Consider the following 114,930-nt stretch of genomic DNA (forward strand, 5'->3'; position numbering starts at 1 on the left):
ACTTTACGGGGTCACTTCATTTTTTTATGCTCCTTTTTTATGATCTTCATCTCGTTTTGATTGCTTTTTATTTAAACAACATTAAAATAGTTAGTCTTGCTAACTAAATGCCATTCTTTGATTAGGTGAGTATGCTGAACCAGAATTTAGAAAAGATTGAGCGCTTCGCCTCTAAGATATGGCGCACTCAGGTAAATGAAGATCCTATTTGCCAATTGAGCTTCAATGAATATGACTATTTGAAGGTCATTCAAGCCTCTCCTGAACCGATCCGATTGACAGATCTGGCGATTGAAATGCAAGTAACCAAGCCTTCAGCAACTACTATGGTTCAAAGGTTAGAGAGAAAAGGTCTCGTTGAGCGTAAAGCTTCGCTCGAAGATGCGAGGTCTAAGTTGGTCGTACTGACCAGCAAAGCGGAAGTCGGCTTGGAAGAAGAAAGTAAGATCTATCAGGTCATGGCACAGATACTGGAAAGCCGTTTGTCTGAGCAAGAATCTCAGCAGTTAAACCTATTATTAAATAAAGCTTTAAAGTAAATAATTTAGATATTTAGTTAGCCTTGTTAACTAATTTTTCGAGTCATATCTTGTTGATATGCGACTCACAAATGAAAGTAGAGTAAGAAATGAGTAACTCAATTAGTCGTCAATTTTGGCGATACACAATCCCTACCGTGGCGGCCATGTTGGTTAATGGCCTGTACCAAGTGGTGGATGGCATCTTCATTGGCCGCTATGTGGGGGCTGATGGACTTGCAGGTATCAATGTTGCGTGGCCTGTGATTGGTTCGATTCTTGGTATTGGTATGTTGGTGGGTGTGGGCACAGGTGCGCTTGTCTCGATTCGCCAAGGTGAAAAAGATACTCAAGGCGCTAAGCAGATCTTAGCAACGGGCTTAACCTTGTTGTTAGCGATAACGCCTATTGTCTCTGCATTGCTGTTCTTGTTTGCTGATAACTTCTTGCTTTGGCAGGGCGCTGAAGGGCGAGTGTATGAACTTGGTCTGCAGTACTTACACATTCTGATTGGTGCTAGTGTCTTCACACTAGGTTCGATCGCGATGCCGTTTCTACTGCGTAACGATGACAGCCCTAATTTAGCGACGATATTGATGATCGTTGGTGCTGTGATTAATATCGCACTCGATTACCTGTTTATCGCTCTGTATGGCTGGGAGTTGATGGGTGCAGCATTAGCAACAGCGATTGCCCAGTTTGTAGTAACGGCTCTCGGCTTGGCTTACTTCTTCTCGCGTCGAGCAAACCTACGTTTACGTTGGAATGAGTTGAGATTGAAGCTGGATGTGATTCCACAAATCTTCGCCATTGGTACATCAAGCTTCTTTATGTACGCTTATGGTTCGATGATGGTGGCGTTGCACAATGCGTTGTTCTCTCAATATGGCGACCAGTTGATGATCGGTGCTTACGCGATTTTGGGCTACATCGTGACGGTTTATTATCTCACGGCTGAAGGTATCGCCAACGGCATGCAACCATTGGTGAGCTACAACCATGGTGCGCGTAACCAAGCAAACATCCGCAAGCTACTTAAGATTGCGATGATGAGTTCGGTATTGATTGGTGTGGCGTTCGTGCTGCTTCTCAATGCGTTCCCACGTGAGTTTGTATCAGTATTTAACTCAGACGAACCTCAGTTGGTTGAGTACACCGTGTTGGGTATTCGCCTTCACATGTTTGCACTGGCGCTGGATGGCTTCTTGGTAGTCGCAGCTGCTTACTATCAAGCGGTGAACAAGGGCAGCAAGGCGATGTTTGTGACTATAGGTAATATGCTTATCCAACTACCGTTCTTGTACATTATGCCTAAGTTGTATGGTGTGCCGGGGATCTGGATTGCGTACCCACTGTCTAACATCGCGCTAAGTGTGGTGGTGATGGTGATGCTCTACAAAGATATAAAGAAGCTCGATACCTCACCGATGGAAACCGCGGCGGCATAGGTCGCGTTTCTTAAGTCGAATAAAATAGGTCTAGCGAATGCTAGACCTTTTTTGTATTTGTTACTGGTTAGTCCAATGCGAGGAACTAGATGTTCTTAACGTCTAAACCTGCAAGCTGATGCCAATACCCATTACATTGGCGGCTTTCAATTTTCATCGGTTTTTGACCTTGCTCGTTTGCTCTGAAGTTGTTGATTTCAGAGAAGGTATCGATACCGAGAGGGCTTAAACGAACCACATCAACCAGATCGTGCATGTTCGGTAAATCATTGACTAGGTTGTAGCAGTAGCCTGATTGCGTCTGAATACCGTTAAGGTTGAAGACTGATTGGCCTTCTTGGCTTTCTACTTGCAGCCCTGTTGGGTACTTGATACAGCAGGTTTCGCAATCGTCTTTAGCTTTGTTTTCAGCGCGAGCGGTAAAGCAGCGTGCTGAGTAAGCAAGCGGCAGGTAGCCGTGGCTAAACACTTCAACTTCGAACTTGTTACGAATATTTAGCTCTTCGCACTGTATCATTACGTTGCTTAGCCATTCGCGAGAAAGCTCAACAGGCATACACCAACGCGTCATACCTTGTTTCAAGAACAGGTTCAGGGTGCGTGCGTTGTAGGTGTTTACTGCCGGGCCAACCACGAAAGGTACTTTGCTTTCGCTGGCCAGTTGAATAGCAGACACATCATTGGCTTCGATCGCAAAGTCACCGTTATCGATGTACTTCTTCATGATGTTGACTTCGCTTGGTGCTTCTAGCAATGCCATGGTGGAAAGTACGACTTGCTTACCTGAAGCCGACAGCTCTTTAGCAATGTCCATCCAGTGTTTCGCTTTCATCTCACGACGCTTTGAACACACCGCTTCACCTAGGTAGATGATATCGGCAGAGCTTGATTTCGCTTGCTCATAGAAGCTTTCAACGTCTTGTTTTGGCCAAAAATAAAGTAGAGGGCCTAATGCGTATTTCATTGAGTTCTCCATTTGGCTCTATTGCCATTTACGGTGATAAGCGCCAAGCGTGGTTTGTGTACCTTCCGATACATTCGCCAGTGTCGCATTCCAAGCTTGTTCCACTTGGTATTGTTCTGGGTTCGCTAAGTAGCGATCGATAGCTGCGCGCCACGTGCGAGTGACTTGTTCAACATAAGCCGGGCTGCGTTGGCGACCTTCAATCTTCACTGAGGCAACGTTTGCCGCGAAAAGCTCAGGCAACATGGATAGCGTGTTGAGGCTGGTGGGCTCTTCAAGTGCGTGATAGCGCTTACGTTCACCATCGATCTCGGCTTCAAAGCGGCCTTTACACAGCGTTGGGTAACCTGCGTTCTCACCTGCTTCATACTTATCGATAAGGATTTCGTTCAAGCGAGACTCGAGGCCAGTTTCTGTTTCTTGCCAGCGAACGTATTTTGCGGGAGAACAAGCACCAACGGTATTTGGTGATTCGCCTGTCATGTATGAAGAGAGGTAACAACGGCCTTCTGCCATGATACACAAGCTACCAAAAGCGAATACTTCAAGGTCAACGTCAGAAGTGATATTACGAGAAAGCTGTTTGACCTGATGAATCGACAATACACGCGGCAGTACGACACGCTTAACGTTGAAGTTTTTATGGTAGAAGTCGATAGCTGCTGCATTGGTTGCCGATGCTTGCACTGATAGGTGCAGTTCTAGATCTGGGTACTTATTTGCTGCGTACTCAAGCACCGCGATGTCTGCGATGATCAACGCATCAACACCCAGTGCAGCAGCATTGTCTACGGCATTAGTCCAACGGTCGAAGCCATTTGGGTGAGCAAATGTGTTTAGGGCAACATGAATTTTCTTGTTGTGGTCATGCACATACTGCACAGCACGATCGAGCTTTTTACCCGCAAAGTTTAGGCCTGCAAAGTGTCGGGCATTGGTATCGTCTTTGAATCCGATATAGACAGCATCCGCACCACAATCAATAGCGGTTTTCAAAGCAGGTAAGTTACCCGCTGGGCATAAGAGTTCCATTTGCTCACTACCAGTAGAATTAAGTTGAAGCGAGCATTTTATGAAGAATTGTGAATGACGGAATTGATGTAAGGCAGGTTTAGATGGATAAATCTGCTTTTACTCCGTTTGAGGTACTGACGAGTGGTAGTTTTGTGTGTTGCTTTGGTTTTGAATGAGGTGCGTATTGGAATCGTCTAATCAGTTCTTATGACGGCGGTTTTGAGCAAACAACTCTTCGACATCTTGTTTTGGTTGCGGACGATAGAAGTGGAAGCCTTGAATCGAACTACAGTTGAGGTTAGACAGCAGAGTCGCTTGCTCACTGGTTTCGACACCTTCTGCAACCACGGTCAAATCGAGAGATTTACCTAGGTTGATGATGTTTTCAATTACGGTAATTTGCTTTGGTAGGGTATCGATATCAGAGATGAAAGCACGGTCTATTTTAAGCTCATCAATTGGGAAGCGAGCAAGGTAAGACAGTGAAGAGTAACCTGTACCGAAATCATCAATGGAGAGAGCAAAGCCAAGTTTCTTGATGGCGTTAAGCATTTGGAGTGTGTGTTCACTATCACTCATCACCGCACTTTCCGTTAGCTCGAACGTAATCGCACTTGGATCAAGCTCGGTCGAACGCAGTAGCTTTTCCATGTAATCAATCAGTTTCGGGTTACCAAACTGTTCTGGTGAAAGGTTGATAGCCACTCGACCTGGAAGGATACCTTGCATCTTCCAGCGCTTAACCGTAGCAAATACTTCACGCATTACCACTCGGCCAAGTTGTTCAATAAGCCCTGCTCGTTCCGCCACAGGAATGAACGCGGCCGGACTGATATAACCTTCGACAGGATGCTTCCAACGTACCAGAGCTTCAGCGCCGTTGATGGTGAAATCACGGGCATTCACTTTCGGTTGATACCAAACCTCAAGTCCATTTTGTTGCAGCGCCTTTTGTAGCTCTATCTCAAGCCACAGTCGCATACGCGCTTCTTTGTTCATCTGTTCGTTGAACTTGATCAGACGGTTGCGCCCACGATCTTTGGCTTCATACATTGCTGTGTCTGCATTTTGCAGCAAGATACGAGCATCAGTACCATCTTGAGGAAAACTCACGCTACCAATTGAGCAGGCTAAGCGCTTGCTAAAGTGGTGAAGATCGAAGGGTTGATTGATCAGAGATATGATCTTTTCAGCGAGCATTTCAGGTGTTCGCTGATGTTCAGGTTCTGGCAGGATAATACCAAACTCATCCCCGCCTAAATGTCCAATCACGGCCTTACGAGGCAGTAAGCGTTTAAGACGCGAAGCGACCTCTTTAATCACCTTGTCACCGATGTGATGACCAAGTGAGTCATTGATATTCTTAAAGTTATCAATGTCTAAGTAGAGCATCACCACCGGCGTATCATTGTGAATGAACTGCTCAAGACGCTTAGTAAACCCAACTCGGTTGTAGAGCTTGGTCAGTGCATCGATGTAGGCATCTTCACTGTTTGCCGGTGTGTATTGTTTTGCGGTTTCTTGTGCGTCTTGGATAAGCACCAACTGAGTGTTGCTTCCAAGAACGGTGGTGGAGTCGATGTTGAGCTGAACTTTACGTTCAAAGCCGCATCGCGCACCCGTTAAGCAAACCAAACCAGACTCAGAAATAATAGAGCTGAGGTTATTATTGAAGACTGTTTTGGTTTGTTCATCGATAAATAGGCGTCCCAGCTGTTCGCCAATTAACTCTGTGGTTGAGTTAAAGCCAAGCAGGCGCGCTGCCGCTGGGTTGGATGACAAGATATAGTCACTTTCAACGAGCAGTAATCCGTCAGGGAGTAGTTGAGATAGTTTGTGGAATTTGGCTTCGGATTCTTCTAAAGAACGGACAAGTACTTGGTTTTCTGATGTGTCGAAGGCGTGAAAGACGATGTAGTCGGTTTTGTTGCCATTGGTAAGCGGAGATAGGCTGAAATGAAGGCTGGTATCGAGGTCTGTTTCGTTGAGGGTGACTTCGGCCTCAATCGTTTCGCCACTGAATGCACGCTCATAGTAAGGCTTGAGATGTTGGTAGAACTGTTCGCCCAATGTTTGGCGATCATTCATGCCTGCAAGCTCTGTTTGACTCAAACCAGCAATATCGCAGTAACGCTCATTCACCATAAAATAGTTATGTTGAGCATCAAGTACTGCAAAAAAGAACGGACTATTTGCAGTTAGCTGGGTAAACCAATGTTGTAGTTGTTGGGGAGGCATCAAAGTACTACCAATTCTCCAAGAGCTTGAATATTCACTATCGATAAATATTTATTACTTTTTGTGTGGCTATCGATATTTACCTGTGAGTGCAGCGATCCGCTGTAATTCTCATTACCTGAGTTACTATAACTGTGATTTTCAGGATATTAAAGGTCGAGTATCAAACAGAAGTTAATTTGATACATAACAGTAACTGAGATCTCAACATCATCTATGATGCATTCCATATTATTGACAAAGTTACGGATAAGTCACGTGATAAACAAGATTCGCACTCAACTAGTTCAAAATGCCGCATCAATTTTGCGACCTCCAGTCCAGTTATTGCCTAAAACAGTACAAAAAAGAGCCTTATTGGAGGCGCTTAAGAATGTATTCAAGGAAGCTTTAGAGGACGGTGACTTTGAGTTTTTAGAAGACAAATGGCTGAAAGTCTCAATAAAAGACATGGGGTTAAGTTGGTGTATTAGCTACAAAAATGAGCAACTGGTTGTAGCTGATAAAGAGGTGGTTGAAGATGTAAGCTTTAGCGGCAATCTTAACGATCTTGTGTTGATTGCGGGGCGTAAAGAAGACCCAGATACGCTTTTCTTCCAACGTAGACTGTCTATTGAAGGCGATACCGAGCTCGGTTTAGAAGTTAAAAACTTGATGGATAGCGTAGATTTGGACTTATTGCCGACTCCTATGAAAACTTTGTTAAATCAATTAGCTGATTTTGTGCAGAAGGGAGTACAATCCCCAGATACACAAAGTGAGGTAATGAATGCTTATTCGAACTGAAGCACCGGCAGATATACTTGTCATTGATCGTTTATTGAAATCTGTTTTTGAAACAGATGCAGAAGCTAACTTGGTTATGAGCTTGCGTGAGAATAGCCATTTAACGCTATCGCTGGTGGCTTGTTCTGATGAAGGCGAGGTGGTTGGTCACCTGATGTTTAGCCCTATCACTCTTGATGGCGACGATCATAACTGGCAAGGGCTTGCGCCTCTCGCTGTGAAAGAAGAGTTCCGCAACCAAGGCATTGCCAAATCTCTAGTTGAAGATGCGTTTTCCACTTTGGTTGATTTTGGTTACCCAGCTTGCGTTGTGTTGGGTGACCCTGCTTATTACAGCCGCTTTGGTTTCAAGGCTGCGAGCGAGTTTGGCCTGAGTTGTGTTTGGGATGTGCCTGAAGGTGCTTTCCAAGCGATTGAATTGGTAAACGGTGCGTTTGCTGGACATGCTGGTGAGATTGCTTACAGCCCCGAGTTCAACGACTTATAAGCTGATTTATCACGCAACAAGATACAAACTGATTTAGTCTAAATAAAGGAGCTTGATGCTCCTTTATTTTTTGTTAGTATCAGCCCTGCTCTAATAAGCGCTCTTTCAATAGAGGCAGCTTTCACAAAACTAGTTCTAACAAACTTCTGGTTTCAATAAACTTTGGCTCCAATAAACTTAAGGTTACTACCGCTAGATATGTCACAAACACACGCGCAATACCTACATGAGATGGGCATTAGCCAATGGGAACTAAGTCACCCAGAGCGTTTAGCAGGTTATGAATCTGAATTGACTCCGCTCTCGAGCGATTGCAAGTTACTGTTGGTTTCGCCTGAAAAACCTCAGGAAGATCTCGCCGTGATGTTTGAGCGAGTACTCAAAAGTATCAAGCTCGACTTATCTCAGGCTTTACACCTTCAACCGCAACACTTGTCTACTGTGGATTTAGGTTCGGTTGAGTGGATATGGTTTGCTGGTTGTGAGTCGGCTCAAGAGCTGAAGGCTAAAACACTTCAATCGCCATTACTGTCTGACATTAACGGTAACAACCAACACCGCCGCGACTTATGGCAACAAATTTGTGCTTATGACTAATCAATTTTTACCGACTTCACAACAACACCTAGACGCCATTTGGAAGATAGAGCAGGCCGCGCATTCTCACCCTTGGTCTGAAAATATGATCCGAGATCTTGATAGCCGAGGCGCTTGTCATCATGTCCTTGAAGTTGATGGACAAGTGGTGGGCTATTTCTTCGCGCAAAACATCGTTGGCGAAGTCACATTGCTTAATATCGCGGTAGACCCAAGCCAGCAAGGCAAAGGGTATGGAAAAGCGTTAACGGAACATTTCCTTGATATGTGTGAGCAAGCTGACGCGGAAAGTGCTTGGCTGGAAGTTCGCGAAAGTAATGTGAACGCGTTTAATCTTTACGAAAAGGCAGGCTTCAACGAAGTTGATCGCCGTCGTAATTACTATCCAACTAAACAAGGCAACGAAGATGCCATCATTATGAGCTATCTTTTTATGTCTTTTAGCTAGTCATGTTACGTCTTTTCGCTAACTAGATAGCTAATCACAAAATTAGCCAAAAAATAGGGTGTAAACTGACCCTTTAGAAAGTGATACGCTTTCTGTATAATCCGCACACAGAATTCAAGGGCAAGTATTATCTACTTGCCCTTTTTACGCTTTAGATCAGCAAAGGGCGACTATGTCTTTCCAACAAGAAGTGAGCAAACGTAGAACGTTTGCGATTATCTCTCACCCGGATGCGGGTAAAACCACGATTACTGAAAAAGTTCTTTTATTCGGAAACGCGATTCAAAAAGCGGGTACCGTAAAAGGCCGTGGCTCTAACCAGCACGCTAAATCTGACTGGATGGAGATGGAAAAAGAACGTGGTATCTCGGTAACTACGTCGGTAATGCAATTCCCATACAATGATTGCCTAGTAAACCTACTCGATACTCCAGGACACGAAGATTTCTCGGAAGATACGTACCGTACGCTAACAGCGGTTGATTCTTGTTTGATGGTTATCGATGCTGCTAAAGGTGTCGAAGACCGTACTCGTAAGCTGATGGAAGTAACACGTCTTCGTGATACTCCAATCGTAACGTTTATGAACAAACTTGACCGTGATGTTCGTGACCCGATGGAAGTGCTTGATGAAGTGGAAAGCGAGCTAGGTATGGCCTGTGCTCCAATCTCATGGCCAATCGGTTGTGGTAAAGAGTTTAAAGGTGTTTACCATATTCACCGTGACGAAACGATCTTGTACGAATCTGGCCACGGTCATGAGATTCAAGAAGTTCGCATCATTAAAGGTTTGGACAACCCTGAGCTAGATGAAGCGGTAGGTGCTGATCTTGCGGAAAGCGTACGTGAAGAACTAGAGCTTGTTATTGGTGCTTGTCCGGAGTTTGATCACGAACTGTTCCTTGCTGGTGAGCTAACGCCGGTTTACTTCGGTACTGCATTGGGTAACTTTGGTGTTGACCACATGCTTGATGGTCTAACGAAATGGGCTCCAGCACCTCAAACGCGTCAAGCGAACGAGCGTGATGTTGAAGCGACAGAAGAGAAGTTCTCTGGTTTCGTATTTAAGATCCAAGCAAACATGGACCCTAAACACCGTGACCGTATCGCATTCATGCGTATCGTGTCGGGTACTTACAACCAAGGTATGAAGATGAACCATGTTCGTACTGGTAAGAGTGTAAGTATCTCTGATGCGGTAACCTTCATGGCGGGCGACCGTGCACGTGCTGAAAAAGCATACGCGGGTGATATTATCGGCCTACATAACCACGGTACTATCCAGATTGGTGATACCTTTACTCAAGGTGAGAGCCTTAAGTTCGCTGGTATTCCTAACTTCGCACCTGAGCTATTCCGTCGTATTCGCCTACGCGATCCACTGAAGCAGAAGCAACTTCTAAAAGGATTAGTTCAGCTTTCAGAAGAGGGCGCAGTACAAGTATTCCGTCCTATGCAGAACAACGATCTGATCGTTGGTGCGGTTGGTGTACTTCAGTTCGACGTGGTTGTAGCGCGCTTGAAAGCGGAATACAACGTAGAAGCTATCTACGAAGGTGTTAACGTTGCAACAGCTCGTTGGGTTGAATGTGATGACGCTAAGAAACTAGAAGAATTCAAACGTAAGAACCAATCTAACCTTGCGCTAGATGGCGGTGACAACCTGTCTTACATCGCACCAACTATGGTGAACTTGAACCTAGCTTCTGAACGCTTCCCTGAAGTTCAGTTCAGAGCGACGCGCGAGCACTAATTTCTCCGCGATCTATTCGAGTTAAACAAAAACGTCTATTGTTCTGCAATAGGCGTTTTTTAATGCGTTTTATTTGAGGTTTAAAGGCTGAGGTTAGAGGCAGTTATGTTCGGTTGGATAAAAGCTTGGATTAGGAAATACGATAAGTGGTGTGAAGAGCTTGGGCTAACGCCTGAAAACAAGCGCAGTTGTGTTCCTTATCGTCGAGATCCTCAAGGGCAGCAAGCTGAGAGTGGGAAAGATGACACAGCAAACAAGTGATTTTCCGCTATTTGATACACATTGCCACGCAGACTTTGAGGCGTTTGAGCAAGGTTTTACCCATGAGCTGAGCATTGAGGGATATATCAAAGAGGCAAAACAGGCTCAAGTTGAGAAGTTACTCATCCCTTCTATTGGTCAAAATAACTGGCATAAGCTTGAGAAAATTGCGCAATCTCACCCCAATGTTTACTACGCATTAGGCTTTCATCCTTACTTTTTAGAGCAAGCGGATGAGATGCAATTTGAAGAACTTCACCAACTACTCGCATCAAAAACACGTCAGTGTGTGGCCATTGGTGAGTGTGGGTTGGACTTTTTTGTGGATGTGGAACAGGAGAAACAAGAGCGCTTTTTCATCCAGCAAATGGAACTTGCCAAGGCGTTTGACCTGCCTTTAATCATCCATGAGAGGAAGTCTTACAACCGACTTATCGAGCTAATAAAGCAGCATAAGTTCACCTTAGGTGGTGTGATTCACGGTTTTTCTGGGAGTGAACAGCAAGCTTTGGCGTGGATCAAGCTCGGTTTCTATATTGGCGTCGGTGGAACGATAACTTACCCAAGAGCGCAAAAAACACGCACAACCATCGCAAAATTGCCCCTTGAATGTCTGGTATTGGAAACGGATGCTCCGGACATGCCCATGTATGGAAACCAAGGAAATGTTAATCATTCCAAATATTTAGTTACGATCTTAAATGAACTTTTTTTGCTTAGAAAAGAGCCAAAGCAATCGATTGCAGCGCAAATTTGGCAAAATAGCCATCGCGCATTCGGTATATGTGAATAAAATCGAAGGTTTTTGTTTATCGTTTGCGTAAATCGCACTGAGCTTGTGATTTGGATCACATTTGTGTGTGAATGGTACATGAATCTTCTACGAAAGTGTGAGGACGGCATTACTTTATTAGTGGTCGCATGAGTATAATTGCCTCCGCTTTATAGCCCCATTTTGTAACACGCCAATAAATAACTAATAAGGAAGTCATAAACTATGAGCCTGTTTATGAGCCTAGTCGGAATGGTTGCACTGATCGCAATCGCAGTACTACTATCTGACAACCGCAAAGCTATTAATCTAAGAACAGTGGGTGGCGCTTTCGCTATCCAATTCGCACTTGGTGCATTCGTACTTTACATCCCTTGGGGTCGTGATCTACTTGCAGGTTTCTCTGCTGGTGTAGCAAACGTGATCGACTACGGTAAAGACGGTACTGGTTTCCTATTCGGCAGCCTAGTTAACTTCTCAGTTGACGGTATCGGTTTCATCTTTGCTTTCCAAGTACTACCAACTCTGATTTTCTTCTCTGCACTTATCTCTGTACTTTACTACATTGGTGTTATGCAAATTGTAATCAAAGTTCTTGGTGGTGGTCTTCAGAAAGCTCTAGGTACTTCTCGCGCCGAGTCTATGTCTGCAGCAGCAAACATCTTCGTTGGTCAAACTGAAGCACCTCTAGTTGTTCGTCCATTTGTTCCTAAAATGACTAACTCTGAACTATTCGCAGTAATGTGTGGTGGTTTGGCTTCTGTAGCTGGTGGTGTACTAGCGGGTTACGCATCTATGGGTGTACCTCTAGAGTACCTTGTAGCAGCATCATTCATGGCAGCACCAGGTGGTCTACTATTCGCTAAAATCATCAAGCCTGAAACAGATACGCCAGACGACAACATCGCTGACGAAATGGACGGTGGCGATGACAAACCAGCTAACGTTATCGACGCAGCAGCAGGTGGCGCATCAGTTGGTCTACAACTAGCACTTAACGTTGGTGCAATGCTACTAGCATTCATCGGTCTAATTGCTCTAATCAACGGTATCCTAGGTGGCATCGGTGGTTGGTTCGGTATGGAAAACCTAACTCTAGAACTTCTTCTAGGTTGGATCTTCGCACCGCTAGCATTCATCATTGGTGTTCCATGGGAAGAAGCAACTATCGCTGGTTCTTTCATTGGTCAGAAGACAGTTGTTAACGAATTCGTTGCATACCTAAACTTCGTACCATACGTTGGTGAAAACGCTCAAGTTGTTGCAGCAACTGGTCAAGTGATGTCTGAGAAGACTCAAGCTATCATCGCATTCGCACTATGTGGTTTCGCAAACCTTTCTTCAATTGCGATTCTTCTAGGTGGTCTAGGTGGTATTGCACCAAGCCGTCGCCACGACATCGCACGTATGGGTGTTAAAGCGGTAATTGCTGGTACTCTATCTAACCTGATGGCAGCAACAATTGCTGGCTTCTTCCTGTCTTTCTAATTAGTTAGAAATCGATATATAGACGCCATAATAATATCGCCCCGTAGCAAGAAATTGCTGCGGGGCTTTTTTGTTTTTAGGCCTAGTGATTCTTTGAGATGAGCATAAGCATCAGCTTGAAGTCGATAATGGGTCTAGAATGTTTTTTTGAGATACAAACCGTTTGCGTTCTAAGGAGCACTACAATTTATTGATGGATACCTATAATGTATAAGCTAAAGGGATAGGATGTCTCTGTTGGCAAGAAAGTAACCTCGAAATCAACTCGAACGTTATTCTTCTGGGATTAAGCCAAAATTAGCGATACGCTATAGATGTTAGACACAACATGACTGATTTGTTGTGCCATAGACCAAACTGGTACTGTGCGGTGACAAGGATTGCAATTGGTAGCGAAAGTTATCAAGTCTTCAGGGAACCAAGTCCGTTCATTTGTGGCTACTGAGCATTACTAAAATATCCATCTATACTGGATGGAGGGCGAAGTAGTTAACTATTTGAATATATTGATCGGAGATAGAAATGAGCGATTTAAAAGCAGCAGCTCTACGTGCACTTAAACTTATGGACCTAACTACGCTAAATGACGATGACACTACAGAAAAAGTAGTGGCGCTTTGTCATGACGCGAAGACTGCAGTAGGCAACACCGCTGCAATCTGTATTTACCCTCGCTTTATCCCAGCAGCTAAGAAAGCGTTGCGTGAGCAAGGTACTCCAGAAGTACGCATTGCGACTGTAACTAACTTCCCTCATGGTAATGACGACATCGAAATTGCTGTTGCAGAAACAAAAGCAGCGGTAGCGTACGGCGCAGACGAAGTTGACGTAGTATTCCCATACCGTGCTCTTATTGCTGGCAACGAAGAAGTTGGCTTTGAGCTAGTTAAACAGTGTAAAGCAGCTTGTGGTGACATCACGCTTAAAGTGATCATCGAAACAGGTGAACTGAAAGAAGAAGCACTAATCAAGAAAGCTTCTCAAATCTGTATCGAAGCAGGTGCAGACTTCATCAAAACTTCAACAGGTAAAGTACCAGTAAACGCGACTCCAGAGTACGCGCGCATGATGCTTGAAGTTATTCGTGACATGGGCGTTGCTAAAACAGTTGGTTTCAAACCAGCTGGTGGCGTACGTACTGCTGAAGATGCAGCACTATACCTAGCAATGGCTGATGAGCTACTAGGCGCTGAGTGGGCAGACAACATGCACTACCGTTTTGGTGCTTCAAGCCTACTAACTAACCTTCTTAATACATTAGAAGTGACAGACGAAACTGCTGATCCAGCAGCATACTAATTTACCCGTCATATTTGACGTAGCAGCGTTGTTGCCTGCGCAAGTTCACCGGTTCGCCGGCCGTCCTAATCACATAGAGCTTCTATGCTCATAGGAATGAACTCACTGGTCGCCTAACTGCAACGCCAAATATTTAGAGTATTGAACATAATAAGTCTGTTTGATGGAGTGGCGTCAAGCCACTCCATATTACCTCTTTTCCCTACAAACCATACTCACTAGAGTTTGGGAGGCACTAATGTATCTACCTCAAGAAATTATTCGCAGAAAACGTGACGGTGAAGTCCTAACAGCTGAAGAAATTAACTTCTTCATTCAAGGTGTGGCTAAGAACACGGTTTCTGAAGGCCAAATTGCCGCATTCGCAATGGCTATCTTTTTTAATGAAATGACGATGCCAGAACGTATCGCACTAACGTGTGCAATGCGTGATTCAGGCATGGTGATTGACTGGAGCCACATGAACTTTGATGGCCCAATCGTTGATAAACACTCTACTGGTGGTGTTGGCGACGTTACTTCTCTGATGCTTGGCCCAATGGTGGCAGCATGTGGCGGTTTCGTTCCAATGATCTCTGGTCGTGGTTTAGGCCACACTGGCGGTACGCTAGACAAGCTGGAATCTATTCCGGGTTACAACATTACACCAACCAACGATGTGTTCGGTGAAGTAACGAAAGATGCTGGCGTGGCTATCATCGGTCAAACAGGCGATCTAGCTCCTGCTGACAAGCGTGTTTACGCAACTCGTGATATCACAGCAACAGTCGATAACATCTCGCTGATCACGGCTTCAATCCTATCTAAGAAACTGGCTGCGGGCCTTGATTCTCTAGTGATGGATGTAAAAGTAGGTTCAGGCGCATTCATGCCGACTTACGAAGCATCTGAAGAGCTAGCGAAATCTATCGTTGCAGTAGCAAACGGTGCGGGTACTAAAACAACAGCAATCCTAACGGACATGAACCAAGTGCTGGCTTCTTCAGCGGGTAACGCAGTAGAAGTTCGTGAAGCGGTTCAGTTCCTAACGGGTGAATACCGTAACCCACGCTTGTTAGAGATCACGCTAGCATCGTGTGCTGAAATGTTGGTGCTGGGCAACCTTGCAAAAGATTCAGATGAAGCGCGCGAAAAACTGATGGCAGTACTGGATAACGGTAAAGCAGCAGAGTGCTTCGGTAAAATGGTAGCGGGCCTTGGTGGTCCAGTTGATTTCGTAATGAACTACGATAACTACCTAGAAAAAGCAGACATTATTAAGCCAGTGTACGCGTTAGAAAGCGGTGTGGTATCAGCAATGGATACTCGTGCAATTGGTATGGCTGTGGTTGGTATGGGCGGCGGTCGTCGTGTAGCAACTGACAGCATTGATTACGCAGTCGGTTTTGATCACTTCATTCGCCTAGGTGAAGTAGCAAGTGAAGATAAGCCATTAGCAATGATTCATGCTCGTAACGAACAACAGTGGCAAGAAGCTGCAACAGCATTACAAAATGCAATCACTGTGGGCGGAGAATATACAGCAACGCCAGACGTTTACCGTCAGATTCGTTCTGAAGACGTGTAAATAACAGGTATCGGTATACCTCGCGTATACCGATAAACAGAGTTCTGGTGCAAAGAGCAATAAGTTGGTGAAGAAAATGAAAAGAGCATTTATTTTAGTTTTAGATTCATTCGGTATCGGTGAAACAGCGGATGCAGACAAATTTGGCGATGTAGGTTCTGACACTATGGGCCACATCGCAGATCATTGTGACCAAGGTCTTGCAGACAATGCAGATCGTAAAGGTTCACTGGCACTGCCAAACCTGTCTAAGCTAGGTCTAGCGATGGCTCACAAAGAGTCTACGGGTCGTTTTGCTCCTGGTATGGATGCAGACGCTGAGATCATTGGCGCTTACGGTCACGCTGCTGAGCTGTCTTCTGGTAAAGACACGCCATCAGGTCACTGGGAAATCGCAGGTGTTCCTGTACTGTTTGACTGGGGCTACTTCACCGACAAAGAGAACAGCTTCCCAAAAGAACTGACTGACCGCATCCTTGAGCGTGCAGGCCTGTCTGGTTTCTTGGGTAACTGCCACTCATCTGGTACGGAAATCCTAGATAACCTAGGTGAAGAGCACATGAAGACTGGTCTGCCAATCTTCTATACTTCCGCAGACTCTGTTTTCCAGATCGCTTGTCACGAAGAGACATTCGGCCTGCAAAACCTATTAGATCTTTGTCAGATTGCTCGTGAAGAGCTAGAAGATTACAACATTGGTCGTGTTATCGCTCGTCCGTTCATTGGCCCAGGTAAAGGTCAATTCGAACGTACTGGTAACCGTCGTGACCTTTCTGTTGAGCCACCAGCGGCGACGGTACTTCAGAAGTTGGTTGATGAGAAGGGCGGTAACGTTCACTCAATCGGTAAGATCTCTGATATCTACGCGGGTTGTGGCATCACTCAGAAAACCAAAGCAACAGGTATCCCTGCGCTATTTGAAGCAACCAAAGAAGCGATCAATGAAGCAGGCGACAACACTATCGTGTTCACTAACTTCGTTGATTTCGACTCAGCTTACGGCCACCGCCGTGATGTTGCTGGTTATGCAGCGGCACTTGAGTACTTCGATGGTCGCATCAATGAAATCATCGATATGATGAAAGAAGATGATGTGCTTATCCTAACGGCTGACCACGGTTGTGATCCGACATGGCCAGGTACAGACCATACTCGTGAGCACATCCCTGTGATTGTTTACGGTCAGAAGGTTCCAGCCGGTTCTTTAGGCCGTCGCGATACATTTGCTGATATCGGTCAAAGCTTAGCGTCATACTTTGGTACATCGCCAATGGGACACGGTACAAGCTTTCTATAATAGTTAACGAAGAGAGAGGGAAACTTCTCTCTTCTTTTTTTGTTTTGAGATTAAGGATATTTTCAATGGCTACTCCACATATTAATGCTGAAATGGGTGATTTCGCTGACGTAGTTTTAATGCCAGGCGATCCGCTACGTGCTAAATACATCGCTGAAACCTTCTTAGAAGAAGTGGTTCAAGTGTGCGACGTTCGCAACATGTTTGGTTACACCGGTACTTACAAAGGTCGTAAGGTTTCGGTAATGGGACACGGTATGGGCATTCCATCTTGTTCTATTTACGCGACTGAGCTTATCAAAGACTTTGGTGTGAAGAAGATCATTCGTGTGGGCAGTTGTGGTGCAGTGAGCGAAGATATCAAAGTGCGTGATGTGGTGATCGGCATGGGCGCATGTACTGACTCTAAAGTGAACCGTATTCGCTTTAAAGATCATGACTTTGCGGCGATTGCGGATTACAAAATGGTGCGCGCGGCAGAAGATGCAGCCAAAGCTCTCGGTGTCGGCGTAAAAGTCGGTAACCTGTTCTCGGCTGAGCTGTTCTACACGCCAGATCCAGAGATGTTCGAAGTAATGGACAAATACGGCATTGTTGGCGTAGAGATGGAAGCGGCTGGCATCTATGGTGTATGTGCTGAATACGGCGCAAAAGCTCTAACGATCTGTACTGTTTCTGACCACATCAAGACTGGTGAGCAAACGACATCAGATGAACGTCAAACGACTTTCAACGACATGATGGTTATCGCACTAGACTCAGTGTTGCTTGGTGACCAAGAATAATCTTGATTTGTCTTAGCTTGATAAGTTAACAGATAACAAAAAGCCCCGTTGCTGCCTGAGCGTCGGGGCTTTTTATTGGATTGCTGTACTTATTCTGAGTCTAGTATTTATTGTCAGCCTAGTGTGTTTATGAGCTTACATTTTTCAATAGTAAGTTCTCACCAGACTTAGTTGGTCTTCTGCGAATCAGCATGATGAACAACACGCCACTCACAAACCCCATCAACACCATACCGATCATGTAGCGATCACTTTTGCGGTAGTGGTGATCAGAAATCGCCGTCATCTTACCGGTTTCAAAAGTCACTCGAATAAAGCCGATGATCGTTTTCTCTGGAGAATAAATAGGTTCAACTAACTGTTGTCTGCCGATACTTGCTGTTGAAAGTGGTGTATCTAAGCCAAGAACCTCACGTACCGAGAGGGCTTTTTCGCTCGAAGCCAGTCGAATACCCTCTGCATCATAGATGGTGGTATCGAACACCAGTCGGTCTTGAGATAGCTGGTTAGTCAGATCAAGCAATCGCTCTTGGTCTTGTTGCGTGATCATCTTGCTGGCTGAAAGTGATGCCTGAGAGATAAGCAGCTTGGTAAGAGTTTCCAACTGTTTTGCTTGGATCTTCTCGTTACCTTTACTGATCACGACCGTATTTTTAATCGTTACAACGAACATGGTAGCCAACAAAATGAGGGCTAGCATTCGTAAAGCGTTACGTATTGAGAACAATGATTCATTCATGTTTCACGAAGCCTGAAATAAACAAATGTTATGATTAAGACATATTGAGACTTGCGTTTTCAAATTGCAATAGGTTAACGTTTAGCATAGTTAATTAGGAATCATACACATGGACGCTCAGAAATATCTGCCGATAAAAAGGCATACGACATTATTAACTCGACTCCCCGAGACTCGTTTCGCTTCTCAACTCGCTAAATCCAAGGCCAATTGGATTGTGTTTGGTGAGTACCTATCTCCACAATCTTTCGATGACATCGACTTTTTCACTGGCACTTACAACACCATCCTCGATACGTGGAAGGTTGGGCATTATGAAGTGGCTTTGATGTCAGGCAATCTAACGCCAGCACACGAAGAAATCCTCCAAGCGCTAAAGCTTGATTATGCTTGCCTTAGCGAGGTCCCAGACTTATCTAAGCCAGGTTTGATCGTGATGGATATGGATTCCACAGCGATTCAAATTGAATGCATCGATGAGATTGCCAAGCTAGCTGGAGTGGGAGAGTTAGTCTCTGAAATCACAGAACGAGCAATGCAAGGCGAGCTCGACTTTGAACAGAGCCTACGCCAGCGAGTAGGAGCACTGAAAGGTGCGGATGAATCGATATTAGAGCAAGTGCGTCAGTCATTGCCATTCATGCCAGACTTGGTCGGGCTGGTGAATACTCTAAATAAGCTTGGCTGGAAAACGGCGATTGCATCAGGCGGTTTTACTTACTTCTCTGACTACCTGAAAGATACCCTTGATCTAGACCATGCTCAATCAAACACGCTTGAGATCGTCAACGGTAAGTTGACGGGTGAAGTCTTAGGCGATGTTGTTTCGGCGCAGACCAAAGCGGATATCTTGGTAGAGTTGGCTGAAGAGTACGAATTGGAACTACATAATACCGTTGCCGTTGGTGATGGTGCCAATGACTTGGTGATGATGGGCTCTGCAGGTTTAGGCATTGCCTACCACGCAAAACCAAAAGTAGAGCAGCAAGCTCAAACTGCTGTTCGTTACGCAGGTTTAGGCGGTGTGCTGTGTATCTTGTCGGGTGTATTGGCTAAGCAACAGAAGATCAGCTGGCAAGCGAAACCTTAGGGGCTCTACCTAAGTGCTATTGGCTATGTATCTTATTTAGCAATAGTGGCTCAGACACAAAAAAGCAGGCTATCAGCCTGCTTTTTCAATTTTCATGCTTAAGTTAATACGCCACTCGAGGCTAGCGTGTTAGCTCCAATCGAATCAGCACTTCATCGGTAATGTCCTCTATCTCGCCATAACCGATAAACGCCGTCACCTCATTCTCTAGCTTCTTAGCTTGATGCATACTGATGCGTGAAAGCTCTTCTAAATCCGACTGGAATAAACTCGTTAGCGGATTAAAGATAGGTGCCGTGGTGACTCGCAATACATACACATCACCTAAGTGCTGCGCTTTCTTGATGAATAAGATGCGTTCCTTTGCTGAGGCGAAGTCTTTGACCAACTTGGTGTGTACCGACTGGATTTTGTCGCCAAACTTCACTGCAGCAATGTACACGTCATGATGCTTAGGCTCCGCACCTTCAATTCTTTTTAGTGGCTCAGCCAACAGTGAGTTGGTGTGACCCTTGAAGATTGGCTCGAGTGAGAACTTTTGGTTGTGACCAAGTTTAGCAAGTAACGTTAGATGCTTATTCAGTGGGAAATTCACACCAATGATCTTACAGCGCAGCGTTGAACTTGGCTTATCAATGAATATTGGGTTACTGACCATCTTGCTCAACAAAATGTTGTGCAGTGATTCGAGTAGCGAATGTGTTGGCAGTATCTCTTGCTTCTTAATCAGCTTACTTTGGTTTTGATCGATAAGCCCATTAAGGAAAGCGATGGTACGCATTGTCTTGGCGTTCTCGGCAATAACCAACTGCACGTTGCGACCATTCGGACTCACTCGAATTACGTGGTAAGGCACTGTGCTCAGTGGCAGGTTCTTGTCATAGAGCTGCAGTTCATTGAAGTTCACTAATACCGGATCATTAATCTTGAGTACCATTGGGTGTTCAAGGCTAATGCTCAGTCCACGCTTCGAAATATCTAAGGTGTGTCCGTTCGCCGCTGCGCCATCTTGTGATGTAAGTTGCAACGGTGACTTAAATTGGTATCTCGGCTCTTTACGACGAGTCTGAGAGTCAAAGTAGATGCTTTGAATATTGCCGACGACAGTACGCGGGTGACGGAAGCGGTTCAATTCACTGCTTGGAATGCGTGGCTTTTCACTCAGAAGATAGTCCGCCGCACTTTCGTGATCGCCAATCTCTTGCAAGATTCCGCAATGCGTCAGTTGAGCTGAGCTTTGAGCCAGCGTATCCGAGTGTTTAGCTAATGCTTGTCGCTCAGTGTCTGAAAGTTCGAAAACCGAGAACTTGAACGCCTTCCAACTTTTACGTTTGCCACCGATGTGCCAGAACAGCTGTCTTTGTTCACGAGAGGCTTCAGGCAGCATCATTGAATAGAACAAGGTCTTGTTTTGGTGTTCATGGGTAAAAGAGTAGATAACGTTACTGGTTCCCTTCACTCCTGGTTTCGCCAACAGGTTCATACGTTGCTCGTTGAACAGGGTACCCAGCGCTTGTTGATTTCGTTCGTCGTGCCAATATTGCCATAATGGATGGTTGTTATCCGTCAGTAGGGCAAGCTTTAGTTCGCTGCCGCTGAAAAACAGGGGTAGGTTACAAGTATGCTTTAGATAGGTATGTTCGATTCCTCGAGTACGAGTTCGAATAATCCTATCTTGATTCTCATGGCTGGTTTTCTTACTGGTGCTATTTAAAGACTCATCGAGTAAGCGAGCCACAATATTGTTGTCGCTTACCTTGATGGTTCTTAGAAATTTGACCGCGTTGTTCTCATAAGATTCGTCGATACCCAAAACACGAAATTCAACCGCTTGGTTAACATCGTTTTCTTGGGACTTTTCGATAAGCTCTGAGAACTTAACGCTGATGATCTCGCCGAGGTTGTATCGAAAGGCGCTCGGTACTTTGAACTTTGCACCCGACGGGGAGATATCAACCGTTACACCATGTAGGCTTTGCCCTTTCGATGTGGTGATCTCGACCTGCGAGCTAATCTTGAGTCTGTTCTCTTGGCGTTTTAAGTCGTAACCTAGGTTAATAGCTTCCGCTTCGTACGGGCTATTGGCGCTAGTAATGTCGTGGTTACCTTGAGAAGATGTTTTAACAACGCTCAGAGGCTGAGTTCGCGGAGTCATTACTAACTCCCATGCGCCTTCTGTGTAACCTTTAAACTTTTTCGTACCACGTTGATATGCGTTTAAAGCGATATCATCGAGCCAGTGCTTACGGCCATCGAGAGTGAACTGACGACACTCATTATCAATACGCCCGCGTAAATCAATGCTCTTTGTACACGGAGCCATGATACGATTCAGTTCCATTTTAACGAGCAGCTTCAGAGACGGCGATTCCCCTTCTGTCATTTGAGAAAGAAGGAATTCGAAATCTTCGGCGTGGTAAGCCGGGATTAAACGTTCTGCTACAGATAGAATTTCAGATTGCTGCATATTTTTCTTGTTAGAATGGACGGTGCATTGATGTTATCGGCTAGTTTCAATCGATCTTTAAGTATAAGTGGTATGACTGCAACGTTTATTTTAATGCGTACGGTCAACAAGGTCACAAAATAGTAACATTTACCAGTTACCAAGCAAATTATTGAGGTTTTATGGCGAAGGCAAAGCGAGCTTATGTGTGTAATGACTGTGGTGCCGATTTTCCACGTTGGCAGGGGCAGTGCAATGCATGTGGTGCTTGGAACACGATTACAGAAGTTAGGTTAGCCGCTTCACCTCAGGTCGCACGTAATGAACGATTGAGTGGTTATGCGGGCGGTGCAACTGAATCTTCGGTTCAAACGCTGTCAGAAATCGATCTGCAAGAAGTCCCACGTTTTAGCAGTGGCTTTAAAGAGCTAGACCGCGTACTTGGTGGTGGTGTCGTACCGGGTGCTGCGATCCTGATTGGTGGTAACCCGGGTGCCGGTAAATCAACGCTGCTATTACAAACCATGTGTCAGCTTTCTTCTCAATTACCGACTCTCTATGTAACCGGGGAAGAATCTCTGCAACAAGTCGCGATGCGTGCGTCTCGACTTGGATTGCCAAAAGAGCACCTAAAGATGCTCTCAGAAACGAACGTGGATAAGATTTGTCAGGTTGCAGAAAAAGAACAACCTAAGATCATGGTTATCGACTCGATCCAAGTTATGCACGTTGCGGATGTTCAATCTTCTCCGGGCAGTGTTGCACAGGTTCGTGAATCGGCAACCGCATTAACGCGCTACGCAAAACAGAATAACGTTGCTGTGTTCTTAGTTGGACACGTAACTAAAGACGGCACCTTAGCAGGGCCAAAAGTGCTTGAACACATTATCGATTGTTCTGTACTGCTCGATGGCGGAACAGATAGTCGATTCAGAACTCTGCGTAGTCACAAAAACCGTTTTGGTGCGGTCAATGAGTTGGGTGTGTTTGCAATGACAGGCCAAGGCCTTAAAGAAGTCAGTAATCCATCGGCTATTTTCCTATCTCGAGGCGAAGAAGAAACGTCAGGTAGTTCTGTTATGGTGGTATGGGAAGGGACACGTCCACTTCTTGTTGAAATCCAGGCACTGGTGGATTATTCCCAGCTGGCAAATCCGCGCCGTGTTGCAGTTGGTTTAGAACAAAACAGACTTTCGTTGTTATTAGCGGTGCTGCATAAACACGGGGGCTTACAAATGGCTGACCAAGATGTGTTTGTGAATGTCGTCGGTGGTGTTAAAGTAACCGAAACCAGTGCTGATCTTGCTTTAGTGATGGCATTACTTTCGAGTTTCAGAGACCGCGCATTGCCAAAAGATGTGGTGGTATTTGGCGAGGTAGGCTTAGCGGGTGAGATTCGACCGGTACCAAGTGGGCAAGAACGTCTTAATGAAGCCTTTAAACACGGTTTCAAGAAAGCGATTGTACCGGCAGCGAACATGCCGAAAGGTGGCATTCCAGGAATGCAGATCCACGGTGTGAAAAAATTATCAGAAGCAATTAATGCTTTTGATGAGTTGTAATTGAGCTCACTTCAGCTACTCTATACAGCAGAAATTCAGTCTAACTTAAAACGCCAATTGCGCTTTAGATTAGCACTAAACTAAACAATCATTTAGATTGTTTCTACAGATTGCCTTTTTCTATATGTTAGAAAAAGGCAAAGTTTTTTAGTCCCAAATGCATGCAAAGCTATCAGTCTTCACAGATTGTGATATACTCTGCGCGCATTTTATATCCTATTAACAGAGTAAGACAATGGCAGATTTATCGAAATACAGAAACATTGGTATTTTCGCGCACGTTGATGCGGGTAAAACAACTACCACTGAGCGTATCCTTAAGCTAACTGGTCAAATCCACAAGACTGGTGAAGTACATGATGGCGAATCAACGACTGACTTCATGGAACAGGAAGCTGAGCGCGGTATTACTATCCAATCAGCAGCTGTAAGCTGTTTTTGGAACGATCACCGTCTAAACGTTATCGATACTCCTGGACACGTTGACTTCACAGTTGAAGTATACCGTTCTCTTAAAGTTCTTGATGGCGGTATCGGTGTATTCTGTGGTTCTGGTGGTGTTGAACCTCAATCAGAAACTAACTGGCGCTACGCTAACGAATCAGAAGTATCTCGTCTGATCTTCGTTAACAAACTAGACCGTATGGGTGCAGACTTCTACAACGTTGTTGACCAAGTTAAAAACGTTCTAGGTGCAACTCCTCTAGTAATGGTTCTACCAATCGGCCGTGAAGACGAGTTCGTTGGTGTTGTAGACCTACTAAGCCGTAAAGCATACGTTTGGGATGACACTGGTCTTCCTGAAAACTACGAAATCAAAGATGTTCCAGCGGACATGGTTGATGACGTTGAGCAATACCGTGAAGAGCTAATCGAAACTGCTGTAGAGCAAGACGATGACCTAATGGAAGCTTACATGGAAGGTGAAGAGCCTTCTATTGAAGACGTTAAGCGTTGTATCCGTAAAGGTACTCGTGATATCGCATTCTTCCCAACGTTCTGTGGTTCTGCGTTCAAGAACAAAGGTATGCAACTTATCCTTGATGCTGTAGTAGATTACCTACCAGCACCAACTGAAGTTGACCCTCAGCCTCTAATGGATGAGAACGGTGAAGAAACTGGCGAACACGCTATCGTTTCTACAGATGAGACTTTCAAAGCGCTTGCATTCAAAATCATGGATGACCGCTTCGGTGCTCTAACTTTCGTTCGTATTTACTCTGGTAAACTGAACAAAGGTGACACGATTCTTAACTCATTCACTGGCAAGACTGAACGTGTTGGCCGTATGGTTGAGATGCAAGCTGATGACCGTAACGAACTAACTAGCGCACAAGCTGGTGACATCATTGCGATCGTTGGTATGAAGAACGTGCAAACTGGTCACACTCTATGTGATCCTAAGCACCAAGTAACGCTTGAGCCAATGGTATTCCCAACTCCAGTAATCTCAATCGCTGTATCTCCAAAAGATAAAGGCGGTTCTGAGAAAATGGGTATCGCTATCGGTAAAATGGTTGCAGAAGATCCATCTTTCCAAGTTGAGACTGACGAAGAGACTGGCGAAACTATCCTGAAAGGTATGGGTGAACTTCACCTAGACATCAAGGTAGATATCCTTAAGCGTACATACGGCGTTGACCTAACTGTAGGTGCTCCTCAAGTTGCTTACCGTGAAACTATCACTCAAGCAATTGAAGATAGCTACACGCACAAGAAGCAATCTGGTGGTTCTGGTCAATTCGGTAAGATCGATTACCGTATCAAACCAGGCGAAGCAGGTTCTGGCTTCAAGTTCAACTCTGTAGTTGTGGGCGGTAACGTTCCTAAAGAATTCTGGCCTGCAGTTGAGAAAGGCTTCGCATCTATGATGGAAAACGGCGTACTAGCTGGCTTCCCAACTCTAGACGTTGAAGTTGAACTTTTCGATGGTGGTTTCCACGCAGTCGATTCATCTGCTATCGCATTTGAAATCGCAGCGAAAGGCGCATTCCGTCAATCTATGCCTAAAGCTGGCGCGCAACTTCTTGAGCCAATCATGAACGTTGACGTGTTCACTCCAGACGATCACGTTGGTGATGTTATCGGTGACCTTAACCGTCGTCGTGGCATGATCAAAGATCAACAAGCTGGCGTTACTGGTGTTCGTATTAAAGCTGACGTACCTCTTTCTGAGATGTTCGGCTACATCGGTCACCTACGTACTATCACTTCTGGTCGTGGCCAATTCTCTATGGAATTCGCACAATACGCACCATGTCCAACTAACGTTGCTGACGAAGTGATTGCAAAAGTTAAAGCAGAAAAAGAAGCTGGTAAGTAATTAGCCCTTTTCTCAATTAGCTAAAAAAGCCCCGCAAGTGAAAGCTTGCGGGGCTTTTTATTGCTTGTAACATACTGCGAGAGATGCGAGAGATGCGAGAGATGCGAGAGATGCGAGAGATGCGAGAGATGCGAGAGATGCGAGAGATGCGAGAGATGCGAGATGTGATATTGATATGGCCCCTAAAAAGTAGACACAGGGGTTGTCCCGTATTTAATCAACACGGGACAGATAAAGTAGGGAGAGATTAACGCTTTAAGTCGATGTAAATCTGCTCTACCTTGGTACGAGCCCAATCTGTTTTACGCAAAAATTTTAAGCTCGATTTAATGCTCGGGTCTTTTTTAAAGCAGTTGATGTTCACCATGTAACTCAACTCTTCCCAACCGTAATGTTCAACTAATTCAGTCAGTAGCTTCTGTAGAGTGATACCGTGAAGTGGATTATTGTCTTGTGTCATGAGATGTTCTCGCCATTTATTTGAGCTAAGTATACCAGTTTCGCTTTATGAATTATCCGACCATTTGAGTTCGTAATCGGTGTGGATAATCGAAAGCTCTTCTCTACCTGTATCACCAAATAATTTAACCTGAGCCTGCATCCATTCTTCGAAACGTTTTATCTTCTCTCGATGAAAGTAACCTGGAGGCGCACACAAAAAATAATTGTATTTAGGCTTCAGCGCTATGTTTCCGATCCGCACCAATTTCTTTTCCTGCAAATAGCGATACACCAAGCTGTGCTTAACCAAGGCAACGCCCTGAACGGATAATGCACCCTCTAAAACAAAATGTGAGCCGTCAAATTGCAATGATGAACGTCCTGCCTTCGCCCCAGCAACGTCTAACCATAGATTCCAATCCATATCAGGCCAACGGTCTTCAATTAACTCTGCTTTATGCAGATCGCTGATGTCATAGATTCCATATTTTTCTTGATAGATAGGATGACAGACAGGGTAAACAACTTCGTCCATTAACCAACGTGATTCAATATTTGGGTAGTTACCATGACCATATCGAACACAGACATCGACAGCTGAGTCTTCAAAGGTAACCAGTTTGTTGGTCGGTTCTATTAACATAGATAAATCTGGGTGACGGTCGCGGAAGTCGCCAATTCTAGGCACTAACCAATGTTGTGCAAAAGAGGGTACGGTCGAAATCGATAACTGAGTGGGGTTGGGGTCTTGGTTTATTCGTCTTACTCCATCTTGAATATGAGCAAAGCCTTTCTTCGCTTGTAGATAGAGCACTTCACCTTCATGAGTTAATACTATTTTTCGGTGCTGGCGAATAAACAAGTCTGCACCTAACGACTCTTCAAGTTGGCGAATTTGTTGGCTGACGGCAGCTGCCGTGACAAATAGCTTTTCTGCTGCGAGCTTAAAACTGCCAGTTTCAGCCGCCGTGTAAAAATAGTAGATCCCTTGGAATGGTGGGGCTCGTTCTCTCACATTAGTTTTCCTTAACTGAATGCCAGTATCTATCGTTTGTCGATGTTGCTCTGTTGATTAATTATTGACCATAACAAAACAAAAGATCAACAGGAGAAAGGCTATGAATACGATCACAGCAACAGCAAACACCAACCATTCATTTTTTTCATCATTATCAATTAAGAAATTCTATTCTAAATTAGGCATGTACTTTCAAAATCGTAGAACCAGAAAGCAGCTGTCTGAGCTACCAGAGTATTTGTTGAGAGATGTAGGGATTACACAGGAACAAGTTGATAAGGAACTGAAAAAATCGTTTTGGGAGTGAGTGGGAGTGTTAGGGGAGGGACTGGCTAATCTAAGGTTGAGCGAACTTTGCTGCCAAAAAAGGAGCCATAATGGCTCCCTCTCGATTTTAATTATTCTTCCCAAACCACCAATTTATCTTTCGGCCAGTTATGACCAACTTCATGGTATTTCTGCTCAAGGATATGTCGCTTGATTTTGAGAGTCGGGGTTAACACGCCATTCTCAATGCTCCATGGTTCCTTAATCATCAATACACCTTTGATCTTCTCGTGTGAACCAAGCTGCTCGTTCATTTTCTCGATAACGCGCTTTGTCGTTTTCTCATAGCGAGCTCGATCGAAATTAGGGAAGTCATGCGGTACCACAAGTAGGATTGGACCAGGTAGGCCAAGACCTATCAAACACATCATTTCTACGCGGCTGTACTCAAACAGTTTGTTTTCGATTGGTACAGGGGCAACAAACTTACCTTTAGCGGTTTTAAAGGTATCTTTCTTACGCCCACGAATCGTTAGGTAACCTTCACTATCGATATCACCGATATCACCGGTATGAAGCCAACCATCCGAGTTAAAAGACTCTTGGGTCGCAATATCATTCTTGTAGTAACCAGAGAATAAGCCTTTGCCTCGAACTAGAATCTCTTCATCTTCAGCTATTTTGAGTTCGATCCCTGGACCTGCATTACCAACCGTACCAATTTTATCGGCTCTGAATGGGTAGTTGAGCGTGCTGTAGGCGAAAGACTCTGTCATGCCCCATGCCTCGGTAATGTGCAGGCCAACACTCTCATACCATGCGAGTAGAGCGGGTGATACAGGTGCAGAACCACAGCCGAGAACACGAGCTTGGTCTAACCCTAAACCATCAGCAAGCTTCTTCTTAATGATGTTGTTGATAAACGGAATCTTCAATAAGAAGTTCAGTTTCTTCTGTGGCAACTTGTCTTGGATTCGCTGCTGGAACAGAGTCCATAAACGAGGAACAGAAATAAACAGTGTAGGGCGATGCATTTTCACATCATCAATAAAGGTGTCTAAAGATTCAGGGAAAGCCGTAACCACGCCTCCCATTACTGAAGAACCAAAGATGTAAACGCGTTCTGTAATATGAGCAAGCGGTAGGTAAGAAAACAGGCGGTCACCAGGTTGGATTCCAATATGGTCAATCAACCTTTGAACAGACCAAGTAAACGCGCCGTAGGTGAGCATTGCGCCTTTTGGTAACCCTGATGTACCCGATGTATAAACAAGTGACATCAGCTTATCGTCGTGATGCTGAGGGCGTTTGGTTGATGGTTCATGTGTCTCAATGAGCTGCTCGAAAGTGTGTTGGCACTTCACTGCGCTGTCGTATGGCAGTGAAATACTCACCAAGCTCGGATTGTCATCAAGTACTTTTTGAGTGGCTTTAGGATCGTCAAGCTTACCCGCAATCACAATTTTACTTTCACTATGCTCGATACAGTACTGAATGGTATCTGCACCCGCTGTTGGAAAGATTGGGACGCTGACAAAATCTCCTAACATCATGGCAAGATCGCAGATGAACCACTCTGCACAGTTTTTCGATACGAGAGCGACTCGATCGCCAGGTTGAGCTCCGAGTCCTTCTAATGCTGACGCCAGTTTCAGTGCTTTGTCGGCTACTTCTTTATAAGTAAATTCGACAAATTGGCGGTTAATAATCTGTTTCAAATAGACTTCATCTGGGCGTTCTTCTGCCCATTTTAAAATCATGTCATCGGGTGTAGGGAGAGCTGTTGCTTGTTCTTGGCTAAACTCGTTAGGCTGAATCATTGTCTAACTCCATGTTTTTCGCTAAGTTATTTTTGGTTATTTTTGTTAAAATCATGTTAAATGTACCATGATTTTTTCTTTTAGGGAGTAAAATTAGCGTTTTCTGTTATCTGTGCAGGCACGTCTGTAGCTTGCAGGGGTTACGCCCGTCCTTTTCTTAAAAATTCTTGAAAAATACGACACATCCTTGTAGCCACATTGATAAGAAATTACAGCTATTTTTGATTCGGTATCCGCTACGTGTAAGTCCACGGTTTATTATAAGATATTATCGAAACAACCCTGCCACTGTATTCAATTACCAGAGCTGTTATCAATTCAAATTTTAGGTTAGAAATTTAATGATCGCCATCGCCATATAAGAATATATGCATCAGTTGAGCAAGGCTTGGTATTGCTTGTTTAGTTTGTACACTTTTGCTACGTAAGTTCTTGTTTCTGAAATACGTAATTGTGTTGTTAGCATTGTATATAACTCATCAACTGATAACTTATTGATATTTTTGGAGAATGAACTGATGTCTTTATCACCGAAGGAGTATTTCATTAGATTAGATAAGCCACAGTTATAGGAAGCAATTGCTAGTAGTCTTCTCGCGCTAGAGGAGCGAATGTTGTTGAGATACTTCGTCTCCAAGAGATGCAAATAAGCGGTCCCTACATCAATATTGAATTCAGGGATAAAGAGATCTTGTGCTCTGATAGGTCTATTGCCATAGAGTTCACGTGAAACTTCAGCTGCCCCACCATTAACAAGAATTTGCATTAATCCAATAGCAGAGGCGTGGGAAACAGCATTTGGGTCGAAGAAACTTTCGGCGTGTATCATAGCAACGATTAATGATGATGGAATTTCCCACTTTGTTGCAGAACGCTCAATGTGAGTTTGATATATTGTATATTTATTGCTGACGCTGTCAGTGATTTTATGGGATAGAAGTACGGGTGGATCGGTTTTGGAAGCTCGTATTTCGTGTATTCTTTTGCTTTTCGGAACCACAATTCGCTGCAATCTTTGATTTTCTTGCAGTTCTTCATAAGAGTTTATCGAGTCTCTCATATAAGTCACTTTCGCTGAGATCTCACTATTAAAACTAATTAATATCAATGAAACTGAAAGGCAGAGATACTTCATATTTTAATAGAGTTGTTGTTCATGTTTCATAGGTGATAGGTACTTCTTAGTCTGTTATGAATCCACTGATGATATTTTCCAAATTCACTGTGCAATGGCCAGATCATAGACGCATATATTTGCTTACCAAACAATTGAGTATCACTGGGTATTTTTATTAATTTGTTCATTACTGTTTTGGTTTCAATGATATGCTGTGGAAGAAGGGCTATCCCTTTCCCTGCGCTACAGAGTTCAAGGATAGTACTAATATCATCCAATACCCAAATGTTATGGCTTGAAATGATGGAATAATCAATAATATCTTTATATCCATCAAGCAATAACAATCGATTGTTTTTTGAATTGAATTTTGAGTTTTGAACGACTTCTTTACTCGCCACCCAAATGCAATTAACTAAAAACAATTCTTCTATATTAAAGTTATAGATGGTTTTGTGATAGGGGTTTCCTATCGCGATATCAATTTTCTTACGATTGATATAATCACCTAAAATATAGCTTGGTTTTGTTACAACGTTTATCTCAACTTCTGGAAACTCCTCAGAAAATTCAATAAGAGCATTTCTTACATTTGAATTTAGCATTAGTAGGTCAATACCTACTTTTATTTTTGTTAAATTTGAATTTGATAGATTTTTAGCAATGTTACTTAACTCTTTGTGTTTGCTTATTATTGGTGTGGTTAGCGCATATATTTTTTTTCCTTTATCGGTTAATGATACCGTGTGACCACCTCTATCAAAAAGAAAATATCCTAAATCTTGTTCTAGATTTTTTATCGCTCCACTTATCGTTGATTGCGATTTACCTAGTTTCCTCGCAGCACAACTGAACGAACCTTCAGAGGCAACAGTATGAAATGAGATTAAATTGTCTAAAGTGAGCCTCATATCTCCCTCCTGCAGACTTTGCACCGTAAGTATTAGGCTAATACTAATAATCTGAATTGGCACTATTTGAAATTAAAGTGTGATGTAGATCACACTTTTACTTTGGATGCAATCAACTTAATTTTCAAGAATAAATATTAATTTAGAAGCTAAATCCCTTTAAATTAATTAGATAGATAATATGAATAAATAACCACTTTTAAATAGTGTGTATTTTTAGTTTGGATATCGGGGAAACCGATAGTAACCGAATGTGAGAAAGTGATCTGATTACTAAGATCTAATTGCTTTGCACTAGAAGCATGAAAAAAGGATGGCATCATGATTACTAAACTTTACGTGTATACGACAAATTTTATTGCTGATCTAAGAAAAGACGAGAGAGGTGTGACAGCTATTGAATATGGTTTAATTGCGGTAGCTATGGCAACTATGTTAATTGTTGTTTTTTATACAGATGCGACTAGCTTTGTAGATGATTTAGAAGACGCGTTTGATGAGATTCAAACTGAAATAAGCGGCGTTTAGGTATTTTAATTAACCACTTTATAGGTGATTTTGGCTACCTAATAACACTTACAGATATGTTAGGTAGCCTGTAAGATTATTTGTCACAAATAAAGTATGAGTCAATTATGTTATATATTACGGCATTTATCCTTCTAATGATTTTTAGCGTGATAATATGTGTTAAAGATATAAAAGAAAGGAAAATACCTAATTTTTGTATTGCAATGATTGCGATAGCTTCTTTTACCTTAGGATTTACAATATTCGATTTTGGTAAAATGTTATTTATTTTTGCTCTGGGTATTATTCTGATTGTTTTTTGGTTGATGAATTTAATTGGTGGGGGCGATGTTAAGCTTATTTTAGCCTTCTCTTTAGCGATACCAGCGAACGATATGTTTGTAGCCACTATATTGGTGATTTTGATTGGTGGAGTTATTTCTGTTACTTATCTAATACTTCATTTTTGTGGGAAATATGGTTCCAATATTTGGGATGGATTAAGCACTTTAAAACCGACGAATGAAGGCATTCCATATGGCGTTGCGATCTGTAGTGGTTTTGCACTGGTCATTTTCAAAAATGTTGTAACAGGAGGTTTTGTATGAAAAAAAGTCTCAGTCTGTTTGTTGCTGTAGCAGCTGTTGCAATCGGCGGTTATGGAATATATCAGAACCTAAATAAGACGAGTGAACCTACGGTTGAAAAAACTGAAGAATACGTTCAGGTCTGGCGAGCAAACATCCAACTCGTTAAGGGGAAACCGATCGATGCTTCTTTGGTTAAGAGAGAGCAAATTCTTAAGAGTTTGGCCATTGGGGAAGGGATTAAGGCTGATGTAAATTTAGATTTTTCTCCAGCCACATTACTTAATAGAAATTTATCCCAAGGTGATTTGGTTTTACCCGAATACCAAAATAAAAAAGGTTCTCCTGGGTATATTGATTTGCTTATATCAGAAGGTAAAGAGCCTTACCCACTATTAGTCAGCAGTACTAACCTAATATTAGATTATATAAGACCTGGAATTTATGTTGATGTGTTATCAATAAGCTCGCCGGTGGAAAATCTGTCCGGTGACCTTGATAGACGTATTGGCTTTAATGGTGTTAATGCTAATTTACTTCTTAAGCGAGCTAAGGTGCTCGGTACGTCGAGTGGCAGCAAAGGTGATGATGGTAATCTCGATTCTACGTTTCAGCCGGCGGCATCCGCAGGTGAGGAAACCGGGCAAGCTGTTGTCATTATTGAGATTGATCCGGTAGATATTGCAAAGGTGTCGCTTGCTGAGAAAACGATGCATTTGGAGGTGTACCGCAGCAATAGCTATGAAGTTCCGATTGATGCTGACGTCAGAAATGTTATTGAAAATTATAGTGGAGTGTCGGAGTTAAGAGGTTCAAGACGTCAGACCGTTCAAGGGGGCGAACTGTAATGGGTATAACAGCAAAGATAACGAGATGGGTATTAGTGATGAATCTGCTGTTGATAAACTCAATGGTATTCGCTTCGCAGCGATATATTACTCAATTTGAAGGACAGCATATCTCTCTCAATGAAACGATCACAACAGTGTTTATTAGCGCACCAGATATAGCCGACTATAATGTTATCGATGAAAAAACAATTGTCGTTTTTGCGAAAGAAGTGGGGCAAGCGCGACTCGAAATCTATGGCAAAAGCAATAAATTACTATTGTCCGAGAAAATCATCGTCGATGTGGATCTGAGCCAAGTTCGTCGCCAGATTAAACTCCATTATCCAAAGCTAGACATTAAGCTAGAGTCCGTAGGAATGCAAGTTGCGGTAAGCGGTGTGGTTGATTCAAACCAGCAGCGTGATGATATATATCGGATGGTCGCAACCCTGCTGGGGCGTGAGAAAGTAGCAAGGTATGAAGCCACTCGGTTGCTTGAAATAGAAACCGATCTTATCGATATTCCAGAACCACAAGATATGATTTTTGCTAGGAATATGACTTGGGATGGAATATTAGAGCTACTTGAGGTCGCAACAGCGAAGCAGGTTAATGTCAAAATCTCGGTCGCTCAGGTAACTGAAAATTTTGCGCAGACAGTCGGTGTTGATTGGTCAAGCGTGGGGGCGGGTGTCGGAGAGTTTCTATTCCAACAGTTCGATGCTGCTGACCTTACAACTGTTATTACAGCGTTGGGCAATGAAAATGTCGCGCAAATTTTAGCAGAACCAAATCTGACCGTTATTTCCGGTGAGTCCGCGAGCTTCTTAGTCGGTGGGGAAATTCCCGTAATCGTAACCACGAACAATAATATAAACATTACGTTTAAAGAGTTCGGTGTTCGTTTGAGTTTGACGGCCAATGTGATGAGCGAAGAGCGTATTCGTATGCAGTTGCTTCCCGAAGTGAGCGAAGTCGAGCGGTATATTCGAGCTGCAGGCATTGAGGTTCCACAATTGGCAACGCGTAGAGCCATGACGACGATCGAGTTGGGTGATGGTGACAGTTTCGTACTGGGCGGGCTAATGAGCAGCTCTGACTTGGAAGAGTTACAGAAAACCCCCCTGCTCGGTGATATTCCAATTTTAGGCGCGGCATTTAGAAAATCTTCGACGGATAGAAGAAGAACCGAACTGTTAATTGTTGCGACAGTGAATTTGGTTCAACCAATAAAAAGTAAGCAGGTACAGCTGCCTCAAATGCATAAGACTTCTACATTTCATCGTTGGCTCAATATCGATTCTCCAGCTGAAGTAAACAGTGGTAGTGATCCTACAATTGAACTGCTATCTCAAGGAGGATTTATACAATGAAGAAATTAATTGTAATAGTGGTCATGATGTTTCTTATATCGGGGTGTGCTGAGCGTTACCTGAGCGGCAAAGGTAGTGAATACTTAGTTTATCCAGAGACTCATATCTATAAATTTAGTGTGAAATCTATTCCTGAAACCAAAAAACAGCTAAGTAATCTTATCGCTAAAGTTAACGATATAGATCCCGGAGCTTCTTATAAATTTGAATATAGGAATCGAAATTCAAAAAATTTGATTGACAATGTTGTGAATGAATTTGAAAAGTTACCACTGTCTGCTGAGGCGTTCAGTGTGCATAAAAATATCGAATTAGACAAAGATCTTAAAATTACAGTGATCTACCACTCTCTATTACAGGAAAAGTGTAAGTTTGCTTCTGTAGAAGGTGTTGATGTGAGCAAAAACTGTTTTGTGGAAGCGGCAAGAGTTGGGCAGGTTATTCACAAGGAAAGGCTCGTGGAGGGATTATAATGTTTGATTTAGTTAAAACAATGAAAGAGTCCGCAGCTGCGGAAGATTTATCAGGCATTAATAATAGTCCATCTGATTGCGTATTAGTGTATCAATCGCAGGAGTGTGTTGATCTCGTAAAAGAAATGTTTCAATTTGAAGGTTGGGATGAACCACAATTTATTAAAAACACGGATGTAAATAAAAAGTTCTATGAAGAACAAAAATCAAACATTGTTTTACTGGAGTTATGTAACTCAGAAACAATGGCGGACGATGCTCAAAATTTCGCTAGTCATCTCCCTACCCGAAAAGGGCTGATAATTATAGGACAGCAGGACTCTATAGTTAAGCTTCGTGAATTAAAAGAAATGGGATTTTACTATCTATATTGGCCTATTAATAAATTTGAATTTTCTGACTTTATACTAAATGTTCAAGCAAATTTAGAATCTTTTTCTGGTGTGAGTGAAAAGCGTAAGGCAAAGCGCGTTGCTGTTGTGGGTAGTAAAGGTGGGGTTGGTACTTCTCTGATTTCCACTGAGTTGAGTTCAATGTTATCTACGCAAAGTATTGATACAATATTAGTCGATCACCAATACAGTGACTCAAATATCGATGTGTTAATTGGTTTGGAAAATTTTCAATCTAGATTGATTGATGAATATTCTGTCCCAATTCATGAATTAGATAATGACGGAGCGTTAAGCTATTTAACACAAGTGAGAAAAAATTTTAGACTGCTGTCATTGCAAGGAGAACAAGACCAAAAATTCATTTATGATTATAATCAAACATTATGTGAACTATTAAATAGAAGTGCTAATTTTATTATCGAGGATTTTTCTGGAAGTATCGATTTTAAAATTACCCCGCATGCATTAATAGAAACTTATGATGTAATCATCGTTGTCCTAGAGCCTTCCGTTTCATCAGTAAGAAATGCACGTGCATTGCTATCAGCACTCGAACAAAATCAAGTGTCACAAAGTCGGCGAACTCGAATAATTACTCTGGCCAACCATCATAGACCAGAGAGTACATTCGTTATTGGACAAAGTGATATAACAAAATACCTTGAGTCAAAACTTGATATTGATATGCCTTATTGTAAAAGGCTGTCTCATTTAATCGTAGAAGGTAAGCGAGCACATAAACATGAGAAAAGCATTCGTAAAACGATTGAGGACCTATCAAACTTAATAAATGGTCAATCAGTGCAAAAACATCAGGGTTGGTTAAATAGACTGGTGGCACGATGAGCACAACTAAAGAGCTATATATATCTTTTCGCACTCAGATCTTTGAAGCGCTTGATGTCGAAGCGATTCAAACCATGAATCGCAATGATTTAGAGGGACAAGTTAGAAGTGCTGTTGATGTACTTTCTAGCAATAATGAGCGTCCAGTAACGGCAATGATGCGGTCTAGTATTGTTAAAAGTATGCTAGATGAGCTATTTGGATTAGGACCTATTCAACCGCTTGTTGAAGACTTTTCGATAACTGACATACTCGTTAATGGCCCAAATGAAGTATTTTATGAAAAGTACGGTAAATTGGAACGTTCAGATATTACTTTTGTCAATGAAGACCAACTTCTCAATATTGCTAAACAAATCGCCTCTCGAGTTGGTCGCCGAGTTGATGAGCTATCCCCTACAGTGGATGCCCGACTCGAAGATGGTAGCCGAGTAAATATCGTTATTCCTCCGATTGCTTTAGATGGTACGACGATTTCTATTCGTAAGTTCCGTGAGCAAAATATCACGATGGAATCTTTGGTCGAATTTAATTCTATGTCTCTAGATATGGCAAGGGTGCTATCGATTGCTTCTCGTTGTCGGTTAAATGTTTTGATTTCTGGTGGTACAGGTTCAGGTAAAACAACGTTACTTAATGCTTTATCACATTATATTAGTGATGATGAGAGGGTGATAACAATAGAAGACGCTGCTGAACTTCGGCTTCAACAGCCTAATTTAGTTCGACTTGAAACGCGAACTAAGAGCATTGAAAGTACTGGCCTAGTGACACAGAGAGATTTGGTGATTAATGCGCTTCGTATGCGACCTGATCGCATTATTCTTGGTGAGTGTCGTGGTTCAGAAGCGTTTGAGATGCTGCAGGCGATGAACACCGGTCACGAAGGGTCTATGTCTACCCTACATGCTAATACACCAAGAGATGCTATCAGCCGAGTCGAATCTATGATTATGATGGCAAACTTAAACCAGCCATTGGATGCCATTCGTAAGGCTATTGTCAGTTCAATTGAAATGGTTGTTCAAGTGAATCGCTTGCGCGATGGTTCTCGAAAAGTAACAAGTATCTCAGAAATTGTCGGAATTGAAGGGGATAGTGTTGTCATGGAAGAGATATTTTCCTTCCAATATGATGAAGTCAATTATGGTGAGAATGTAAAAGGCAAGTTTGTTACAGAAGGTATCATGCAGAGATCCCACTTGGTACGAAAAGCCCATTTTTTCGGTTTATATAATGAACTGATGGAATCCTTTAAAGGGGTAGGGACATGATCATTTGGATCTCTTTTATTTTATTTGGAATTGCTATATTTTTACTCTTTGATGATAAAAAATCAAAAGTGGTTGATTATTTTCCAGAATTGAAAAATGCGCAAAAAGAAGATGATATTTCAGTTATTGATATAAGTGGATTGCTCCCTAAGGCGAGTTGGAGAAACATTCGAAGAGATATACATCCAACTATAGGAATATTAGGTTCAAGAGCTAAGTTTATTATATTGCTTTATGTCATTTTTAGTACTGCGATATCTTATTATATTGTGTATCATTTTTTTTACATTCGTTCAGTATTTATTCTGGCAGCTTCAATCTTGTGTTTGTTATTATTCGGTTACTTCAGACTAAAAAATGTGAGGAGAAAAATATTTCAGCGGACATTTCCTGATGCTCTGAACATATTAATGAGTGCGGTGACTGCTGGTGAAAGTTTGATGCAGGCATTTGTATTTGTTGGAGGGAATATGGATGGTGAAGTTGGACGTGAATTTAAGTTAATGGGTGACCGACTTCGTCTAGGTGAAAGCTCTGAGGATGTTTTAAAACGATCTTGTGAGGTTTTTCCCTATCCAGAATACATTTTTTTTACGATTGCAATAAGAGCCAATCTGAATCGTGGAGGCCAACTTAAGGGAGTGTTAGCTAGGCTGATTAGAGTGTTAGTCGATGCACGTGCAATGGAAAGAAAAAAAATGGCGATGACGTCTGAAGCGAGAATATCAGCCAAAATAGTGGCAGCTATACCGTTGTGTTTTGCTATTATGCTAAATTTTGTTAATCCAGATAATATTCAATTTATTCTCCATGACCCAGAAGGACAATGGATACTTTATTATGTGTTAGGTAGTGAGTTGTTAGGCCTATTTATCGTATGGATCCTTGTTAAAAGGGTAAGATTATGAATACTTTTATCCTACTAATTTCGGTGGTTTTAGGTTTGTATCTAATAATGAATATGTTAGTTGGCCTGAAGAAAGAAAAAAGAATAGAGATGCTTTTAAGTACAACACATAAAATACATAGAACCTCTAGGATTAATTCATTCATTGTCAAATTTGGTAAAGAGCACAGAGGTGAACTCGAGCAAAAAATTAGAGATGCTGGTATTCATAGTCACCAGTTAGCTATTTATTACTTTCCATTTAAGGTGTTGTTTTTTTGTGTTCTATTATTTTTTGTTTGGATAATGGATATTGCAATAGAAACAAAATTCATTTTAGCGGTTATTAGTTTGATAACAGCAGTTCTCCTCCCTGACCTGATCTTAAGTTTGAAGCAAAAGGCGGTTGTTAGAAAGATTTCGATAAACCTTCCCTATTTGTTAGATATGATGTCTGTTTGTGTGCAGACAGGTATGACGATAGAGGCATCTTTTGCTTATTTGTCAAAGGAACTTGAAAACTTCGATCGTGATTTATGCTATCAAATAAAAAAGACGTCAGATTTTGGTAAGATTCAAGGTATTGATAAAGCATTGTACAATTTGTCTGAACGTGTTCCTTCCCCTGAAATGTCGAGTTTTGTTTTGACTATTATTCAAAATATTCAATACGGATCTTCTATTTCAATGATCTTATCTGATTTGGCTGAGGATATGCGTAAAATGCAGTTGCTTACCGTTGAGGAAAAGATGGGTAAACTCTCCGCTAAAATGAGTATACCTTTGATTTTACTTATTATGATGCCTATCGTTGTCTTAATTTTAGCACCTGGATTTGTTCAAATGGGTCTTATTTAGGAGCGTATTATGAGGGTTGGATATTTTATTTTTACTCTTTTATTGATGTTGTTAGCCGGTTGCGTTTCAAGTCAACCTGAACTAAGTCTAGACGATAAAGTCGATAGCATGGTGCGAGTGGGTAATTATGATGGTTTAGTTACCTATTATAAAGGTAAGCTTGAAGAATCCCCCAACGATACAGTTTCTATGCAGGAGCTAGCTAAAGTTTATTTTGATAAGGGTGATATTGAATCAGCAAGGTTTTATAGTGATTATCTTTTAGGCTTGAAAGTGGTTAATTGGGAGTTATCTCAATTACGAGGTCAAGTTTATAATGCAGATCATAACGATGCTTTGGCGGTAGAGTCTTATCTACGTTCTATTGAGTTGGGAAATAATACGGCAGAAGTAGATGTTCTATTGGGGATATCTCACTGCATGAATGGAGATTATGAGTTAGCCGAGAAATATTTTAATAATGCCAGAATCAAAGGTTACAATGATACTGCGATAAAGAATAATTTGGCATTGATTAAGTTTGCTGATGGAAGATATCAAGAAGTGATTGATTTATTACTTCCATTGTACTTGTCTGATCCTAAAAATAAAAAAGTTCAGGCAAATTTAGCTATTGCTTTGATTAAGTTAGGTCATGTTAAACAAGCCAGTGATGTTTTAGGTAGTAGTTATTCAATCAATGAAGTTACAACCATGTCTAGACGCCTATCTTCAGGCGCTGGGAGTTCAATATGAGAAGAATAGTCAAGTATGCTAGGGGGTCTCTAACCGTCGAGGTGGCTTTAGGCATCATCATTCTCATCACGGCGACGGTAATGATATTCGAAATGGCGTATCGGATTTACGTCTCAAATTTGGTTGAGTTTGCGCTCAGAGAATCGGTTAGGTCAACGACTGTTTTTCAGGGAGATGATTCATACACCAGTTATAATACCAGCTTTTTCAACGTGATGAATGATGAAAGTAAATTATGGTCTTCACTGACGCCTGTTGATAACTTTTCAATGGCAGGAAAATATTATGTGAGCTATGAGGATCTTTTATCTGATAATTATCTTAATGATGCCGATATGCTGATTGATGATTCGGGATATTCCTTCGCCGAAATATCATTGAGTTATCAATATGAACCTATTTTACCTTTGCTTGGTGGAAATTCTGAAATAATTTCATCTTCAGTGTTACTTACTCTCGAGCACGAGGGTTGGGAGAGTGTTAGATGAACATATCGGAATTAACAAATAATGGAGGCTTTCGAAAAAAACGCAACTCAACACTGCAGCGTGGCGCCTTTACCATTGAGTTAGCACTCATTTTATTTGTCGTTATAGCCATATTTTATTTTATGAGTGACGTGAGTCATAAGTTATTGGTTAGAGCAAAACTCGACCGAGTGAGTTTTGCTCTGGTTAACGTAATGAAAGAGCGCACTCGATATTATGATGAAAATGTCATCTTAACTGGTGATGATAGAGACGAAATGGTCATTATTGCCGCTCGTCTGCTAAACACAGCTCCAGAAAGCGTAGCGCTGAGAGTTGAAGCTATGCACGATGGCTCTGCTGCAAATATTGATTCATTCGAAAGTGACCAGTTCAACAACTTAGGTTGTAATGTACCATTAATTTCATCGAAAGAGGCTTTGGTTCCTGTAGAGAACGGAGTCTCTTTCCCTCTTTACCAAGTGTCATTATGTGAAAGTAATTCATCTTGGTTTGCACGTTTGTTGGGGATTGCTAATTTATCAGAAATAACCATTTCATCGAGTTCGGTGATGGTTGGGAGGTAGATATGATAAACCCAAATACATTTAATCGCGGTCCTCATCGTCAGAGAGGTATTGCCGCAATTTGGCTTGGACTGACGTTAATACCTTTGTTAGGCGTGTCAGTTTTTGCACTCGAGGGAACTCGATATATTCAAGAAACAAGTCGTTTGAGAGATGCTGCACAAGCTGCTGCCCTTGCAATAACAATTGATGATAAATCGAATGAAGCAGATGCTTTAGCGACTCGATATGTTGATGATTATGTGCGTAGTATCGAGCATATAGATATCACGACAGTAAGGACTTATGAGGAGCCAACTGCGGCGAATGATGATACCGAGAAAATTCAATATGAAGTTGCAGCAGTGACTACCCATAATTCGTGGTTTGCGAGTAATTTAATTCCCTCATTCGATGAAAATCAAAAGCTTGCAGGCTCAGCGCTCGCCGCGAAATATCCTTACTATCTAGGTGATAAATTAGTAGACATTGTGCTAGTCACTGACTTTTCAGGATCAATGAATCGGGATTGGAGTGGGGCAAGTGGTGATGTAAATACAAAGATTCAAACTCTCAAACTAGCTGTTTCAGATCTTGCTGATAATATTTTGGTTGTGCGTGAAGGTGATTCTACAGTGCTTAACCGTCTAGCGATTGTTCCTTTTAACCTCAGAGTTCAGGATAAAATTAATAACAATTTATTCTCAGGAAGTCAGTTGAGGTATAGAAGTGATTACCACTCTTCTGTTTCCTCTAAAACGTATGAAAAAGTCAATTGGCGTTTTTGGTCAAAAAGAACATTAAGTGAAGTCGAAGATTGTGCCGATGATATATTTGATTGCCCTTATATTGGGAATAATAATCAGCACAAACAAGCTAAGAGAGTGTTGGATGTTTTAAATATTAAATCTAGACGTCTTGAAATACCAGAGTATATAGATTATCAGAAATCTGTTGATGATATGTTTAACTATAAAAGAGATAATACAGATTTAAAATTTGACTTTAGAGCGGATACTAATGTTATTTACAATAGCTCAATGACGATGACTAATGGCATAGGTCACTATGTGATTCCTCTTACCAGTGATTCTGATTTGATTGAAGAAATGCAGGATATGAATTCAGGAGGCAATACGGCTTCATATCAAGGTATTTTAAGAGGGCTTCAAGTACTTAATGATGGCATGCCAAGTAATTCGGCTAGTCAGCAGGAGATTGATGAATACAGTCAAAGAGTCAAAATTATGATTATTTTGAGTGATGGTCAAGAATATCCATATACGAGTATTTTACCCGACTTAGTTGATGCCAATATGTGCAATGCTGCAAGAGAGCACTTTCAATCTGAGAATGGCAGCCTGTATATAGGTGTTATAGGTGTTGATTTTGATGCGACTAAACAAAATGGATTTCAGAAGTGTGTCTTAAATCCTGATGAAGATATTATCGATGTACGTAGTCGCGAAGAATTGATTGAACGTATTCAAAATTTAATTGAGAAAGGATCTCGAGGTACTGGTGTATCGAGACTATACGGGTGAGTAAAGATGAAAAATACAATGCTAGCACTAGGTATGCTTGTTTCTTTCTCTAGTTATGGGCAGGAGATTAGTGATCAGGTAGTAGAATATTGTGGGAATACTTTTTCAGAGTATTCTCACACCATCGAAATTGGTGAAGTTCAAGGGGTGGCTAGTCATCGTGATGGCTATTGGCAAATTCATGAGGGAAGTCATGATCCAGCTCTCAAGTGGGAGCTTCTTAAGCGCTCACAGTTGATCACTGATCCAAGTGATTGTCTCACTTATATATCAAACCTTGGTATTGCTAGCTTCGATAGTGACAAAGGGCAGCTCGTTGCTCGTGTTAACTTCGCCTTTGATCGTTATTATCTGACCCCTCTTGCTCGTGAAGTGCTTGTTGATGTGGCAAAACATCTCGCAGACAATGACTACTTAGTGACGGTTGAAGGCCATACCGATTGGGTGGGCAGTGAAGCTTACAACCAAGGGTTGGGGCTAGATCGAGCTCAAAGCACTTCTAAACAGCTTTTCACTTACGGTGTTGAAAAAGAGAAAATGACCCTGAAATCATTGGGTGAGTCTGAGCCAATCGCAAGTAACAAAACTTCTCAAGGTAGAGCTCAAAACAGACGTGCTGATGTGTATATTCCCCCAGAGTCTTTTAACCAAGACGATGCCAGTCCAGCCTCTACACAGATAGAAGAATAACCACTATCTCAACGGTCGCATAATCCGAAAATTATAATGCCCACTAATTAGAATTAGTGGGCATTATATTAAATAACTCCGAGTCCAAACCCTATTGCAATAAACAGAGCTACCATCCATACGATTGCCATCTTCATTGTTTTTAGTAGCCACACGCCAACAATGATCAAAGCGAAGTCTAAACCACTGCTCACTGCGCTTGTGAAGATCGGTTGATATAGCGCTGCCAACAATAAACCGACAACCGCCGCATTCACACCAGTAAGAGCGCCAGCCACCAAAGGTTTACTCGCAATTGCTTGCCAGTTTTTCAACACACCTAATAGTAATAAGAAGCCCGGTAAGAACACAGCAATCGTTGCGAGTAGTGCGCCTGTGATCGGTGCCGATGGCATCAATACATAACCTAAGTAAGTCGCAAGTGTAAACATAGGCCCTGGTACTGCCTGTGCTGCTGCATAACCTGTTAAGAAGGCATCTTGAGACAGTTGGTCACCAATACCATTTTGTAGCAACGGAAGTACTACGTGGCCGCCACCGAATACTAAGCTACCTGCTTGGTAGAATAGGCCAAATACTTCAATACCTTGAGAGTAAGCACTGAATAGAGGCAGACCAACCAGCAAAGCAACAAAAATCACGAGAGGCGTTACCGATATTTTTTGCGTTGAAGGTATCGTTTTGAGCTCTTGAGACGTCAAGAACTTACTGCCAACCATCGCTGCAAATAGAAGCACTAAAACTTGAGGCCAGATGCCTGGAATCAGTAGCAGAACAATCGCGGTAATCACACATAATGCGGTTGCTATCTTCGATTGGCAAAAGTTCTTGTACATACCAAAGGTTGCATCAGCCACAACCACTACTGCTAATAACTTAAGCCCGTGAATGATTGAATTGAAAAGTGGTGCTTCCAATAGTTGGTTGCTGACTAACGCCAATATCAGCATCAGAATCACAGATGGGGAAGTGAAGCCGACAAATGCAGCAATAGCACCTGTTAGTCCACCTTTCTTGTAGCCAACCGCAAAGCCAACCTGACTTGAACCTGGGCCCGGTAGAAATTGGCTAAGAGCGACAATCTGCCCGTACTCTTCGTCGGACAACCAATTCAGTTTCTCAACAAAGGTTTTACGGAAGTAGCCAATGTGTGCTGCTGGTCCACCAAAGCTAATCCAGCCAAGCCAGAAAAAGGTTTTAAAAATTGAAAGCATGCTCGATTCCAGATAAATGTTTAGCGTAATTTAGGTGGAGTTAGACTATGATTCAAATTAATTGTTTTAATTATAACTATGAATGAAATGGGTTTGCTGGCATGGCTGATTTTAATTGGAAAGGGATCGACCTTAACTTGTTGATTGCACTGCAGGCTTTGTATAAAACGAATAGCGTGAGTAAGGCTGCTGAGCGTTGTTATGTCAGCCAATCTGCGATGAGCCATAGCTTACAACGGCTACGAAAGTTGTTTGATGACCCTTTGTTTGAGCGCGTGGGCAGCAAGATGGAGGCAACCGACCGAGCCATTGAACTATCAAGTACCGTGGACGCGCTACTGAATACCATCCAGTCTGAAGTTCTGTTATCTAAATCGTTTGATGCAGAGACTTATAAAGGGACTTGGAAGATTGGTCTCACTGATTATGCCGAGCAGATGTTCGCTCCAATATTGTTTGACCTGATTAAGCAATCCTCTCCTTATTCCCAAGTAGCGTTGTTCAATGTAAACCTGAGTAACTACCAGCAAGTCTTTGACGATGCCAAGCTTGATATGACGATAGGTAGCTTTGGTGAGGTACCAAAGCAATATCGAACAAAGCATTTGTATACGGAGCAACATGTTTGTTTACTTGATCAATTGGTTCTATCTATTGAGGAGCCGATGTCGCTAGAACAATTTGTTGCTGTCGAGCACGCGCTCGTTTCTCCGGCAGCGGCTTTAAAGACGGGAGTGGACACTCGTTTAGGTGAACTAGGTTTAAGCCGGAAAGTCGCGATATCTTCCAGTAACTTTTTAACTGTTAAGCGGCTCATTCGTGGCAGAGAACTATTGTGTATTGTCCCCAAGCTAGTCGCGCGCAAGGATATGGATAGTGAAGAAACCTTACTAGCTGTGAAGCCACCAATTGATGTTCCAGATTTTGATATCCAGCTTGTTTATCGAAAGGCAAAGCATTTAGATGATAAAAATAAACTACTTAGAAAGCTGATTACTAATGCGATCTCATCTGTGATTTCCGAATAGTTTATTGTGTCGGTTAATCGTCAAATTCATATGAATTAATTTTAGAAAAATCCGGTTTATTATAAGAACCCGACTATACTTAATTTACGGCTCAAAGCAGTCGTAAAGAATAGGCTTTTTGATTTACCTAAGTAAAAAAATTGGTTATATCCTTATGATATAGCTTAAAAATCTACCAGGCTAAACGGACTTAGTTGGTCTTAAAAGCGCTAGCTCCCCCTAGCGCTTTTTTCTTTTGGTCGAGATAAATTTCGACGTATCAACAACAACCTAAAAAGAGAATCGAGTCCATTTCTTAGCTCGCCAGCGATAGGCCATGATGATTCCACGGAACCACTCGTCCATCGCGATTGCCATCCAAGCACCCAATACGCCATAACCCCAATGCACGCCAAGCAAATAGCTCATGGCAACCCCAATGCCCCACATGCTGAGAATGCCCATTTTGATCGGGAATTTAATGTCGCCAGCAGCCTTTAGACAAGAGATAAAGATAAGGTTAAATACTCGTCCAGCTTCAAGAATGATGGAACCTGCAATCAGTGCCGCCGTTAGCGCAATGATCTCTGGATCTTGCGTGAACAGATCGAGAATTTCGAAACGGAACACATACACCATGCAGGTGATCGCGGTTGACGCGATAAAGCCAACCACAAAGTAACGCTGCACGCGCTTGGTAATCTCGTCGATCCAACCCTTACCAATGTAATAGCCTGTTTGGATTTGGCTGCCTTGACCAATTGCCAGTGCAAACGCAAAAGAGAGGCGAGCGATGTTTTGTGCGTAAGTAAACGCAGCCAGTGAAGACGTACCCATCTGCACTACAAAGAAGGTAATGCTGATCTGAGCCATGTTATAAGAGAGCACTTCTCCAGCGTTCATCGAGCCGATCTTCATGATTTGTTGATAGATGGCTTTCGGCACAGATTTAAACTGCTTCACTGGTAGATAAATCCCTTTGCTTCTGACCACACCAATCAAGATCAACATTCCGATTACTTGGCTAATGACGGTCGCGGTCGCAACCCCTTGCACGCCGTATACAGGCAAACCAAAAGGTTGATATAAGGCACAGTAGTTACCGAATACGTTGATGACACCTGCAATCATATTGATCACCATCGGTGACTTTGAATAGCCATGACTGCGCAAAATAGTGGTGAGAACCACACCTATGGTTACATTGAAGGTGAGAGCACCACTGATGAACAGGTATTCTTGCGCGTACTGTTCGACTTGAGGTTCGAGTTGATAAAGCGGGATAAAATATTCAGCAACAAGAACGGCAATCACACTCAGTAGCACACCGGCAATAATGGCCAGAATGATACTTGCTACACCCACGTGAGCGCTCTCTTGAGTGCGGGAAGCACCATTGTATTGCGCGATTAGAATACCCGTACCACTGCTGACCATGGTCGAGACAATGATCAGGAAAAAGGATATCTGAGAAATAACACCAACGGCAGACACGGCTTTGTCCGAGTATCCCGATAACATGAATACATCACTGGTGTTGAGTGCGGTTCTTAAAAGAACTTCGATAAAAATTGGCCAGGTGAGCGCAACGATTCCCATACGTTTGTTTAGGGTGGAATCAGCATTAGGCATTTAGGTTTTCTCAAAAAAGGGGTAGGCGACGCTATAGTTTAGCTATTATTTAGTAAACGACTAGCTGCGTACAGTTAGTATCAAGCCATCAATCACACTGTGATGGTGATCGGAAACCCCAGCAAGGTTGCCGTATTTAGGCTGGTGGCGATCATTTTCTAATGGGTGATGCCAACCTTGTGTGTGTTTAACGAAGTGCGCCGCAAAGCTTTCAGACACCTCTAAACATCCTGCTAATACAGTATCGACGTAGGTTTGAACGATAGGGCTGTTTTCGCAAGGTGCTTCAATCTCGTCTTTGATGTAAACCCAGATCGGTTGATCCTGTTTGAATTCATCTTGGCTTTCTATCTGAGAGGCCTTTAATTCGATACGGTGATAACCACGCTCACGGCGATCAAACTCAGCCAGTGCAATATCATCCACCTCAAGCAACACACCATTCACTTGTCCTTCGCCGAGATTGACGATCAAAGGGGATAAGACATAGCTGTCATCGATCTTGCTCCAATGGCGAATCAAGCCATGAACAATCGCAGGGATCGCTTGCCCTGTCTGACCGGTAAGCTGACGTGAAGATGAGTTGATTAAACTGCCATAACCAAAAATATACATCGCATTCCTTGTCTGAGTTGTTCCATTTAAGTCTAGTCTTACTATATGTGGCGAGATACAAAAAGTCAGTAAGTTTATATTTATACATGCATGTGTCTTTATGACTCTTTTGGTTGTGTTTTTTTGACTTATTTATTGGCTATTGAATCTCGTGAGTCGCTGTTTTTACTGGTTTTATCTAATTGGCGCGTTTCATGCAATGTGATCTGCATATTGCATCGGATTTGATGCACACAAAATTTGGTTTAGGTAATACCTTGGCCGCTTATCTGAGAATTAGGAGCGAGTTTGTTAAATATCACAGATAAAAGTGTAGAAGACGCGATTCCAGCCTACCTGCGTTTAGGCTTTCGACCTTTCTTCTTTTTAGGCAGTCTCTATGCAGTGATCGCGATTGTCGCTTGGGTCATCATGTTCCAAAACGGTCAGCCTGAGATTTTAAAAGTTCCCGCACTGTGGTGGCACGTGCATGAGATGCTGTTTGGTTTTTCGATGGCGATAGTGGTCGGTTTTGTGTTAACGGCAGTACAAACGTGGACGGGTGTCAATGGCACCAAGCATTATCGATTAGCTGCGCTAGTCGGTTTGTGGCTCGCACCTCGTATTCTGTTTTGGACACCCGCTCCGTTATGGCTGATCTCGTCGGTTGAGGCGCTGTTCTTAATCTTCGCCGCCTACGAAATTGGTTTCCGAGTCGTGAAGTCGAAAGGCTGGAAGAATCTATTCTTTGTGCCACTGTTTATATTGGCTATCGTGGCGAACTTTGCTAGTTACGCGACCATTAAGGGGATGCCTCCATTCCCATCGTCTGCAGTTTGGCAGGCTATGTTGTGGTGGTTTACCTTGCTGTTATCAGTGATGGGTGGGCGAGTGCTCCCATTCTTTACAGCGCGTCGTTTTGATTTCGAAAAAGCGCAGCCCTTGGTTTGGTTGGAATGGTTAGCCAATCTACCTTTGGTTGGCTTATTTGTGTTGAGCTTCTTCCCATTGACCTTTGCTCAAGTCGGCAATGAGTTGATGGTATTTGCAGGTGTGACACAGTTGGTGCGCTTTATCCGCTGGAAGCCTTGGACAACACTATCAGAACCCTTGGTGTGGTCGCTGCATGCGGCTTACCTATGTATCCCTCTCAGCTTGCTGTTACGCGGTTTGCTAGATAACCCGTTCGCGAGCCATAACATGCTGCACCTGTTTGCGATTGGCGGTTTGAGTGGGTTAATTCTGGCGATGATCACGCGCGTGACAATGGGACATACTGGCCGTGCTATCTATAAAGGGCCAAGTATGGCTTTGGCGTTCTCGGCTATATTTATCGCGGCACTCATTCGTAGTTTAGGTGTGACATTCTTCCCGGCGTATTTATTTGAGATGGTCAACATCAGCGCGGGTTTATGGACGTTAGCGTTCGGTCTATTTATCTGGAAATTTGGGATGATGCTGTTAACGCCAAGAGTGGATGGTCACCCGGGCTAAGCCAATTAGTTATCTATTGATATAGATAGGGAAGCTCAGAGCTTCCCTTTTTGATCTTGATAACTCATTAAGTACTCGCAGCAAGGTATTGGCGTACCTGTGTGATGAGATCTTCCTTGGCGTGAGGCGAGATAAAACTGGCTTCGATGGCATTAATACTGAACTGCGCCAATTCGTTTTTGGTCACTGGGTGAGCATTGGCGACGGCGAGGAAGTTATCATTCATATAGCCGCCGAAGTAAGCCGGATCATCGGAATTGATGGTGACGCACAGCCCTTTTCTCAGCAACTCGACGATGTTGTGATCTTGCATGGTCTCAAACACCTTGAGCTTGGTATTCGACAGCGGGCAGACGGTCAGTGGTGTACGTTTTGCTATTAGCTGTTCCATCAACTCTTCATCTTCTACACAGCGAACGCCATGATCAATTCGGGTAATGCCTAGCAAGCTCAGTGCGTCGCTAATATTTTGTGCTGGGCCTTCTTCTCCGGCGTGCGCGACAGTCAGAAAGCCTTGGTTGATCGCTTCTTGGAATACATGTTTAAACTTCTCTGGTGGATTGCCCTGTTCTGATGAATCTAACCCAACGGCAATGATCTTATCTTTATAAGGAAGGGCTTGTTTGAGTGTTTCAAAAGCGCTGTCTTCATCGAGATGACGCAGAAAGCACATGATCAGTTGGCTGCTGATACCAAGCTCTTGCTCCACTTGATTCAAAGCTCGAGTAATCCCGCCAACGATGACTTCAAAGTCAATGCCGCGTTCAGTGTGAGTCTGAGGGTCGAAGAAGATCTCAGTATGAACCACATTATCTTGCTGACACTTCAACAGATAAGCCCACGTCAGGTCGTAGAAATCTTGTTCATGAATCAGTACGTTTGCACCTTGGTAATAGATATCGAGAAAGGATTGAAGATTGTGGAACTGGTACGCGTCTCGAACTTGGTCTGGGGTCTCAAAGGGAATCGACAGGTTATTACGCTTGGCGAGTTGGAACATCAGCTCTGGCTCTAATGTGCCTTCTATATGTAAGTGCAGCTCAACTTTGGGTAAATTTTTGATGAAGCTATCCATAGCAACTCCTTAGCTATTTTAATTATGAGCGGAGTAGGTGAGACAGTAGAGTCTATAAACCTGAGCAAGCAGGTATCTCTTTCATTTATCTCTGTTTGAGCATAGTTCATTTCATTGTTATCGATAAAATAGGATAGAAGTTGATGGTGAACCGAGAGTTATGAACCGATTGAAATTAGGCGCAAACGATTTGCAGCATTGGAGTGTGATCCGCTGCAAATATTTGCAGCAATATTCATTGATTTGTGCTCTAATACCGCGCTTACCAAGGGATGGTGTTAAAAGATGCTCACTTAGATGGAGTTATCAAAGTTGACCGATCCCTTAATGATCTCCCTTAGGAAAAAATAGAACATGTCTAAGAACAAAAAATTTGATATCCGCCTTACAGAAAAACGCAACGGTTGGTGTGCAGAGATTACTCGTCAAGTAACGTCTCGCAGCACTACAGTATCTAAGCGTGAGTCTGGTTTCGAAACTGAAGCTCTAGCACAAGAGTGGGCAGAGAAAGAGCTAGCATCTTTCATCGCTAACCAAGCTGAACGTAACGAGCGTAAATCAGAGCAACGTAAAGAGCGTGACGAACTACGTCACACTAAAGAGCTTAAAGCTGAGCAAGCACGTGAAGCGCGCGCTAAAGCTCGTGCAGAAGAGCAACAAGACGCTGAATAATTCAGTGCATGACTAATTTATAGATCCCTTAATTTTAAGATAAGGGATTTGTGAAAAAAAAGCCCCGATACAACTTTTTTCTTTCGAGTTAAAAGTGTTTTGGGGCTTTTTAGTTTGTGGAGTTCTGTTTTATTGTGTTTAAGAGCTCGGTTTGGCTTCTCGCTTTTAACGTCGAGCTCTTAAACTGTTAAGCATTGTCTGATCAGTTATTCAGTGCAGTTAGCCAATCGTCTTCTGCCACTTCTTCAATGTAGCTTTCTACTGATTGTCCTACTTCTTCATCGTCTTGCTTGAAGTAAGCGATGTGGAACACAGCATCACCTTCGTTGACCAAAGGCAGAGTTTGCTGACCAATCACGATACCGCCTTTGGTTGTGATCACTTGGCCTTCTTGGTGACCCAATGGAGAGCTGATGTAAGCAAGGGTTTGTCCTGCTTCAACCTGTTCGCCAAGTCTTACCATGTTACGCAAAATACCGTCTGATTCAGCGCGGATCCAGCTGGTGGATTTACTCAATACAGGCTTTGGCAACTTTTTGCGGTTAGGGCGCAGCATGCCGATTTCTTTCATCACTTGATGCACGCCAAGGTAACCCGCACGAATCGCGAGGTGATCAAAACGCAGCGCTTCACCACCTTCGTAAGTTAATACAGGAATACCCAGTTTTTCCGCTTCGCTACGCAGTGAACCGTCGCGCAGTGGAGAATCAATAATCACGGGTGTTGCGAACGCTTTTGCGATGCGCAGTGTCTCAGGGTTCGATAGGTTTGCACGAATCTGTGGCAGATTGGTACGGTGAATCGCGCCCGTGTGTAGATCCAGAATGTAATCACAGTGCTTTGCCACGTTCTCAAAGAAGGTGTAAGCGATACGTGATGTTAACGATCCTTTCTCACTGCCAGGGAAGCAACGGTTTAGGTCACGACGGTCTGGTAGGTAACGAGATTTATGGATAAAGCCAAATACGTTAACGATAGGCACAACAATTAATGTCCCTTTCAGTTTCTTTGGATCAATCGCATTGGTCAGTTGTCGTGCAATCTCAACACCGTTTAGCTCATCGCCGTGGATAGCCGCATTTACCATCAGTGTTGGGCCTGCTTGGCGACCGTGAATAATTTCAATCGGGATCGAAAGTGGAGAATGCGTGTAAAGCTGAGCCGCTTGCAGTTCAATCTCCATTCGCTGTCCTGGCTGAACAGTATAACCAAGTAATTCGAATGGTTGATTAGGTTTTAGTCTTGCCATTTAGGTTGTTCTCAACATGGTGATAATTCGTTAACACGGAATGTAGCAATCGTTGATTTTTAGTACGAATCAATCTCTTTACGGTGACGACAAAAGTTTTTTATGAAGGGGCTTCTGAATTGGTTTCAGTTTTTTATCTGGCTAATTGAAGGGTGTTTAAAATTTTGAATTTTCTGACAATACATTAACTTAGAGCTGATATTTGTCATTCAGTTCGTTGGTATTATCCACCGCCATTTTTTGGCGGCCAAATTAAAATATTGAGATCAAAATGAAAAAAACAATTTCAAAAGTTGTAGCACTAGCGGTGGTATCTGTTGCTTTATCTGGCTGTGTTGGTAGCAACGCAGTAACGGGTTACCTAATGAAGTTCAACATCAAGGCTGTTGATAACCGTTACGCTCGTGGTGGTTTGAACATGCTACTTGCACCTGCATACGGTCTAACAGTTGCTGCCGATTACCTAGTATTCAACTCACTAGAGTTCTGGACTGGTAGCAACCCACTAACAGGTGCTCCGCACATCTTTGATACTAAGACTGATACTTACCTAGACATCAACCACCAACTTGATCCGTCTCTAACGGAAGCGCCAGTGGGTCCTATCACGAGCGCAGATGTGATCGAAAAAGGTCAAATGCAGCAGATTGATGAAAACACGATCCAAATGGACATTACTTACCAGTCTGGTGAGCGTGCGACGTTAATCGGTGTTCGTGATGGCGAGATGGTGACGTACTTCATCGATGGCGAAGTTGTGGCACAAACTTCAATTGATGAGCTAGAAAGCTACGCGGCTTCACGCGCTTAATTGTTTATTTAGTCACAAGTAGTAGCTACAAAGATTAGATACAAAAACAGGTACTCATTGAGTACCTGTTTTATTTTGTCTCAGATAAACGGTGTTTACTGTAAAACACCATTTACTGAACAAACATAGCTTATCGAATTAAGCTTTTTCTGGGATCGCTTCAAGCAATGCAACCATTTGGTTCCAGAATAGCTCAACGGTGTCGATCTTCACTTTCTCATCAGGAGAGTGCGGAAACTTGATGGTTGGGCCGAAAGAAACCATATCCATGTTCGGGTAAGGTTCTTTGAATAGACCACACTCAAGACCAGCATGGATAACCATGATGTTTGGCTTGTGACCGTAGATACCTTCGTACATGTCACGGAAGATATGCATGATTTCTGAATCTGCGTCTGGTTTCCAACCTGGGTAAGCACCAGAGAACGCGATGTTAGCGCCTGCTAGTTCAGCAACAGAGTGAAGCATGCTTTCTACTTGGCTACGACCTGAATCGATAAGAGAGCGGATCAGGCAAAGTACTGTGATTGAGTTCTCTTCTGTTGTGATAACACCTACGTTTAGAGACGTTTCCACAACACCTTCAATCTCGTCACTCATACGAATCACGCCGTTTGGACATGCGTTAAGTGCCGCGATAAAGCGAGCTTGGTCTGCTGACGCAAGTGCGCCCATTTCTACAGAAGCTTCTTCATTGAAAGTCACGATGCTGTCTTCTACTTTACCTAGCTCTGTTGAAAGCAGCTCAGTGTAGTAGTTGTATAGTGAAGCCAGTTTTTCTTGGTTTGCCGCAGGAACAGCAACCGTTACGAAACCTTCACGAGGGATCGCGTTACGAAGGCTACCACCTTTGAATTCGACGATGCGAAGGTCTAGCTCTTTTGCGTGACCCGCTAGGAAGCGAGCAAGCAGTTTGTTTGCGTTTGCACGACCTGTGTGGATGTCACAACCAGAGTGACCGCCTTTTAGGCCTTTTAGCGTTAGCTTACGTGTTACGAAGTCAGCTGGAATCGCATTACGAGCAATTTCAAATGTCATTGCGCCGTCGATACCGCCAGCACAACCCATGTACACTTCGCCTTCTTGCTCTGAATCGGTGTTAAGAAGGATATCGCCTTCTAACCAACCCGCTTCAAGACCGAAAGCACCAGTCATGCCTGCTTCTTCATCTACTGTTAGTAGAACTTCGATAGGGCCGTGCTGGATTTCGTTTGAAGCAAGAACCGCTAGGCAAGAAGCCATGCCCATGCCGTTATCAGCGCCAAGCGTTGTGCCTTTAGCTGTAACCCACTCACCATCAATGTATGGTTGAATTGGATCTTTAGCAAAGTCATGAACTGTGTCTTCGTTCTTTTGTGGAACCATATCGATGTGAGCTTGTAGCACCACACCTTTTTTGTTTTCCATACCCGCCGTTGCTGGCTTTTTGATGAATACGTTACCCGTTGGGTCACGACGTACATCTAGGCCTTGCTCTGTTGCCCAAGCAATAATGTATTGAGCAAGCTCTTCTTCATGCTTAGAAGGGTGTGGGATTGAGCAAATCTTATCGAAGAACTGCCAGATAGGGGCAGGGGATAATTTACTGATCTCAGAATGGAATTCAGACACGGATGACTCCTTTTTTATTTAATAACCATATATTTAGGTTTTGTATGGGGAAAAACCTAGAACAAAAATCTAAAATATGGGTCTGTTTTGATGGCAACAGCATACCACTTGAGCGTTTTGACGAGTAGCGGTTCTAAACCTCAAATAGCTTAAATTTTGAAAGCGATCTTGTCCATCTGATCACAGATAAGCGCCTTGATGCTTACAAATGGAGCAGGCAAACGTTTGTTTAATTCTATTTTGTAGTTTTATTACAAAATAAGTTTGTAAAATAACCGTAAATGGCCAAAAATGTGACGTATAGCAAAAAATACTTGTAATCTTTTTTCTTTAGGGTATATTAATAACCAACTTCTGAGATGAAGAGTAAATGCTCAAAGGATGAGTCCGTTTTATCGCCTCCAAGGAACCGAGAAATCAAATTCGTTTTTTATTGATTTATTAAGGTGATAGTTATGAAAGGTTTACCATCTGCAATGTTCTGGATTAACAGCTCTGTTTACACTAGCAACTTTGCATACCCTACAAGCTTTGGTTACTAATACCGTAAGCATGTAACTCGAACAGTTTTGTTCACCCCTATATATTGGAATTCTTTTACAGCCCTTTTGGTTGACAGATTCTACCGCCACTCAGTTTTGAGTGGCGTTTTTTTTGCCTGCTACTTTTCCAAACCGCTTTCGCTTGTCACTTTCCTTGCTGTTCTGCGTGGTTGTTTTTTAAACGCCGAAATATCAATTTGCGCCTTATTACTGATCCTGTTGAAAAATACATAACTATTGTGAGTTTGAATTCAGAATTTACTGGCTAGATTATCAATGAAAATAACCGATGGTAGAAAAAACAACCAACTAGTTTTAGTGAGTCTATTGTTGTTAATTGTTTGTTTTTAATGGTTATTTATCGATGATATCTTCATTTTTAATCGCTTTGTTTCATACGGCATTCTGATAAATATCGATTAGAGCCTTAATTCTATCTGGAATTTGTTATTTGATAACTTTATAATCCACAGCCAATCGATTACGCAACCGTTTACTTTTTACCCTTATAGGATTCGATAATGTTCGAAAAGCTATTCAAACTCAGTGAAAATGGCACCAATGTGCGCACTGAAATCATCGCAGGTCTAACAACCTTCCTAACAATGGCTTACATCATTTTTGTAAACCCAATGATTCTAGCTGATGCTGGTATGGACCATGGCGCTGTATTTGTAGCAACCTGTTTAGCGGCTGCTATTGGCTGTTTCATCATGGGCTTTGTTGCTAACTACCCAATTGCTCAAGCTCCAGGCATGGGTTTGAACGCATTCTTTACCTACGCTGTTGTAATGGGTATGGGTTATACGTGGCAAGTTGCTCTGGCAGCGGTTTTCGTATCAGGCGTAATCTTCATCTTCTTAAGCATCTTTAAGATCCGTGAATGGATTATCAACTCGATCCCTATGTCTCTGCGTGTTGGTATCTCTGCAGGTATCGGTCTTTTCCTAGCGTTTATTGCGCTTAGCAATGCAGGCATCGTTGTTTCTAACCCAGCAACTAAAGTTTCACTGGGCGACATTACCGCGATTGCTCCTATCCTAGGCTCACTTGGTTTCTTCCTAACGATTGCTCTTGTTCACCGTGGCGTGAAAGGGGCAGTAATGATTGCGATTCTAGCTATCACAGCTCTTGGCATTGTTATTGGTGACGTTCAATACGGCGGCATCATGTCTACACCACCAAGCCTTGCTCCTACATTCATGCAGCTTGATTTCTCTGCTGTATTTGAAATCGGTATGATTTCAGTGGTATTCGCGTTCTTGTTCGTCGATTTGTTCGATACAGCGGGTACTCTGGTTGGTGTTGCAACGAAAGCAAACCTAATCAAAGAAGACGGCAAACTACCTCGCTTGAACAAAGCACTGCTTGCTGACTCTACAGCAACATCTATTGGTGCACTGCTAGGTACATCAAATACTACTTCTTATGTTGAGAGTGTTGCGGGTGTTGCTGAAGGCGGCCGTACCGGTCTAACGGCTGTTGTTGTTGGTATCTTATTCCTACTGGCTCTTTTCTTCTCGCCACTTGCAGGTATGATTCCGGCTTACGCAACATCAGGTGCACTTTTCTATGTAGCAATTCTGATGATGTCTGGCCTAGTTGGCATTGATTGGCGTGATCTTACGGAAGCAGCACCAGTCGTGGTAACATGTCTGCTTATGCCGCTGACGTACTCTATCGCTGAGGGTATCTCACTAGGTTTCATCGCTTACGCTGCAATTAAGCTGCTAAGTGGTAAAGGTCGCGACGTTTCACCTGCTGTGTGGGTAATGTCGGCTATCTTTATTCTTAAATACATTTTCGCTTAATCGTCTAGATTTCTGCTTAATCGCTGAAGAGGCTATGTTTGAAATAGCCTCTAATAACATGACAAAATTATTAGGTTTTATACTATGAGCAACAAATTCGTTATCACTTGGGACAACATGCAGACTTACTGCCGTCAACTTGCTGAAAAGCAAATGCCAGCAGAGCAGTGGAAAGGCATCTGGGCAGTAAGCCGTGGTGGTTTGGTTCCTGGTGCAATCTTGGCTCGTGAGCTAGGTATTCGTCACGTAGATACGATTTGTATTTCTAGCTACGACCACGATCACCAACGTGATATGACAGTAGTTAAAGCACCTGAAGGTGACGGCGAAGGCTTCCTAATCGTTGAAGACTTGGTTGATAGTGGTGACACTGCACGTAAGCTTCGCGAAATGTACCCTAAAGCGAAACTGATCGCTGTATGTGCAAAACCATCTGGCGCTGATTTGCTAGACGAGTACATTGTTGATATCGCTCAAGACACATGGATTGAGCAACCTTGGGATACTAGCCTAAGCTACGTAGAGCCAGTAAATCGCAAGTCAAAATAAGCGTAAACTTAGTTTTTTGAGAAATGACCCTTTATAGGGTCATTTTTTTTTATATTATTAGTGACAACCATTTCTTATTAAGTATCCCAATGTCTGAACCAGAAGAAACGAGCTCGAACCTTTCGGAAACTTTGTTTGTAAAGCACAAGCAAGCGAAAGAGACCTCAATGTTGACACAATACATGCCAAGCTCTGAAGCGCTATTGGATGAGAAACGTGAACAGCAAAACTCATCATGGTATCGAAACCTAAGACGTCTTCAGTGGGTATGGCAAGGCGTTAATCCAATAGAGCAGGAAGCGGTATTGGCTCGCATCGCGTCATCAGATAACTCTCGTACAACCGATGAGTGGCTTGATACGGTCATGGGTTACCGAAGTGGTAACTGGGCATACGAATGGACCAAGCTGGGTATGCAGCATCAAAATCGTTCTAATGAGAAGAATGGTGAAGAGATGGCTGAAGAGCTATTTTCCGCATCGTTGTGCTTCAGTATTGCGGGTTACCCACACCTCAAGAACGACAACTTGGCAGCTCAGGCTCAAGTGTTGGCCAACGCAGCGTATTCTGAAGCGATCAAGCACACTAAGTTGATCGTCAAGCAGATTGATATTCCATACCAAAACAAGAAGATCAAAGCGAACTTGCATCTAACCAAGACAGATAAACCACAACCGGTTGTGATTGTCAGCGCGGGTCTAGATAGCTTGCAAACCGATATGTGGCGCCTGTTTAGGGATTATTTAGCACCTAAGAACATTGCTATGTTAACGGTAGACATGCCATCAATAGGGCACAGTGCACATTGGCCGTTAACAGAAGACTCATCTTGTCTTCACCAAGCAGTGCTGAATGAATTGCCTAACATCCCATGGGTCGATCACCACAAAGTCGGCTTGTTTGGTTTCCGCTTCGGTGGCAATGCGATGGTGAGATTATCTTTCCTCGAGCAACATAAGATTAAAGCGTGTATTTCTTTAGGCGCGCCAATTCACGATATCTTTGTTCATGCAGACAAACTTAAGCAGATGCCTAAAATGCATCTAGATGTGTTGGCTTCGCGCCTTGGTAAAGGGGCGGTCGATATCAATAGCCTTTCTGGGCAGTTGATGGCGTGGTCACTCAAGGTACAAGGTTTGCTGTCAAACAGTAAAACCAGTGTTCCTATCTTGGCATTGGCTCTGGAAGGCGACCCGGTTTCACCGCCAATGGATAATCAACTGGTTGCTATTTACAGTGATTACGGAAAAGCGAAGAAAATCAAAGCTAAGTCAATTACACAAGGTTATGAGCAATCCCTCGAATTGGCGATAAAGTGGCTTGAGGATGAATTATTTAGATGACATTTCTCCTAAATTAGTTAAGCATGAAAAATGTACAAACTAAGTACCTGATACTCAGAGGTCATTTATAAAATCCAAATGCGTAGTTTCTACGTATAACAGTCTGAGTAACGTCATTCTTAACATTGAAAATGGAGATTCAATATGTCAGAAGTGACACAACAACCTACGCATTACCGCTTGTTGAATGTTTTAAAGGCGATCGGGCCTTACTTAAGGGAACCGCAATCAGAAGAAGGCCACTATATCTTTGATTGCTTGTCTGTATGTGTGAACGATAAAAAATCACCAGAAGAACGCGAGTTCTGGGGCTGGTGGCTGGAATTGGATAAGTCGGAAGAGGGATATTCGGCGAAGTACAATATCGGCAAGTACAACATCGATGGTAACTGGGATTCTTTGCCGTTACCTAAAAAGGCGGTCGCTGAGGTCTCTCGAACTCAAGAAGCCTTCCACAAAAAACTGGTTGATGAACTTCAAAGTAAGTTTGAAATCAGCATCCAATTAGACGAAGAGTCTGTCGAATTCGTCTAATTTTAAAGGTTACTCTTCTATATAAAGCAAAAAGGTGCGATTTCGCACCTTTTCTGCTTGTGAATTCCCCTTTTGATTGCTAAAACATCACCTCTTATTTGTTTTATCCATAAAAGACTTCATGACAACAAATCATCAAAGCGGGACAACAACACAGCGTAAAACTGTCGTTGTTAAACTGGGTACCAGTGTCTTAACTGGTGGAACATTGGCATTAGACCGCGCTCATATGGTTGAGCTGGTTCGTCAATGTGCTGAATTAAAAAAACAAGGCCACTCTGTGGTTATGGTTTCGTCTGGTGCAATTGCAGCAGGACGTGAGCACCTTGGTTACCCCGCACTTCCCAACTCAATGGCGAGCAAACAGTTGCTTGCGGCAGTTGGGCAAAGTCAGTTGATTCAAGTTTGGGAGTCTTTGTTTGCTATCTATGGCCTTAAGATTGGCCAGATGCTACTGACTCGTGCTGATCTCGATGATCGCGAGCGTTTTCTTAATGCACGTGACACGATCAACGCACTGGTTGAGCACGATATTATTCCGGTAGTAAACGAAAACGACGCAGTAGCAACCAACGAAATTAAAGTGGGCGACAATGATAACTTGTCGGCCTTAGTGGGTATTTTGTGCGGTGCTGATAAGCTTTTGCTACTAACAGACCAAAAAGGCCTGTTTACGGCTGACCCTCGTAAAGATCCAAATGCTGAGCTCATCAAAGAAGTGAAAACCATTGATGACACGCTGCGTAAGATCGCAGGTGGCAGCGGTACTACGCTGGGTACTGGCGGCATGGCGACAAAACTGCAGGCGGCTGACATTGCTCGTCGCGCAGGCATCGAAGTGATTATTGCTGCGGGCAGTGCTGAAAATGTGGTGTTTGATTCACTGAGTGATAACCCACAAGGCACACGTTTCTTGCCTTTAGCGGAAGCGCTTGAAAACCGTAAACGCTGGATTTTAGCGGGCCCTGCTTCAGCAGGTGACATCGTGGTTGACGACGGCGCAGTAAACGCAGTCAACACCAAAGGCAGCAGCTTGTTGGCGAAAGGGGTTGTTCGAGTTAAAGGCGAATTCTCTCGTGGTGAAGTTACCCAAGTCACAGACAGCAAAGGCAAAGTAATTGCGCGTGGTATCGCCAGTTATTCAAGCCAAGACCTAGCAAAAATTGCAGGCAAGCACAGTAAAGATATTGGCGACATCCTTGGATACGATTATGGGTCAGAAGTCATTCACCGTGACGACCTAGTTGTAATCCAAGAGTAGCTCGTGATGATAAGGTGAATCACCTTTTTGCATCCAAAGACAGACAGAATTTAGGGAGAGTTAAACGTGGATTTAACTAACATGGGTATCGCAGCAAAAGACGCTGCTTTCCACCTAGCGACCGCATCTACGGCGCAAAAGAATAAAGCATTGGCGATTATCGCTGATGAGCTAGAAGCAAACGCAACAACGATTTTAGAAGCGAACGCGAAAGACATCGAACTGGGTCGTGAAGCGGGTTTAACTGACGCACTGCTCGATCGTCTACTTCTTAACGAAGAGCGCTTAACCGGTATCGCTAACGATGTTCGTAACGTGATTAGCCTGAATGACCCAGTTGGCAGCGAAATTGACAGCAAAGTACTAGAAAACGGTATGTCACTGTCTCGCCGCCGCGTGCCACTTGGTGTGGTGGGTGTTATCTATGAAGCGCGTCCGAACGTAACCATCGATATTGCAGCTCTGTGTCTGAAGACAGGTAACGCAAGCATTCTACGTGGTGGTAAAGAGACGTTTTTCTCGAACATGGAACTGGTTAAGGTTATCCAGTCTGCATTAGAGAAAGCGGAGCTTTCAGCCGCTTCTGTTCAGTACATCGAGAAGCCAGATCGTGAACTCGTTTCTCAACTGCTTAAACTGGACGACTACGTGGATATGATCATTCCTCGTGGCGGCGCTGGTCTGCACAAGATGTGTAAAGAGAACAGCACCATCCCAGTAATCATCGGCGGCTTTGGTATCAGCCATATCTTCGTTGATGAAAGCGCTGATCTTGAGAAATCTGTCGATGTGGTCGAAAACTCAAAAGTTCAACGTCCATCGGCGTGTAACTCGTTAGATACACTGCTAGTGCATGAAGCGGTTGCTGAAGCTTTCCTAACTAAGCTGAAACAGCGTTTAGCCGGCAAGGTAACCTTAGTTGCTGATACCAGTGCAAAATCGCTGCTAGCGGGTTTTGAAGACCAACGTGATGCGGTTGAAGGCGACTTTGACACTGAATGGCTAAGCTACACGCTAGGCGTGAAAGTGGTAGCGGATGTGGCAGAAGCGATTGACCACATGCGTGTACACAACGCGAGTCATTCAGATGCGATCATGACCAATAGCTTAGAGAGCTCAGAGCGTTTCATTAACTCTGTTGGTTCTGCAGCGGTTTATGTGAATGCATCAACACGTTTCACTGATGGAGCACAGTTTGGTTTAGGTGCTGAAGTTGCCGTGTCTACTCAGAAATTGCATGCTCGCGGCCCAATGGGCTTAGAAGAGCTGACAAGCTACAAATGGGTAGGTAAAGCGAACTATTTAGTCCGCGGTTAACGCTGGTCGTTAATTTTACTCCTCAGCTCATTTTTGAAATGGCGGTCGAGTAGCAATAATCAATGAATCACCACACAAAAGGGCCTTAATTGGCCCTTTTTCTTTCCTAACGTTTGGCAATTCCGTTACACTGATATTCAATTATTTGGAGGTGATATGCATTGTCCTTTTTGTTCAGAGAACGACACTAAAGTAATCGATTCAAGACTGGTAGCCGATGGCCATCAGGTTCGTCGTCGCCGTCAATGCCTTGCATGTAGTGAACGTTTTACTACGTTCGAATCGGCAGAACTTGTGATGCCTAAAGTCATAAAGTCGAATGGAAACCGCGAACCATTTAATGAAGATAAAATGGTGGGTGGTGTACAGCGCGCCCTAGAAAAACGCCCAGTGAGTGCTGACGCGATTGAACTTGCGATCAGTACGATTAAGTCACAACTCCGTGCAACTGGTGAGCGTGAAGTACCAAGCGAGATGATTGGTAATCTTGTGATGGGCCAATTGAAAGAATTGGATAAAGTGGCGTACATTCGTTTTGCCTCTGTTTACCGCAGCTTTGAAGACATCCGAGAGTTTGGCGAAGAAATCGCTAAATTAGAGGATTAACTCCTCAATCATGTCAAACTTTACTCCCCTAGATTTTCAAATGATGTCGCGTGCTATTCAGTTAGCAAAACGCGGCATTTACACTACTGCGCCAAACCCTAATGTGGGTTGTGTCATTGTACAAACCGACGGTCAGATCGTTGGTGAAGGTTTTCATGCCAAAGCTGGCGAACCTCATGCTGAAGTACATGCCATGCGAATGGCAGGCGACAAAGCAAAAGGTGCGACGGCTTATGTCACGCTAGAGCCTTGTTCTCATTACGGTCGAACGCCGCCTTGTGCTGAAGGTTTGATTAAGGCTCAAGTAGCCAAAGTGATTTGTGCCATGCAGGACCCAAACCCAAAAGTCGCAGGTCGTGGTATCAAAATGCTACGCGATGCGGGTATTGAGGTTGAAATCGGTTTGCTAGAGCAAGACGCTCTCGACTTGAACCCTGCATTTATCAAGCGTATGCAAACTGGCATGCCATTCGTTCAGTTAAAGATGGCCGCTAGCCTTGATGGGCAAACGGCATTGGAAAATGGCCAAAGCCAGTGGATCACATCGCCAGAAGCACGTCGTGATGTTCAGAACTACCGAGCAAAATCAGGCGCTGTGTTGTCAACTAGCCAGACGGTGATTGAAGACAACGCGTCGTTGAATGTTCGTTGGGCAGAGTTGCCAAGCAGTATCAAAGGTCATTACGCTGAAGACGAGCTGCGTCAGCCGATTCGCGTGATTCTTGATCGTCAAAACCAACTGCGTCCTGAACTCAAGTTATTCCAGACTCCAACATCGGTGTTGAGAGTTGCCGAAGCATCTGCTGATATTGAAGTCGCAACCACAGATGCAGGTCAGCTCGATTTGCACGATCTGATGCGTCAATTACCTGCCAATCATATCGACCATATTTGGGTCGAAGCGGGCGCAACATTGGCAAAAAGCTTGATTGAAGAGCAGCTGGTGGATGAGCTAATCCTTTATTTAGCACCTAAACTTATGGGCAGTGACGGACGAGGTTTGATGGGTGCATTAGGGCTCACTTCAATGTCTGACGTTATTGACCTAGAAATTAAAGATGTTCGACAGGTTGGTGTGGATATTCGCATCGTTGCGAAACCCGTATTTCGAAACAGATAGTAACGAAACCACAGTGGAAATAGTTACTCCAACTACATACGTGTCGTTGACAACAAAAAGAGTTTTAAAATGTTTACAGGAATTGTAGAAGCCGTAGGTACATTGAGTGCAATCACTCCCCGCGGAGAAGACATCACCGTAACGGTTAATGTTGGTAAGCTTGATATGGCTGACGTTAAGTTAGGCGACAGTATCGCTACCAATGGTGTGTGTTTGACAGTTGTTGAATATAACGACCACAGCTACAGTGCAGATCTTTCGCTTGAGACTCTGAAAAAAACGGGTTTTGTCGATTACCAAGCGGGCGATAAAGTTAACCTTGAGAAAGCAATGTTACCAACCACGCGTTTCGGTGGACATATAGTGTCTGGTCACGTTGATGGCGTGGGTGAGATTGTTGAACGTAACCAAGTTGGCCGTGCGATTGAATTCTGGGTAGAAATGCCAGCAGAAATCTCAAAATACGTGGCTCAAAAAGGCTCAGTAACAGTTGATGGCATTAGCCTGACTGTGAACGATTTACGTAAGAACGCATTCAAGCTGACTATCGTTCCTCATACTTCTTCAGAAACCACCATCGACCAATTCAATGTCGGTCGTAAAGTGAATCTAGAAGTTGATGTATTAGCACGTTACATGGAGCGTTTACTGCAAGGTCAGCAACAAGAATCTGAGCCTGAATCTCGATTAACGATGGAATTCTTACAGCAGAATGGTTTTGCCTAACCGTTGATACAAAGTGCGTTAAGCGAGACTTTGTAAAGCGAAGCAATATCATCAGGTTTAAATAGTGTCGGTTCTAGGAAGCAGAACCATTTCAAAGGATATAGAACAATGCCAATTAGTACTCCTCAAGAAATTATTGAAGACATTCGCCTAGGAAAAATGGTTATCCTGATGGATGATGAAGATCGCGAAAATGAAGGCGATCTGATCATGGCAGCAGAACATGTGACGCCAGAAGCGATTAACTTCATGGCGATGTACGGCCGTGGTTTAATTTGTCTGACGCTAACCAAAGAGCGTTCAAACCGCATGGGTCTAGCGCCTATGGTTCAAGATAACAACGCACAGTACACCACTAACTTTACTGTTTCGATTGAAGCGGCAGAGGGCGTAACAACGGGTATCTCTGCATCAGACCGTGCAGTGACGGTTCAAGCGGCAGTGGCGAAAGATGCGAAAGCGGCTGATCTTGTTCAACCTGGTCATATTTTCCCACTGACAGCGCAAGATGGCGGTGTTCTGACTCGCGCAGGACACACAGAAGCAGGTTGTGATTTAGCACGTCTTGCAGGCTGCGAGCCAGCATCGGTTATCGTTGAGATCCTTAACGACGACGGTACTATGGCTCGTCGCCCTGACCTTGAAGTGTTTGCTGAAAAACACGACATCAAGCTAGGCACGATTGCTGACTTGATTGAATACCGCAACAACACAGAAACAACGATTGAGCGTGTAGCACAATGCCATTTACCAACAGAGTTTGGTGATTTCGAGCTGGTGACTTACCGCGATACAATTGATAACCAGATCCACTACGCGATGCAAAAAGGCGACCTATCTGAAGGTGCTCCTTTGGTACGTGTTCACCTGCATGACACGTTCACCGATCTGCTTCATTCAGACCGTGGTACTGAACGCAGCTGGTCGCTAGATAAAGCGATGAAGCGTATTGGCGACGAAGGCGGTGTGTTGGTTATTCTTGGCAACGAAGAGTCGTCTGATTCTTTGATTCACAAAGTGAAGACATTCGAAGAGCAAGACAAGAACGAGCAGCCAACTATGGCGAAGAAGCAGGGTACCTCGCGTCGTGTTGGTGTCGGTTCTCAGATTCTTCAAGATCTAGGTGTGCACGATATGCGTCTGCTTTCTTCAAGCACTAAGCGTTACCACGCATTGGGTGGTTTTGGCCTTAACGTTGTTGAGTACGTTTGCGAATAAACCATGCGTTAGCAAGCAGACGTTTCTCCGTTTGTAGCAACATAATTTACCGATGATTTCAGTGGCTCTTTTGGTGATAAATCTTGCCAAAAGAGCAAAGTAGCCAAGTTCGACTCAAAACGTGTTCAATACACAAACTTGGCTCCTCGCTGTTCCTATATGCTTGGGATCAGCGCTGCATTATCATCTTTACATTGCCGGTGTCTGTTCTTCTAAATTACCATTAGATATTGCTCACAGTTTTGTGCTAGAATCCGGCGATTCTCACTTGATGAAAATAGTTAAAGGAAGGCTTATGAAAGTGATCGAGGGTGGCTTCCCAGCGCCAAATGCAAAAATTGCTATCGTTATTGCTCGTTTCAACAGTTTTATTAACGAAAGTTTACTTTCTGGTGCAATCGATACTTTAAAGCGTCATGGACAAGTAAGCGAAGACAACATCACTGTTGTTCGTTGCCCTGGTGCAGTAGAACTTCCACTTGTAGCGCAGCGCGTTGCAAAAACAGGTAAGTTCGATGCGATTGTATCTCTTGGTACAGTAATCCGTGGCGGTACACCTCACTTTGACTATGTTTGTAGTGAATGTAATAAAGGTTTGGCACAAGTGTCTCTGGAATTTTCTCTTCCAGTAGCGTTTGGTGTTCTTACTGTTGATACGATCGATCAAGCTATTGAACGCGCAGGAACCAAGGCTGGTAATAAGGGTGCAGAAGCAGCACTTAGCGCACTTGAGATGATCAATGTTCTTTCTGAAATCGATTCCTAATGGGGGCCAGTGTGAAACCAGCCGCACGTCGTAACGCACGTCAATTTGCTCTACAAGCAATTTATTCTTGGCAAATTACTAAAGAAAATATTGCTACCGTTGAAGAACAGTTCTTATCTGGTGGTAAGTATGATGAAGAAGAGCATCATGCCGCAGAACCTGCTCTAGCTATGCCAGAAACAGACGTTGCATACTTCCGCGACCTACTAACTGGTGTTGCTCTTAGCCACATGGAACTTGATAGCAAGCTTCGTCCATTCGTATCTCGCCCTATGCAAGATCTGGATTTGATGGAACTAGCGCTTCTACGTTTAGCTATGTACGAGATGACTCGTCGCGAAGATGTACCATACAAAGTGGTTATCAACGAAGCTATCGAGCTTGCGAAAGTATTCGCAGCAGAAGACAGCCATAAGTTTGTTAACGGTGTGCTTGATAAAGCTGCACCGCACGTTCGTAAGAAATAAGACGTTCGTATATTGAATCTAAAGGTCAGCTTTTATGCTGGCCTTTTTTGTAACTAAATTTTTGTAATACTAAAGATAGGGCATGTGATGTCTGGCGAATTTAACCTGATTGAAAAATATTTTGTAAATCGACAACCACAACGTAAAGACGTACATCTGGCAGCGGGCGATGACTGTGCTTTGGTCAAAGCACCAAGTAATGTTCAGATTGCTATCAGTACGGACACCTTAGTGGCAGGCACTCACTTCTTAGCGGAAGCAAACCCAGCTTGGGTGGCACACAAAGCCTTGGCTTCCAACATCAGTGATCTTGCTGCTATGGGCGCGACACCTGCTTGGGTTTCATTTGCCTTAACCATGCCTGAAGTCGATGAAGCGTGGCTTGCCCCATTTTGTGATTCTTTTTTCAAACTTGCAGACTATTTTGGTATTCAACTAATCGGTGGTGATACGACCAAAGGGCCGCTGAGTTTAACACTTACTGTGCAGGGCTTTGTACCTGAGGGTCGAGCACTACGTAGAGATGGCGCGAAAGTGGGTGACTGGATTTACGTGACGGGTAACCTAGGTGACAGTAAAGCTGGCCTAGAGGTGTTACTTAACCCAGAGCAGAACAAAGCTAAGCCTTATGCGCGAGAGCTTGAAGAGAGACACTACCTGAGCACTCCACGAGTTTTGGCTGGTCAGGCGCTCGTTAATCTTGCTTCGTCTGCTATTGATATCTCTGACGGCGTGATTGCTGACCTAAAGCATATCCTGAAGCGTTCAGAGGTTGGTGCAAGCATTGATGTGGGTTGCCTTCCTATCTCTCCAGAGCTGCGCCAGTTTGCTTCTGATGTCGCTTCGGCTCAACAGTATGCGCTAACGAGTGGTGAAGAGTACGAACTCTGCTTTACCGTGCCGGAAGAAAATAAAGGTTCATTGGAAAGTGCTTTGTCACACACTGGCACAAAAGTCACCTGCATTGGCCAGATAAGACCTGTAGAATATTTTGAATTACACAATAATGGTGAACCACTAAGCTGGAACTTAACTGGTTACGATCACTTTAAGGTTAATTGATGACAAATCCACTTTCTCTTATTTCTCTTAAAAATCCTTGGCACTTATTGGCAACGGGTTTTGGCAGTGGCTTATCGCCGATAATTCCCGGAACAATGGGCACGCTTGCATCTATTCCATTGTACTTATTGTTGGTTCAATTACCTTTCCCAGCTTATGTTGCCATCGTAGTGGTAAGCTGCATTATTGGTATCAAGATCTGCCAAGTAACGTCTGATGATATGGGCGTGCATGACCACGGTTCTATCGTTTGGGATGAGTTTGCGGGCTTTTGGATCACCATGAGCTTAGTGCCTATGCTGAATATCCCTGCCGATGACTGGAAATGGCTTCTGACTGGTTTTGTGCTTTTCCGCTTCTTTGACATGGTAAAACCTTGGCCGATTGGTTGGCTAGATGCGCGAATTCACGGCGGCTTGGGTATCATGATTGACGATATTGTAGCGGGTATTATGGCGGCTATTTCGTTGTATGCCGTGGCACATTTCGCAGGTTGGTTAGTGTGAGTTAACTGAAGGGCTAAGGTTTAGTTGGCGATACACCAAACTAATTAGCAGATACTAAAAAGGTTGACCCTAGGGCCAACCTTTTTTGTTTGCGGAGCTTACGAGCTTACGTATTAAAGCTACTTGGCAAGATAGTCAGTGATAGACTTCTCAATGCCTTTCGCGTCCAAACCAAGCTCTTCATGCAGTTCGCCTTGCGTACCTTGAGCAATGAACTTGTCTGGTAGGCCAAGGTTCAATACTGGCATCAGCAGTTTCTCTTGCATCAAGAACTCAATCACACCTGCGCCCGCACCACCTACAATCGCATTCTCTTCGATAGTTACCAGTACATCGTGGTCAGCAGCAAGTTGTTTGATCAGAGCTTCATCGAGTGGTTTCACAAAGCGCATATCTGCAACTGTCGCATCGATGACGTCAGCGGCTTGAAGTGCACTCTCAAGGAAAGTACCAAAGCTTAAGATAGCGACTTTCGAGCCATCTTTTGTTTTTTCGCTTTCGCGAACGATACGACCTTTACCAATCTCAAGCGCGGTAAATTTATTTTGTATCTCAGTACCCATACCATTACCGCGAGGGTAACGAACGGCACTTGGACCTGTATGCTGGTGGCCAGTGTAAAGCATTTGGCGACATTCGTTTTCGTCGCTTGGCGCCATGATCACCATGTTTGGAATACAACGCATAAAGCTTAAGTCGAACGCACCTTGGTGTGTTTGACCATCAGCACCGACAAGACCTGCACGGTCAATAGCGAACATGACCGGTAAGTCCATGATAGCCACATCGTGGATCAGTTGATCGTAGCCACGTTGTAGGAACGTCGAGTAGATAGCGACAATCGGCTTATCACCCGCAATCGCCATACCCGTTGCTAGGGTCACAGCATGCTGCTCAGCAATTGCTACGTCGAAGTATTGTTCTGGGTACTCTTTCGAGAAACGCACCATGCCAGAACCTTCACGCATTGCAGGCGTGATCGCCATTAGCTTAGGATCTTGCGCCGCCATATCACACAGGAAGTCACCAAAAATCTTAGAGAAAGTTGGTTTAGAGCTGGTGCTCTTAGGCAGACTTGAGTGTGCTGGATCGAATTTCGGTACGCCGTGGTAACCGATTGGATCTTTCTCAGCTGGCTCGTAGCCTTTGCCTTTCTTAGTCATGATATGCAGGAACTGAGGGCCTTTAAGGTCTCTCATGTTCTTAAGCGTTTTAATCAGCTCATTGACATCGTGACCATCAATTGGGCCAATGTAGTTAAAGCCTAACTCTTCGAACATGGTGCCAGGGACAACCATGCCTTTTAGATGTTCTTCTGTACGACGAACCAGCTCTTTAATCGGCGGAACGCCTGATAGCACTTTCTTGCCGCCCTCACGAATTGACGTGTAAAGACTGCCAGAAAGAACTTGAGCTAGGTGGTTGTTTAGCGCACCTACGTTTTCAGAGATCGACATCTCGTTATCGTTCAGGATAACCAGCATGTCATTGTGAATATCGCCCGCGTGGTTCATGGCTTCAAATGCCATACCCGCAGTAATCGCGCCATCACCAATCACACTCACGACTTTACGGTTCTTGCCTTCTTTCTTCGAACTGATAGCCATACCAAGTGCAGCACTGATCGATGTTGAAGAGTGACCAACAGAAAGGGTGTCGTATTCACTCTCTTGACGCCATGGGAATGGGTGCAGTCCATCTTTTTGACGGATAGTCGACAAGCGGTCGCGACGACCTGTAAGAATTTTGTGCGGGTATGCTTGGTGACCAACATCCCAAACCAACTGGTCAAAAGGCGTGTTGTACACATAGTGCAGAGCAACTGTCAGCTCTACTGTACCTAAGCCTGACGCTAAGTGACCACTTGACTGGCTCACTGAGTTAAGAAGATAGGTACGTAATTCATCACAAAGCTGTGTCAGCGTCTCTTTTGGAAGTAGACGCAAATCCTCTGGCTTATCAGCCAAAGCAAGAGTTGGGTACTTTGATATATCAAGAGTCATAGGTAATGCGCGCTTATTGTCTTAGTTCTTGCGCTCGATGACGTATCGGGCGAACTCTTCGAGTAACTGGGTATTGTATGGGATTGCAGCCAAAGCTTGAAGCGCTTCCTGTAGCAGAGTTTGCGCTTTTTCTTGAGCGCCCTCTAAACCTAGCAAAGAAGGGTAGGTGCTTTTGTTCAATTCTTGGTCAGAACCCTGTGGCTTACCCAAAGTTTCAGTATCGCCAGTGATATCTAAAATATCATCTTGAACCTGGAATGCTAATCCAATGGCGTCGGCGTACTTGTCTAATTGAGGCATCACTTCAAACGCTTTTTCACCAGCAGCGAGAGCACCTAAACGAATCGCACATTTCATTAGCGCGCCCGTTTTATTGCGGTGAACTTCTTCTAACTCTTCTAGCGTGACAGAGCGGTTTTCAGCTTCAATATCAAGTGCTTGTCCAATGCACATACCTTGTGCACCAGAGGCTTCGGCTAGGCGTTGAATCATTCGAACGCGATTGCTTTCACCGTCAGCACTTAATGTACCTTCCGCAAGTATAGTAAACGCGAGAGTTTGTAGGGCATCGCCCGTTAAAATGGCGGTCGCTTCATCGAATTTGATGTGACAGGTCTGATGGCCACGACGCAGTTCGTCGTCGTCCATTGCTGGCAGGTCGTCGTGAATCAGAGAGTAGGCATGAATACATTCGACTGCAGAAGCTGGAGTGTCGAGTTCTTCAGCGGTGCAACCGAGCATCTCCCCTGTAATATAGACAAGAAATGGACGTGCGCGTTTACCGCCTAAAAGTAACCCATAACGCATCGCGTTGATCAGGTTCTGATCTTGGTGTGGTAGGCGATCAAGCCAAAGGTTCAGTTGCTCGTTATTACGTGCTTGATAAGACAATAAAGTCTCAATCATAGGGGATCTCATACAATTCGTTATTCTGGTTGTGGGTTAAAGTCACTAAGTTCTGCGTTTTCATCATTTTGCAGTAAGATGCTAACACGCTGTTCAGCATCGTTTAGTTTGCTTTGACCGGCACGAGCGAGGGAGATGCCTCGTTCGAACTTTTTCAGCGCATCATCTAAAGCTAGATCACCATTTTCTAGTTGATCAACCAAGCCATCAAGCTCTTCGATTGCTGCTTCAAAGCTCATATTTTCAGGTTTCTTAGTAGCCATAATAAATCTGCGTTTGGAAAGATGAACGAACGTTACCCTAGGCCGCTGAGATGGTCAAATGTAACCAAGAAATTTTGCTAGAAAGTTCGTTTTTAAGGGGCTTGAACGTACTTTGCTTGAATAACCTTAGCTTTATCGAGTTTATGCGCTACGTATAAGAGCAAAGTAAGCCAATAGTTGGGATTCAAAAACGAAAAGTGTGATACTTAGGCCAAGAATTTACTAAAAGATCTTATAGTCTTGCCGATACAAAGATTATCGTCGACATAGAGCTACAAAAAAGCATGAGGAGTGCTCAGTGGATTTAGCAACCCTAATAGGTTTGATTGGTGGATTTGCCTTTGTAATTATGGCAATGATCCTAGGTGGAAGCCTCGGGATGTTCTATGACACGACATCCATTTTGATCGTAGTTGGGGGCTCAACCTTTGTTGTTCTAATGAAGTTCACCATGGGACAGTTCTTTGGTGCGACTAAAATCGCAGGCAAAGCTTTTATGTTTAAAGCGGATGAGCCTGAAGATCTTATTGCGAAAGTTGTAGAGATGGCTGATGCGGCTCGTAAAGGTGGTTTTTTAGCACTGGAAGAGATGGAAATTAACAACAGTTTCATGCAAAAGGGCATCGATCTTTTGGTGGATGGCCATGATGGAGATGTAGTTCGTGCTGCACTGCAAAAAGACATCGCATTAACCACAGAGCGTCATGAGCAGGGCGCGAAGGTGTTCTCTGCATTTGGTGATGTAGCACCCGCGATGGGTATGATTGGTACCTTGGTTGGCTTGGTTGCCATGCTTTCTAACATGGATGATCCAAAAGCGATCGGCCCTGCGATGGCGGTGGCACTTTTAACCACCCTATATGGTGCGATTCTTTCGAACATGGTGTTCTTCCCAATTGCCGACAAGCTTGCGCTGCGTCGTGACCAAGAGACACTCAACCGTCGTTTGGTTATGGATGGCGTACTCGCGATTCAAGATGGTCAGAACCCACGAGTAATCGATGGTTACCTGAAGAGCTACCTAAACGAAGGTAAGCGTACGATTGATGGTGAACCTGCGTAAGAGGAGTTGAAGATGGATGAAGAAAATCCATGTAAATGTCCTCCTCCGGGATTGCCTCAATGGATGGGGACATTTGCTGACTTGATGTCACTGCTGATGTGTTTCTTCGTACTGCTGCTCTCATTCTCTGAGATGGACGTACTGAAGTTCAAACAGATCGCTGGCTCGATGAAATTTGCGTTTGGTGTACAAAACCGCTTGGAAGTGAAAGACATTCCTAAAGGCACCAGCATCATTGCACAAGAGTTTCGACCTGGTCGTCCAGAGCCGACACCGATTGATGTGATCATGCAGCAGACGATTGATATTACGCAGCAAACGCTTGAGTTTCATGAAGGTGAATCTGAGCGTGCTGGCGGTACCATGCGTGATCAAGGCAAGATGACCGGAGGCAAGTCGCCAGAGGTTTCGACTCACGACAATCAAAACTCTGAGTCAGACCAACAGCAACAACAAGCTGAAGCTCAATCGCAAGAGATGGAAACCTTGATGGAAAGCATCAAGAAGGCGTTGGAGCGAGAGATAGACCAAGGCGCGATTGAAGTTGAAAACCTTGGCCAGCAGATTGTGATTCGAATTCGTGAGAAGGGTGCATTCCCATCGGGTTCTGCTTTCCTACAGCCTAAGTTCCGACCTTTGGTGAGACAGGTTGCTGAGTTGGTGAAAGATGTTCCGGGTATCGTTCGAATCTCAGGGCACACCGATAATCAACGTCTTGATTCCGAGCTTTATCGATCTAATTGGGACTTGTCATCACAGCGAGCAGTGTCTGTTGCTCAAGAGATGGAAAAGGTGCGTGGTTTCTCTCATCAACGCTTGAGAGTACGCGGCATGGCGGATACCGAGCCAGTCGAGCCGAACGATACTGAATGGCAACGTAGCCTCAACCGCCGCGTTGAAATCAGCATCATGCAGGGCGAGCCGCTTTACAGTGACGAAGTGCCTGTTATTAATGAATAGCCGATACGTGTACACACGGTAGCATGCAGATAGCATCGAAAGCCCAACCTTATAATGAGGTTGGGCTTTTTGTTTGCTGGTCTTCAATGGTTCTCTCTGCGGCATTTATGTCGTTTCGAAACCTGCTACTGTTAATAACAAGCGGTTTAATGATGGTGTTACAGCAAGCACTCTTTTCCTTGCTTCACTTTCTCATGTATAATTCGCGCCCTTAGATTTAGATATGATCTATTCTTGCTTCAAGTGCTGTGTAAATTCTCTAATTTACTTGGCGATGAGCGTTTTCAAAATTTTGAACATTAATGTTGTGAAAGTACTATGAAATTTATTGTTAAGCCCCATCCGGAAATTTTTGTAAAAAGTGAATCGGTGCGTAAGCGCTTCACAAGGATTCTAGAGTGCAACATTCGTAACGTTATTCAACGTCGCTGTGAAAGTGTTGCGGTATTCAACCGTCGCGATCATATTGAAGTGACGTCTGAGAGTGACCAGTACTACGCAGAAGTGTTAGAGGCTCTGACTCACACTCCAGGTATTCACCACTCTCTTGAAGTTCAACAGTCTGAATTCAAAGACTTGCACGATATTTACGAGCAAGTACTAGAACGCAGCCGTGCTGACATTGAAGGCAAGACTTTCTCTGTACGTGCTAAGCGTCGTGGTAAGCATGACTTTACCTCTATTGAACTTGAGCGCTACGTAGGCGGCGGTCTAAACCAAGCAGTTGAGTCAGCGAAAGTTCGACTTAAGAACCCTGATGTAACCGTTAAGGTTGAAGTGGCTAACGACAAGCTAAACCAAGTTCTAGCTCGTCACAAAGGCCTCGGTGGCTTCCCTCTTGGTACTCAAGAAGATCTACTGAGCTTGATCTCTGGCGGCTTTGATTCTGGTGTTTCAAGCTACCTGCACATCAAACGCGGCTCTAAGGTTCACTACTGTTTCTTCAACCTTGGTGGCCCAGCGCACGAGATTGGTGTTAAACAAGTGGCTCACTACCTATGGAATAAATACGGCTCATCTGCAAAGGTGAAGTTCATTTCTGTAGACTTTGAACCTGTGGTTGCTGAAATCCTTGAGAACGTAGAAGACGGCCAAATGGGCGTTGTTCTTAAGCGTATGTTCATGCGTGCTGGTGGTATGGTTGCAGAGCGTTTCGGTATCGAAGCACTAGTAACGGGTGAAGCTCTTGGTCAGGTTTCTAGCCAAACGCTAACTAACCTGCGTCATATCGACAACGTGACGGACACTTTGATCCTTCGTCCACTGATCAACTGGGACAAAGAAGATATCATCGACCTGTCTCGCAAGATTGGTACTGAAGACTTCGCTAAAGTAATGCCTGAGTATTGTGGTGTTATCTCTAAGAAGCCAACCGTGAAAGCGAAGAAAGGCAAACTAGAAGCGGAAGAAGCTAAGTTTAACTTCGAAGTGCTAGAGCAAGTGATCGAGAATGCTCGTGTTATGGATATTCGTGATATCGAGAAAGAGAGCCAAGAACAGGCACCAGAAGTGGAGCAAGTTCAAGCCGTTGCTGAGCACGCTGTCGTTCTTGATATCCGTAGCCCAGACGAAGAAGATGAAAGCCCGCTAGAGATCGATGGTGTTGAAATCAAACACATCCCGTTCTTCAAGCTTTCCACTCAGTTTGGTGACCTAGACCAATCGAAAGAGTACTTGTTGTACTGTGACCGTGGTGTCATGAGTCGTCTGCAAGCGCTTTACTTGCAAGAGCAAGGCTTCCACAACGTTAAGGTTTACCGCCCATAGTGGTGTGTTGACCAACCGTTAATAATTTTGCAAAGCCGTTTACTGAAAAGTAAGCGGCTTTTTTATTTTCTATTGTGAATGATTTACAGTAGTCAGACAGAGGCGTGAGTTTGGGCGTGCTATCGTCATGCTCAGCTTTGAAATTTTTGATTGATAGAAAGAGTGTGTTCTAAACGGGTTTATAAGTACCGAAGAAGTGTGAGTATCTTGAAGTATTCTGTTACTTTTTAGTGCAACTCAATGGTGCTATTTGTATGTGTTCAGTTGATTATTTGAGTGGGTGTCTGATTCTGTGATTGGCGATGAAAAATAATAAAGATTAATTAGCACAGCTATTGATAAACTTGTTGTTACATTTCTTTGCACATAAAAAAACACCGCCCATAAGGCGGTGTAAACAAATTTGACAGACAGGTCAAAATAAATACAGGAAGTACATGCCTCGTTTCAGTATAAACTGCAACAAAACATTTGGTAGAACTCTACCCAACTCGAAAAGAACGAGTTTGCAAACACAACATCGCAGGAGCTAAGCCAATTGATTCTAGAGAGAATCAAGCCGTTCAGGCTAGCTGCTGCGGGATGAAATATAGAATTTCTCTGGCTGCTAGGCAATGGACAAATTATAATGTTTCAGATAAAAAAAACTAATGCTTATTTAGAGAGTAACTATGTCTCGTCGATTACCCCCATTAAACTCGCTAAGAGTGTTTGAAGCTGCAGCTCGACACTTGAGTTTTACGCGTGCTGCAGAAGAGTTGTTTGTTACTCAAGCGGCAGTCAGTCATCAGATCAAAGCGCTTGAAGAATTCTTATCTTTGAAGCTGTTTCGCCGAAGAAACCGCTCTTTGCTGCTAACTGAAGAAGGTCAAAGCTACTTCTTAGATATCAAAGATATTTTCACATCACTAGCAGAAGCGACAGACAAAGTGCTGGAGCGAAGTGAGAAGGGCGCATTGACCATCAGTTTACCGCCGAGTTTTGCTATTCAATGGTTGGTACCAAGGCTCGCTGACTTTAATCAGCAAGAGCCTGATATTGATGTAAGAATCAAAGCCGTTGATATGGATGAAGGCTCGCTAACCGATGATGTAGACGTCGCTATCTATTATGGCCGAGGTAATTGGTCGGGGCTTAGAGCCGATAAGCTTTACCAAGAATACTTGATCCCTCTTTGCTCACCTTCCGTGCTGCTAGGAGTAAAACCATTAGAATCTCTCAGTGATTTAGCATGTCATACGCTATTGCATGATACTTCTCGAAAGGATTGGAAACAGTTCGCTAAGCAAAATGGCATCGATGGGGTAAACGTTAATCACGGCCCTATCTTCAGTCACTCAACCATGGTGCTGCAGGCAGCGGCTCACGGCCAGGGCATTGCTCTGGGTAACAACGTGTTGGCGCAGCCTGAAATCGAAGCGGGTCGTTTGATTGCGCCTTTTGATGAAGTGTTGGTGAGTAAGAACGCCTTCTATGTGGTTTGTCATGAGAAACAAGCCGACATGGGTCGTATTGCTACCTTCCGCGACTGGATGCTAGCGAAAGCGCAAAGTGAACAAGAGGACTTACTCGATGAATAACGTCATCATTGATGGTGAAGACAATCCCATCACCTTTATCTTTGCCCATGGTGCTGGCGCAGGCATGGAGCATGAGTTCATGCAGTCGGTAGCCAAAGGGTTAGCCTTTAAAGGGATACGAGTGATTCGTTTCAACTTCCCTTACATGATTAAACGTGCTGAAGATGGTAAGCGTCGTCCACCTGACAGAGCGCCTAAGCTACTTGAAGCCTATCAAGAGATTATTGAGCAGGTTGATGCCGATAAGCTTGTGATTGGTGGTAAGTCGATGGGAGGGCGTATGGCGAGCCATTTGTCTGAACTTGATAAGGTGGCCGCAATGGCGTGTTTAGGCTTTCCTTTCCACCCACCAGGTAAACCCGAGAAATACAAAGGTGAGCATCTGGCTGAGTTAGCAAAGCCATGCCTCATTTTACAAGGTGAGCGCGATACCTTTGGTAAGCGTGAAGAGTTTGCTGATTTTGATCTGTCTGATTCTATTCGTGTTGAATTTATTCCCGATGGCGACCACAGCTTTAAACCTCGTAAGAGTTCTGGTTACACCGAGCAGCAGAATATTGCGTTAACCGTTGAGAAGTTATCAGCGTTTATCAAAGAGGTACTCAATGAGAAGTAAGTATTTACTCACGTTTGCTGGCATCTCTGGTGCGGTTGCTGTGATGCTTGGCGCCTTTGCAGCTCACGGTTTGAAAGCTATCTTGTCTGAATATCTGCTAGGCGTGTTTGAGACGGGTGTTCAGTACCAATTTATCCATACTCTAGCGATATTGGCGTGTGGCGCTCTGCTGCAGATGAAACTTGGCGCTAAATCACAAAAATATTTTTTCATTGCGGCAATTTGCTTTATCATCGGCATCCTTTGTTTTAGTGGCAGCCTTTATGGCTTGGCACTGACAGGAATAAAATGGTTTGGCCCTATCACTCCGTTTGGTGGTCTACTATTTATCATTGGTTGGGGAGTCTTCTCCTTCGCTGCTTTGAATATAAAAGAGGTAACTCAGTGAAACACGTACTACTTTATTGTCGCTCTGGTTTTGAAAAAGAATGTGCTGGCGAAATTCAAGACAAGGCAACACAACTGGAAGTGTTTGGTTTTCCTCGCCTAAAGAACAATACAGGTTTTGTATTGTTTGAATGTTACCAAGCAGGTGAAGCGGACAAGTTGATCAAAGAGATCGATTTCCAATCACTGATCTTTGCTCGTCAAATGTTGGCAGTGGCTGTTGAAATTAAAGACCTGCCAACCGATGACCGTATTTCTCCAATTCTTGAGGCGCTTTCTGAGGAAGAAGGTTTCCCTCGTTGTGGTGATATCCGTATTGAAACGCCAGATACTAACGAAGCAAAAGAGCTTTTGAAGTTCTGCCGTAAATTTACCGTGCCGATGCGTCAAGCGATGCGTGGTAAAGGCCTGATGACAGCGAAAGATAACGCTAAGAAGCCAGTGCTTCATTTATGCTTCATCGCTCCGGGCCACTGTTTTGTTGGTTACTCTTACCCAACGAACAACTCCCAGTTCTTTATGGGTATCCCTCGTCTGAAGTTCCCATCAGATGCGCCAAGCCGTTCTACATTGAAGCTAGAAGAAGCATTCCACGTATTCATCCCTCGTGATGAGTGGGACGAGCGTTTGGCTCCAGGTATGTGGGGTGTTGATTTAGGTGCATGTCCAGGTGGTTGGACTTACCAATTGGTTAAGCGCTCGATGTTCGTTCACTGTGTTGATAACGGCATGATGGCAGACAGCCTAATGGAAACAGGTCAAATTAAGCACCACATGGTGGATGGCTTTAAGTTTGAACCAGACCGTAAGAACGTAACTTGGATTATCTGTGACATGGTTGAGAAGCCAGCTCGTGTTGCTCACCTTATGGGTGAGTGGATCATCAAAGGCTGGGCGAAAGAAGCACTGTTCAACCTTAAACTGCCTATGAAAGGCCGTTACGATGAAGTACTGCAAGATATCGAGAACCTAAAAGTGTTCCTGATTGAGAACAAAGTGAAGTTCAAGATGCAGGCTAAGCACCTTTACCACGATCGCGAAGAGATCACGGTTCATATTCAGGCGCTTTCAAACATCTCACCGCACTAATACGCGGTTAATGAACATAAAAAAACGCTCCTTGTTAGGAGCGTTTTTTTGTATCAATATTATCGAGTCACAGCGACTTAAGCGTTTGCTTCGTAACGAATATCTTGCAGGTTGAACCCTAAATCAATATCGGTTTTGAGTGCCGATACTTGCTTACATACACGAGCGGATTCGATGTGTTCGTCGAACTTCTTACGATATTTTTTCGGCAGATCTTCTGCTTGATAGGCCGCTTCGATATCTGGGTAAGTGGTCAATATCTCTTTGGCTGCTTTTGGCCCGATACCTGGGATGCCCGGTACTTGGCTTGAGCTTACGCCCGTTAATCCCCAGTAATCCGCCAGTTGTTCAGGTTTAACGCCAAACTCAGCTTCGATAAAGGGTTTATCTAACCAGCGGTGCTGGAAGTAATCTCGGATCTGAAGCGTTGGTGACAACAGTTGGCAGTAGCCCTTATCCGTCGAGACGATGGTGACGGTTTCTCCGTGGTCAGCCACTTTCTTTGCCAGTGTTGCGACGAGATCATCCGCTTCATCGCCATCAGACAGCAGTGAATCAATGCCTAACTCCCACCAAGCTTGTTGAATAGCATCAAGGCCTTTCATCAATGGTTCTGGCATCGGTTTACGATTCTGCTTATAAGCAGGAAGCACATCTGCGCGCCAGCCACGGTCTTGTAAATGGTGATCAAATACCGCGATGATGTGGGTGGGCTTTGATTCATTCAGAATCTTATTGAGAGTGCGAATTGTGGTGGTAATGGTTCTTGCTATATCGGTTGGATCCGGCTGAACAGAGTGCACGCGTCGGATGAGGTTTAAGGCATCGATAATAACAAGATGGATAGACATAAGTTTCCACTAAATAGGCAATAAAAAAGGGGCTGCTAGCCCCTTATAGTAACGTATCACTTGGTGAGTTGAAACGTTGGTAACGTAAACGCCTTAATCACGTGAGGCGATTTTATAGCAAGGCACGTAGTCGGTCCCTCCCGGTAACTTCATTCGATGTTGCTCAACAAAGTCATTCAGCAGTTGGTCCATCTTGGTCATTAGCTCTTTGTCGCCATCAATTAGGAATGGGCCGTGCTTCTCGATCTCCAGAATACCCTCTGCTTTGACGTTACCAGCCACAATGCCTGAGAACGCTTTACGTAAATTAGCGGCTAGGCTTTCTGTTTTTTGGTCCATGTGAAGATCAAGCGCCGCCATAGATTCGTGTGTTGGGTCGAATGGCAGTTGGAACTCAGGCTCAATATGCAGTGACCAGTTGTAGCTGTAGGCATCGCCAGTCTCTTTACGGTGAGAGCGCACATCTGGCATCGCTTGTTTCATGATTTTCGCAGCGCGTGCTGGGTCATCAATCACGATCTCGTAATGTTTCTGTGCATCAGGCCCTAGAGTTTCACCAATGAACTTATCGATCGAGCGGAAATACGCTTCACTCTCTTTCGAGCCAGTTAGGACAATCGGCATTGGCTGCTCGGCGTTATTCGGGTGCATCATGATCCCTAAGATGTACAGCAGCTCTTCGGCCGTGCCTGGGCCGCCTGGGAAAATGATGATGCCATGCGCCATACGAACGAATGCCTCAAGACGCTTCTCGATATCTGGCATGATCACCAGTTCGTTTACTATCGGGTTTGGTGGCTCAGCGGCAATGATTGAAGGCTCGGTAAGCCCAAGATAACGATGATCGGTGTAACGCTGCTTCGCGTGACCAATGGCAGCCCCTTTCATTGGGCCTTCCATTGCACCCGGTCCACAACCGGTACAGATATTCAGTTCACGGAGGCCGAGCTCATTACCGACTTCACGAGTGTATTGGTATTCGCTGGCATTAATAGAGTGACCACCCCAACATACAATCAGGTTAGGCTCGATGCCTGGCGTCAACGCACCTGCATTTCTCAAGATACCAAACACAAGGTTAGTAATGTGAGTGGCATTAGTCAGGTTGAGCCTTTGGTTATCGGCTAAGTGCATGTTGACGTAAACAATGTCACGCAGCACTGAAAATAGATGCTCTTGAATACCCTTGATGATTTCACCATCGACAAAGGCATGCTCTGGTGGGTTGCTTAGTTCGAGCTTAATACCACGCTCACGGCGAACGACTTCGACATCGAACGACAGATATTTGTCGAGCAACTCTTTGGAGTTGTCGGTATGGCTACCCGAGTTCAGGACCGCTAACGTACAGTTACGATACAGTTGGTACAGATCACTAGACGCGGTTTTCTTAAGACGCTCAACCTCAAGTTGAGAGAGTAAATCCATGCTACCGGCAGGGCTGATATGAGTGATCATAGTGCCTCCTTGTTGAAAAGAGCAGGGGACGTTGAAGTGACCCTCTGGCTCGAGAGTGAGAAGCAAACGTTGAAAGTGTTTGGTTAAAGGTAGGAGAGAGTTAACCAGACGAAACGGATACGACAGCGTTGCTTGTCAAGAATGCTTGTTAAGCGAATGTTAATCATTAGCTTAGCAAACATTGAGGGAAATGGTATGTGATAAGTATTTGAAAAAATGAAATAAATTAAATCTAGGGCTGGCCTAGTGCCAAACAAGTTGGTTGTTACCGCGTTGTTTTGCTTTATTTAGCGTTGTATTGAGTCGTTCTAGCACTTCTTCTGGTGTATCTGACTCTTTAAACTGAGTACTTGCCGCGCATAAAGTAATCGTGATTTGTTGGTCACGGAACTTAAAGGGTAAGCGGCTTACTTGAGTTTGAATGTTTTGAATCACCTGATGGCAATATTCATCGGTTTGCTCTGGTAGCAGTAAGACAAACTCTTCACCTGAAAAGCGAGCCACAGTATCAGTGGTGCCGGCTTCTTTGGTGATGGTTCTTGCGATGATCTTGAGCGCTTTGTCGCCCGCGGTATAACCAAAGCTATCGTTAATTGCTTTGAAGTTGTCGATGTCGAGCAGTACTACGCGTAGCGAATGTTGCGCGCGGATCCAGCGGCGATACTCAAGCTCTAAGCGATCAGTAAAGGCAGTCCGATTGTAAACCTTGGTTAGAGGATCAAGCAGCATACGCTGAGCCTGATCTTCCAAACGCTTACGGTAATCTTGGGTCACTTCATAGAGTGAATCTAACTGAGTCTTTCCGTAACTCATTCTCTCTATCAGAGCTTGTTCTTTCTGCTCCGCGTGGTTTAGCCTTTCCGAAAGAGAGGCGATTTCACTGAGTAGCGGATTAATCGACAGCTTTAAACTATCAATATCCTTCGCTTTATCTACCGAGCTTTGGCTTCTAGTGACTAGTTCATTTAACTCAGAGTTTAGACCTTGGCGGTGCTCAAAGTAGCTCTGGCTCTGGTCTGCATTTTGGTCTGCCGTTTTGATGCTGGACGCTAGAGAAGAGTTAAGCTGATCGATGAATTGTTCAGACTTCTTACGTTCTAGGTTGGTGCCTTCAATAACCAGTTTGAGGATCTGAAGTGTTAGCTCAAGTAGGTTTTGTGTGGAAACACCAAGCAGCAGCTTCGCTCGAATATCGGTAAGCAGATCACCCGATTCACCCTCGAAGTCGAGTTCAGTGATCAGATGTTGTAGTTCGTTTGATAGGTCGGAAAGGAGCTCTTGTTCCGGAGAGTGCGCAGCGTCAGCAAAATGGGTGCGTGAGTTATTCGCCATAATCTTTATGGCACGCTCATAAATACCGAGAAGTTTCATGGCGTGGTCGACTTTCTGACTGCCATTGCATTCGGAGAAGCTAAGTAAGTTTCGTAGGTCGCGTTTGAGCTGTGCTGGAAGGCCAGTTATGCGCTGCAGCGTTTCCCCACTGTGCTTAATGCTATCGTCCAGATACCCGTTCTGTTTATCCATAGCCAACGTTTTCTGCTTAAGCATCCTTTCTAATACTGCCAGTTTTGGGATCATTGAGCTAATGTCTTTTTGCTTTTCTAGCTCTTCCCTAAGGGCAATGAGGTTTTCATCTAAATGGCTGTTACTACCAACACATGCATCACTTAAAGACGTGACGATACGCTTTAGAACTTTCTGTTCTCTAATAAACTTGAACGAGGTGTCTCTTTGCGTCAAACGGACCTGCTCCAACTGAGATTTCAGCTGGTGGAGTTGCGCCTGAATGTCTTTTTCAAGAATGCCCATAGATGTATTTATTAGCGCCGCGTAGACCGATCTCGATCATTTTGATGAAATTCCGTTACATCGATAATAACAAAACTAAAAATAAGGTCACGACTTGCTGCTCTTAACCGCTCGCAAATCAGTCATCTTTTAGCATTTTTTTGATGTTGTCCTCATTCTGGTACGAGGATTGTATTTTTATTAACCCTTGATTAATCGCATGTTTACACGCTTCTCTTATGTTACCAGTTGCAAGGCTCGCTGCTGGTGCATTATCGATAGCTTTTAGATAGACCCATTGGCTACTGCGCTCTTTGAGACTGATCTCACGGGCGAGATTGGTCGACATCAACAATACGTCGAGCAGCTCTTGATCGTTAATTGCGGTGTAAGCGCGTGGCAAGAATGGGTAGTCAGCGATGCCCATACGGACCGTTCGGTTGATGTTTCGCTCTGTTTCGAAGTCATTCACCCAAGACTGAATCTTTCTGAACATGTCCTCAGGCGACAAATCACGGTCCGCGTTTGGCTCGATATAAAGCAGGTTCGCATCCGAGAAGTGGTAGACACGAGCTGGGCCTTCAAGCTTAGATTTTAGGAATTCACCGAAAGCGTCTTCCAGTTCTAGACCGGCTTTGTAACCGTTCTGCGTGTACATATTGCGTAAGAACGGTAAATCAATCATCACGAAGCGTAAGCGGTCGTTGAGTGGCTCATGAATCAATTCGCCAAGTTGCCACTGTTCGAAGGTCTGGCTGGTTTGTTCCAGCGAGTTAGAGAGCTTCGCATTGAGCATTCTTAAGTTCGGAAGCTTTGAACGTGAGTGCGTAAATAGGTCGGTGCGCAGTGAGTCCACTTCTTTGGCTAAGGTTTGAATGAGATAGCCACGGCGCAGAACAAAGAAGAACAAGACAATGCTGAACAGGAATAGGGCGAACGATATTTTTTGGAACTTACGATGCTCCAGTTTGTATTGCTCTAGCTCTTGCGCTTGGCCTGCGTAGTGCAGGGTTTGTTCGGCAAATTCTTTCTGTTGACGGAACGCGTCTTCGCCAACACGGTTGAGTTTTTGCTGCTCTAGAGAGACAAGGCTGTTGTATTGCTTGAGGTTTGCCAATGCTTGCTGTGGACGACCTGCCTGTTCATAACCCAAAGAAAGTAAGTAGTACGAGCGTTGTGAAAGGCGCATGTTCTCTATCTGGCGTGAGATCTCAAGTGCACGTGTCGCATGCTTTATCACGTCTTCGCTTTCTTGTAGGTGATACGCTAACCCTGCAGATAACAGTGCAGCACGGCCTTCCAGCTTTGGAATGTCGGTATATTCCAGCAGCTCAAGGGCACGGGTTAGGTACTGTTCTGCTAGAGGGTAGTTATAAAGGCGTAAGTAGGTCGCCGATAGACTTAGTCGGATATCAATGACTTGGTGGATATCTCGGTCAGTGCTTTCGTGATCAAGAACGTTGAAGAAGTGTACCAAGGCAAGGTTATATTTCCCTTGATAGAAGTACACATCCCCCATTTTCTTAAGCACTTGTGCTAAGACAGGCGAGTTTTCAAAGTTGTCATAGAAATCAGCGGCTTGAGATAGGTGTTCTAACGCTTTATCCAACACTTGGCGCTCAAAGAAAAGCTGCGCAAGTAGGCGGTTGACCTTGGCCAAACGTGAACTTAGATTGCCCTCTACTGATTTCCAGTAGCCATACAACAACTCGGATAACGCGTGGTTGTACTCTTTGTGAGTCAGATAAAACTCGCCGACGGAGATATGGTAGTCGATGGTGACTTTTTCAGAGTAACGTTGATCGAGATAGGTTTTGGCTTCTTGATAGAACTTTTCGGCTTCATCGATCTTGTTGTCGTAAGAGGCGATGTCGGCTTTCAACATGATCAAGCGATAGGTAATGCCTTCCGTTAAGCGTAAGGTTTTATTCACCGACTCTAGATTTGTTTCAATGTTAGTGAGCTCTGATTTTGCTTTGGCTGATTTTCTATCACTCAGCCAAAGTAAGCGAACTTTTAGGATCTGAAGATCTATTTTTAGGTAATCAAGCTTATAGGTTTGCGCTAGCTCGGAGGCTTTGTCGATGTGCTGAATCGCAATACGCATATTGCCAAGGTTGTATTCCGCTTTGGCTAAGATCTTATACGCATCGATACTGCTGTTTGGTGTTCGAATCGAGGAGTCTGTCTCTTCGCGAGAAATAGCTGAAGGGCTTTTCTCGCGTTGATCAGAAAGGACACGCAGCGTTAGGTAGCTGTTGGCCATTTGTTTTGCTTGGCTCGGCTCGATCTCAACCAAATTATTGGCTTCATTGAGTAGCGCCGACGAATAAACCGACGCATTGACCGATGTGCTTAAGCTTAAAATAAATAGACTAACAACGTATAACCAACGCATTTCAATGTCCCTTTAAAGATTTGGTAGGTTCAAATAAGTGTGGGTGGTTCTCGCCTGATTATTGGCGAGCCATACGCTTATTGTGGCTTGGTCTATCTTGCTCTGTTGAACGGTATGGGTTGATATCCAGACCACCACGACGTGTGTAACGTGCGAACACAGTTAGCTTCGAAGGTGCACAGTATTTCATGATGTCAGTGAAGATACGCTCAACACATTGTTCGTGGAATTCATTGTGCTCACGGAAAGAAACTAAATAGCGTAGCAGAGCTTCACGGTCAATTTGCTTACCAGAATATGCGATCTCAACGCTGCCCCAATCCGGTTGATTGGTGATCAAACAGTTCGACTTCAATAGGTGGCTGTGCAGTGTTTCTTCAACGTCTTGTTCGCCAGCAGCGCCTTCAAGCAGCGACGCTTCAAAGTCGTAGCTAGTGATTTGGATGTCTTGGTTGTCGATACAGTCACCTTCCATCGTCACGATAGGTTGGTTAGTGTAGTCGGTTACTGAGTTTACATTCACAATCACCGTTTCGCCTGCACATGCCGACAAATCTTGGGTCAGGCGCTCGGTTACTTGATCCCAGTTTTCAAATTGAGTCTGGTTGTAGCTGTTCAGGTACAGCTTGAAAGATTTTGATTCAATTAAATTTGGGCTGGTTGCTGGGATGAAAACTTCACCGACAGCCACTTGTGGTAGACCATTGGTGTTTAGCCACGAAAGCTCGTACATCGTCCAAATATCATGACCAACAAAAGGCAGCTCGCCGTTTAGCGCAAGATCATCGCGATTAAGGCTACGAGGCACTGGTTGCAATAAACTTGCATCGTATTGGTTAGAGTACTCAGTTTTTTGGCCAAGGGTTAAACCCGCTAGCTCTTTTGCGTCAGAATATTTGCTCATACTTTCGTTTCAAATTCGATTAGAATGGGGTCGATTTTACTGAATCCCCCTTACCCTGTCATTAAGTCATCGCTTAATCGGCGCGGAAAGGGCTCGGATTCTATTTATTATTTTGTGTTTAGGAGATTTTCATGACTCAACGTGCTCAAGACGCACTACTTTCTTTTAGTCAGCGATACGTTGACGCGTGGCAGCAGAAACACCAAAGCTTACCTCGTAATGAGGAGTTGGTGGACATCGTATCGCCATGCGTAGAAGAAAAGAGTGGCGATGCCGTGTTGTGGAAGCACTATCCACGTGAGCAATTCGCGGATTTCACCAACGTTGAAACCGGTATTGAGTTGACTCTGCATGAAGACATCAAAACTTTCTACGGCGCACAATTCAGCGCAGATATGAACGCAACTTTCGATGGTAACGAATTGACTCTGTTACAGATTTGGAGTGATGAAGACTTCGAATGCCTACAAGAAAACATTTTGGGTCACCTAGTAACTCAGCGTCGCTTGAAGCTAAAACCAACGGTTTTCATTGCCGCGACCGATGCTGAGCTGGATGTTATCTCTATCTGTAACCTAACGGGTAACGTGATTTTGGAGCGCTTAGGTACCAAAAATCGTGATGTGCTCGCCGAGACATTGGCAGAATTTTTAGAAAAGCTACAACCAGCGGTATAAATAGATGTACGTACTAGAACTTCAATTTGAGTGTTTTGATAACACAACGGTAAGCGCTGTCGACAAGGCGGTTAATGGCTTAATGGATGCACTTCGTTATAACGGACAAGTGTTAGGTCGTGAGTTTCCTATCGTGATGGGCGACGGTGAGTTTTATGTTCGCGTTGTGTGCCCGGAGCAAGATAGCTTGCACCCGCGGAATCACTCAGACTTTGTGAAAGTGTGTTTTGATCGCTTGTCTAACGCGAGCCTACTAGCGCCTAAAATGCGTTTGCTAGGTCGAGATCTGAACTCAGAAGAAGTGGCAGAAGATGAAACACCAAGCTGGCAGGTGTTATACACGACATTCGTGCACACCTGTTCACCGCTGCGTAGTGGCGATAGCTTGCTACCAATCCCTTTGTATCGCAATCCACCTACCTTCAATGGCGACCATAAAGCCGTGTTGAAATGGCAGACCGAATGGCAAGCCTGTGATGAAGTACAAATGGGTGGTGGTTGTCGCGCGGAACATGCAACGCTAACCGAGATCAGTGACACGAAGAGTGTGCTGTTTAAACGCGGTTGGGGTCTAAGAGGGCGCATTGAGTATCTGACTAAGGTTCCAACCTACTACTACTTATACCGTGTCGGTGGGATCAGCCTGAAAGATGAAAAAGAGCGCAAATGCCCGCAATGTGGTGGTGAATGGCTGCTAGATGCGCCTATCCACGATATTTTCTATTTCAAGTGTGATGACTGCCGATTGGTGTCAAACATCTCTTGGGATCACCTGAAGTAATCGACTTTGTTTCGCTTAAATCTGAGATGCTTTACTTTCTAGCAAATCTTTATCATTAAAAAAGGGGCTGACGTTATGTCAGCCCCTTCGGGTATCTATACAGTGCTGTCGTTTAGTTGATTACCAACCTTTAACGACGCCACCTTGGAAGATGTCAGAAGCTGCGTTGTACACTTCTTCAGTTTGGTAAGCTTTAACGAAGTTTTGTACGTTTTCAGCGTTTAGGTTGTCTTCACGAGAAACGATTAGGTTTACGTAAGGAGAATCTTTGTCTTCAACGAATACGCCATCTTTTTGTGGAGTCAGGTTGATAGAGCTCGCGTAAGTTGTGTTGATGATAGATAGAGCAACATCATCAAGAGAACGTGGCAGTTGAGCTGCGTCTAGTTCAACAATCGTTAGGTTCTTAGGGTTACCCACGATGTCACGAACGGTTGCTAGAAGACCTGCGCCTTCACGAAGTTCAAGAAGACCTTGTTGCTCAAGAAGAAGTAGAGAGCGACCTAGGTTTGTAGGGTCGTTTGGTACAGCAATACGAGCACCGTCTTGGATTTCGTCTACTGATTTCACTTCTTTAGAGTAACCCGCAATTGGGTAAACAAACGTGTTACCAGCGATAGTTAGCTTATAGCCACGGTCAGCCACTTGCTGATCTAGGTACGGTGCGTGTTGGAATGCGTTGATGTCGATAGAACCATCATCTAGAGCTGCGTTTGGTGTTACGTAATCTGTGAACGTTACTAGCTCAACATCTAGGCCGTATTTCTCTTTCGCTACTTTAGCTGCCACTTCAGCAACTTGAGCTTCTGCACCTGCCATTACGCCAACTTTTACTTTAGAAGTATCCACTTCTTTATCACCACAACCTGCTAGAACTAGCGCTGAAGCTGCTGCTGCGATAGTTAGTAAACCTTTAAGGTTAAATTTCATAATAATCTCCTTTTAATAAATCTATTTAATTAGGTTCAGACGACTCTAATCTTTATGTGTGAGTCTTTATCTGTGGTCAACGCGGCGAACTAATGAATCACCGATTGATTGAATAATTTGTACCAGCACAATCAACATCACTACTGTCACAGCCATGATGGTCACATCGTAGCGGTGGAATCCGTAACGAATCGCGACATCACCTAGGCCACCACCGCCTACAGTACCGGCCATTGCTGAGTAGCTCACCAGAGTCACTAGCGTAATCGTTACTGAGTTGATGATAGTCGGTAGTGCTTCTGGAAGCAGAACCTTATTGATGATTTGTGTTGGTGTTGCGCCCATTGATTGGGCCGCTTCCACTAGACCTGTTGGTACTTCAAGTAGTGCACTTTCGATAAGTCGAGCCACGAATGGGATAGCGCCAATCGTCAGTGGAACAATCGCTGCTGTTGTACCGATGAAGGTACCAATCAGCATCTTAGTCAGTGGAATAATCGCAACCATCAAAACTAAGAAAGGTACTGAACGACCCACGTTCACAATCGCACCTAGAATCTTGTTTACTTTGGTGTTCTCTAACAGGCCACCTTTTTTTGTCGTATGCAGAATCACGCCTAGTGGAATACCGACCGCGAAGCCAACAATGCCTGCAACAGCAACCATGTAAAGCGTTTCGCCTGTTGCGCCTAATAGAAGGTTACTGTTAAGGCTGATCCAGTCAGCAATCTCGTTGAAACTAAAGGACATAACCAAGCACCTCTACTTTTACATTGTTGTCGCGTAGGAATTGGATAGCAGCATTATCATCTGCTTCATTACCGAACAGTTCAGCGACCATCATGCCGAACTTCACGCCGCCGGCGTAATCCAGGTCAGAACTTAGAATGCTGACATCGATATTGAATTTGCGTGCAATCTGAGTCATCAGCGGAGCATCAACCGTTGCGCCAGTAAACTCAAGGCGTACTAGTGGGTAGCTGCTGTTTACGCGAGTCTCTTGCAAGCGCGCTTGGTAATCTTCAGGAATCGTCAGATCCAGCGTTGAACGAATGAATTGATGCGCTAGTTCAGTCTTAGGGTGAGCAAAGATGTCACCAACTGTGCCTTTCTCTACCAATTCACCACCGCCAATGATCGCCACTTCGTGACAAATGCTTTTCACTACATCCATCTCGTGCGTAATAAGCAGGATAGTGATGTTCAGCTTGCGGTTGATTTCACGCAGTAGCTCAAGAATCGATTGAGTGGTCGCAGGGTCCAATGCGCTGGTCGCTTCGTCACACAGCAGTACTTTCGGATCAGAGGCCAGTGCACGAGCAATCGCAACACGCTGCTTTTGACCGCCACTTAGGTTTGCCGGGTAGGTGTCTCGCTTATCCGCTAAGCCAACGAGTTCAAGTAACTCACTCACTTTTGCTTCAATAATCGCTTTATCTTTACCAGCAAGTTCTAAAGGCAGTGCTACATTGTTAAATACAGTACGAGAAGACAGCAGGTTGAAGTGCTGGAATATCATGCCGATGTTACGGCGCGCTTCGCTAAGTTCTGATTTGCTGAGTTTTGTTAGGTCGATACCGTCAACAATCACTTCACCAGAGGTCGGTGCTTCCAACATATTTACACAGCGGATTAGGGTACTTTTGCCTGCACCTGAAGAGCCGATGACTCCAAAGATTTGACCTTGAGGAATGTGGAGGTTGATATCAATTAAGGCATTGATTTCTTTAGTACCTTGATAAAAAACCTTGTTGACTTGATTCACTTTAATCATAGAGAAACCCGTGCAGGTAGAACAGAATAATATGTCGATAGCTCGCTCGATTTACAGACGATGCTATGGTGTTCTATGATCTAAGTCAATAGATATTTTTACGTCTAGACGGCTAAACGTCGATTGTATGGCTAAGCTAGAAACAATTCGTTAACGAACGCAAAACTAAATAGATAGTGATGAAGCAAATAAAGCGTGTAATAATTAATGATTAATAGAGAGTTGATAGAGAACAAAATTTTGTCTAAACCTGCTGTTTTTTTAGATCGTGATGGTGTGATTAACGTTGACCACGGCTACGTACATGATGAGCATGACTTTGAATACATTGACGGTGTGTTTGAAGCGGCGAAAGCGTTTAAAGATATGGGCTATTTATTGGTGCTAGTGACTAACCAGTCAGGCATTGCTCGCGGCATGTTTAGTGAAGACCGTTTTCTTTCTTTAACGCAGTGGATGGATTGGAACTTTGTTGATAACGGCGTTGAGCTTGATGGCATCTATTACTGCCCGCACCACGCTGAACACGGTATTGGTGACTACAAGCAAGATTGTGAATGTCGTAAACCAAAGCCAGGTATGTTCATTTCTGCTCGTGACTTTCTGAAGATTGATATGGCTAACTCGGTCATGATCGGCGATAAAGCGGAAGACATGATGGCTGCAGAAGCAGCAGGTGTTGGCACTAAAGTCTTGGTAAGAACGGGTAAACCCATCACTGAAAAAGGTGAAGCGTTGGCTAGCGTGGTACTTGATAGCATTAAAGACGTACCCGCTTTCTTAAAAGGCTAAACGTTTTATTTATCACTAAGGTATGGACCTATCATTAGGCACTTACATTAGGTTTGTTCGAACCTGTGAATAGGCTAAGTGTCGTTGACTATATAAAGATGAGGAACGAAGTATGAAAGCTATGTTGGTAGCATCTCTATGTACAGTAGCATTGGTTGGGTGCTCTAAATCAGCAGCCCCTGAGACTGATAGCGCAACATCGAATGATCAATTCGCGACTTATCAATGTGAGTCTGACGTCTCGTTTGATGTGTCTTACCTTGATAATGAAAAAGCGGTACTACGCTTGCCTGATAATGAATACCGCCTGACTCAAGTTCCAGCGGGCTCAGGAACCAAATACATCTTAGATGATGGCACTTCAGAGATGATTAACAGCATCACTTTGCGCACGAAAGGTGACAATGCGCGTCTAGAACTTGGTCGCGTAGTCTATCGAAATTGCCAAAAGTAAGTCATAGTAAGAACTGCTAGTATTTACAAACAGTTAAGTGAGGGAATCTACCCTCACTTTTTCTTCTCTTCCCTTTAACGTTAGACTTTTTATGAGCAAAAAACTCACTATTCTTGATATTGCAAAGCTGTCCGGTGTTGGTAAGTCAACCGTATCACGCGTTCTGACCAATGATCCAAAAGTGAAACCTGAAACCCGTGAAAGGGTGGAAAGAGTAATTCAAGAATCTGGGTACACGCCTTCAAAATCTGCGCAATCGATGCGCGGTGGCAGCCAAAAAGTCATCGGCGTGATTATCTCTCGTTTGGACTCTCCCTCTGAAAACAAAGCCGTTAGCACGATGCTGGCCGAGTTGTATCGAGCGGATTACGATGTCGTGATCATGGAAAGCCAACTTGATAGAGATAAAGCCAATGAGCACCTGCAAGTTCTAAAGCGTCGTAACGTTGATGGCATTATTGTATTTGGTTTTACTGACTGCGATATTCCGGCAATCGAAGCTTGGGAACACAAAGCGGTGGTGATTGCTCTGGATACCGAGAACGTGACGTCGATTAACTATGATAACCAACAGGTGATCAATAGTGCGTTGGTGCATTTATCGGATCAAGGGATCTCTGACGTTGGCTTTATCGGGGTTGATCCTAGTGATAAATCAACCGGTGAACTGCGTCTTAAGGCTTATCTCGATTGGTGTGAAAACACAGGTTCAGTGGCAAACTATCGTACTGGTCAACTTCATCACGAAAGTGCTTATCAGCTGGTGGATGAGGTGTTAACTCCCGCGACTCAAGCGATCGTTTGTGCCAGTGATACGCTGGCTCTTGGTGTAATCAAGCGTCTGCAAGAACTACAACGTGAAGATGTGGTCGTCACCGGCGTTGGTGGCAATGATCTTCTCTCTTTCTTATTCCCACGAGTATTTAGCATTGATCCTGGTTACCAATCTGCAGGTAAGCTGGCTGCTAATCTATTGATCTCTCAGCTTTTAGGCAATTCAGAGATCTCTCATCACACTCAATCTCCGATTCTATAATCCACTCAATTAAGCGAAATTGAACCGCTTAGATTAAAATTAGAGTGTGATCTCTTTCAATTAATGGGACTGTTCCCATTTTAATTTATCATTCATGTGGGCATTATAATAACCGTGATTGGGAATGTTCCCATCAATCTAAATCGAAGTGGTTATAGCTGCATGGTTTAGAAGAGTAATTGAATGAAACCAGGGTGGGGTAGTATGAGTAAGATAGCGAAGCAAGACGTTGCGCGTCTTATCGAGTTAGTCGGTGGCAAAGAGAATATTGCGAGTGTCAGCCATTGTCTAACTCGACTGCGTTTTGTATTGAACGATACGGAACAAGCGAACAAAGCAGAATTAGAGAAGCTTAAACTGGTAAAAGGCTGCTTTACTAACGCAGGTCAATTCCAAGTCGTGATTGGCACCGAGGTTGATGAGGTGTACGCACTTTTGATTGAGCAAACTGGTAAAGATGCATCATCAAAAGATGAGGCGAAGTTGGCTGCTCGTCAAAATATGAACTTCCTTGAGCGTGGTATATCCCATTTAGCCGAAATTTTTGTACCACTGCTGCCTGCCATCATTACTGGCGGTTTGATTCTTGGTTTCCGTAATGTGATTGGCGACATTCGCATGTTCGACGGCAAAACCCTCGTTGAAATCAGTCAATTCTGGGCAACGGTTCACTCTTTCTTATGGTTGATCGGCGAAGCTATTTTCTTCTTCCTTCCGGTTGGTGTGTGTTGGGCAACGGTTAAGAAGCTTGGCGGAACCCCTATTTTGGGTATCACGCTCGGTGTGACCTTAGTTTCACCACAACTCATGAACGCATACATGATAGGTAAATCGGTACCTGAAGTGTGGGACTTTGGCTTGTTCGTGATAGAGAAAGTTGGTTATCAGGCTCAGGTGATCCCTGCGATGTTAGCGGGTGTGGCTCTGGCCTTCATCGAGACCAACCTTAAGCGTATTGTTCCTTCTTACCTGTACCTTGTTGTCGTGCCGTTCGTATCGATTATTTTGTCTGTGATTCTAGCGCACGCTTTCATTGGCCCATTTGGCCGTATGTTAGGCGATGGCGTGGCATTCGCGGCTAAAGCGGCAATGACGGGTGACTTTGCGATTCTTGGTTCAGTAGTCTTTGGCTTCCTATACGCACCTTTGGTTATTACAGGTATTCACCACACCACCAACGCGGTGGATCTGCAACTGATGCAAGACTTAGGCGGCACACCAATCTGGCCTTTGATTGCGCTATCAAATATTGCACAAGCTTCAGCGGTTGTTGGCATCATCATCTTAAGCAAACGCGAAGGCGAACGAGATATCTCGGTTCCAGCTGCAATCTCTGCTTACTTAGGTGTAACAGAGCCAGCGATGTACGGCATCAACCTTAAATACAAATTCCCAATGCTGAGCGCAATGATCGGCAGTGCCGCTGCGGCTGCTATCTGTGGTAGTGCAGGAGTGATGGCGAATGGTATCGGTGTTGGTGGCTTGCCAGGCATCTTATCGATTCAACCGCAATATTGGTCTGTTTACTTAATTGCGATGCTGGTGGCGATTGTACTACCCGTCACGTTAACACTGTTCTTCTATAAACGAGCACAGATGAAAGGCGAACTAGAAACCGCCAACGCGTAATGCATTTAATAAGCGATGACTCCAAAGTGAGCCATCGCTTTTTCTCTTAGTTATAACGGCTATTCGACCATGATTCACATGGTGATTTTTATTTTATATTTTCTGGTAAGTGAGTGTTAGAGATGGCGATGACTGAGCATGATGAAAGTTGGTGGAAAACCGCAACCATCTATCAAATCTACCCAAAGAGCTTTTGTGACAGTGGCAGTAAAGGTACTGGCGATATCAAAGGGATCATTTCAAAACTGGATTATCTTAAACACTTGGGTGTGGATGCCATTTGGTTAACCCCAGTTTACGCATCCCCAATGATCGATAACGGCTACGATATTTCAGATTACTACGCGATTAACCCGCAATTCGGCACCATGCAAGACTTCGACCTATTGCTGGCTGAAGCGCACCAACGTGGTATTCGTATCGTGATGGATATCGTGGTAAACCACACCTCGACAGAGCATGCATGGTTTCAATCTGCTTTGGGCGACAAAAACAGCTCTTACCGCGATTACTATATTTGGAAAGATCCCGTAGATGGTCAAGCACCAACTAACTGGCAGTCTAAGTTCGGTGGTAATGCGTGGGAACTAGATGAGGCGACTGGGCAATACTTCCTACACTTATTCGCCAAAGAACAGGCTGACCTCAACTGGGAGAACCCGGTTGTACGTGAAGAAGTGAAAGACGTTATCAGCTTTTGGGCAGAAAAGGGCGTTGATGGTTTCCGCTTGGATGTGATCAACCTGATTTCGAAGCAGCAAGACTTTCCTAATGATGATATCGGTGATGGCCGTCGTTTCTATACCGATGGTCCACGTGTACACGAATACCTGAAAGAGATCAGCGAAGCGGTATTTCAGAAGTACGGCAGCGTGACCGTAGGCGAGATGTCTTCAACCACGTTGGAACACTGCCAGCAATACTCAAACGTTGATAACAGTGAGCTATCGATGGTGTTTAACTTCCACCACCTTAAGGTCGATTACACCAATGGTGAGAAGTGGACCAATGCGCCGTTTGATTTCTTACAGCTCAAGTCGATCTTCAATCATTGGCAAACGGGTTTGAACGGCAAGGGCTGGGGCGCATTGTTTTGGTGTAACCACGACCAACCGCGAGTGGTGAGCCGCTTAGGTGATGATCAGCAATATCGTGTTGAGTCGGCCAAGATGTTGGCTGCTTCTGTGCACATGATGCAAGGCACGCCTTATATCTATCAAGGTGAAGAGATTGGTATGACCAACCCTGGCTATACTGACATCAGCCAGTATCGTGATGTTGAGAGTACCAATATGTACGACATCATGGTTAACCGTGATGGTGTGGCTCATCAAGATATGATGGCGATTCTAGCGCAGAAATCTCGTGATAACTCTCGTACACCAATGCAATGGAATAGTGAGCCTTACGCCGGATTCTCACAAGCTCAGCCATGGCTTGATGTAGCGAATAATTACTCTGAGATTAACGCTGAGCAAGCACTGGAAGACAAAGACTCTGTTTTTTATTTCTATAAGAGCTTGATTGAGTTACGCAAACAAGTACCAGTGATTACGGATGGCAGCTATCAAGATCTATTGCCTGAGCACCCGTCGGTATTTGCGTACTCTCGTGAGAGTGAAGGACAAACTCTGCTGTGCATTAACAACTATTATGGTGAAGAGGCTGAATGCGTTTTACCTGAACGTTTTGAGATGGCAAAGGCTAAGAGCTTGTTGTCTAATTATCAAGTGAGCGAGAGTTTAGTGGCGTCTCATCATCAAGTTTTGCAACCTTACGAGACTCGTATTCTTTTGATTGAAGGGTAACCTTGTTTCATTTCAATGAGCCTAATTTTGATTCCCCTTAAAAGATTAGGCTTCTACAAAGGCTTTGGAGTGCTTCCCAAAGCCTTTTTTGTTTTAGTGATGGCTGGAATATCGTGCCTCGAGTCTACTTGCGAGAAGTTTGAGCATCGAGTGCCAGCAACGACAGAGCAGGTAATGAACTCTAAGACGCGTAATTCACCGAGTAGCGAGTTGGTTTGTGGTTCATTGCCAATACGATGTTCAATACTGCGGTGCCTAATACAGAAACGGCAATCACCCAAGGTGACACGAAGAAGAACGATGCAAACAGAATACATGCATCAATACCCATTTGTGTTTTGCCTACCGAGATACCGTAGCGGTCTTGGATAAACAAGCACAGTACGTTGAAGCCACCCAGACTTGAGCGGTGACGGAATAGGATTAGCATACCTAAGCCCATTAGTAAGCCGCCGGCAACAGCACAATAGATCTCGTTATGAACTTCTAGCGAGATAACTAAGTATAAATGATCGGCAAACACAGACACTAAAGCACCAGAAATCGCACTGCTAATAGCAAAGCTACGGCCGAATCGTTTCCATGCTAATAAATAGAATGGACAATTGGCAACAAAGTACAAAATACCAAAGGTTACAGGCAAGAATTGACTCAAAAGCAGAGCCAAGCCAGTAGTGCCCCCGGTAAGCAGGTTCGCTGACTGTAAAAAGAAGACGCCTAACGCCACTAAAAACGTGCCAGTGAGAATCGCTACCCAATCTTCTTTACGTGAGTGTTTTTCCATCGTTTTTATAATTACCTAACCAATAAAGGCGTGCATAGTAGAGAAAAACCTTAGCTTTCGGTAGCTTGAGGGGCAAAATTAAGGTAAACCTATGTAATCTGCGTTTTACAGGGTGTAAAGCGTAAAATTGACAGTAAGCGCCATCTTTGGTTGGATAAGCCAAATAACCATGATGAATCTTATTTGTGATTATGAAAAAACTGCATGATAAAATTGCAATTAGCTCTTTATGACCTAGATCAAATTATGTAGAATGCGTCACATCAAAACGGTGACGGAAACGTTTGCTTTCGGTCGTTGTGTGGTTTTTTTGAAACTTTCAGTACAATCTGAGTCAGGAGATACAGATGCTTAAGCGTGACATGAACATTGCTGATTACGATGCGGATCTATTCGCAGCTATCCAAGAAGAAACTCTTCGTCAGGAAGAGCATATCGAACTTATCGCTTCAGAAAACTACACAAGCCCACGTGTAATGGAAGCTCAAGGTTCTCAGCTAACAAACAAATACGCTGAAGGCTACCCAGGCAAGCGTTACTACGGTGGTTGTGAGTACGTAGACAAAGTTGAAACTCTAGCAATTGAACGTGCATGTGAACTATTTGGTGCAGAGTACGCAAACGTACAGCCTCACTCAGGTTCTCAAGCAAATAACGCTGTATACATGGCACTACTAAATGCAGGCGATACGGTTCTAGGTATGAGCCTAGCACACGGTGGTCACCTAACTCACGGTTCTCCAGTAAACTTCTCTGGTAAGCTTTACAACATCATCCCTTACGGTATCGATGAAGCGGGTCAAATCGATTACGAAGAGATGGAAAAGCTGGCTATCGAGAACAAGCCTAAGATGATCATCGGTGGTTTCTCTGCTTACTCTCAAATCTGTGATTGGAAGCGCATGCGTGAAATCGCTGACAAAGTAGGTGCGTACCTGTTCGTAGATATGGCTCACGTAGCAGGTCTAATCGCTGCAGGCGTTTACCCGAACCCAGTGCCACACGCTCACGTAGTAACTACAACGACGCACAAAACGCTTGCGGGTCCTCGTGGTGGTCTAATCCTTTCTAACGAAGGCGAAGATCTTTACAAGAAGCTGAACTCAGCAGTATTCCCAGGCGGCCAAGGTGGTCCTCTAATGCACGTTATCGCTGGTAAAGCAGTAGCGTTCAAAGAAGCTCTAGAGCCAGAGTTCAAAGAATACCAAGCACGCGTTGTTGCTAACGCAAAAGCAATGGTTGCTGAATTCCTAGCTCGTGGTTACAACATCGTTTCAGGTTCTACAGAGAACCACCTGTTCCTAGTTGACCTAATCAACAAAGACATCACAGGTAAAGAAGCAGATGCAGCACTAGGTGCAGCAAACATCACTGTAAACAAGAACTCAGTACCAAACGACCCACGTAGCCCATTCGTTACTTCAGGTATCCGTATCGGTTCTCCTTCTATCACTCGTCGCGGTTTCTCAGAAGCAGACGCGAAAGAGCTAGCAGGTTGGATCTGTGACATCCTAGATAACATGGGTGATGAGTCTGTTATCGAAGCAACGAAAGCAAAAGTATTAGAGATCTGTAAGCGTCTACCGGTTTACGCTTAATTTTTCTGCGTAGTAATTTGAACTTCGTTGTCGAGCATGCTCACTTACATCCGTAAGCTCCGCGTGCTCTCCTAGAATTTCAAACGACTACTTTGAAAAAGTACTTTTAAAGGGGCTCATTGAGTCCCTTTTTGTTTTAGGGAAAGGTGTTGAAGACTCTGCACCTGTTCCTTGAACTAAAGCTATTTGATTGAAAATACGATTTGAAAGGCTCCTTTATTGGGGCCTTTTTGGTATCTATCGGTATGAAAGTTGGGTTACCTGAGAATACAGAAAAGCGGGTATTAAAAAGGGTTAATGCTTTCACATTAACCCTTTGGTATTTGGTAGTGTCGATTCTACTTTTTGATGCTAAGTAGGGTGCCTGACTTACACTTGAAAGAGTAGTAGTGGCGGCTTTCACTGAACTTACCTAGGCCTTCGCCATCACAGTAGTCGATGTTGATGTCACGCATCACTTCTAATGTGTCTTCGCTGTTCAAAGCGAATTTAGAGCCATCAGAACAGACGATACGAACTCGTTCATCATGGCTTACAGAGTAAATATCGACTTCAGTATTACACAGCTCAAAAGAGGCTTCGCGAAAGTTGTCTTGCTGAGTATTTGAAGCGCAACCTGCGGTGAGTGCGGCTGCGATAACGGCTAAAAGTCCGAGTCTTTTCATTGTTAATCCTTCACTATCATCAAGTTGAGTGATGAGTTTTATATGCTAGTTTAGGTAGCCTATACAACAATACGCTTTGGTTCAAGGCGCGTTCGTTGACTCTAAGATATAAAAGTATAGGTGCATACAGATAATTTATAATGGGTTTGCTGCGTGTTTCCTTATTACGTATCACCAACAAAAAAAGACCAACACAGAGGTTGGTCTTTAAATAGGAAGATTTTTTAAACGACTATCGAAACTGTTTAGCTTCTGGAAGATACTCAAAACCAGCAGACGCGAGCTTAGCGATTAAGGCTGCTTTGTCGATTTCGTAGAAGTTGACCACTCGATCTAAATCACCGCCGAAGTCGTCACGAAGCTTCATGTTGACGATGCTCATCAACATCACTGGATCCATTTTTTCAAAGTTAGCGAGGTTCATATTAGTCCTCGAAATCTGAAATCAGTAAGTTAGCAGCGGCAAAGGCTGCACGTTCACGAGCTTCTTTAGGAAGAGACTCATCGGCAGCAAGGTCATTCAATGTTTTTACTGCGCAGGTGATCGCTTTAGGGATATAGCCTTGGTCGCCACTGCCAATTTGAGAATACAGTTCACGAACCAAATCACAACAATCGTATACTTTCATTTTTATACCTAACCAAATGATAACTGATCTCAATATACACATAGAGATAAGCAAAAACAAAGTGGATCTGATCAAGTTCAGAGTTAGTTTGTCCTTGCTCAATATCTCACTTGGCTAGCTCGCTGCTTAAGCCGTTCTTTACGGCTTCGTTTGGTACTTGCCGATTAGCCAGAGACTTGTTGTTCAAGTTGATAGGTGACTTCATCAGCAAGATTGAGCTGTTTCGCGAGCTCTTTCAGGTACGCCTTTTCCATGAAATTCTGTTCGTCGGCCACAATCAAAGAGGCTAAGTAGATCTCACTCGCCTGTTGAGGTGACGTTGCCAGTTGAGCGATTTCGCTTGGGTCGAGTGGCTTATGCAGTTCTTCAGAGACCAATTTAGTCAGTTGATAATCAGCGCCCATATTCTCGACGACTTGCTCTATCTTAGCCATCTCTTCTTCATCAACATGGCCATCAGCTTTAGACGCGGCAATCATCGATCGTAGAATCAGCACGCTGTGGTTTGCATCATTTTCATCAAACTGAGCCTGTTCGGCGTTAGGTGTCTGGCCTTGTTTGGACTGGTAGTCGTTGTAGACTTTATAAGCCAAAGCGCCCAGTGCTGCTGCGCCGCCAATCCCAGCCGCTTTCTTACCCATTTTCTTAGTCTTCTTAGAGCCCATTAACGCACCTAACAGTCCTCCGCCAACTGCGCCTGCACCGAAGGCTCCGAGTGTACTTTTACTGCTACTCTTGCTATTGCTGCCTTGAGAAAGGCCACTTAAACTTGAAGACCCTTGTGAAAGTTTCTGAGTACCTTGTTTTACGAGATCTGATTTAAGTGCTTGGTTCAGTAAGCTTTTGATATCCATCGATACCTCCAATGGTGAGCATGTCCAAAAAGTTGATGACACCAATATACGGATTTAAAGATGAACAGGGGATTAACTTACGTTATTTACTCTACTGATAAATAGAAGGGAGTTTGAAGCGAAATGACAGGCACAAAAAAGGCCACCTAACGGCAGCCTTTCAATGTTTATCTAGTCAGTAATCGGATTACTAAGCTAGTTGAGCCTTAAGGTGCTCGATAACCGTGTCCATTGCGATAGCTTCTTTATCACCAGTACGACGGTTTTTGTATTCGAAGTTACCTTCGTCCATGCTGCGATCGCCGATAACGATAGTGTGAGGGATACCCACAAGCTCGATATCTTTAAACATAACACCAGGGCGCTCTTTACGGTCATCGAATAAAACTTCGATACCCATAGCTGTTAATTCAGCGTATAGCTTCTCAGCTGCTTCTTTAACGCGCTCAGATTTGTGCATGTTCATTGGTACGATAGCAACTTGGAACGGCGCTAGTGCGTCTGGCCAAGTGATACCGAATTTATCGTGGTTTTGCTCGATAGCAGATGCAACAACACGTGAAACACCGATACCGTAACAACCCATTTCTAGGATTACGCTCTTACCATCAGGGCCAAGCACGTTACAGTTCATTGCTTTAGAGTAAGTATTACCTAGTTGGAAGATGTGACCAACTTCAATACCACGCTTAAGCTGGATAGTACCTTGACCACATGGGCTTAGGTCGCCTTCAACAACGTTACGTAGGTCTTCAACTTGAGCCAGCTCAACGTCACGACCCCAGTTGATGCCGAAGTAGTGCTTACCATCTACGTTTGCACCAGCGCCAAAGTCGCTCATTACAGCAACAGAGCGGTCAACGATGAATGGTAGCTCTAGGCCAACAGGTCCAAGTGAACCAGGACCTGCACCAACAAGTGCGCGGATTTCTTCTTCAGAAGCCATCTCTAGCGGAGAAGCAACCTGTGGAAGGTTTTCTGCTTTCACTTCGTTAAGCTCGTGGTCACCACGGATGATTAGAGCAATAATATCTGCTTCTACTTCATCAGATGCTTTAACGAATAGAGTCTTAACTGTCTTCTCGATTGCTAGACCGTGCTGCTCTACCAATTCTGCGATTGTTTTTGCGTTTGGCGTATCAACCAATTCCATCTCTTGAGTAGGCGCTGCAACTTCTTCAGTAGGAGCTAGTGCTTCTGCTTTCTCGATGTTCGCTGCGTAATCAGATTCAGAAGAGAATGCGATTAGGTCTTCGCCGCTTTCAGCAAGAACGTGGAACTCTTGAGAGCCGCTGCCGCCGATTGCGCCAGAGTCTGCTAATACCGGGCGGTATTCAAGGCCCATGCGGTCGAATGCTTTACAGTAAGCATCGTGCATCGCTTGGTAAGACTTTTCTAAGCCTTCTTTGTCGATATCAAAGCTGTACGCATCCATCATAGAGAATTCACGTGCACGCATTACGCCAAAACGAGGGCGGCGCTCATCACGGAATTTAGTCTGGATTTGGTACAGATTTAGAGGTAGCTGTTTGTAAGAGCTGATCTCGTTACGTACTAGACTCGTTACCACTTCTTCAGCTGTTGGGCTAAGAACAAATGGACGAGAGTGACGGTCTGTGAAACGAAGTAGCTCAGGCCCCATCTTTTCAGAACGGCCAGTCTCTTCCCAAAGCTCAAACGGTTGAACTACGGGCATCAAGATTTCAACGGCACCTGCATTATCGATCTCTTGGCGAACGATATTTTCGACTTTACGCAGTACACGTAGACCAGTAGGTAGCCAAGTATATAAACCTGAAGCTAGCTTACGGATCATACCTGCACGTAGCATCAGCTGGTGGCTGATAACTTCTGCGTCGTTTGGAGTCTCTTTCAGAGTAGAAAGAAGGTAGTTACTGGTACGCATTCTATGGTATCCGTTTCATCATTGATAAAAGAAAACTTGCTGTCGTTCGTAACCACAGCAAATCTGATATAGCCGCATATAATATCAGCCTATTTGGGATCTCAAAAGCGTTCAATGTCAGTTACATTGATGAAAAGCGTTTCAACCACGAATTTCACGTTAAGATTGAACAAATTTACCGCATATTCCTTGTTGTCAGGCTTGCCTTTTTTATAGGCAGGTCGCGGATCTTGGCCTAATACTTCTTTGATCACCTGAATGATATGGCGCGCTTGTGGATGGCTTGCGAGCTTACTTTGCGCTTGCTGCGAAAAGTTAACGTCGAGCACTTCTGGTTCATCGGCGGCAAACCCTCCCAATGCATCCGGAATCGAATCTGAATAGGGGATATAAGGCTTGATGTCGATGATCGGTGTACCGTCTACTAAGTCGACGCTGCCGAGATCCAACCAAGTCTGTCCTTTCTCTTGAGACACACCTTTTAGTTCAACCGCAGACATGCCAATTCCATTTGGTCTGAATGTGGCACGTGACGCGAATACACCAATACGTTCATTCCCGCCAAGGCGAGGTGGCCTCACAGTTGGTTTCCAGCCTGCTTCAAGGTTCTTGTCGAACAGAAATAGTAACCAAACATGGCTAAATTGCTCTATATCACGAACAGACTCAAGGCAGTTTGCTGCATCAACCAATCTGACTCTTGAGGTGGATGTGGGTACCAACCTGGGCTGCCTTGGCACAGCGAACTTCTCTTTATAAGGAGACTCAATAAAGCCAACAGGTTCAATTGTGTACATAGTTGGGTGTTCTCTGATTACGATTAAGACGGAAAAATATCATAAAATCGCTTGTTTTTCTTTTGATAACAATTGTCACTTGTAGTGTTATAACATATCAAGTTGGTTATTTAAGGGGAATACAATGAAACCGAATATCCATCCAGATTACCGTCCCGTGGTTTTTGATGACACCAGTGTCGATGAGTACTTCTTAATCGGCTCAACTCTAAAAACAGACCGTACTATCGAATGGGAAGTCGGCAATACTTGCCCTTACTTCACGATTGAGGTGTCGCCAAAGTCGCATCCTTTCTATACGGGCAAACAACGAGTGCTACATAAAGAGGGACGCGTTGCGAACTTCACTCGTCGTTTTGGTCAATTAGGTAAGGGAGCTAAATAATGAAAGTTGTTAAATCACTTAAAAGTGCGAAAAGCCGTCCCCCTGATTGCCAGATAGTTAAGCGTAGAGGGCGTCACTATGTGATCTGTAAATCCAATCCAAGATTTAAAGCGGTTCAAAAATAACCGTCAATATGATGTGACATGTGTGTAAAAACGAGGGGAAAGTCAAACTTCATTCATTTGTCTGTTTTTCTTTTCCTTCGAGAGGAACTTAACCGGATATCGAGTGTGTATTTAACGTACGATGTATTTTATTTTCAAGTGAATCAATGGGTTATATTGTGAGTTATATTTCTAGTGAATGCGTTGTTGTAAATTATAAATCTAGTTTTTGTGTTTAATGTAGATTTATTTGCTAATTAATTGTTCAAATAGAGTTAAAAGTCGTCGTTTGTTACACACTTTGTAACATTTTGAATTTCTAATTGATATTTTTGTCGCGTACCCTTCGCTGGCAATTTGAACATCTTTGTCACAATTGCACAGGAATCACTACACAAGGAGGGAACAGATGAGTTCATCTGCTTCAATAAAAAACAACGCACCAAAAAAACCTATTTTCACACGCTTTTTAGACAGCGTTGAATATTTGGGGAACCTTTTACCCCACCCAATCACTCTTTTTGCTATCTTCTGTGTCGCAATCCTAGTTTCTTCAGGTATTGCTGGTTACTTTGAAGTGTCTGTCATGGACCCTCGCCCTGAAGGTGCTAGTGGTCGTGCTGCTGATGGTATGATCCACGTTGTAAGCTTACTTAATGCTGAAGGCTTACAACTCATCGTAACGAATCTAGTTTCGAACTTTGTTGGCTTTGCGCCACTTGGTACTGTACTTGTTGCAATGCTAGGTGTTGCGATTGCTGAGCACTCAGGTCTATTATCTGCGGCAATGCGCGGCATGGTAATGGGCGCATCTCAGCGCATGGTTACTGTAACCGTGGTATTTGCCGGTATTATCTCTAACACGGCTTCAGAGCTGGGTTACGTAGTACTTATCCCTCTTGCAGCAATGCTTTTCCACTCATTGGGTCGTCACCCATTAGCAGGTCTAGCGGCAGCATTTGCTGGTGTATCTGGTGGTTATTCTGCAAATCTACTTATAGGTACGGTTGATCCACTGCTTTCTGGTATCACAGAAACAGCAGCACAAATGCTTGATCCATCTTACTCTGTTGGCCCTGAATCAAACTGGTACTTCATGTTTATTTCGACCTTCTTTATCTCGATTGCCGGCGCATTGGTAACAGAGAAGATTGTTGAACCTAAACTGGGTAAATACAATGTCGAAGACGCGTCTGAAGATCTTTCAAATGACTCAATGGGTAAGCTTACTGCTATTGAGAAGAAAGGCCTTAGATTGGCGGGTGTCGCTGTATTAATCGTGAGTGCGCTTTTAGCTTGGACTGTTGTTCCTGCTGACGGTGTTCTACGTTCAGAGGCGGGCACGATTTCAGGCTCTCCATTCCTGAAAAGTATCGTCGCGTTTATCTTTGTATTCTTTGCTATTCCTGGTTTTGTTTACGGCAAAATTACCGGTTCAATGAAGAATGACCGTGATGTGATTAATGCAATGGCAACGTCGATGTCTTCAATGGGCATGTACATCGTTCTTGTATTCTTTGCTGCACAGTTTGTTGCTTTCTTTAAGTGGACGAACTTTGGTCAAGTGGTTGCTGTAGGCGGCGCAACATTCCTTCAGGATATCGGCCTAACGGGTCCAATGTTGTTCTTCGCATTCATCCTAATGTGTGGTTTCATTAACCTGATGATCGGTTCAGCTTCTGCACAGTGGGCAGTAACAGCGCCAATCTTCGTTCCAATGCTAATGCTAGTAGGCTACGCACCTGAAACGATTCAAGCGGCTTACCGTATCGGTGATTCAACAACCAACATCATTACACCAATGATGAGCTACTTCGGTCTTATCCTTGCCGTAGCAACTCGCTACATGAAGAACCTAGGTATCGGTACACTGATCGCGACAATGTTGCCTTACTCAATGGTATTCATGTTTGGTTGGAGCATCTTGTTCTACCTATGGGTATTCGTATTCGGTCTACCAGTAGGTCCAGGCGCTGCAACGTACTACACGCCTTAGTTGTAGAGTAGGGGAAACCTTCTTCTAATTGATATTAAAAAAACCTGCATTGTTTGCAGGTTTTTTGGTTTTTTATGGAGAGATAGAACTAGGTTAAGCTCGGATGAGCCAGCTAGCGTTTGGCTAGAATTCTATCTAAGTGGTTGGCAAACTCACGACGGTCGGTTTGAGAAAGGGCACTTGGTCCACCCGTTTGGATGCCACTTGAGCGCATGGTATCCATAAAGTCACGAATGTTCAGACGCGCTTTAATGGTCTCTTTGGTGTAAAGCTCACCACGAGAGCTGAGTGCTTGCCCACCTTTAGTGATCACTTCGTCAGCCAGAGGGATATCGGATGTAATCACAAGATCGCCGGGTTCAGTGCGCTTTACGATTTCATCATCAGCAATATCAAACCCGCTTGGCACTTGAATTGAGTGAATGTTATTGCGTTTAGGAACGGGAACCAGATGGTTTGCCACAAAGGTACATTCAACCCCTGTGCGCTCAGCTGCGCGTACGATTGTTTCTCGGATAACCTTTGGACAAGCGTCCGCATCAACCCATATCTTCATAGTGTTCTATTTCTCTGTTAGCTTATTTATCGGTCAACTTATTGCTCAGTTGCCTTATTGATCAGTTAGTTTAGCTTCAAGCATGGCAACGCGAGCAGTGAGTTCAAGGATTTGCTTTTCCAGTTGGCTAACACGATCAAGTGCTGGCTCTTCTTGTGTCGCGACTTCAACTTTAGGAACACGATTTGCGCTTTTCCAGCTCTTGATGGTCGTGATTAAAGCGGGCATCGGAACGGATGTGCTCATACGAGCCTTAACTAAAGCAACTGTCGGCTCTTTCCCTTGCGCTTGCAGTCCTTCAAGCACTGATTTCAACTCTTCAGAAACATCTTTTGTCAGCATGTTGATCTCCATTTTTAGTCTTTAGTCATTTTACTCGCTCTGGTGAATGATAGCGAATCATAAAACCGCCCATGGCTTGTGAGAGATCTCTTACAAAGATTGTGAGATAACACGAATACATCGCTAGAGAGATTGATGTGCACATGGTTAAGGTGTTGAATTTTAATTGTTTTATATAATTAACAACTTTCTTGAATTCAAAATGTGATGCAAATCTATTGTCCGAAATCCTAAATCGCGTAAATTAAACCTTGTCGGAAGGATTCTGACACGGAACAGGAAAGCACCAAGGATTTGGTTATCTTCAGGATGAAGATTTGGTTACTTAGGATTGAGTGATCAAGCATGGAGCGTAAGGACATTGTAGGGATACAGTCAGTTAACAGGAAGTTAGCTGCAACGGAATGACAATGGACACCTTTAGGATTAAAGGGTTGGATTAGCATCAGGACGATGTAAAGGACACCGCTCACGGAACAAGTGATGTGCGCTAACTAGGATTGTTAGCTTTCAGGATGATTGGACACCGCTAGGACGGCGAAGTAAAGGAAAGAGCTGAAGGATTACAGCCACTATTATGGATGATGCATGGAGCATTAATTAGTAGCCGGACTGCTGCGAGTAAGACCCTAGCCCTGACACTTCGGTGTCGGGGCTTTTCTTTTCCTAAGGCTTTTTCTCTATCTAGGGGCTCTCTTTAATTCAGGAGCTTTTATCTAAGCACGCGACATCTGCTTTTCTGCTAATGGTCAACACAAGGAGTGTTTTATGACGATAGCAACCTCAAGAACGCTGTTGGTACCTTATACCGAGCAGTTAGAACATGACTTTATCAAGTTGAATTGCTGCCCCATCAATCGTGCTGAAATGAACGGGCCGCATTCTATTGCCTCTGCAAAACACCTATTTCAAGAAATACTGAACGACAACGTTGGTTTTTGCCGAGCCATTATCCACAACCAAACCCGCGAATACCTCGGGCATTTGTTTGTTTCGTCTGAAGAAGGGAAGCATGAACTGGGATTTATTCTGGACAAGGAGTTTTGGAATCAAGGCCTTGCTAGTGAAGTGCTAAAACCTTTCTTTAGTTTGGTTTGTTTTGAAGAACACCTAACGAATGTTGTCGCGACCGTTAATGTTGGTCATAACCCATCAATTAAGTTACTTGAAAAGTTAGGCTTTGCATTTAAAGAGACCAAACAAGATCAGTTTGGCCCTTATCATGAATATAGTTATACCGCGTATTGCGACGTTACATTCTATGAGGCTGTAGCTCAAACCGCATAGAACGGAAGCCCACCATGGTCAGTTTCCCTTGGTACAGGTCATCACCTAACGCTGAAAACTCAAATTGATACACGGTGTGCCAGCGCCAAATGGTGGTGAGCTCATGGCGCATCTTAAGTTTATGACCACTAAAGGCAACACTTAATAGCTGTAAGTCGAGCTCTTTACATTTTCTCGCAATGGCAGCTTTCGCAAGCTCGGATTGCCTGCGCTGTTGCCAAAACAGAAAGCAAAAGAAGCACAGCATCAAAATAGCCAATAAGTTATCTATCATTTAATCCATACTTCCTTTTATCTCTCTATTCCGTTCGTGATTTGAGCTTTTTGTTATGAGCTACTGAGCTGTTCTGTCTGGTATCTATTGCGACTTAGCCGCTTGTTGTAATTCTACAAGTGCATTGGCGAGTTCTGGTGATGGGTTCGAGTTCAATAATGGTAAAAATACCATTCTCAGTGTCGGAATCATCACTAAATCTGCAAATAACTGATTGAACAAGTTTTGGTTGCCCGTTTGTGCGAGACGCAGCAAGAACTGCTCAGCAATCGCAGGATCTTGCAGTGCGTGCCAGCTGCGACCAGCCAAACCAATCAATACTTCTTGGTGGCTTAAGCGCGGGCTAGCCAGAACTTGGTTAATTACGGCGTTGGTTGTACTTTGCTCTGCGCCAGAAAGGGCACGTACCAGTGCTGACAGTAAGAACAGATCTGGCTCTTGACTGTTAATCTCATTCTCTGCCATTTCTTGTAAGCGTTGAGCGAGCTTGTCATTGATTTGCGTATGCTCAAGCGCCCCGAGAGTCGCGTATAGAGGTTCTGAAGGCAGCTTATTCAATGCTTTGCGAATCGCGACACCATTTTGTTGGCTGCCTAAACGAGCACACATATCAGTGATGCCTTGTAGGCCAACGGTTTTCCAGTTGTCCCAGCCTAGATCGCCTGTGAAGTAGTGTTGAGCGTGTTCGTAGTATTGGCTCGTTGCAAGGTCTAAACCTGCTCTTGCTTGGCTATGGAACACGGCCATTTTGTCTTCTGAAGGCTTGAAGGTATATGGGTTGTTTGACAGCTTTTGTTGTTGCTCTTCGCTGATCTCACCGTTCAAACGTGTGCCCATCGCTTCGATAACAAACTTAAGGAAATTGCCGACATCACCTTGATGTAATAGGCCTCTTTCGTCCAGTTTGAATTTTAGGAACCAGATCCAAGGTTGCTTGTGTTCGTTCCAGTAACTAATCGCTAAGTGAGCTTGTTTCTGAAGTGGAAATGGGTACGGCTGTTTCCCTTGCTCAACATCAGAGAATAAGGTGTTGTCGATCTTCTGAATACGGCGACCTAGGTCGTAGATATCGTATTGGCAACCGCTATTCTTTAGTAACTGAGTGAGCGTGTGAATCGTTTCCATAGTAATAAAGCTCCTAACTTTCTTTCCTAAATAGATGGTACTCTATGCCCCAATTTCAAGGTCACTAGATAAATAACTTGGTGAAAAATGACAGCAGCCACAAAGTTACCTCTTTTACTTCAACAATTAGAAGAACAAATGCGCCAATGTTCGCTATGGAGCACGCTTCCGCCTTCGGATGAAGCTCTGGCGAGCGTTGAACCTTTCGGGATTGATTCGTTACAACCGGAAGAGTGGTTGCAGTGGATCTTTATCGTTAAGATCAACGCAATGATGGATGCCCAAATGAGCCTACCGAAAGGCTTTGCTATCCATCCTTATTTTGGTGAAGTGTGGAAAAATGAGGCAGACAAAGTCGAACTGCTAGTGACAATTCAGAGCATTGATGAGGTATGTGCGTAATGTTAGAGATCATTTATCAAGATGAGTACTTTGTCGCGGTGAATAAGCCCGCTGGCATGCTAGTGCATCGTTCATGGTTGGATAAACACGAAACGCAATTTGTTATGCAGACATTGCGCGATCAAATTGGTCAGCATGTATTTCCATTACACCGCTTAGACAGACCGACATCGGGTGTGTTGGTGTTTGCGTTGTCGAGTGAGGTTGCTTCACAGGTGATGCCAATGTTCGCTAATCATGAGATGCAAAAAACCTATCATGCGATTGTCCGTGGTTGGATAGAAGAGGGCGATACGCTCGATTATGCACTTAAGGTTGAGCTGGATAAGATCGCAGATAAGTTCGCGAAAGAAGGCAAAGAAGCGCAAGAGGCAGTGACAGTCTATGAACCGCTAGCAAAAGTAGAAGTGCCATATTCAACAGGACGCTTTCCTACGAGCCGCTACTGCTTGGTTGAGATGATGCCAAAGACAGGTCGCAAACATCAGCTGCGTCGTCACATGGCTCATCTAAGACATCCGATTGTCGGTGATACTTCACATGGTGATGGTAAGCACAATCGACTGTTCCGTGATGATTTAGATTCGCATCGTTTGTTGTTGCACGCTTCTGAGCTTCGCTTTATCCATCCTTTCACAAAAGAAGAGTTGGTGATGAAGGCCAACCTTGATGAAACTTGGCTAAGGTTGTTTGAAACCTTTGAGTGGGATACTAACTTAATCGATGCTCAAACTTGCTTGTCTAAGTAAGTCTCGCGTGTTTAGGCAATCTCCAGTCTAAGTGAATAGAGAAAATAGAATAAAAAACAAAGGGCTGATAGTGATATCAGCCCTTTTTGTATCTGTATAACCTTAACGGCATAACTAATGTTGGTTAGTTAACAGTAATAGTTAGTCGCGGGATCATTTTAGCTTTTCTAGATCAGCTTCGATCTCAGCGATCTTGCTTGATACCACTTTCTCTAGATGGCGTAAGTCGGTAAGGATCTTCTGCTTCACATCCACCTCAGCCGTTGGCGTCGGTTTGGTGATTTTGTTGAGTTCATCAATCACAAGAGTGAGGTTGCGGTTAATCTCTGTCACTTCTTTGTATTGATTATTGCCACCGCTAACAAGCACACTTTTTACTTGTCGTGGGTACTTAAATTTAACGCTTTTCGCGAACAGTTCCCCTTTCTGCTTACGAAAGTAAATCTTCAGGATATCTTTGTGCGCTTCTTGGCGAAGGGAGTAACGTTCAATCTGTTTAGGTTCGTGGATACCTAAGCCAGTGAGGTTTGGATACATAAGCGACCTCTAGGTTATGAATGTAATACTTTTATGTAATTGACTTGATCAATGTAGCAGCCTAACGACGAGCTAGATAGTTGATATCTGTGAATTGATTGTAAGTTGTGGGCAAGATCGCTCTCTATCTTTGCCCACACTTATTTGGTTATTAAACCTGTTTTTAGACTGAATTCGCTTTCTAAGGTGCGAGTTCAGAAACGTGCTCGGTTAATCGTTCTCTTAGTGCCTGTTCTTGTTCTTCAGACAGCCTTCCTCCCGCTTCACTGGTCAGAATAAACAGATCCTCTGCTCGCTCACCTATGGTGGTGATTTTGGCACCGTGCAAGTTGATGTCTAGCTCCGCAAAGGTTGCACCGACTTGAGCCAATAACCCCGGCGTATCAAGAGCTCTTAACTCCATCAAGGTACGTTTCTTGCTCTTGGTTGGTAGGAACTCAACTAAGGTTTTGACCTTAAAGTGTTGCAAGTTACGTGGCGTGCGACGCGTCTTAATCTTAGTCGGGCGGCCATCAGTCAATACATGAGTCAGATGTTTAGCAACGGCTTTGTGTCTTGCTTCATCAATCGCTTCGCCGTGCTGGTCTAGTACGATAAAGGTATCCAAAACATGACCATCTTTGCTAACCATGACCTGCGCGTCATGAACGTTAAAGTTACGTCTGTCGAGTTCGGCAACCACGGTCGCAAACAGTGCTGCTTGGTCTTTACAATAAACGAACACTTCTGTGCCACCGCGCGTCGCTTTCCTACTGATCAGCACTAACGGTTGGCTTGGGTCTTCTAGGCGAAGTAAGTGCTCACAGTGCCAAGCGATTTGTTTATGTGTGTGACGCAAGAAATAATCGGCCTTAAAGCGTTGCCACAACACTTCAATCTCACGAGCGGTGAAGCCTTCTTTACGCAGCAGTGCTGATGCCATTTGTTGGTTGTGACGAATACGGTCTCTGACATCGACAGGGTTTTCCAAGCCGCGGCGCAGTGCTCGCTGCGTTGAGTGGAACAGCTCAGCTAACAGGGTTCGTTTCCAACTGTTCCATAGCTCAGGGTTAGTCGCACAGATATCGGCAACGGTTAAACAAACCAGTAGCTCGAGTGATTCTTCATCACGCACTTTTTTGGCGAATTCGGAGATCACATCTGGGTCGTAGATATCACGACGTTGAGCCGTTACTGACATCAATAGGTGATTTTGTACCAACCACGCGACTTGTTTGGCTTCAGGCTTCGATAGCCCGTGCTCAATACAGAAAGAGTAAGCCTCAACTGCACCTATCTCAGAGTGGTCTCCGCCGCGGCCTTTGCCGATGTCATGGAAGATAGCGGCAAGGATCAGCAACTCTTTCTTCTGTACTCGAGGATAGACTTCACAGCAGATAGGGTGCTTATCGTGGTTTTCGATTTGACCAAAGCGGTTGATGTGCTTGAGCAGGCGGATACTGTGCTCATCCACGGTGTAAACATGGAATAGGTCAAACTGCATCTGACCAACGATCTGGCTCCACTGCGGTAAGTACGCAGAGAGCACGCCCAATTTGTGCATTAAGCTAAAGGCTTTGTGCAGGGCATTAGGGTGGCGAACTAGATCCATGAACTTGTCACGAGCTTCAGGAATGGTATGCAGGAATCGGTTCAATCGACGGCGTGCCGTACGCAGTTGTCGCAATGTTGGTGGACTTACCCCTTCGATAGTCGAGTCATTGGCGATATGGATGAACATATCGAGAATGGTTTCTGGTCTTGCTTGGAATAGGGCAGGCTTGCGCGCTTCGATCAACGAACCTCGACGTTGGAAATCACTATCGAGAATTTCAGCGTCTTGGGTTTGACCGCCATTGATGATCGCTTGATCGAACAGCTTAAGCAGCATCTTATTCAGTTCAGCAACACGACGAAGGGTTCGGTAGAACTCTTTCATCATCATCTCAACACCACGGTTTCCTTCACCCGTATAACCCAGATGTTCAGCGACTTGAGCTTGATGCGCGAACGTTAAACGGTTGTCGTAACGGCGCAGTTCAATATGCAATGCAAAGCGAACACGCCATAAAAAATCTTGGCACTCAACGAGCTCACGATATTCAGCATCGGTCAGAAAGCCGTATTTGCTCATCTCTAACAAAGAGGTCGCGCCGAAGTGGCGACGCGCAACCCAGCTCAGGGTATGGATGTCTCTGAGCCCTCCCGGAGTCGATTTGATGTCCGGTTCTAAATTATAGGTGGTGTCGTGGTAGCGAGCATGACGCTCTCTCTGTTCTTGAATCTTGGCTTTGTAAAACGTCTCACTTGGCCAAAATGAATCGGAATGAATCTTCAGTTTTAGTTCTTGGAAAGTGTCTTCACTACCACATAACAATCGCGACTCTTGTAGGTTGGTCGCGACGGTTAAATCATCGGTGCCGATATCGAGACACTCAGTAATAGTTCGCACAGCATGGCCAACTTCGAGCTTTAAATCCCAAAGTAGAGTAATGAATTGACTGACCTTTTCACCAAGAGCTGGTGGTAGTGTTTTTTGCGAGACAATGAGAATATCAATGTCCGATAACGGGTGAAGTTCACCTCGACCATATCCACCCACTGCGACAAGGGAAATATGTGGCAGTTTATTAAAGCCTAAATGTTCCCATAATCGACTGAGAAGCAAATCCATGTATTTGGATCGCAATAGTACTAAATCAGTAACTGGATGATGATTTAGAAATTCATTTTTTTGATACTGCGTGAAGATTTCGAGCTGATTTTTTAATTCGCAGATTTCAATTTGTTCATCATTGAACGTAAGAGGGCATTGATAAGGCATAGTTTGCTATCCGTGCAAGCAAATGAGAATAGTAAACAATTTACCAGAAGCTGGTGGAAAATCGAAATTGAGCGGAAAAAAATATCCTCGACAATGCGAGGATATTTTTAAAAGGCCGATTCGTTCAGTTTAATGAACTAAGCGTTCTTCATGATACGTGGAATAGTATCATCGCTGCGCAGTGTTAGTACTTCACAACCAGTATCAGTTACAACCAGAGTGTGCTCCCATTGAGCCGAGTTCTTGCTGTCTGCTGTGTATACTGTCCAGCTATCTTCGTCATCAAGACGACAGCCAAACTTACCCGCGTTGATCATTGGCTCGATAGTGAAGCACATGCCTGCTTTTAGCACGGTGCGATCGCTGTTCTTGTAGTGAACTACTTGTGGATCTTCGTGGAATTCAGAACCAATGCCGTGACCACAGTAATCTTTAACAATAGAGAACTTAGCGCGTGGGTTGTTCTTGTTGTTTGTTTTGATGTACTTCTCGATAGCAGTACCGATTTGACCAAGTTGAACACCTGGCTTAACTTGGCGCATGCCT

Annotated in this window: 112 protein-coding genes and 1 pseudogene (1 of these 113 only partly in view); 71 read left to right on the top strand and 42 right to left on the bottom strand. The window is 44.0% G+C overall.

Annotation, left to right across the window (positions count from 1 at the left end; translation table 11 throughout):
* Positions 1-131 precede the first annotated feature (131 nt).
* Complete coding sequence (locus AB4263_RS12370) at positions 132-539, top strand: MarR family winged helix-turn-helix transcriptional regulator (RefSeq protein ID WP_017056675.1); 408 nt, start codon at positions 132-134, stop codon at positions 537-539.
* A gap of 89 nt (positions 540-628) precedes the next feature.
* On the top strand, positions 629-1,966 hold the full coding sequence (locus AB4263_RS12375; protein ID WP_372098285.1) for an MATE family efflux transporter: 1,338 nt from the start codon (positions 629-631) through the stop codon (positions 1,964-1,966).
* Between the two features lie 85 nt (positions 1,967-2,051).
* On the opposite strand, the gene AB4263_RS12380 is transcribed toward AB4263_RS12375, so the two are convergent.
* From AB4263_RS12380 to AB4263_RS12390, 3 genes are all read right to left on the bottom strand, one after another.
* The gene (locus tag AB4263_RS12380) at positions 2,052-2,930 is read right to left on the bottom strand and encodes a U32 family peptidase (RefSeq protein ID WP_372098286.1); all 879 of its coding nucleotides are present in this window, start codon (positions 2,928-2,930) and stop codon (positions 2,052-2,054) included.
* An 18-nt stretch (positions 2,931-2,948) separates the two neighbouring features.
* Positions 2,949-3,962 carry a peptidase U32 family protein gene (locus AB4263_RS12385; protein ID WP_017068227.1) on the bottom strand — a complete coding sequence of 338 codons (1,014 nt, stop codon included), beginning with the start codon at positions 3,960-3,962 and terminating at the stop codon, positions 2,949-2,951.
* A gap of 180 nt (positions 3,963-4,142) precedes the next feature.
* On the bottom strand, positions 4,143-6,182 hold the full coding sequence (locus AB4263_RS12390; protein ID WP_017059239.1) for a bifunctional diguanylate cyclase/phosphodiesterase: 2,040 nt from the start codon (positions 6,180-6,182) through the stop codon (positions 4,143-4,145).
* A 258-nt stretch (positions 6,183-6,440) separates the two neighbouring features.
* Here AB4263_RS12390 and AB4263_RS12395 point away from each other — a divergent pair, with 258 nt between their 5' ends.
* From AB4263_RS12395 to deoD, 12 genes are all read left to right on the top strand, one after another.
* Positions 6,441-6,968 (top strand): SCP2 domain-containing protein, encoded by a 528-nt coding sequence (locus tag AB4263_RS12395; RefSeq protein WP_372098287.1) that lies wholly within the window; start codon positions 6,441-6,443, stop codon positions 6,966-6,968.
* Positions 6,952-7,455: a GNAT family N-acetyltransferase gene (locus AB4263_RS12400; protein ID WP_017063279.1), complete on the top strand. Its 504-nt coding sequence runs from the start codon at positions 6,952-6,954 to the stop codon at positions 7,453-7,455. Before AB4263_RS12395 ends, AB4263_RS12400 begins: the two co-directional genes overlap by 17 nt.
* A 198-nt stretch (positions 7,456-7,653) precedes the next feature.
* Positions 7,654-8,052 (top strand): DNA polymerase III subunit psi, encoded by a 399-nt coding sequence (locus tag AB4263_RS12405; RefSeq protein ID WP_017063280.1) that lies wholly within the window; start codon positions 7,654-7,656, stop codon positions 8,050-8,052.
* Complete coding sequence (gene rimI / locus AB4263_RS12410) at positions 8,045-8,500, top strand: ribosomal protein S18-alanine N-acetyltransferase (RefSeq protein WP_017063281.1); 456 nt, start codon at positions 8,045-8,047, stop codon at positions 8,498-8,500. Before AB4263_RS12405 ends, rimI begins: the two co-directional genes overlap by 8 nt.
* Before the next feature lie 172 nt (positions 8,501-8,672).
* Entirely contained in the window at positions 8,673-10,253 is a 1,581-nt protein-coding gene (gene prfC, locus AB4263_RS12415; RefSeq protein ID WP_017059244.1) for a peptide chain release factor 3, read from the top strand.
* A gap of 105 nt (positions 10,254-10,358) precedes the next feature.
* Entirely contained in the window at positions 10,359-10,514 is a 156-nt protein-coding gene (locus tag AB4263_RS12420; protein WP_171732460.1) for a DUF5363 family protein, read from the top strand.
* Positions 10,495-11,307: a TatD family hydrolase gene (locus tag AB4263_RS12425; protein ID WP_229647649.1), complete on the top strand. Its 813-nt coding sequence runs from the start codon at positions 10,495-10,497 to the stop codon at positions 11,305-11,307. The genes AB4263_RS12420 and AB4263_RS12425 overlap by 20 nt, the downstream gene beginning before the upstream one ends.
* Positions 11,308-11,511: 204 nt before the next feature.
* Positions 11,512-12,774: a NupC/NupG family nucleoside CNT transporter gene (locus AB4263_RS12430; RefSeq protein ID WP_017058833.1), complete on the top strand. Its 1,263-nt coding sequence runs from the start codon at positions 11,512-11,514 to the stop codon at positions 12,772-12,774.
* Between the two features lie 522 nt (positions 12,775-13,296).
* Positions 13,297-14,073 (top strand): deoxyribose-phosphate aldolase, encoded by a 777-nt coding sequence (gene deoC / locus AB4263_RS12435; RefSeq protein WP_048612300.1) that lies wholly within the window; start codon positions 13,297-13,299, stop codon positions 14,071-14,073.
* 238 nt (positions 14,074-14,311) lie between these two features.
* On the top strand, positions 14,312-15,640 hold the full coding sequence (gene deoA, locus AB4263_RS12440; protein WP_017063283.1) for a thymidine phosphorylase: 1,329 nt from the start codon (positions 14,312-14,314) through the stop codon (positions 15,638-15,640).
* A gap of 76 nt (positions 15,641-15,716) precedes the next feature.
* Complete coding sequence (locus AB4263_RS12445) at positions 15,717-16,937, top strand: phosphopentomutase (protein ID WP_372098288.1); 1,221 nt, start codon at positions 15,717-15,719, stop codon at positions 16,935-16,937.
* Between the two features lie 65 nt (positions 16,938-17,002).
* Positions 17,003-17,722, top strand: a complete 720-nt coding sequence (deoD, locus tag AB4263_RS12450; protein WP_017063285.1) for a purine-nucleoside phosphorylase — start codon at positions 17,003-17,005, stop codon at positions 17,720-17,722.
* A 127-nt stretch (positions 17,723-17,849) separates the two neighbouring features.
* Here the strand turns inward: deoD and AB4263_RS12455 are convergent, their stop codons facing one another.
* Positions 17,850-18,461, bottom strand: coding sequence for a YtjB family periplasmic protein (locus AB4263_RS12455; RefSeq protein ID WP_076655999.1), 612 nt, complete (start codon positions 18,459-18,461; stop codon positions 17,850-17,852).
* A 109-nt stretch (positions 18,462-18,570) separates the two neighbouring features.
* Here AB4263_RS12455 and serB point away from each other — a divergent pair, with 109 nt between their 5' ends.
* Positions 18,571-19,551 (top strand): phosphoserine phosphatase, encoded by a 981-nt coding sequence (serB, locus tag AB4263_RS12460; protein ID WP_017058828.1) that lies wholly within the window; start codon positions 18,571-18,573, stop codon positions 19,549-19,551.
* 121 nt (positions 19,552-19,672) lie between these two features.
* Here serB and AB4263_RS12465 read toward each other — a convergent pair whose 3' ends face one another.
* A complete protein-coding gene (locus AB4263_RS12465; protein ID WP_017066978.1) occupies positions 19,673-22,018 on the bottom strand; it encodes a PilZ domain-containing protein in 2,346 nt (781 codons plus the stop codon).
* Positions 22,019-22,179: 161 nt separating this feature from the next.
* Here AB4263_RS12465 and radA point away from each other — a divergent pair, with 161 nt between their 5' ends.
* Together radA and fusA are read left to right on the top strand one after the other, a co-directional pair.
* Positions 22,180-23,559, top strand: coding sequence for a DNA repair protein RadA (gene radA, locus AB4263_RS12470; RefSeq protein WP_017063288.1), 1,380 nt, complete (start codon positions 22,180-22,182; stop codon positions 23,557-23,559).
* A 235-nt stretch (positions 23,560-23,794) separates the two neighbouring features.
* Positions 23,795-25,882 (top strand): elongation factor G, encoded by a 2,088-nt coding sequence (gene fusA / locus AB4263_RS12475; RefSeq protein ID WP_017058825.1) that lies wholly within the window; start codon positions 23,795-23,797, stop codon positions 25,880-25,882.
* A 247-nt stretch (positions 25,883-26,129) separates the two neighbouring features.
* On the opposite strand, the gene AB4263_RS12480 is transcribed toward fusA, so the two are convergent.
* Together AB4263_RS12480 and AB4263_RS12485 are read right to left on the bottom strand one after the other, a co-directional pair.
* Entirely contained in the window at positions 26,130-26,342 is a 213-nt protein-coding gene (locus AB4263_RS12480; protein ID WP_012604684.1) for a VF530 family DNA-binding protein, read from the bottom strand.
* Positions 26,343-26,387: 45 nt separating this feature from the next.
* Positions 26,388-27,338: a LysR substrate-binding domain-containing protein gene (locus AB4263_RS12485; RefSeq protein WP_372098289.1), complete on the bottom strand. Its 951-nt coding sequence runs from the start codon at positions 27,336-27,338 to the stop codon at positions 26,388-26,390.
* 103 nt (positions 27,339-27,441) lie between these two features.
* On the opposite strand from AB4263_RS12485, the gene AB4263_RS12490 reads away from it, so the two are divergent.
* On the top strand, positions 27,442-27,648 hold the full coding sequence (locus tag AB4263_RS12490) for a DUF1127 domain-containing protein (protein WP_372098290.1): 207 nt from the start codon (positions 27,442-27,444) through the stop codon (positions 27,646-27,648).
* A gap of 91 nt (positions 27,649-27,739) precedes the next feature.
* Here AB4263_RS12490 and AB4263_RS12495 read toward each other — a convergent pair whose 3' ends face one another.
* From AB4263_RS12495 to AB4263_RS12510, 4 genes and pseudogenes are all read right to left on the bottom strand, one after another.
* Complete coding sequence (locus AB4263_RS12495) at positions 27,740-29,428, bottom strand: AMP-binding protein (RefSeq protein ID WP_372098291.1); 1,689 nt, start codon at positions 29,426-29,428, stop codon at positions 27,740-27,742.
* 93 nt (positions 29,429-29,521) lie between these two features.
* A pseudogene (locus AB4263_RS12500) lies at positions 29,522-29,665 on the bottom strand (helix-turn-helix domain-containing protein); the annotation flags it as partial.
* A gap of 136 nt (positions 29,666-29,801) precedes the next feature.
* The gene (locus tag AB4263_RS12505; protein WP_372098292.1) at positions 29,802-30,488 is read right to left on the bottom strand and encodes a transglycosylase SLT domain-containing protein; all 687 of its coding nucleotides are present in this window, start codon (positions 30,486-30,488) and stop codon (positions 29,802-29,804) included.
* Positions 30,489-30,589: 101 nt separating this feature from the next.
* A complete protein-coding gene (locus tag AB4263_RS12510) occupies positions 30,590-31,456 on the bottom strand; it encodes a LysR family transcriptional regulator (protein WP_017060824.1) in 867 nt (288 codons plus the stop codon).
* Positions 31,457-31,777: 321 nt separating this feature from the next.
* On the opposite strand from AB4263_RS12510, the gene AB4263_RS12515 reads away from it, so the two are divergent.
* The 14 genes from AB4263_RS12515 to AB4263_RS12580 all read left to right on the top strand — a co-directional run bounded on the left by AB4263_RS12515 (position 31,778) and on the right by AB4263_RS12580 (position 43,490).
* On the top strand, positions 31,778-31,984 hold the full coding sequence (locus AB4263_RS12515; RefSeq protein WP_372098293.1) for a Flp family type IVb pilin: 207 nt from the start codon (positions 31,778-31,780) through the stop codon (positions 31,982-31,984).
* Between the two features lie 107 nt (positions 31,985-32,091).
* Positions 32,092-32,574, top strand: coding sequence for a prepilin peptidase (locus AB4263_RS12520; RefSeq protein ID WP_372098294.1), 483 nt, complete (start codon positions 32,092-32,094; stop codon positions 32,572-32,574).
* Positions 32,571-33,401, top strand: a complete 831-nt coding sequence (locus tag AB4263_RS12525; RefSeq protein WP_372098295.1) for a pilus assembly protein CpaB — start codon at positions 32,571-32,573, stop codon at positions 33,399-33,401. Before AB4263_RS12520 ends, AB4263_RS12525 begins: the two co-directional genes overlap by 4 nt.
* A 38-nt stretch (positions 33,402-33,439) precedes the next feature.
* Positions 33,440-34,756 (top strand): type II and III secretion system protein family protein, encoded by a 1,317-nt coding sequence (locus tag AB4263_RS12530; RefSeq protein ID WP_372098328.1) that lies wholly within the window; start codon positions 33,440-33,442, stop codon positions 34,754-34,756.
* Positions 34,753-35,229 (top strand): hypothetical protein, encoded by a 477-nt coding sequence (locus AB4263_RS12535; RefSeq protein WP_372098296.1) that lies wholly within the window; start codon positions 34,753-34,755, stop codon positions 35,227-35,229. The genes AB4263_RS12530 and AB4263_RS12535 overlap by 4 nt, the downstream gene beginning before the upstream one ends.
* A complete protein-coding gene (locus tag AB4263_RS12540) occupies positions 35,229-36,470 on the top strand; it encodes a CpaE family protein (RefSeq protein WP_372098297.1) in 1,242 nt (413 codons plus the stop codon). The genes AB4263_RS12535 and AB4263_RS12540 overlap by 1 nt, the downstream gene beginning before the upstream one ends.
* Positions 36,467-37,744: a CpaF family protein gene (locus AB4263_RS12545; RefSeq protein ID WP_372098298.1), complete on the top strand. Its 1,278-nt coding sequence runs from the start codon at positions 36,467-36,469 to the stop codon at positions 37,742-37,744. Before AB4263_RS12540 ends, AB4263_RS12545 begins: the two co-directional genes overlap by 4 nt.
* The gene (locus AB4263_RS12550) at positions 37,744-38,652 is read left to right on the top strand and encodes a type II secretion system F family protein (RefSeq protein ID WP_372098329.1); all 909 of its coding nucleotides are present in this window, start codon (positions 37,744-37,746) and stop codon (positions 38,650-38,652) included. The genes AB4263_RS12545 and AB4263_RS12550 overlap by 1 nt, the downstream gene beginning before the upstream one ends.
* Positions 38,646-39,488, top strand: coding sequence for a type II secretion system F family protein (locus AB4263_RS12555; RefSeq protein WP_372098330.1), 843 nt, complete (start codon positions 38,646-38,648; stop codon positions 39,486-39,488). The genes AB4263_RS12550 and AB4263_RS12555 overlap by 7 nt, the downstream gene beginning before the upstream one ends.
* 9 nt (positions 39,489-39,497) lie before the next feature.
* The gene (locus AB4263_RS12560; protein WP_372098299.1) at positions 39,498-40,223 is read left to right on the top strand and encodes a tetratricopeptide repeat protein; all 726 of its coding nucleotides are present in this window, start codon (positions 39,498-39,500) and stop codon (positions 40,221-40,223) included.
* Positions 40,220-40,711, top strand: coding sequence for a TadE/TadG family type IV pilus assembly protein (locus AB4263_RS12565; RefSeq protein ID WP_372098300.1), 492 nt, complete (start codon positions 40,220-40,222; stop codon positions 40,709-40,711). The genes AB4263_RS12560 and AB4263_RS12565 overlap by 4 nt, the downstream gene beginning before the upstream one ends.
* Entirely contained in the window at positions 40,708-41,277 is a 570-nt protein-coding gene (gene tadF, locus AB4263_RS12570) for a tight adherence pilus pseudopilin TadF (protein ID WP_017060812.1), read from the top strand. Before AB4263_RS12565 ends, tadF begins: the two co-directional genes overlap by 4 nt.
* Positions 41,278-41,279: 2 nt before the next feature.
* Complete coding sequence (locus AB4263_RS12575; RefSeq protein ID WP_372098301.1) at positions 41,280-42,800, top strand: TadE/TadG family protein; 1,521 nt, start codon at positions 41,280-41,282, stop codon at positions 42,798-42,800.
* A 6-nt stretch (positions 42,801-42,806) separates the two neighbouring features.
* Positions 42,807-43,490 (top strand): OmpA family protein, encoded by a 684-nt coding sequence (locus tag AB4263_RS12580; protein ID WP_372098302.1) that lies wholly within the window; start codon positions 42,807-42,809, stop codon positions 43,488-43,490.
* A 68-nt stretch (positions 43,491-43,558) separates the two neighbouring features.
* Here AB4263_RS12580 and chrA read toward each other — a convergent pair whose 3' ends face one another.
* On the bottom strand, positions 43,559-44,704 hold the full coding sequence (gene chrA, locus AB4263_RS12585) for a chromate efflux transporter (protein WP_372098303.1): 1,146 nt from the start codon (positions 44,702-44,704) through the stop codon (positions 43,559-43,561).
* A gap of 101 nt (positions 44,705-44,805) precedes the next feature.
* On the opposite strand from chrA, the gene AB4263_RS12590 reads away from it, so the two are divergent.
* The gene (locus AB4263_RS12590; protein ID WP_372098304.1) at positions 44,806-45,732 is read left to right on the top strand and encodes a LysR family transcriptional regulator; all 927 of its coding nucleotides are present in this window, start codon (positions 44,806-44,808) and stop codon (positions 45,730-45,732) included.
* A gap of 270 nt (positions 45,733-46,002) precedes the next feature.
* Here AB4263_RS12590 and AB4263_RS12595 read toward each other — a convergent pair whose 3' ends face one another.
* Entirely contained in the window at positions 46,003-47,343 is a 1,341-nt protein-coding gene (locus tag AB4263_RS12595) for an MATE family efflux transporter (protein WP_372098305.1), read from the bottom strand.
* 60 nt (positions 47,344-47,403) lie between these two features.
* Entirely contained in the window at positions 47,404-47,958 is a 555-nt protein-coding gene (locus AB4263_RS12600) for a gamma-glutamylcyclotransferase family protein (RefSeq protein ID WP_017060795.1), read from the bottom strand.
* A 288-nt stretch (positions 47,959-48,246) separates the two neighbouring features.
* On the opposite strand from AB4263_RS12600, the gene AB4263_RS12605 reads away from it, so the two are divergent.
* A complete protein-coding gene (locus AB4263_RS12605) occupies positions 48,247-49,431 on the top strand; it encodes an NnrS family protein (RefSeq protein ID WP_372098306.1) in 1,185 nt (394 codons plus the stop codon).
* 67 nt (positions 49,432-49,498) lie between these two features.
* Here AB4263_RS12605 and AB4263_RS12610 read toward each other — a convergent pair whose 3' ends face one another.
* Positions 49,499-50,506 carry an adenosine deaminase gene (locus tag AB4263_RS12610; RefSeq protein ID WP_372098307.1) on the bottom strand — a complete coding sequence of 336 codons (1,008 nt, stop codon included), beginning with the start codon at positions 50,504-50,506 and terminating at the stop codon, positions 49,499-49,501.
* Positions 50,507-50,860: 354 nt separating this feature from the next.
* Between AB4263_RS12610 and AB4263_RS12615 the strand changes: the two genes are divergently transcribed.
* Positions 50,861-51,178, top strand: coding sequence for a DUF3622 domain-containing protein (locus AB4263_RS12615; RefSeq protein WP_017069509.1), 318 nt, complete (start codon positions 50,861-50,863; stop codon positions 51,176-51,178).
* Positions 51,179-51,380: 202 nt separating this feature from the next.
* On the opposite strand, the gene AB4263_RS12620 is transcribed toward AB4263_RS12615, so the two are convergent.
* Positions 51,381-52,427 carry a succinylglutamate desuccinylase/aspartoacylase family protein gene (locus AB4263_RS12620; RefSeq protein ID WP_372098308.1) on the bottom strand — a complete coding sequence of 349 codons (1,047 nt, stop codon included), beginning with the start codon at positions 52,425-52,427 and terminating at the stop codon, positions 51,381-51,383.
* Between the two features lie 271 nt (positions 52,428-52,698).
* On the opposite strand from AB4263_RS12620, the gene AB4263_RS12625 reads away from it, so the two are divergent.
* Complete coding sequence (locus tag AB4263_RS12625) at positions 52,699-53,238, top strand: DUF3332 family protein (protein ID WP_048605541.1); 540 nt, start codon at positions 52,699-52,701, stop codon at positions 53,236-53,238.
* Positions 53,239-53,376: 138 nt separating this feature from the next.
* On the opposite strand, the gene AB4263_RS12630 is transcribed toward AB4263_RS12625, so the two are convergent.
* Positions 53,377-54,849, bottom strand: a complete 1,473-nt coding sequence (locus AB4263_RS12630) for an aminoacyl-histidine dipeptidase (RefSeq protein WP_017060790.1) — start codon at positions 54,847-54,849, stop codon at positions 53,377-53,379.
* A 1,063-nt stretch (positions 54,850-55,912) separates the two neighbouring features.
* Here AB4263_RS12630 and AB4263_RS12635 point away from each other — a divergent pair.
* From AB4263_RS12635 to pgpA, 14 genes are all read left to right on the top strand, one after another.
* The gene (locus AB4263_RS12635) at positions 55,913-57,202 is read left to right on the top strand and encodes an NCS2 family permease (RefSeq protein WP_017060789.1); all 1,290 of its coding nucleotides are present in this window, start codon (positions 55,913-55,915) and stop codon (positions 57,200-57,202) included.
* A gap of 84 nt (positions 57,203-57,286) precedes the next feature.
* The gene (gene tet(34) / locus AB4263_RS12640; RefSeq protein ID WP_009847475.1) at positions 57,287-57,751 is read left to right on the top strand and encodes an oxytetracycline resistance phosphoribosyltransferase domain-containing protein Tet(34); all 465 of its coding nucleotides are present in this window, start codon (positions 57,287-57,289) and stop codon (positions 57,749-57,751) included.
* An 89-nt stretch (positions 57,752-57,840) separates the two neighbouring features.
* Positions 57,841-59,094, top strand: coding sequence for an esterase FrsA (gene frsA / locus AB4263_RS12645; RefSeq protein ID WP_017060788.1), 1,254 nt, complete (start codon positions 57,841-57,843; stop codon positions 59,092-59,094).
* 144 nt (positions 59,095-59,238) lie between these two features.
* Positions 59,239-59,628, top strand: a complete 390-nt coding sequence (gene crl, locus AB4263_RS12650; protein ID WP_017060787.1) for a sigma factor-binding protein Crl — start codon at positions 59,239-59,241, stop codon at positions 59,626-59,628.
* A gap of 76 nt (positions 59,629-59,704) precedes the next feature.
* Positions 59,705-60,889: a glutamate 5-kinase gene (gene proB, locus AB4263_RS12655; RefSeq protein ID WP_012604650.1), complete on the top strand. Its 1,185-nt coding sequence runs from the start codon at positions 59,705-59,707 to the stop codon at positions 60,887-60,889.
* 66 nt (positions 60,890-60,955) lie between these two features.
* Positions 60,956-62,206, top strand: coding sequence for a glutamate-5-semialdehyde dehydrogenase (locus AB4263_RS12660; protein WP_372098309.1), 1,251 nt, complete (start codon positions 60,956-60,958; stop codon positions 62,204-62,206).
* 156 nt (positions 62,207-62,362) lie between these two features.
* Positions 62,363-62,812 carry a transcriptional regulator NrdR gene (nrdR, locus tag AB4263_RS12665; RefSeq protein WP_004734394.1) on the top strand — a complete coding sequence of 150 codons (450 nt, stop codon included), beginning with the start codon at positions 62,363-62,365 and terminating at the stop codon, positions 62,810-62,812.
* A 40-nt stretch (positions 62,813-62,852) separates the two neighbouring features.
* Positions 62,853-63,932 carry a bifunctional diaminohydroxyphosphoribosylaminopyrimidine deaminase/5-amino-6-(5-phosphoribosylamino)uracil reductase RibD gene (gene ribD / locus AB4263_RS12670; protein WP_017060785.1) on the top strand — a complete coding sequence of 360 codons (1,080 nt, stop codon included), beginning with the start codon at positions 62,853-62,855 and terminating at the stop codon, positions 63,930-63,932.
* Positions 63,933-64,001: 69 nt separating this feature from the next.
* The gene (locus AB4263_RS12675; protein ID WP_010436361.1) at positions 64,002-64,658 is read left to right on the top strand and encodes a riboflavin synthase; all 657 of its coding nucleotides are present in this window, start codon (positions 64,002-64,004) and stop codon (positions 64,656-64,658) included.
* A gap of 108 nt (positions 64,659-64,766) precedes the next feature.
* Positions 64,767-65,876 carry a bifunctional 3,4-dihydroxy-2-butanone-4-phosphate synthase/GTP cyclohydrolase II gene (ribBA, locus tag AB4263_RS12680; protein ID WP_372098310.1) on the top strand — a complete coding sequence of 370 codons (1,110 nt, stop codon included), beginning with the start codon at positions 64,767-64,769 and terminating at the stop codon, positions 65,874-65,876.
* Positions 65,877-66,171: 295 nt separating this feature from the next.
* Positions 66,172-66,642 carry a 6,7-dimethyl-8-ribityllumazine synthase gene (gene ribE, locus AB4263_RS12685; protein WP_004734398.1) on the top strand — a complete coding sequence of 157 codons (471 nt, stop codon included), beginning with the start codon at positions 66,172-66,174 and terminating at the stop codon, positions 66,640-66,642.
* On the top strand, positions 66,642-67,109 hold the full coding sequence (gene nusB / locus AB4263_RS12690) for a transcription antitermination factor NusB (protein WP_004734399.1): 468 nt from the start codon (positions 66,642-66,644) through the stop codon (positions 67,107-67,109). Before ribE ends, nusB begins: the two co-directional genes overlap by 1 nt.
* Before the next feature lie 87 nt (positions 67,110-67,196).
* The gene (gene thiL, locus AB4263_RS12695; protein WP_372098311.1) at positions 67,197-68,171 is read left to right on the top strand and encodes a thiamine-phosphate kinase; all 975 of its coding nucleotides are present in this window, start codon (positions 67,197-67,199) and stop codon (positions 68,169-68,171) included.
* A complete protein-coding gene (gene pgpA / locus AB4263_RS12700) occupies positions 68,171-68,677 on the top strand; it encodes a phosphatidylglycerophosphatase A (RefSeq protein WP_372098312.1) in 507 nt (168 codons plus the stop codon). The genes thiL and pgpA overlap by 1 nt, the downstream gene beginning before the upstream one ends.
* A 119-nt stretch (positions 68,678-68,796) precedes the next feature.
* On the opposite strand, the gene dxs is transcribed toward pgpA, so the two are convergent.
* From dxs to xseB, 3 genes are read right to left on the bottom strand one after another with little or no spacing between them, the layout of a single operon-like run.
* Positions 68,797-70,680: a 1-deoxy-D-xylulose-5-phosphate synthase gene (gene dxs, locus AB4263_RS12705; protein WP_102331960.1), complete on the bottom strand. Its 1,884-nt coding sequence runs from the start codon at positions 70,678-70,680 to the stop codon at positions 68,797-68,799.
* A 21-nt stretch (positions 70,681-70,701) separates the two neighbouring features.
* Entirely contained in the window at positions 70,702-71,586 is an 885-nt protein-coding gene (gene ispA / locus AB4263_RS12710; protein ID WP_372098313.1) for a (2E,6E)-farnesyl diphosphate synthase, read from the bottom strand.
* 20 nt (positions 71,587-71,606) lie between these two features.
* A complete protein-coding gene (gene xseB / locus AB4263_RS12715) occupies positions 71,607-71,849 on the bottom strand; it encodes an exodeoxyribonuclease VII small subunit (RefSeq protein WP_004734405.1) in 243 nt (80 codons plus the stop codon).
* A 298-nt stretch (positions 71,850-72,147) separates the two neighbouring features.
* Between xseB and pomA the strand changes: the two genes are divergently transcribed.
* The 7 genes from pomA to rlmM all read left to right on the top strand — a co-directional run bounded on the left by pomA (position 72,148) and on the right by rlmM (position 79,311).
* On the top strand, positions 72,148-72,912 hold the full coding sequence (pomA, locus tag AB4263_RS12720; RefSeq protein WP_017060778.1) for a flagellar motor protein PomA: 765 nt from the start codon (positions 72,148-72,150) through the stop codon (positions 72,910-72,912).
* A 12-nt stretch (positions 72,913-72,924) separates the two neighbouring features.
* On the top strand, positions 72,925-73,872 hold the full coding sequence (locus AB4263_RS12725) for a flagellar motor protein MotB (protein ID WP_017060777.1): 948 nt from the start codon (positions 72,925-72,927) through the stop codon (positions 73,870-73,872).
* 318 nt (positions 73,873-74,190) lie between these two features.
* Positions 74,191-75,639: a tRNA uracil 4-sulfurtransferase ThiI gene (gene thiI, locus AB4263_RS12730; protein WP_372072558.1), complete on the top strand. Its 1,449-nt coding sequence runs from the start codon at positions 74,191-74,193 to the stop codon at positions 75,637-75,639.
* 671 nt (positions 75,640-76,310) lie between these two features.
* On the top strand, positions 76,311-77,219 hold the full coding sequence (locus AB4263_RS12735) for a transcriptional regulator GcvA (protein WP_012604639.1): 909 nt from the start codon (positions 76,311-76,313) through the stop codon (positions 77,217-77,219).
* Positions 77,212-77,835 (top strand): alpha/beta fold hydrolase, encoded by a 624-nt coding sequence (locus tag AB4263_RS12740; RefSeq protein ID WP_102319949.1) that lies wholly within the window; start codon positions 77,212-77,214, stop codon positions 77,833-77,835. Before AB4263_RS12735 ends, AB4263_RS12740 begins: the two co-directional genes overlap by 8 nt.
* The gene (locus AB4263_RS12745) at positions 77,825-78,223 is read left to right on the top strand and encodes a DUF423 domain-containing protein (RefSeq protein WP_102319950.1); all 399 of its coding nucleotides are present in this window, start codon (positions 77,825-77,827) and stop codon (positions 78,221-78,223) included. The genes AB4263_RS12740 and AB4263_RS12745 overlap by 11 nt, the downstream gene beginning before the upstream one ends.
* Positions 78,220-79,311, top strand: a complete 1,092-nt coding sequence (gene rlmM, locus AB4263_RS12750; protein WP_372098314.1) for a 23S rRNA (cytidine(2498)-2'-O)-methyltransferase RlmM — start codon at positions 78,220-78,222, stop codon at positions 79,309-79,311. Before AB4263_RS12745 ends, rlmM begins: the two co-directional genes overlap by 4 nt.
* A gap of 77 nt (positions 79,312-79,388) precedes the next feature.
* On the opposite strand, the gene xni is transcribed toward rlmM, so the two are convergent.
* The 5 genes from xni to queF form a co-directional block, all read right to left on the bottom strand.
* A complete protein-coding gene (gene xni, locus AB4263_RS12755) occupies positions 79,389-80,162 on the bottom strand; it encodes a flap endonuclease Xni (RefSeq protein WP_017069498.1) in 774 nt (257 codons plus the stop codon).
* Between the two features lie 93 nt (positions 80,163-80,255).
* Complete coding sequence (gene ppnN / locus AB4263_RS12760) at positions 80,256-81,620, bottom strand: nucleotide 5'-monophosphate nucleosidase PpnN (RefSeq protein WP_017060771.1); 1,365 nt, start codon at positions 81,618-81,620, stop codon at positions 80,256-80,258.
* A gap of 243 nt (positions 81,621-81,863) precedes the next feature.
* Positions 81,864-83,429: a GGDEF domain-containing protein gene (locus AB4263_RS12765; RefSeq protein WP_081229491.1), complete on the bottom strand. Its 1,566-nt coding sequence runs from the start codon at positions 83,427-83,429 to the stop codon at positions 81,864-81,866.
* Between the two features lie 118 nt (positions 83,430-83,547).
* Positions 83,548-85,806 (bottom strand): tetratricopeptide repeat protein, encoded by a 2,259-nt coding sequence (locus AB4263_RS12770; protein ID WP_017071997.1) that lies wholly within the window; start codon positions 85,804-85,806, stop codon positions 83,548-83,550.
* Between the two features lie 58 nt (positions 85,807-85,864).
* Positions 85,865-86,710: an NADPH-dependent 7-cyano-7-deazaguanine reductase QueF gene (queF, locus tag AB4263_RS12775; RefSeq protein WP_017060768.1), complete on the bottom strand. Its 846-nt coding sequence runs from the start codon at positions 86,708-86,710 to the stop codon at positions 85,865-85,867.
* 131 nt (positions 86,711-86,841) lie between these two features.
* Here queF and syd point away from each other — a divergent pair, with 131 nt between their 5' ends.
* Positions 86,842-87,387 (top strand): SecY-interacting protein, encoded by a 546-nt coding sequence (gene syd / locus AB4263_RS12780; protein WP_050633962.1) that lies wholly within the window; start codon positions 86,842-86,844, stop codon positions 87,385-87,387.
* 4 nt (positions 87,388-87,391) lie between these two features.
* Positions 87,392-88,168 carry a Zn-ribbon-containing protein gene (locus AB4263_RS12785; RefSeq protein WP_017060766.1) on the top strand — a complete coding sequence of 259 codons (777 nt, stop codon included), beginning with the start codon at positions 87,392-87,394 and terminating at the stop codon, positions 88,166-88,168.
* 120 nt (positions 88,169-88,288) lie between these two features.
* Here the strand turns inward: AB4263_RS12785 and AB4263_RS12790 are convergent, their stop codons facing one another.
* The 3 genes from AB4263_RS12790 to metN form a co-directional block, all read right to left on the bottom strand.
* Positions 88,289-89,098 (bottom strand): MetQ/NlpA family lipoprotein, encoded by an 810-nt coding sequence (locus AB4263_RS12790; protein ID WP_017060765.1) that lies wholly within the window; start codon positions 89,096-89,098, stop codon positions 88,289-88,291.
* A gap of 66 nt (positions 89,099-89,164) precedes the next feature.
* The gene (locus tag AB4263_RS12795) at positions 89,165-89,848 is read right to left on the bottom strand and encodes a methionine ABC transporter permease (RefSeq protein WP_372098315.1); all 684 of its coding nucleotides are present in this window, start codon (positions 89,846-89,848) and stop codon (positions 89,165-89,167) included.
* The gene (metN, locus tag AB4263_RS12800) at positions 89,838-90,872 is read right to left on the bottom strand and encodes a methionine ABC transporter ATP-binding protein MetN (RefSeq protein ID WP_017060763.1); all 1,035 of its coding nucleotides are present in this window, start codon (positions 90,870-90,872) and stop codon (positions 89,838-89,840) included. The genes AB4263_RS12795 and metN overlap by 11 nt, the downstream gene beginning before the upstream one ends.
* 207 nt (positions 90,873-91,079) lie before the next feature.
* Between metN and gmhB the strand changes: the two genes are divergently transcribed.
* The 5 genes from gmhB (at position 91,080) to treC (ending at position 96,591) form a co-directional block, all read left to right on the top strand.
* On the top strand, positions 91,080-91,664 hold the full coding sequence (gene gmhB / locus AB4263_RS12805) for a D-glycero-beta-D-manno-heptose 1,7-bisphosphate 7-phosphatase (protein ID WP_017060762.1): 585 nt from the start codon (positions 91,080-91,082) through the stop codon (positions 91,662-91,664).
* A gap of 112 nt (positions 91,665-91,776) precedes the next feature.
* Positions 91,777-92,118 (top strand): MliC family protein, encoded by a 342-nt coding sequence (locus AB4263_RS12810; RefSeq protein WP_017060761.1) that lies wholly within the window; start codon positions 91,777-91,779, stop codon positions 92,116-92,118.
* A gap of 91 nt (positions 92,119-92,209) precedes the next feature.
* Complete coding sequence (gene treR, locus AB4263_RS12815; protein ID WP_017060760.1) at positions 92,210-93,154, top strand: trehalose operon repressor TreR; 945 nt, start codon at positions 92,210-92,212, stop codon at positions 93,152-93,154.
* 204 nt (positions 93,155-93,358) lie between these two features.
* A complete protein-coding gene (gene treB, locus AB4263_RS12820) occupies positions 93,359-94,783 on the top strand; it encodes a PTS trehalose transporter subunit IIBC (protein ID WP_022570656.1) in 1,425 nt (474 codons plus the stop codon).
* A 122-nt stretch (positions 94,784-94,905) separates the two neighbouring features.
* Complete coding sequence (gene treC / locus AB4263_RS12825; protein ID WP_372098316.1) at positions 94,906-96,591, top strand: alpha,alpha-phosphotrehalase; 1,686 nt, start codon at positions 94,906-94,908, stop codon at positions 96,589-96,591.
* Positions 96,592-96,772: 181 nt separating this feature from the next.
* Here treC and AB4263_RS12830 read toward each other — a convergent pair whose 3' ends face one another.
* Positions 96,773-97,375 (bottom strand): YitT family protein, encoded by a 603-nt coding sequence (locus tag AB4263_RS12830; RefSeq protein WP_017060757.1) that lies wholly within the window; start codon positions 97,373-97,375, stop codon positions 96,773-96,775.
* 347 nt (positions 97,376-97,722) lie between these two features.
* On the opposite strand from AB4263_RS12830, the gene glyA reads away from it, so the two are divergent.
* The gene (gene glyA / locus AB4263_RS12835) at positions 97,723-98,973 is read left to right on the top strand and encodes a serine hydroxymethyltransferase (RefSeq protein WP_017066387.1); all 1,251 of its coding nucleotides are present in this window, start codon (positions 97,723-97,725) and stop codon (positions 98,971-98,973) included.
* Positions 98,974-99,311: 338 nt separating this feature from the next.
* Here the strand turns inward: glyA and AB4263_RS12840 are convergent, their stop codons facing one another.
* The 6 genes from AB4263_RS12840 to tsaA all read right to left on the bottom strand — a co-directional run bounded on the left by AB4263_RS12840 (position 99,312) and on the right by tsaA (position 103,824).
* A complete protein-coding gene (locus tag AB4263_RS12840) occupies positions 99,312-99,638 on the bottom strand; it encodes a hypothetical protein (RefSeq protein WP_017072003.1) in 327 nt (108 codons plus the stop codon).
* Positions 99,639-99,870: 232 nt separating this feature from the next.
* Complete coding sequence (locus AB4263_RS12845) at positions 99,871-100,062, bottom strand: DUF4250 domain-containing protein (protein WP_004738555.1); 192 nt, start codon at positions 100,060-100,062, stop codon at positions 99,871-99,873.
* Position 100,063: 1 nt separating this feature from the next.
* Positions 100,064-100,267: a YaeP family protein gene (locus AB4263_RS12850; protein ID WP_008222923.1), complete on the bottom strand. Its 204-nt coding sequence runs from the start codon at positions 100,265-100,267 to the stop codon at positions 100,064-100,066.
* Positions 100,268-100,431: 164 nt separating this feature from the next.
* Positions 100,432-101,121 (bottom strand): tellurite resistance TerB family protein, encoded by a 690-nt coding sequence (locus AB4263_RS12855; protein ID WP_017069194.1) that lies wholly within the window; start codon positions 101,119-101,121, stop codon positions 100,432-100,434.
* A 190-nt stretch (positions 101,122-101,311) separates the two neighbouring features.
* Positions 101,312-103,027, bottom strand: a complete 1,716-nt coding sequence (locus tag AB4263_RS12860) for a proline--tRNA ligase (RefSeq protein ID WP_010436451.1) — start codon at positions 103,025-103,027, stop codon at positions 101,312-101,314.
* Positions 103,028-103,128: 101 nt separating this feature from the next.
* Positions 103,129-103,824: a tRNA (N6-threonylcarbamoyladenosine(37)-N6)-methyltransferase TrmO gene (gene tsaA, locus AB4263_RS12865; protein WP_017063354.1), complete on the bottom strand. Its 696-nt coding sequence runs from the start codon at positions 103,822-103,824 to the stop codon at positions 103,129-103,131.
* A 124-nt stretch (positions 103,825-103,948) separates the two neighbouring features.
* Between tsaA and AB4263_RS12870 the strand changes: the two genes are divergently transcribed.
* The 3 genes from AB4263_RS12870 to AB4263_RS12880 all read left to right on the top strand — a co-directional run bounded on the left by AB4263_RS12870 (position 103,949) and on the right by AB4263_RS12880 (position 106,309).
* Positions 103,949-104,209, top strand: a complete 261-nt coding sequence (locus tag AB4263_RS12870) for a type B 50S ribosomal protein L31 (RefSeq protein ID WP_372098317.1) — start codon at positions 103,949-103,951, stop codon at positions 104,207-104,209.
* Positions 104,209-104,334: a type B 50S ribosomal protein L36 gene (gene ykgO / locus AB4263_RS12875; protein ID WP_372098318.1), complete on the top strand. Its 126-nt coding sequence runs from the start codon at positions 104,209-104,211 to the stop codon at positions 104,332-104,334. The genes AB4263_RS12870 and ykgO overlap by 1 nt, the downstream gene beginning before the upstream one ends.
* A 388-nt stretch (positions 104,335-104,722) precedes the next feature.
* On the top strand, positions 104,723-106,309 hold the full coding sequence (locus AB4263_RS12880) for an AbgT family transporter (RefSeq protein WP_010436458.1): 1,587 nt from the start codon (positions 104,723-104,725) through the stop codon (positions 106,307-106,309).
* Between the two features lie 112 nt (positions 106,310-106,421).
* On the opposite strand, the gene AB4263_RS12885 is transcribed toward AB4263_RS12880, so the two are convergent.
* Both AB4263_RS12885 and AB4263_RS12890 read right to left on the bottom strand, forming a co-directional pair.
* Complete coding sequence (locus AB4263_RS12885) at positions 106,422-106,865, bottom strand: YaiI/YqxD family protein (protein WP_017063355.1); 444 nt, start codon at positions 106,863-106,865, stop codon at positions 106,422-106,424.
* Between the two features lie 54 nt (positions 106,866-106,919).
* Positions 106,920-107,207 (bottom strand): hypothetical protein, encoded by a 288-nt coding sequence (locus tag AB4263_RS12890; protein WP_017069390.1) that lies wholly within the window; start codon positions 107,205-107,207, stop codon positions 106,920-106,922.
* 768 nt (positions 107,208-107,975) lie between these two features.
* Here AB4263_RS12890 and AB4263_RS12895 point away from each other — a divergent pair.
* A complete protein-coding gene (locus AB4263_RS12895; protein WP_017060749.1) occupies positions 107,976-108,494 on the top strand; it encodes a GNAT family N-acetyltransferase in 519 nt (172 codons plus the stop codon).
* Here the strand turns inward: AB4263_RS12895 and AB4263_RS12900 are convergent.
* Complete coding sequence (locus AB4263_RS12900) at positions 108,460-108,768, bottom strand: DUF3301 domain-containing protein (protein ID WP_017060748.1); 309 nt, start codon at positions 108,766-108,768, stop codon at positions 108,460-108,462. The two genes, AB4263_RS12895 and AB4263_RS12900, sit on opposite strands and share 35 nt — an antisense overlap.
* 84 nt (positions 108,769-108,852) lie before the next feature.
* On the bottom strand, positions 108,853-109,893 hold the full coding sequence (locus tag AB4263_RS12905; RefSeq protein ID WP_372098319.1) for a DUF3549 family protein: 1,041 nt from the start codon (positions 109,891-109,893) through the stop codon (positions 108,853-108,855).
* 87 nt (positions 109,894-109,980) lie between these two features.
* Between AB4263_RS12905 and AB4263_RS12910 the strand changes: the two genes are divergently transcribed.
* Both AB4263_RS12910 and truC read left to right on the top strand, forming a co-directional pair.
* Complete coding sequence (locus AB4263_RS12910) at positions 109,981-110,295, top strand: YqcC family protein (RefSeq protein WP_017063358.1); 315 nt, start codon at positions 109,981-109,983, stop codon at positions 110,293-110,295.
* Positions 110,295-111,044, top strand: coding sequence for a tRNA pseudouridine(65) synthase TruC (truC, locus tag AB4263_RS12915; protein WP_372098320.1), 750 nt, complete (start codon positions 110,295-110,297; stop codon positions 111,042-111,044). Before AB4263_RS12910 ends, truC begins: the two co-directional genes overlap by 1 nt.
* A gap of 153 nt (positions 111,045-111,197) precedes the next feature.
* Here the strand turns inward: truC and AB4263_RS12920 are convergent, their stop codons facing one another.
* From AB4263_RS12920 to map, 3 genes are all read right to left on the bottom strand, one after another.
* Positions 111,198-111,581, bottom strand: coding sequence for a DUF3461 family protein (locus tag AB4263_RS12920; RefSeq protein ID WP_004734354.1), 384 nt, complete (start codon positions 111,579-111,581; stop codon positions 111,198-111,200).
* A 181-nt stretch (positions 111,582-111,762) separates the two neighbouring features.
* Positions 111,763-114,384, bottom strand: coding sequence for a bifunctional uridylyltransferase/uridylyl-removing protein GlnD (gene glnD, locus AB4263_RS12925; RefSeq protein WP_372098321.1), 2,622 nt, complete (start codon positions 114,382-114,384; stop codon positions 111,763-111,765).
* Between the two features lie 137 nt (positions 114,385-114,521).
* On the bottom strand, positions 114,522-114,930 hold the 3' end of the coding sequence (gene map, locus AB4263_RS12930; RefSeq protein ID WP_372098322.1) for a type I methionyl aminopeptidase. Its footprint extends 470 nt past the window's final position; only the last 409 of its 879 coding nucleotides appear in the window; its start codon lies beyond the right edge, outside the window — the gene reads right to left on this strand; its stop codon occupies positions 114,522-114,524.

It is taken from the genome of Vibrio sp. 10N.261.55.C5, from assembly GCF_041470505.1.
In the GTDB taxonomy this organism is placed as follows: domain Bacteria; phylum Pseudomonadota; class Gammaproteobacteria; order Enterobacterales; family Vibrionaceae; genus Vibrio; species Vibrio crassostreae_C.

What these genes read in the sequence shown, in the direction of transcription:
- AB4263_RS12370 (WP_017056675.1), top strand. Translation starts at nt 132, where the DNA reads ATGCTGAACCAGAATTTAGAAAAGATTGAGCGCTTCGCCTCTAAGATA.
- AB4263_RS12375 (WP_372098285.1), top strand. Translation starts at nt 629, where the DNA reads ATGAGTAACTCAATTAGTCGTCAATTTTGGCGATACACAATCCCTACC.
- AB4263_RS12380 (WP_372098286.1), bottom strand. Translation starts at nt 2,930, where the DNA reads ATGAAATACGCATTAGGCCCTCTACTTTATTTTTGGCCAAAACAAGAC.
- AB4263_RS12385 (WP_017068227.1), bottom strand. Translation starts at nt 3,962, where the DNA reads ATGGAACTCTTATGCCCAGCGGGTAACTTACCTGCTTTGAAAACCGCT.
- AB4263_RS12390 (WP_017059239.1), bottom strand. Translation starts at nt 6,182, where the DNA reads ATGCCTCCCCAACAACTACAACATTGGTTTACCCAGCTAACTGCAAAT.
- AB4263_RS12400 (WP_017063279.1), top strand. Translation starts at nt 6,952, where the DNA reads ATGCTTATTCGAACTGAAGCACCGGCAGATATACTTGTCATTGATCGT.
- AB4263_RS12405 (WP_017063280.1), top strand. Translation starts at nt 7,654, where the DNA reads ATGTCACAAACACACGCGCAATACCTACATGAGATGGGCATTAGCCAA.
- rimI (WP_017063281.1), top strand. Translation starts at nt 8,045, where the DNA reads ATGACTAATCAATTTTTACCGACTTCACAACAACACCTAGACGCCATT.
- prfC (WP_017059244.1), top strand. Translation starts at nt 8,673, where the DNA reads ATGTCTTTCCAACAAGAAGTGAGCAAACGTAGAACGTTTGCGATTATC.
- AB4263_RS12420 (WP_171732460.1), top strand. Translation starts at nt 10,359, where the DNA reads ATGTTCGGTTGGATAAAAGCTTGGATTAGGAAATACGATAAGTGGTGT.
- AB4263_RS12425 (WP_229647649.1), top strand. Translation starts at nt 10,495, where the DNA reads ATGACACAGCAAACAAGTGATTTTCCGCTATTTGATACACATTGCCAC.
- AB4263_RS12430 (WP_017058833.1), top strand. Translation starts at nt 11,512, where the DNA reads ATGAGCCTGTTTATGAGCCTAGTCGGAATGGTTGCACTGATCGCAATC.
- deoC (WP_048612300.1), top strand. Translation starts at nt 13,297, where the DNA reads ATGAGCGATTTAAAAGCAGCAGCTCTACGTGCACTTAAACTTATGGAC.
- deoA (WP_017063283.1), top strand. Translation starts at nt 14,312, where the DNA reads ATGTATCTACCTCAAGAAATTATTCGCAGAAAACGTGACGGTGAAGTC.
- AB4263_RS12445 (WP_372098288.1), top strand. Translation starts at nt 15,717, where the DNA reads ATGAAAAGAGCATTTATTTTAGTTTTAGATTCATTCGGTATCGGTGAA.
- deoD (WP_017063285.1), top strand. Translation starts at nt 17,003, where the DNA reads ATGGCTACTCCACATATTAATGCTGAAATGGGTGATTTCGCTGACGTA.
- AB4263_RS12455 (WP_076655999.1), bottom strand. Translation starts at nt 18,461, where the DNA reads ATGAATGAATCATTGTTCTCAATACGTAACGCTTTACGAATGCTAGCC.
- serB (WP_017058828.1), top strand. Translation starts at nt 18,571, where the DNA reads ATGGACGCTCAGAAATATCTGCCGATAAAAAGGCATACGACATTATTA.
- AB4263_RS12465 (WP_017066978.1), bottom strand. Translation starts at nt 22,018, where the DNA reads ATGCAGCAATCTGAAATTCTATCTGTAGCAGAACGTTTAATCCCGGCT.
- radA (WP_017063288.1), top strand. Translation starts at nt 22,180, where the DNA reads ATGGCGAAGGCAAAGCGAGCTTATGTGTGTAATGACTGTGGTGCCGAT.
- fusA (WP_017058825.1), top strand. Translation starts at nt 23,795, where the DNA reads ATGGCAGATTTATCGAAATACAGAAACATTGGTATTTTCGCGCACGTT.
- AB4263_RS12480 (WP_012604684.1), bottom strand. Translation starts at nt 26,342, where the DNA reads ATGACACAAGACAATAATCCACTTCACGGTATCACTCTACAGAAGCTA.
- AB4263_RS12490 (WP_372098290.1), top strand. Translation starts at nt 27,442, where the DNA reads ATGAATACGATCACAGCAACAGCAAACACCAACCATTCATTTTTTTCA.
- AB4263_RS12495 (WP_372098291.1), bottom strand. Translation starts at nt 29,428, where the DNA reads ATGATTCAGCCTAACGAGTTTAGCCAAGAACAAGCAACAGCTCTCCCT.
- AB4263_RS12505 (WP_372098292.1), bottom strand. Translation starts at nt 30,488, where the DNA reads ATGAGAGACTCGATAAACTCTTATGAAGAACTGCAAGAAAATCAAAGA.
- AB4263_RS12510 (WP_017060824.1), bottom strand. Translation starts at nt 31,456, where the DNA reads ATGAGGCTCACTTTAGACAATTTAATCTCATTTCATACTGTTGCCTCT.
- AB4263_RS12515 (WP_372098293.1), top strand. Translation starts at nt 31,778, where the DNA reads ATGATTACTAAACTTTACGTGTATACGACAAATTTTATTGCTGATCTA.
- AB4263_RS12520 (WP_372098294.1), top strand. Translation starts at nt 32,092, where the DNA reads ATGTTATATATTACGGCATTTATCCTTCTAATGATTTTTAGCGTGATA.
- AB4263_RS12525 (WP_372098295.1), top strand. Translation starts at nt 32,571, where the DNA reads ATGAAAAAAAGTCTCAGTCTGTTTGTTGCTGTAGCAGCTGTTGCAATC.
- AB4263_RS12530 (WP_372098328.1), top strand. Translation starts at nt 33,440, where the DNA reads ATGAATCTGCTGTTGATAAACTCAATGGTATTCGCTTCGCAGCGATAT.
- AB4263_RS12535 (WP_372098296.1), top strand. Translation starts at nt 34,753, where the DNA reads ATGAAGAAATTAATTGTAATAGTGGTCATGATGTTTCTTATATCGGGG.
- AB4263_RS12540 (WP_372098297.1), top strand. Translation starts at nt 35,229, where the DNA reads ATGTTTGATTTAGTTAAAACAATGAAAGAGTCCGCAGCTGCGGAAGAT.
- AB4263_RS12545 (WP_372098298.1), top strand. Translation starts at nt 36,467, where the DNA reads ATGAGCACAACTAAAGAGCTATATATATCTTTTCGCACTCAGATCTTT.
- AB4263_RS12560 (WP_372098299.1), top strand. Translation starts at nt 39,498, where the DNA reads ATGAGGGTTGGATATTTTATTTTTACTCTTTTATTGATGTTGTTAGCC.
- AB4263_RS12565 (WP_372098300.1), top strand. Translation starts at nt 40,220, where the DNA reads ATGAGAAGAATAGTCAAGTATGCTAGGGGGTCTCTAACCGTCGAGGTG.
- tadF (WP_017060812.1), top strand. Translation starts at nt 40,708, where the DNA reads ATGAACATATCGGAATTAACAAATAATGGAGGCTTTCGAAAAAAACGC.
- AB4263_RS12575 (WP_372098301.1), top strand. Translation starts at nt 41,280, where the DNA reads ATGATAAACCCAAATACATTTAATCGCGGTCCTCATCGTCAGAGAGGT.
- AB4263_RS12580 (WP_372098302.1), top strand. Translation starts at nt 42,807, where the DNA reads ATGAAAAATACAATGCTAGCACTAGGTATGCTTGTTTCTTTCTCTAGT.
- chrA (WP_372098303.1), bottom strand. Translation starts at nt 44,704, where the DNA reads ATGCTTTCAATTTTTAAAACCTTTTTCTGGCTTGGCTGGATTAGCTTT.
- AB4263_RS12590 (WP_372098304.1), top strand. Translation starts at nt 44,806, where the DNA reads ATGGCTGATTTTAATTGGAAAGGGATCGACCTTAACTTGTTGATTGCA.
- AB4263_RS12595 (WP_372098305.1), bottom strand. Translation starts at nt 47,343, where the DNA reads ATGCCTAATGCTGATTCCACCCTAAACAAACGTATGGGAATCGTTGCG.
- AB4263_RS12600 (WP_017060795.1), bottom strand. Translation starts at nt 47,958, where the DNA reads ATGTATATTTTTGGTTATGGCAGTTTAATCAACTCATCTTCACGTCAG.
- AB4263_RS12610 (WP_372098307.1), bottom strand. Translation starts at nt 50,506, where the DNA reads ATGGATAGCTTCATCAAAAATTTACCCAAAGTTGAGCTGCACTTACAT.
- AB4263_RS12615 (WP_017069509.1), top strand. Translation starts at nt 50,861, where the DNA reads ATGTCTAAGAACAAAAAATTTGATATCCGCCTTACAGAAAAACGCAAC.
- AB4263_RS12620 (WP_372098308.1), bottom strand. Translation starts at nt 52,427, where the DNA reads ATGGCAAGACTAAAACCTAATCAACCATTCGAATTACTTGGTTATACT.
- AB4263_RS12625 (WP_048605541.1), top strand. Translation starts at nt 52,699, where the DNA reads ATGAAAAAAACAATTTCAAAAGTTGTAGCACTAGCGGTGGTATCTGTT.
- AB4263_RS12635 (WP_017060789.1), top strand. Translation starts at nt 55,913, where the DNA reads ATGTTCGAAAAGCTATTCAAACTCAGTGAAAATGGCACCAATGTGCGC.
- frsA (WP_017060788.1), top strand. Translation starts at nt 57,841, where the DNA reads ATGTCTGAACCAGAAGAAACGAGCTCGAACCTTTCGGAAACTTTGTTT.
- crl (WP_017060787.1), top strand. Translation starts at nt 59,239, where the DNA reads ATGTCAGAAGTGACACAACAACCTACGCATTACCGCTTGTTGAATGTT.
- nrdR (WP_004734394.1), top strand. Translation starts at nt 62,363, where the DNA reads ATGCATTGTCCTTTTTGTTCAGAGAACGACACTAAAGTAATCGATTCA.
- ribD (WP_017060785.1), top strand. Translation starts at nt 62,853, where the DNA reads ATGATGTCGCGTGCTATTCAGTTAGCAAAACGCGGCATTTACACTACT.
- AB4263_RS12675 (WP_010436361.1), top strand. Translation starts at nt 64,002, where the DNA reads ATGTTTACAGGAATTGTAGAAGCCGTAGGTACATTGAGTGCAATCACT.
- ribBA (WP_372098310.1), top strand. Translation starts at nt 64,767, where the DNA reads ATGCCAATTAGTACTCCTCAAGAAATTATTGAAGACATTCGCCTAGGA.
- ribE (WP_004734398.1), top strand. Translation starts at nt 66,172, where the DNA reads ATGAAAGTGATCGAGGGTGGCTTCCCAGCGCCAAATGCAAAAATTGCT.
- nusB (WP_004734399.1), top strand. Translation starts at nt 66,642, where the DNA reads ATGGGGGCCAGTGTGAAACCAGCCGCACGTCGTAACGCACGTCAATTT.
- thiL (WP_372098311.1), top strand. Translation starts at nt 67,197, where the DNA reads ATGTCTGGCGAATTTAACCTGATTGAAAAATATTTTGTAAATCGACAA.
- pgpA (WP_372098312.1), top strand. Translation starts at nt 68,171, where the DNA reads ATGACAAATCCACTTTCTCTTATTTCTCTTAAAAATCCTTGGCACTTA.
- dxs (WP_102331960.1), bottom strand. Translation starts at nt 70,680, where the DNA reads ATGACTCTTGATATATCAAAGTACCCAACTCTTGCTTTGGCTGATAAG.
- ispA (WP_372098313.1), bottom strand. Translation starts at nt 71,586, where the DNA reads ATGATTGAGACTTTATTGTCTTATCAAGCACGTAATAACGAGCAACTG.
- xseB (WP_004734405.1), bottom strand. Translation starts at nt 71,849, where the DNA reads ATGGCTACTAAGAAACCTGAAAATATGAGCTTTGAAGCAGCAATCGAA.
- AB4263_RS12725 (WP_017060777.1), top strand. Translation starts at nt 72,925, where the DNA reads ATGGATGAAGAAAATCCATGTAAATGTCCTCCTCCGGGATTGCCTCAA.
- thiI (WP_372072558.1), top strand. Translation starts at nt 74,191, where the DNA reads ATGAAATTTATTGTTAAGCCCCATCCGGAAATTTTTGTAAAAAGTGAA.
- AB4263_RS12735 (WP_012604639.1), top strand. Translation starts at nt 76,311, where the DNA reads ATGTCTCGTCGATTACCCCCATTAAACTCGCTAAGAGTGTTTGAAGCT.
- AB4263_RS12740 (WP_102319949.1), top strand. Translation starts at nt 77,212, where the DNA reads ATGAATAACGTCATCATTGATGGTGAAGACAATCCCATCACCTTTATC.
- AB4263_RS12745 (WP_102319950.1), top strand. Translation starts at nt 77,825, where the DNA reads ATGAGAAGTAAGTATTTACTCACGTTTGCTGGCATCTCTGGTGCGGTT.
- xni (WP_017069498.1), bottom strand. Translation starts at nt 80,162, where the DNA reads ATGTCTATCCATCTTGTTATTATCGATGCCTTAAACCTCATCCGACGC.
- ppnN (WP_017060771.1), bottom strand. Translation starts at nt 81,620, where the DNA reads ATGATCACTCATATCAGCCCTGCCGGTAGCATGGATTTACTCTCTCAA.
- AB4263_RS12765 (WP_081229491.1), bottom strand. Translation starts at nt 83,429, where the DNA reads ATGGGCATTCTTGAAAAAGACATTCAGGCGCAACTCCACCAGCTGAAA.
- AB4263_RS12770 (WP_017071997.1), bottom strand. Translation starts at nt 85,806, where the DNA reads ATGCGTTGGTTATACGTTGTTAGTCTATTTATTTTAAGCTTAAGCACA.
- queF (WP_017060768.1), bottom strand. Translation starts at nt 86,710, where the DNA reads ATGAGCAAATATTCTGACGCAAAAGAGCTAGCGGGTTTAACCCTTGGC.
- syd (WP_050633962.1), top strand. Translation starts at nt 86,842, where the DNA reads ATGACTCAACGTGCTCAAGACGCACTACTTTCTTTTAGTCAGCGATAC.
- AB4263_RS12785 (WP_017060766.1), top strand. Translation starts at nt 87,392, where the DNA reads ATGTACGTACTAGAACTTCAATTTGAGTGTTTTGATAACACAACGGTA.
- AB4263_RS12790 (WP_017060765.1), bottom strand. Translation starts at nt 89,098, where the DNA reads ATGAAATTTAACCTTAAAGGTTTACTAACTATCGCAGCAGCAGCTTCA.
- AB4263_RS12795 (WP_372098315.1), bottom strand. Translation starts at nt 89,848, where the DNA reads ATGTCCTTTAGTTTCAACGAGATTGCTGACTGGATCAGCCTTAACAGT.
- metN (WP_017060763.1), bottom strand. Translation starts at nt 90,872, where the DNA reads ATGATTAAAGTGAATCAAGTCAACAAGGTTTTTTATCAAGGTACTAAA.
- gmhB (WP_017060762.1), top strand. Translation starts at nt 91,080, where the DNA reads ATGATTAATAGAGAGTTGATAGAGAACAAAATTTTGTCTAAACCTGCT.
- AB4263_RS12810 (WP_017060761.1), top strand. Translation starts at nt 91,777, where the DNA reads ATGAAAGCTATGTTGGTAGCATCTCTATGTACAGTAGCATTGGTTGGG.
- treR (WP_017060760.1), top strand. Translation starts at nt 92,210, where the DNA reads ATGAGCAAAAAACTCACTATTCTTGATATTGCAAAGCTGTCCGGTGTT.
- treB (WP_022570656.1), top strand. Translation starts at nt 93,359, where the DNA reads ATGAGTAAGATAGCGAAGCAAGACGTTGCGCGTCTTATCGAGTTAGTC.
- treC (WP_372098316.1), top strand. Translation starts at nt 94,906, where the DNA reads ATGGCGATGACTGAGCATGATGAAAGTTGGTGGAAAACCGCAACCATC.
- AB4263_RS12830 (WP_017060757.1), bottom strand. Translation starts at nt 97,375, where the DNA reads ATGGAAAAACACTCACGTAAAGAAGATTGGGTAGCGATTCTCACTGGC.
- glyA (WP_017066387.1), top strand. Translation starts at nt 97,723, where the DNA reads ATGCTTAAGCGTGACATGAACATTGCTGATTACGATGCGGATCTATTC.
- AB4263_RS12840 (WP_017072003.1), bottom strand. Translation starts at nt 99,638, where the DNA reads ATGAAAAGACTCGGACTTTTAGCCGTTATCGCAGCCGCACTCACCGCA.
- AB4263_RS12845 (WP_004738555.1), bottom strand. Translation starts at nt 100,062, where the DNA reads ATGAACCTCGCTAACTTTGAAAAAATGGATCCAGTGATGTTGATGAGC.
- AB4263_RS12850 (WP_008222923.1), bottom strand. Translation starts at nt 100,267, where the DNA reads ATGAAAGTATACGATTGTTGTGATTTGGTTCGTGAACTGTATTCTCAA.
- AB4263_RS12855 (WP_017069194.1), bottom strand. Translation starts at nt 101,121, where the DNA reads ATGGATATCAAAAGCTTACTGAACCAAGCACTTAAATCAGATCTCGTA.
- AB4263_RS12860 (WP_010436451.1), bottom strand. Translation starts at nt 103,027, where the DNA reads ATGCGTACCAGTAACTACCTTCTTTCTACTCTGAAAGAGACTCCAAAC.
- tsaA (WP_017063354.1), bottom strand. Translation starts at nt 103,824, where the DNA reads ATGTACACAATTGAACCTGTTGGCTTTATTGAGTCTCCTTATAAAGAG.
- AB4263_RS12870 (WP_372098317.1), top strand. Translation starts at nt 103,949, where the DNA reads ATGAAACCGAATATCCATCCAGATTACCGTCCCGTGGTTTTTGATGAC.
- ykgO (WP_372098318.1), top strand. Translation starts at nt 104,209, where the DNA reads ATGAAAGTTGTTAAATCACTTAAAAGTGCGAAAAGCCGTCCCCCTGAT.
- AB4263_RS12880 (WP_010436458.1), top strand. Translation starts at nt 104,723, where the DNA reads ATGAGTTCATCTGCTTCAATAAAAAACAACGCACCAAAAAAACCTATT.
- AB4263_RS12885 (WP_017063355.1), bottom strand. Translation starts at nt 106,865, where the DNA reads ATGAAGATATGGGTTGATGCGGACGCTTGTCCAAAGGTTATCCGAGAA.
- AB4263_RS12890 (WP_017069390.1), bottom strand. Translation starts at nt 107,207, where the DNA reads ATGCTGACAAAAGATGTTTCTGAAGAGTTGAAATCAGTGCTTGAAGGA.
- AB4263_RS12895 (WP_017060749.1), top strand. Translation starts at nt 107,976, where the DNA reads ATGACGATAGCAACCTCAAGAACGCTGTTGGTACCTTATACCGAGCAG.
- AB4263_RS12900 (WP_017060748.1), bottom strand. Translation starts at nt 108,768, where the DNA reads ATGATAGATAACTTATTGGCTATTTTGATGCTGTGCTTCTTTTGCTTT.
- AB4263_RS12905 (WP_372098319.1), bottom strand. Translation starts at nt 109,893, where the DNA reads ATGGAAACGATTCACACGCTCACTCAGTTACTAAAGAATAGCGGTTGC.
- AB4263_RS12910 (WP_017063358.1), top strand. Translation starts at nt 109,981, where the DNA reads ATGACAGCAGCCACAAAGTTACCTCTTTTACTTCAACAATTAGAAGAA.
- truC (WP_372098320.1), top strand. Translation starts at nt 110,295, where the DNA reads ATGTTAGAGATCATTTATCAAGATGAGTACTTTGTCGCGGTGAATAAG.
- AB4263_RS12920 (WP_004734354.1), bottom strand. Translation starts at nt 111,581, where the DNA reads ATGTATCCAAACCTCACTGGCTTAGGTATCCACGAACCTAAACAGATT.
- glnD (WP_372098321.1), bottom strand. Translation starts at nt 114,384, where the DNA reads ATGCCTTATCAATGCCCTCTTACGTTCAATGATGAACAAATTGAAATC.